At 71.0% G+C, this 109,490-nt stretch carries 106 protein-coding genes and 2 pseudogenes (2 of these 108 running past the window's edge); 51 read left to right on the top strand and 57 right to left on the bottom strand.

The features are described from left to right. Positions 1-216: the 5' portion of a helix-turn-helix domain-containing protein gene (locus tag ACT3SQ_RS01050; RefSeq protein ID WP_441446196.1), read on the bottom strand. Its footprint begins 18 nt before the window's first position; the window shows 216 of its 234 coding nt (coding positions 1-216); the start codon lies at positions 214-216; the stop codon falls past the left edge of the window. Continuing rightward, positions 216-695 carry a DUF2975 domain-containing protein gene (locus tag ACT3SQ_RS01045; RefSeq protein ID WP_441446197.1) on the bottom strand — a complete coding sequence of 160 codons (480 nt, stop codon included), beginning with the start codon at positions 693-695 and terminating at the stop codon, positions 216-218. The genes ACT3SQ_RS01050 and ACT3SQ_RS01045 overlap by 1 nt, the downstream gene beginning before the upstream one ends. A 330-nt stretch (positions 696-1,025) precedes the next feature. On the opposite strand from ACT3SQ_RS01045, the gene ACT3SQ_RS01040 reads away from it, so the two are divergent. The 8 genes from ACT3SQ_RS01040 (at position 1,026) to ppsA (ending at position 11,220) form a co-directional block, all read left to right on the top strand. Further along, positions 1,026-1,739 carry an alpha/beta hydrolase gene (locus ACT3SQ_RS01040; RefSeq protein WP_444592027.1) on the top strand — a complete coding sequence of 238 codons (714 nt, stop codon included), beginning with the start codon at positions 1,026-1,028 and terminating at the stop codon, positions 1,737-1,739. Between the two features lie 183 nt (positions 1,740-1,922). Continuing rightward, complete coding sequence (locus ACT3SQ_RS01035; protein WP_442332350.1) at positions 1,923-3,320, top strand: hemolysin family protein; 1,398 nt, start codon at positions 1,923-1,925, stop codon at positions 3,318-3,320. Further along, positions 3,317-4,357 carry a hemolysin family protein gene (locus ACT3SQ_RS01030; RefSeq protein WP_442332349.1) on the top strand — a complete coding sequence of 347 codons (1,041 nt, stop codon included), beginning with the start codon at positions 3,317-3,319 and terminating at the stop codon, positions 4,355-4,357. The genes ACT3SQ_RS01035 and ACT3SQ_RS01030 overlap by 4 nt, the downstream gene beginning before the upstream one ends. Before the next feature lie 34 nt (positions 4,358-4,391). Then, positions 4,392-5,009, top strand: a complete 618-nt coding sequence (locus ACT3SQ_RS01025) for a class I SAM-dependent methyltransferase (RefSeq protein WP_442332348.1) — start codon at positions 4,392-4,394, stop codon at positions 5,007-5,009. A gap of 26 nt (positions 5,010-5,035) precedes the next feature. Then, positions 5,036-6,256 carry an MFS transporter gene (locus tag ACT3SQ_RS01020; RefSeq protein ID WP_442332347.1) on the top strand — a complete coding sequence of 407 codons (1,221 nt, stop codon included), beginning with the start codon at positions 5,036-5,038 and terminating at the stop codon, positions 6,254-6,256. Between the two features lie 114 nt (positions 6,257-6,370). After that, positions 6,371-7,732: a hypothetical protein gene (locus ACT3SQ_RS01015; RefSeq protein WP_442332346.1), complete on the top strand. Its 1,362-nt coding sequence runs from the start codon at positions 6,371-6,373 to the stop codon at positions 7,730-7,732. 180 nt (positions 7,733-7,912) lie between these two features. Beyond that, a complete protein-coding gene (locus tag ACT3SQ_RS01010; RefSeq protein ID WP_444600766.1) occupies positions 7,913-8,818 on the top strand; it encodes a pyruvate, water dikinase regulatory protein in 906 nt (301 codons plus the stop codon). Between the two features lie 11 nt (positions 8,819-8,829). Then, positions 8,830-11,220, top strand: a complete 2,391-nt coding sequence (ppsA, locus tag ACT3SQ_RS01005; protein ID WP_444600765.1) for a phosphoenolpyruvate synthase — start codon at positions 8,830-8,832, stop codon at positions 11,218-11,220. 51 nt (positions 11,221-11,271) lie between these two features. Here the strand turns inward: ppsA and ACT3SQ_RS01000 are convergent, their stop codons facing one another. Together ACT3SQ_RS01000 and ACT3SQ_RS00995 are read right to left on the bottom strand one after the other, a co-directional pair. Beyond that, positions 11,272-11,706 carry a hypothetical protein gene (locus tag ACT3SQ_RS01000; protein ID WP_444592025.1) on the bottom strand — a complete coding sequence of 145 codons (435 nt, stop codon included), beginning with the start codon at positions 11,704-11,706 and terminating at the stop codon, positions 11,272-11,274. 44 nt (positions 11,707-11,750) lie between these two features. Next, a complete protein-coding gene (locus tag ACT3SQ_RS00995) occupies positions 11,751-13,166 on the bottom strand; it encodes a LarC family nickel insertion protein (protein WP_444592024.1) in 1,416 nt (471 codons plus the stop codon). 45 nt (positions 13,167-13,211) lie between these two features. Between ACT3SQ_RS00995 and pabB the strand changes: the two genes are divergently transcribed. Further along, positions 13,212-14,981 (top strand): aminodeoxychorismate synthase component I, encoded by a 1,770-nt coding sequence (pabB, locus tag ACT3SQ_RS00990; RefSeq protein WP_441445885.1) that lies wholly within the window; start codon positions 13,212-13,214, stop codon positions 14,979-14,981. Here the strand turns inward: pabB and ACT3SQ_RS00985 are convergent. Together ACT3SQ_RS00985 and ACT3SQ_RS00980 are read right to left on the bottom strand one after the other, a co-directional pair. After that, positions 14,917-16,179: an MFS transporter gene (locus tag ACT3SQ_RS00985; RefSeq protein ID WP_441445884.1), complete on the bottom strand. Its 1,263-nt coding sequence runs from the start codon at positions 16,177-16,179 to the stop codon at positions 14,917-14,919. The two genes, pabB and ACT3SQ_RS00985, sit on opposite strands and share 65 nt — an antisense overlap. A gap of 34 nt (positions 16,180-16,213) precedes the next feature. Further along, positions 16,214-17,281 (bottom strand): MerR family transcriptional regulator, encoded by a 1,068-nt coding sequence (locus tag ACT3SQ_RS00980; protein ID WP_441445883.1) that lies wholly within the window; start codon positions 17,279-17,281, stop codon positions 16,214-16,216. A 145-nt stretch (positions 17,282-17,426) separates the two neighbouring features. Between ACT3SQ_RS00980 and ACT3SQ_RS00975 the strand changes: the two genes are divergently transcribed. The 4 genes from ACT3SQ_RS00975 to ACT3SQ_RS00960 are packed head-to-tail and all read left to right on the top strand — an operon-like array spanning position 17,427 to position 21,052. Continuing rightward, positions 17,427-18,200: a hypothetical protein gene (locus ACT3SQ_RS00975; protein WP_441445882.1), complete on the top strand. Its 774-nt coding sequence runs from the start codon at positions 17,427-17,429 to the stop codon at positions 18,198-18,200. Further along, the gene (locus ACT3SQ_RS00970; protein ID WP_441445881.1) at positions 18,200-19,645 is read left to right on the top strand and encodes a hypothetical protein; all 1,446 of its coding nucleotides are present in this window, start codon (positions 18,200-18,202) and stop codon (positions 19,643-19,645) included. The genes ACT3SQ_RS00975 and ACT3SQ_RS00970 overlap by 1 nt, the downstream gene beginning before the upstream one ends. Before the next feature lie 46 nt (positions 19,646-19,691). Then, complete coding sequence (locus ACT3SQ_RS00965; protein ID WP_441445880.1) at positions 19,692-20,126, top strand: hypothetical protein; 435 nt, start codon at positions 19,692-19,694, stop codon at positions 20,124-20,126. Between the two features lie 29 nt (positions 20,127-20,155). Continuing rightward, complete coding sequence (locus ACT3SQ_RS00960; protein WP_441445879.1) at positions 20,156-21,052, top strand: sugar phosphate isomerase/epimerase family protein; 897 nt, start codon at positions 20,156-20,158, stop codon at positions 21,050-21,052. A 44-nt stretch (positions 21,053-21,096) separates the two neighbouring features. Here ACT3SQ_RS00960 and ACT3SQ_RS00955 read toward each other — a convergent pair whose 3' ends face one another. Next, on the bottom strand, positions 21,097-21,945 hold the full coding sequence (locus tag ACT3SQ_RS00955) for an aldo/keto reductase (protein WP_441445878.1): 849 nt from the start codon (positions 21,943-21,945) through the stop codon (positions 21,097-21,099). Between the two features lie 89 nt (positions 21,946-22,034). Continuing rightward, positions 22,035-22,475 (bottom strand): hypothetical protein, encoded by a 441-nt coding sequence (locus ACT3SQ_RS00950; RefSeq protein WP_441445877.1) that lies wholly within the window; start codon positions 22,473-22,475, stop codon positions 22,035-22,037. Between the two features lie 141 nt (positions 22,476-22,616). On the opposite strand from ACT3SQ_RS00950, the gene ACT3SQ_RS00945 reads away from it, so the two are divergent. Then, positions 22,617-23,348, top strand: a complete 732-nt coding sequence (locus ACT3SQ_RS00945) for a helix-turn-helix transcriptional regulator (RefSeq protein WP_441445876.1) — start codon at positions 22,617-22,619, stop codon at positions 23,346-23,348. Positions 23,349-23,358: 10 nt separating this feature from the next. Here ACT3SQ_RS00945 and ACT3SQ_RS00940 read toward each other — a convergent pair whose 3' ends face one another. Then, positions 23,359-24,021, bottom strand: coding sequence for a carbonic anhydrase (locus ACT3SQ_RS00940; RefSeq protein ID WP_441445875.1), 663 nt, complete (start codon positions 24,019-24,021; stop codon positions 23,359-23,361). A 125-nt stretch (positions 24,022-24,146) separates the two neighbouring features. After that, positions 24,147-24,578 (bottom strand): VOC family protein, encoded by a 432-nt coding sequence (locus ACT3SQ_RS00935; protein ID WP_441445874.1) that lies wholly within the window; start codon positions 24,576-24,578, stop codon positions 24,147-24,149. Positions 24,579-24,744: 166 nt separating this feature from the next. Here ACT3SQ_RS00935 and ACT3SQ_RS00930 point away from each other — a divergent pair, with 166 nt between their 5' ends. Further along, the gene (locus ACT3SQ_RS00930; RefSeq protein ID WP_444592023.1) at positions 24,745-26,862 is read left to right on the top strand and encodes a heavy metal translocating P-type ATPase; all 2,118 of its coding nucleotides are present in this window, start codon (positions 24,745-24,747) and stop codon (positions 26,860-26,862) included. Here the strand turns inward: ACT3SQ_RS00930 and ACT3SQ_RS00925 are convergent. Both ACT3SQ_RS00925 and ACT3SQ_RS00920 read right to left on the bottom strand, forming a co-directional pair. Then, on the bottom strand, positions 26,850-27,812 hold the full coding sequence (locus ACT3SQ_RS00925) for an aldo/keto reductase (protein ID WP_441446323.1): 963 nt from the start codon (positions 27,810-27,812) through the stop codon (positions 26,850-26,852). The genes ACT3SQ_RS00930 and ACT3SQ_RS00925 overlap by 13 nt on opposite strands. A gap of 97 nt (positions 27,813-27,909) precedes the next feature. Next, positions 27,910-28,881, bottom strand: coding sequence for a phosphotransferase enzyme family protein (locus ACT3SQ_RS00920; protein WP_441446322.1), 972 nt, complete (start codon positions 28,879-28,881; stop codon positions 27,910-27,912). Between ACT3SQ_RS00920 and ACT3SQ_RS00915 the strand changes: the two genes are divergently transcribed. Next, positions 28,859-29,614, top strand: a complete 756-nt coding sequence (locus ACT3SQ_RS00915; RefSeq protein WP_441446321.1) for an NADPH-dependent F420 reductase — start codon at positions 28,859-28,861, stop codon at positions 29,612-29,614. The two genes, ACT3SQ_RS00920 and ACT3SQ_RS00915, sit on opposite strands and share 23 nt — an antisense overlap. Positions 29,615-30,003: 389 nt before the next feature. Further along, a complete protein-coding gene (locus ACT3SQ_RS00910) occupies positions 30,004-31,416 on the top strand; it encodes an IS1380 family transposase (RefSeq protein ID WP_443426816.1) in 1,413 nt (470 codons plus the stop codon). An 86-nt stretch (positions 31,417-31,502) separates the two neighbouring features. On the opposite strand, the gene ACT3SQ_RS00905 is transcribed toward ACT3SQ_RS00910, so the two are convergent. Both ACT3SQ_RS00905 and ACT3SQ_RS00900 read right to left on the bottom strand, forming a co-directional pair. Next, positions 31,503-32,528 carry an Abi family protein gene (locus ACT3SQ_RS00905; protein ID WP_444600764.1) on the bottom strand — a complete coding sequence of 342 codons (1,026 nt, stop codon included), beginning with the start codon at positions 32,526-32,528 and terminating at the stop codon, positions 31,503-31,505. Between the two features lie 198 nt (positions 32,529-32,726). After that, on the bottom strand, positions 32,727-33,050 hold the full coding sequence (locus ACT3SQ_RS00900; protein ID WP_442331883.1) for a MarR family winged helix-turn-helix transcriptional regulator: 324 nt from the start codon (positions 33,048-33,050) through the stop codon (positions 32,727-32,729). A 117-nt stretch (positions 33,051-33,167) separates the two neighbouring features. Here ACT3SQ_RS00900 and ACT3SQ_RS00895 point away from each other — a divergent pair, with 117 nt between their 5' ends. Continuing rightward, entirely contained in the window at positions 33,168-33,797 is a 630-nt protein-coding gene (locus ACT3SQ_RS00895; RefSeq protein ID WP_441444452.1) for an NADPH-dependent F420 reductase, read from the top strand. A gap of 69 nt (positions 33,798-33,866) precedes the next feature. On the opposite strand, the gene ACT3SQ_RS00890 is transcribed toward ACT3SQ_RS00895, so the two are convergent. Both ACT3SQ_RS00890 and ACT3SQ_RS00885 read right to left on the bottom strand, forming a co-directional pair. Continuing rightward, entirely contained in the window at positions 33,867-34,481 is a 615-nt protein-coding gene (locus ACT3SQ_RS00890) for a CueP family metal-binding protein (protein ID WP_441444453.1), read from the bottom strand. 137 nt (positions 34,482-34,618) lie between these two features. Beyond that, on the bottom strand, positions 34,619-36,007 hold the full coding sequence (locus tag ACT3SQ_RS00885; RefSeq protein WP_441444454.1) for an amino acid permease: 1,389 nt from the start codon (positions 36,005-36,007) through the stop codon (positions 34,619-34,621). Positions 36,008-36,206: 199 nt separating this feature from the next. Here ACT3SQ_RS00885 and ACT3SQ_RS00880 point away from each other — a divergent pair, with 199 nt between their 5' ends. The 3 genes from ACT3SQ_RS00880 (at position 36,207) to ACT3SQ_RS00870 (ending at position 37,979) form a co-directional block, all read left to right on the top strand. After that, positions 36,207-36,998: an SDR family oxidoreductase gene (locus ACT3SQ_RS00880; protein ID WP_441444455.1), complete on the top strand. Its 792-nt coding sequence runs from the start codon at positions 36,207-36,209 to the stop codon at positions 36,996-36,998. Positions 36,999-37,134: 136 nt separating this feature from the next. Next, the gene (locus ACT3SQ_RS00875) at positions 37,135-37,458 is read left to right on the top strand and encodes a PadR family transcriptional regulator (RefSeq protein WP_441444456.1); all 324 of its coding nucleotides are present in this window, start codon (positions 37,135-37,137) and stop codon (positions 37,456-37,458) included. After that, positions 37,455-37,979 carry a DUF2812 domain-containing protein gene (locus tag ACT3SQ_RS00870; RefSeq protein WP_441444457.1) on the top strand — a complete coding sequence of 175 codons (525 nt, stop codon included), beginning with the start codon at positions 37,455-37,457 and terminating at the stop codon, positions 37,977-37,979. Before ACT3SQ_RS00875 ends, ACT3SQ_RS00870 begins: the two co-directional genes overlap by 4 nt. 33 nt (positions 37,980-38,012) lie before the next feature. On the opposite strand, the gene ACT3SQ_RS00865 is transcribed toward ACT3SQ_RS00870, so the two are convergent. The 3 genes from ACT3SQ_RS00865 to ACT3SQ_RS00855 form a co-directional block, all read right to left on the bottom strand. Further along, positions 38,013-38,699: a Pr6Pr family membrane protein gene (locus ACT3SQ_RS00865; protein WP_441444458.1), complete on the bottom strand. Its 687-nt coding sequence runs from the start codon at positions 38,697-38,699 to the stop codon at positions 38,013-38,015. Between the two features lie 103 nt (positions 38,700-38,802). Next, positions 38,803-39,228: a GNAT family N-acetyltransferase gene (locus ACT3SQ_RS00860; protein ID WP_441444459.1), complete on the bottom strand. Its 426-nt coding sequence runs from the start codon at positions 39,226-39,228 to the stop codon at positions 38,803-38,805. A gap of 20 nt (positions 39,229-39,248) precedes the next feature. Next, a complete protein-coding gene (locus ACT3SQ_RS00855; RefSeq protein ID WP_441444460.1) occupies positions 39,249-39,863 on the bottom strand; it encodes an ArsR/SmtB family transcription factor in 615 nt (204 codons plus the stop codon). A 95-nt stretch (positions 39,864-39,958) separates the two neighbouring features. Here ACT3SQ_RS00855 and ACT3SQ_RS00850 point away from each other — a divergent pair, with 95 nt between their 5' ends. Both ACT3SQ_RS00850 and ACT3SQ_RS00845 read left to right on the top strand, forming a co-directional pair. Then, entirely contained in the window at positions 39,959-41,206 is a 1,248-nt protein-coding gene (locus tag ACT3SQ_RS00850) for an MFS transporter (RefSeq protein WP_441444461.1), read from the top strand. A 108-nt stretch (positions 41,207-41,314) separates the two neighbouring features. Then, a complete protein-coding gene (locus tag ACT3SQ_RS00845) occupies positions 41,315-41,866 on the top strand; it encodes a GNAT family N-acetyltransferase (RefSeq protein ID WP_441444462.1) in 552 nt (183 codons plus the stop codon). Positions 41,867-41,940: 74 nt separating this feature from the next. Here ACT3SQ_RS00845 and ACT3SQ_RS00840 read toward each other — a convergent pair whose 3' ends face one another. From ACT3SQ_RS00840 to ACT3SQ_RS00815, 6 genes and pseudogenes are all read right to left on the bottom strand, one after another. Beyond that, complete coding sequence (locus ACT3SQ_RS00840; protein WP_441444463.1) at positions 41,941-43,491, bottom strand: SulP family inorganic anion transporter; 1,551 nt, start codon at positions 43,489-43,491, stop codon at positions 41,941-41,943. A gap of 148 nt (positions 43,492-43,639) precedes the next feature. After that, positions 43,640-44,035, bottom strand: coding sequence for a MerR family transcriptional regulator (locus tag ACT3SQ_RS00835; protein ID WP_441444464.1), 396 nt, complete (start codon positions 44,033-44,035; stop codon positions 43,640-43,642). Positions 44,036-44,061: 26 nt separating this feature from the next. Further along, a pseudogene (locus tag ACT3SQ_RS00830) lies at positions 44,062-44,193 on the bottom strand (DUF1541 domain-containing protein); the annotation flags it as partial. Positions 44,194-44,263: 70 nt separating this feature from the next. Continuing rightward, on the bottom strand, positions 44,264-45,130 hold the full coding sequence (locus ACT3SQ_RS00825) for a hypothetical protein (RefSeq protein ID WP_441444465.1): 867 nt from the start codon (positions 45,128-45,130) through the stop codon (positions 44,264-44,266). Next, positions 45,127-45,876 carry a polyprenyl diphosphate synthase gene (gene uppS / locus ACT3SQ_RS00820; protein ID WP_444598835.1) on the bottom strand — a complete coding sequence of 250 codons (750 nt, stop codon included), beginning with the start codon at positions 45,874-45,876 and terminating at the stop codon, positions 45,127-45,129. The genes ACT3SQ_RS00825 and uppS overlap by 4 nt, the downstream gene beginning before the upstream one ends. A 94-nt stretch (positions 45,877-45,970) precedes the next feature. Continuing rightward, complete coding sequence (locus ACT3SQ_RS00815; RefSeq protein ID WP_441444467.1) at positions 45,971-47,062, bottom strand: NADH:flavin oxidoreductase/NADH oxidase; 1,092 nt, start codon at positions 47,060-47,062, stop codon at positions 45,971-45,973. A 103-nt stretch (positions 47,063-47,165) separates the two neighbouring features. Between ACT3SQ_RS00815 and ACT3SQ_RS00810 the strand changes: the two genes are divergently transcribed. After that, positions 47,166-47,501, top strand: coding sequence for an ArsR/SmtB family transcription factor (locus tag ACT3SQ_RS00810; protein WP_345075822.1), 336 nt, complete (start codon positions 47,166-47,168; stop codon positions 47,499-47,501). Between the two features lie 254 nt (positions 47,502-47,755). Here the strand turns inward: ACT3SQ_RS00810 and ACT3SQ_RS00805 are convergent. Then, positions 47,756-48,823: pseudogene (locus ACT3SQ_RS00805) on the bottom strand (acyltransferase family protein); the annotation flags it as partial. 188 nt (positions 48,824-49,011) lie between these two features. Here ACT3SQ_RS00805 and ACT3SQ_RS00800 point away from each other — a divergent pair. Then, positions 49,012-50,409, top strand: coding sequence for a DUF4241 domain-containing protein (locus tag ACT3SQ_RS00800; RefSeq protein WP_345075821.1), 1,398 nt, complete (start codon positions 49,012-49,014; stop codon positions 50,407-50,409). Between the two features lie 33 nt (positions 50,410-50,442). On the opposite strand, the gene ACT3SQ_RS00795 is transcribed toward ACT3SQ_RS00800, so the two are convergent. The 4 genes from ACT3SQ_RS00795 to ACT3SQ_RS00780 all read right to left on the bottom strand — a co-directional run bounded on the left by ACT3SQ_RS00795 (position 50,443) and on the right by ACT3SQ_RS00780 (position 54,576). Continuing rightward, the gene (locus ACT3SQ_RS00795) at positions 50,443-51,114 is read right to left on the bottom strand and encodes a response regulator transcription factor (protein ID WP_345075820.1); all 672 of its coding nucleotides are present in this window, start codon (positions 51,112-51,114) and stop codon (positions 50,443-50,445) included. Then, positions 51,111-52,370 (bottom strand): sensor histidine kinase, encoded by a 1,260-nt coding sequence (locus tag ACT3SQ_RS00790; protein WP_345075819.1) that lies wholly within the window; start codon positions 52,368-52,370, stop codon positions 51,111-51,113. Before ACT3SQ_RS00790 ends, ACT3SQ_RS00795 begins: the two co-directional genes overlap by 4 nt. Before the next feature lie 114 nt (positions 52,371-52,484). Then, a complete protein-coding gene (locus tag ACT3SQ_RS00785) occupies positions 52,485-53,039 on the bottom strand; it encodes a TetR/AcrR family transcriptional regulator (protein ID WP_345075818.1) in 555 nt (184 codons plus the stop codon). Between the two features lie 34 nt (positions 53,040-53,073). Continuing rightward, positions 53,074-54,576 carry an MFS transporter gene (locus tag ACT3SQ_RS00780; protein ID WP_345075817.1) on the bottom strand — a complete coding sequence of 501 codons (1,503 nt, stop codon included), beginning with the start codon at positions 54,574-54,576 and terminating at the stop codon, positions 53,074-53,076. 246 nt (positions 54,577-54,822) lie between these two features. On the opposite strand from ACT3SQ_RS00780, the gene ACT3SQ_RS00775 reads away from it, so the two are divergent. The 4 genes from ACT3SQ_RS00775 to larB all read left to right on the top strand — a co-directional run bounded on the left by ACT3SQ_RS00775 (position 54,823) and on the right by larB (position 58,162). Further along, positions 54,823-55,008: a hypothetical protein gene (locus ACT3SQ_RS00775; protein ID WP_345075816.1), complete on the top strand. Its 186-nt coding sequence runs from the start codon at positions 54,823-54,825 to the stop codon at positions 55,006-55,008. A gap of 118 nt (positions 55,009-55,126) precedes the next feature. Beyond that, positions 55,127-56,479 (top strand): lactate racemase domain-containing protein, encoded by a 1,353-nt coding sequence (locus ACT3SQ_RS00770; protein WP_441444468.1) that lies wholly within the window; start codon positions 55,127-55,129, stop codon positions 56,477-56,479. Further along, positions 56,476-57,414: an ATP-dependent sacrificial sulfur transferase LarE gene (gene larE / locus ACT3SQ_RS00765; protein ID WP_444600763.1), complete on the top strand. Its 939-nt coding sequence runs from the start codon at positions 56,476-56,478 to the stop codon at positions 57,412-57,414. The genes ACT3SQ_RS00770 and larE overlap by 4 nt, the downstream gene beginning before the upstream one ends. Continuing rightward, complete coding sequence (larB, locus tag ACT3SQ_RS00760; RefSeq protein WP_345075813.1) at positions 57,407-58,162, top strand: nickel pincer cofactor biosynthesis protein LarB; 756 nt, start codon at positions 57,407-57,409, stop codon at positions 58,160-58,162. Before larE ends, larB begins: the two co-directional genes overlap by 8 nt. A gap of 28 nt (positions 58,163-58,190) precedes the next feature. On the opposite strand, the gene ACT3SQ_RS00755 is transcribed toward larB, so the two are convergent. Next, a complete protein-coding gene (locus tag ACT3SQ_RS00755) occupies positions 58,191-58,553 on the bottom strand; it encodes a type II toxin-antitoxin system death-on-curing family toxin (protein WP_441444470.1) in 363 nt (120 codons plus the stop codon). Then, on the bottom strand, positions 58,550-58,753 hold the full coding sequence (locus ACT3SQ_RS00750; RefSeq protein ID WP_441444471.1) for a CopG family transcriptional regulator: 204 nt from the start codon (positions 58,751-58,753) through the stop codon (positions 58,550-58,552). Before ACT3SQ_RS00750 ends, ACT3SQ_RS00755 begins: the two co-directional genes overlap by 4 nt. 112 nt (positions 58,754-58,865) lie before the next feature. Between ACT3SQ_RS00750 and ACT3SQ_RS00745 the strand changes: the two genes are divergently transcribed. The 6 genes from ACT3SQ_RS00745 to ACT3SQ_RS00720 all read left to right on the top strand — a co-directional run bounded on the left by ACT3SQ_RS00745 (position 58,866) and on the right by ACT3SQ_RS00720 (position 64,244). Next, the gene (locus ACT3SQ_RS00745) at positions 58,866-59,495 is read left to right on the top strand and encodes a TetR/AcrR family transcriptional regulator (RefSeq protein ID WP_444600762.1); all 630 of its coding nucleotides are present in this window, start codon (positions 58,866-58,868) and stop codon (positions 59,493-59,495) included. Then, positions 59,492-59,854, top strand: coding sequence for a DMT family transporter (locus ACT3SQ_RS00740; protein ID WP_441444473.1), 363 nt, complete (start codon positions 59,492-59,494; stop codon positions 59,852-59,854). The genes ACT3SQ_RS00745 and ACT3SQ_RS00740 overlap by 4 nt, the downstream gene beginning before the upstream one ends. Beyond that, positions 59,851-60,171 (top strand): DMT family transporter, encoded by a 321-nt coding sequence (locus tag ACT3SQ_RS00735; RefSeq protein WP_441444474.1) that lies wholly within the window; start codon positions 59,851-59,853, stop codon positions 60,169-60,171. Before ACT3SQ_RS00740 ends, ACT3SQ_RS00735 begins: the two co-directional genes overlap by 4 nt. A 248-nt stretch (positions 60,172-60,419) precedes the next feature. Then, on the top strand, positions 60,420-61,424 hold the full coding sequence (locus ACT3SQ_RS00730) for a LacI family DNA-binding transcriptional regulator (RefSeq protein ID WP_444600761.1): 1,005 nt from the start codon (positions 60,420-60,422) through the stop codon (positions 61,422-61,424). A 112-nt stretch (positions 61,425-61,536) separates the two neighbouring features. After that, positions 61,537-62,973, top strand: coding sequence for a glucuronate isomerase (gene uxaC, locus ACT3SQ_RS00725; protein ID WP_441444476.1), 1,437 nt, complete (start codon positions 61,537-61,539; stop codon positions 62,971-62,973). Continuing rightward, a complete protein-coding gene (locus ACT3SQ_RS00720) occupies positions 62,973-64,244 on the top strand; it encodes a mannitol dehydrogenase family protein (RefSeq protein WP_444600760.1) in 1,272 nt (423 codons plus the stop codon). Before uxaC ends, ACT3SQ_RS00720 begins: the two co-directional genes overlap by 1 nt. 157 nt (positions 64,245-64,401) lie before the next feature. On the opposite strand, the gene ACT3SQ_RS00715 is transcribed toward ACT3SQ_RS00720, so the two are convergent. The 9 genes from ACT3SQ_RS00715 to ACT3SQ_RS00675 form a co-directional block, all read right to left on the bottom strand. Next, positions 64,402-64,614: a hypothetical protein gene (locus ACT3SQ_RS00715; RefSeq protein ID WP_444600759.1), complete on the bottom strand. Its 213-nt coding sequence runs from the start codon at positions 64,612-64,614 to the stop codon at positions 64,402-64,404. Between the two features lie 92 nt (positions 64,615-64,706). Beyond that, on the bottom strand, positions 64,707-65,621 hold the full coding sequence (locus ACT3SQ_RS00710) for a methyltransferase family protein (RefSeq protein WP_441444479.1): 915 nt from the start codon (positions 65,619-65,621) through the stop codon (positions 64,707-64,709). A 114-nt stretch (positions 65,622-65,735) separates the two neighbouring features. After that, positions 65,736-67,226, bottom strand: a complete 1,491-nt coding sequence (locus ACT3SQ_RS00705; RefSeq protein WP_442331878.1) for a gluconokinase — start codon at positions 67,224-67,226, stop codon at positions 65,736-65,738. A 256-nt stretch (positions 67,227-67,482) separates the two neighbouring features. Beyond that, the gene (locus ACT3SQ_RS00700; protein WP_444502406.1) at positions 67,483-68,733 is read right to left on the bottom strand and encodes a Dyp-type peroxidase; all 1,251 of its coding nucleotides are present in this window, start codon (positions 68,731-68,733) and stop codon (positions 67,483-67,485) included. Next, entirely contained in the window at positions 68,730-69,377 is a 648-nt protein-coding gene (locus ACT3SQ_RS00695) for a copper chaperone PCu(A)C (protein WP_444502407.1), read from the bottom strand. The genes ACT3SQ_RS00700 and ACT3SQ_RS00695 overlap by 4 nt, the downstream gene beginning before the upstream one ends. A gap of 159 nt (positions 69,378-69,536) precedes the next feature. Further along, positions 69,537-70,226, bottom strand: coding sequence for a hypothetical protein (locus ACT3SQ_RS00690; protein WP_441444483.1), 690 nt, complete (start codon positions 70,224-70,226; stop codon positions 69,537-69,539). Between the two features lie 67 nt (positions 70,227-70,293). Further along, the gene (locus ACT3SQ_RS00685; protein WP_441444484.1) at positions 70,294-71,262 is read right to left on the bottom strand and encodes a universal stress protein; all 969 of its coding nucleotides are present in this window, start codon (positions 71,260-71,262) and stop codon (positions 70,294-70,296) included. 276 nt (positions 71,263-71,538) lie between these two features. Next, positions 71,539-72,063, bottom strand: a complete 525-nt coding sequence (locus tag ACT3SQ_RS00680; protein ID WP_444600758.1) for a hypothetical protein — start codon at positions 72,061-72,063, stop codon at positions 71,539-71,541. Positions 72,064-72,255: 192 nt separating this feature from the next. Then, a complete protein-coding gene (locus tag ACT3SQ_RS00675) occupies positions 72,256-73,173 on the bottom strand; it encodes a LysR family transcriptional regulator (protein WP_441444486.1) in 918 nt (305 codons plus the stop codon). An 89-nt stretch (positions 73,174-73,262) separates the two neighbouring features. Here ACT3SQ_RS00675 and ACT3SQ_RS00670 point away from each other — a divergent pair, with 89 nt between their 5' ends. Continuing rightward, positions 73,263-73,574: a hypothetical protein gene (locus ACT3SQ_RS00670; protein ID WP_441444487.1), complete on the top strand. Its 312-nt coding sequence runs from the start codon at positions 73,263-73,265 to the stop codon at positions 73,572-73,574. A 272-nt stretch (positions 73,575-73,846) separates the two neighbouring features. Here ACT3SQ_RS00670 and ACT3SQ_RS00665 read toward each other — a convergent pair whose 3' ends face one another. From ACT3SQ_RS00665 to ACT3SQ_RS00645, 5 genes are all read right to left on the bottom strand, one after another. Beyond that, positions 73,847-77,404, bottom strand: a complete 3,558-nt coding sequence (locus tag ACT3SQ_RS00665; protein ID WP_444502409.1) for a S41 family peptidase — start codon at positions 77,402-77,404, stop codon at positions 73,847-73,849. A 108-nt stretch (positions 77,405-77,512) separates the two neighbouring features. Beyond that, a complete protein-coding gene (locus ACT3SQ_RS00660) occupies positions 77,513-78,451 on the bottom strand; it encodes an S-layer homology domain-containing protein (protein ID WP_441444489.1) in 939 nt (312 codons plus the stop codon). Continuing rightward, positions 78,442-79,404 (bottom strand): hypothetical protein, encoded by a 963-nt coding sequence (locus ACT3SQ_RS00655; protein WP_444502411.1) that lies wholly within the window; start codon positions 79,402-79,404, stop codon positions 78,442-78,444. Before ACT3SQ_RS00655 ends, ACT3SQ_RS00660 begins: the two co-directional genes overlap by 10 nt. 210 nt (positions 79,405-79,614) lie before the next feature. Beyond that, positions 79,615-81,165: an alkaline phosphatase D family protein gene (locus ACT3SQ_RS00650; protein WP_444502412.1), complete on the bottom strand. Its 1,551-nt coding sequence runs from the start codon at positions 81,163-81,165 to the stop codon at positions 79,615-79,617. A 183-nt stretch (positions 81,166-81,348) separates the two neighbouring features. After that, the gene (locus ACT3SQ_RS00645) at positions 81,349-82,266 is read right to left on the bottom strand and encodes an exodeoxyribonuclease III (RefSeq protein WP_444502413.1); all 918 of its coding nucleotides are present in this window, start codon (positions 82,264-82,266) and stop codon (positions 81,349-81,351) included. A 102-nt stretch (positions 82,267-82,368) separates the two neighbouring features. Here ACT3SQ_RS00645 and ACT3SQ_RS00640 point away from each other — a divergent pair, with 102 nt between their 5' ends. Then, complete coding sequence (locus ACT3SQ_RS00640) at positions 82,369-82,833, top strand: hypothetical protein (RefSeq protein WP_441444492.1); 465 nt, start codon at positions 82,369-82,371, stop codon at positions 82,831-82,833. Positions 82,834-82,868: 35 nt separating this feature from the next. Here ACT3SQ_RS00640 and ACT3SQ_RS00635 read toward each other — a convergent pair whose 3' ends face one another. Further along, on the bottom strand, positions 82,869-83,933 hold the full coding sequence (locus ACT3SQ_RS00635) for an LLM class flavin-dependent oxidoreductase (protein WP_345075782.1): 1,065 nt from the start codon (positions 83,931-83,933) through the stop codon (positions 82,869-82,871). Positions 83,934-84,267: 334 nt separating this feature from the next. On the opposite strand from ACT3SQ_RS00635, the gene ACT3SQ_RS00630 reads away from it, so the two are divergent. Further along, the gene (locus ACT3SQ_RS00630; RefSeq protein ID WP_345075781.1) at positions 84,268-85,884 is read left to right on the top strand and encodes a BCCT family transporter; all 1,617 of its coding nucleotides are present in this window, start codon (positions 84,268-84,270) and stop codon (positions 85,882-85,884) included. Positions 85,885-85,941: 57 nt separating this feature from the next. On the opposite strand, the gene ACT3SQ_RS00625 is transcribed toward ACT3SQ_RS00630, so the two are convergent. Then, positions 85,942-86,463 (bottom strand): ferritin, encoded by a 522-nt coding sequence (locus ACT3SQ_RS00625; protein ID WP_345075780.1) that lies wholly within the window; start codon positions 86,461-86,463, stop codon positions 85,942-85,944. 147 nt (positions 86,464-86,610) lie between these two features. Further along, positions 86,611-87,720: a LacI family DNA-binding transcriptional regulator gene (locus tag ACT3SQ_RS00620; protein ID WP_444502830.1), complete on the bottom strand. Its 1,110-nt coding sequence runs from the start codon at positions 87,718-87,720 to the stop codon at positions 86,611-86,613. A 627-nt stretch (positions 87,721-88,347) separates the two neighbouring features. On the opposite strand from ACT3SQ_RS00620, the gene ACT3SQ_RS00615 reads away from it, so the two are divergent. The 4 genes from ACT3SQ_RS00615 (at position 88,348) to ACT3SQ_RS00600 (ending at position 92,880) form a co-directional block, all read left to right on the top strand. After that, positions 88,348-89,373: a carbohydrate ABC transporter permease gene (locus ACT3SQ_RS00615; RefSeq protein ID WP_444600757.1), complete on the top strand. Its 1,026-nt coding sequence runs from the start codon at positions 88,348-88,350 to the stop codon at positions 89,371-89,373. Beyond that, on the top strand, positions 89,370-90,275 hold the full coding sequence (locus ACT3SQ_RS00610; protein ID WP_444600756.1) for a carbohydrate ABC transporter permease: 906 nt from the start codon (positions 89,370-89,372) through the stop codon (positions 90,273-90,275). The genes ACT3SQ_RS00615 and ACT3SQ_RS00610 overlap by 4 nt, the downstream gene beginning before the upstream one ends. A gap of 245 nt (positions 90,276-90,520) precedes the next feature. Continuing rightward, positions 90,521-91,915: an ABC transporter substrate-binding protein gene (locus tag ACT3SQ_RS00605; protein WP_345075776.1), complete on the top strand. Its 1,395-nt coding sequence runs from the start codon at positions 90,521-90,523 to the stop codon at positions 91,913-91,915. 206 nt (positions 91,916-92,121) lie between these two features. Next, on the top strand, positions 92,122-92,880 hold the full coding sequence (locus tag ACT3SQ_RS00600) for a glycerophosphodiester phosphodiesterase (protein WP_345075775.1): 759 nt from the start codon (positions 92,122-92,124) through the stop codon (positions 92,878-92,880). 80 nt (positions 92,881-92,960) lie between these two features. Here the strand turns inward: ACT3SQ_RS00600 and ACT3SQ_RS00595 are convergent, their stop codons facing one another. Further along, on the bottom strand, positions 92,961-93,500 hold the full coding sequence (locus ACT3SQ_RS00595; protein ID WP_444600755.1) for a hypothetical protein: 540 nt from the start codon (positions 93,498-93,500) through the stop codon (positions 92,961-92,963). A 282-nt stretch (positions 93,501-93,782) separates the two neighbouring features. On the opposite strand from ACT3SQ_RS00595, the gene ACT3SQ_RS00590 reads away from it, so the two are divergent. The 3 genes from ACT3SQ_RS00590 (at position 93,783) to ACT3SQ_RS00580 (ending at position 95,295) form a co-directional block, all read left to right on the top strand. Then, positions 93,783-94,523: a glycerophosphodiester phosphodiesterase gene (locus ACT3SQ_RS00590; RefSeq protein ID WP_441444499.1), complete on the top strand. Its 741-nt coding sequence runs from the start codon at positions 93,783-93,785 to the stop codon at positions 94,521-94,523. A 145-nt stretch (positions 94,524-94,668) separates the two neighbouring features. After that, on the top strand, positions 94,669-95,076 hold the full coding sequence (locus ACT3SQ_RS00585; RefSeq protein ID WP_345075772.1) for a hypothetical protein: 408 nt from the start codon (positions 94,669-94,671) through the stop codon (positions 95,074-95,076). A 12-nt stretch (positions 95,077-95,088) separates the two neighbouring features. Further along, entirely contained in the window at positions 95,089-95,295 is a 207-nt protein-coding gene (locus ACT3SQ_RS00580; RefSeq protein ID WP_345075771.1) for a helix-turn-helix transcriptional regulator, read from the top strand. Positions 95,296-95,386: 91 nt separating this feature from the next. Here ACT3SQ_RS00580 and ACT3SQ_RS00575 read toward each other — a convergent pair whose 3' ends face one another. Both ACT3SQ_RS00575 and ACT3SQ_RS00570 read right to left on the bottom strand, forming a co-directional pair. Then, positions 95,387-96,253, bottom strand: a complete 867-nt coding sequence (locus ACT3SQ_RS00575; RefSeq protein ID WP_441444500.1) for a hypothetical protein — start codon at positions 96,251-96,253, stop codon at positions 95,387-95,389. Between the two features lie 25 nt (positions 96,254-96,278). Further along, positions 96,279-97,334: a WXG100 family type VII secretion target gene (locus ACT3SQ_RS00570; RefSeq protein ID WP_345075768.1), complete on the bottom strand. Its 1,056-nt coding sequence runs from the start codon at positions 97,332-97,334 to the stop codon at positions 96,279-96,281. Between the two features lie 53 nt (positions 97,335-97,387). Between ACT3SQ_RS00570 and ACT3SQ_RS00565 the strand changes: the two genes are divergently transcribed. Then, positions 97,388-97,819: a hypothetical protein gene (locus tag ACT3SQ_RS00565; protein ID WP_345075767.1), complete on the top strand. Its 432-nt coding sequence runs from the start codon at positions 97,388-97,390 to the stop codon at positions 97,817-97,819. Positions 97,820-98,109: 290 nt separating this feature from the next. After that, entirely contained in the window at positions 98,110-99,453 is a 1,344-nt protein-coding gene (gene gdhA / locus ACT3SQ_RS00560; protein ID WP_441446173.1) for an NADP-specific glutamate dehydrogenase, read from the top strand. Positions 99,454-99,583: 130 nt separating this feature from the next. Here gdhA and ACT3SQ_RS00555 read toward each other — a convergent pair whose 3' ends face one another. Next, entirely contained in the window at positions 99,584-100,117 is a 534-nt protein-coding gene (locus tag ACT3SQ_RS00555) for a hypothetical protein (RefSeq protein WP_441446172.1), read from the bottom strand. Between the two features lie 146 nt (positions 100,118-100,263). Between ACT3SQ_RS00555 and ACT3SQ_RS00550 the strand changes: the two genes are divergently transcribed. Continuing rightward, positions 100,264-101,694, top strand: coding sequence for a hypothetical protein (locus tag ACT3SQ_RS00550; RefSeq protein WP_442332046.1), 1,431 nt, complete (start codon positions 100,264-100,266; stop codon positions 101,692-101,694). An 11-nt stretch (positions 101,695-101,705) separates the two neighbouring features. Here the strand turns inward: ACT3SQ_RS00550 and ACT3SQ_RS00545 are convergent, their stop codons facing one another. The 3 genes from ACT3SQ_RS00545 to ACT3SQ_RS00535 form a co-directional block, all read right to left on the bottom strand. Then, positions 101,706-103,268: a DUF4232 domain-containing protein gene (locus tag ACT3SQ_RS00545; protein ID WP_444600754.1), complete on the bottom strand. Its 1,563-nt coding sequence runs from the start codon at positions 103,266-103,268 to the stop codon at positions 101,706-101,708. 129 nt (positions 103,269-103,397) lie between these two features. After that, positions 103,398-104,186 (bottom strand): fructosamine kinase family protein, encoded by a 789-nt coding sequence (locus tag ACT3SQ_RS00540; RefSeq protein WP_441446169.1) that lies wholly within the window; start codon positions 104,184-104,186, stop codon positions 103,398-103,400. 106 nt (positions 104,187-104,292) lie between these two features. Next, complete coding sequence (locus ACT3SQ_RS00535; RefSeq protein ID WP_441446168.1) at positions 104,293-105,441, bottom strand: phosphotransferase family protein; 1,149 nt, start codon at positions 105,439-105,441, stop codon at positions 104,293-104,295. A gap of 192 nt (positions 105,442-105,633) precedes the next feature. Here ACT3SQ_RS00535 and ACT3SQ_RS00530 point away from each other — a divergent pair, with 192 nt between their 5' ends. Both ACT3SQ_RS00530 and ACT3SQ_RS00525 read left to right on the top strand, forming a co-directional pair. After that, complete coding sequence (locus ACT3SQ_RS00530; RefSeq protein ID WP_442332048.1) at positions 105,634-106,560, top strand: sulfite exporter TauE/SafE family protein; 927 nt, start codon at positions 105,634-105,636, stop codon at positions 106,558-106,560. 75 nt (positions 106,561-106,635) lie between these two features. Next, positions 106,636-107,373 carry a GNAT family N-acetyltransferase gene (locus tag ACT3SQ_RS00525; RefSeq protein WP_442332049.1) on the top strand — a complete coding sequence of 246 codons (738 nt, stop codon included), beginning with the start codon at positions 106,636-106,638 and terminating at the stop codon, positions 107,371-107,373. Positions 107,374-107,550: 177 nt separating this feature from the next. Here the strand turns inward: ACT3SQ_RS00525 and hutG are convergent, their stop codons facing one another. Next, the gene (gene hutG, locus ACT3SQ_RS00520) at positions 107,551-108,654 is read right to left on the bottom strand and encodes a formimidoylglutamase (protein WP_442332050.1); all 1,104 of its coding nucleotides are present in this window, start codon (positions 108,652-108,654) and stop codon (positions 107,551-107,553) included. A gap of 178 nt (positions 108,655-108,832) precedes the next feature. Between hutG and ACT3SQ_RS00515 the strand changes: the two genes are divergently transcribed. Next, a protein-coding gene (locus tag ACT3SQ_RS00515) for a formate/nitrite transporter family protein (protein ID WP_441446164.1) crosses the window boundary here: on the top strand, positions 108,833-109,490 show its 5' portion. The gene runs 200 nt beyond the window's last position; the window shows 658 of its 858 coding nt (coding positions 1-658); its start codon is at positions 108,833-108,835; its stop codon lies beyond the right edge, outside the window.

Raw genomic sequence — 109,490 nt, 5'->3', positions numbered from 1 at the left:
GTCGTCGTCCTTCTCAGAAACCCATTCCAACAGGTCTCCCGGCTGGCATTGGAGCACCTCGCACATCGCTTCCAGGGTGCTGAAGCGCACCGCCTTGGCGCGGCCGTTCTTCAGCACCGCGACATTCGCCGGCGAGATCCCGACGCGCTCCGCGAATTCGCCCACGGAGAGCTTGCGCCGGGCGAGCTCGACATCGATCCGCACCACGATCGGCATCAGATCACCGCCTCCATCTCCTCGCGCAGCATCGTGGCGTGGACCAGCAGCGTGCGCATCACGCCCATCAGCAGTGCCATCCCGACCCCGGCGATCGCCCCCAGCACCAGCAGCAGCATCCAGGCGGGGGGACCGCCGACGGTGAAGGACTGGTAGCCGAGCGTTCCCACGCACACCGCGCTCGCGGCGAGGAAGGCCCCGATGATTCCGTCCACCCAGCGCAGGGAGCCGGCGGCGAAGACCTCACCGCGACGGGTGATGCCGAGCAGGCGCAGCGTGCACACGAGCGCTACCTCGACGCACGCCAGGCCGGCGATCGACAGCAGCAGGATCGGCCAGCGCATGAACGCTTCGGCCGGCAGCTCGGCGGCGAGCACGCCGGAGAGCCAGGGGAGGACCACAAGCTGCAGGATCGCGGTGAGCAGCAGTGCGATGCCCAGCAGTATGCGCAGCAGATCAACGCTCAGACGAGAGAACATGCATCGAGTATCACCGCGTATCTATCGAAAGTCAATCGATGTCAGCGTCTGCGATTAATCCATTGCGGTCGCCGGCGGGACGTCCTACGGTGGTCGGACACTCGAGAGGAGGTGATCCGAGAAGTGATTTCTTCTAGGACCTGTGAGGTGGCTCGCCGCTGAGGCGACCGTTCATCCGGACGCGCAGCGAATACCACCGAGCTGCCGGGACCCCCAGGGGTCGGATCTCGTCCATCCGACCAGCGCACCGCGCGACCTGGGGGTCTTCCCCTGCCCGCTGGCCTGCCGTCCTCTCCGCTGGCCCGCCGCCGTGCCCATTAGCCTGCTGTCATGACGAATGCACCCCAGTACGCGCCGATCGAACTGATCGCGACCCGGATCGACGAGGATGCCGCGCTGCGCTCGACCGGCGCTGGCGCCGACACCGACACCGGCGCCGACAGCCTCGTCGAGTCGCCGATCGTGCTGCTGCTCCACGGCCTGGGCAGCCACGAGGGCGACCTCGCGGGACTGGTGCCCTACCTCCCGCCGCACTTCACCTACGTCTCCCTGCGGGGCATCTACTCCTATGTGCAGGGCTACGCCTGGTTCGAGATGCCGGTGGATCCGGAGCGCCCGGAGTCGCTGCAGACCTCCGCCGCAGCGGTCGAGGCGTGGATCGCCGCGCAGAGCGCACCCGTCGTCGGCGCGATCGGCTTCTCCCAGGGCGGAGCGCTCGCGCTGCAGTTGCTGCGTCGCGATGCGAAGGCGCTGGGCTTCGTGGTGAACCTCTCCGGTTTCCCGTTCCCCGCCGCGATGCCCGGCGATGCCGCGCTCGCCGAGGCCGCGCCGCCCGCGCTGTGGGGCCACGGCGGTATGGATCCGCACTTCGACGCCGAGCGGGAGGAGCAGGTCCGGACGTTCATGAGCGCACACACCCGCCTCGAGGAGGAGCGTCGGCCGTACCTCGCGCACGCCGTGGACGAGATCGAGCTGCGGGCGATCGCCGCATTCCTGCAGCGGCGGGCCGACGAGCATCGGGACGAGCATCGGACCGAGCGCTGAGTGGCCCCGCACACCTGCCCCCACTCTCAGGAATCGGGTTGTAGCATTCCGTCATCCCCCTTCGAGAGCCGGAGCGGGGCATGAGGAGCACCAGGAGATCATGAGCGCCGCCAGCGACGCCCCGAGTGACAGTCCCAGGCCTTCGGGCCTGAGTACAGATGCATCATCCGGGGGGATCCGTCCATGGACCTGATCGGTCCCCTCATATCCTTGGCGGTCGGCCTCATGCTGATCGCCGCCTGCGGCGGATTCGTCGCCGCCGAGTTCTCCCTGATCACCGCGAACCGCAATGAAGTGGAAGCGGCCGCCGCCTCCGGCGACAAGCGCGCCAGCGGTGTCCTGCAGGGGATGAAGACTCTCTCCACGCAGCTCTCGGGAGCACAGCTCGGGATCACCGTCACCAACCTCGGCATCGGCTTCCTCGCCGAACCCGCTATCGCCGCCCTGATCGGTCCCCTGCTGGTAGATGCGGGTCTGGGAGCGGTCGCTGCGCGGTCCATCTCCGTGATCATCGCGCTGGTGCTCGCCACCGGCGTCACCATGATCTTCGGCGAGCTGGTGCCCAAGAACCTCGCGATCGCGGAACCGCTGCGCACCGCGCGCTATGTGGTCGGCTTCCAGCGGCTGTTCACGACGATCTTCCGCCTCCCGATCCGTCTCTTCAACGGCAACGCCAACGCCGTGGTGCGTGCACTCGGCGTCGAGCCGCAGGAGGAACTCAGCTCTGCTCGCAGCGCTGATGAGCTCTCCGTGCTGGTCAAACGCTCGGCCGACGAAGGCGCCCTTGCCGAGGAGACCGCCTCCCTGGTCCAGCGCACCCTCGCCTTCGGTGACCGTCGCGCCCACGACGCGATGGTCCCGCGCGGCCGGATGGACTCCCTGGAGGCAGACCATTCAGTCGCGGACCTGCTCGAGCTGGCCCGTCTCACCGGCCACTCGCGCTTCCCGGTGCTCGACGACGAGAACGAGGTCATCGGCGTCGCCCATATCCGGCACGGCCTCGCCATCCCCTTCGACGAGCGGCCCGGCACCAGGGTCGACTCCGTGATGGGCACCGCGACCTTCGTCCCGGACACGGTTCCGCTGGACGACCTGATGGACACCCTGCGTGCCGGTGGTCTGCAGATGGCGGTCGTGGTCGACGAGTTCGGCGACCATGCCGGGCTGATCACCCTCGAGGACCTGGTCGAGGAGATCGTCGGCGAGGTCCGCGATGAGCATGACGAGGAGATGGACGACACCCCGGAGGCCGACGGCTCCTGGGACCTCGACGCGCGCATGCGGCCCGACGAGGCCACCGACAGGCTCGGGGTCACCGTGCCCGAGCACGAGGACTACGACACCCTCGGCGGACTGATCACGATGGAGCTGGGCCGGCTCGCAGAGGTGGGGGACGAGGTCCTCGTGGACACCGACCCCGCCCCTGGAGAGGACCCTGCCCGGCTGCGGATCGAGGTCACCGAGGTGGATGGCCGCCGCATCGAGACCGTGCACGTCAAGGTCGAGCCCGCCGCGACTGAGGACGACGGCGAGCGGGACGACGAGAAGCACCAGAAGCACGAGAAGGAGGAGCGCCGATGAGCACCACGACCGGACTCGCCCTGACCCTGTTCCTGCTGATCTTCAACGCCTTCTTCGTGGGGGCCGAGTTCGCGCTGATCTCCGCTCGCCGCTCGATCATCGAACCCAAGGCACTCGAGGGGAAGTGGGCCGCGAAGGTCACCATCTCCGCGATGGAGCAGGTCTCGCTGATGATGGCCGGCGCGCAGATGGGCATCACCGTGTGCTCCCTCGCGCTCGGCGCGATCAGCGAACCGGCGATCGCCCATCTGCTCGAGGTGCCCTTCGAGGCCATCGGCGTGCCGAGCGCGCTGGTGCACCCGATCTCCTTCGTGATCGCGCTGTCGCTGATCACCTACCTCCACGTCGTCTTCGGCGAGATGGTGCCCAAGAACATCGCCCTGGCCGGGCCCGAGCGGATGGCGCTGATCCTGGCGCCGATGCTGATGGGCATCGTCACCCTGATCAAGCCCGTGCTGTGGCTGCTGAACTCCTGCGGCAACCTCGTGCTGCGCATGCTTGGAGTAACACCGAAGGCTGAGGTGACCAGCGTCTTCACCCGCAACGAGGTGGCGGCGATGGTCAGTGAATCCCGTGAGGGCGGTCTGCTCGAGCACAACGACGAGGCGCTCCTGCTGGGAGCGCTCCGCTTCGAGGCCCGCAGCGTCGCCAACCTGGTGATCCCGCTGGACCAGGTCTCGAGCCTGCCCCAGGGGGTCACCGCGGCGGAGGCCGAGGCCGCCGCCGTCGAGGGGTACTCCCGGTTCCCGGTGAAGGCGGCCGACGGCATGCTGATCGGCTACGTCCACATCAAGGACCTGCTGGACTCCGTGCAGGAGCAGCGCGAGCACCCGATCCCCGCCGAGCGCATCCGCACCCTGCCCGTGATCAGGTCCGACGAGCCGTTGCGACAGGCGCTCACCGCGATGCAGGATTCGGGGGCCCACCTGGGCGCCGCCACCGATGAGGCCGGTACCGTGATCGGCATCGTCACCCTCGAGGACATGCTCGAGGAGCTGGTGGGCCAGATCCGCGACGACTCGCGCATCGCCGCCTGAACCGCCCCCTCGGCCGACGGGGCACGATAGGGGGATGACGAACATCCCCGGCCCGCCGGAGAACCTCTGGACCGCCGCCGTGCGGCAGAACCCCGATCACGCACGGGGCTATGCCGAGCGGTGGCGGCGGATCGAGGCGTCCGGTAAGGACATCTACGGCGAGGCGCGACTGGTCGACGCCATGGCCCCGCGGGGCGCCCGCATCCTCGACGCCGGCTGCGGCACCGGCAGGCTCGGCGGGCACCTCGCCCGGGCCGGCCACCAGGTGGTGGGCGTGGACCTCGATCCCCAGCTGATCGAGGTGGCCCGGGAGGATCACCCCGGGGTGCGCTGGGAAGCAGGGAACCTCGCGGCCCTCGACCTGCGCTCGACGGACGGCGAACGGCTGCTCTTCGATCTGCAGCTCTGCGCCGGCAACGTGCTCAGCTTCCTCGCGGGCCAGGAGCGCAGGCCTGCCCTGGCCCGCCTCGCCGAGCATCTCGCTCCCGAGGGGCGGCTGGTCGTGGGCTTCGGACTCGATCGCGGAGACGATCTCGGTGACTTCGAGGCCGATGCCGCCTCCGGAGGGCTGCGCCTCGTGCAGCGCTTCTCCACCTGGGACCTCCGCCCCGCGGCACCCGGCTTCCTGGTGGGCGTGCTGACCTCCGCCTGACCCCTGATCCTTCTCGAGGAGCCTTCGTGCCCATCTCGCTGCGCCGCCGCCGGTGGGCGCTCTACGCGCTGTTCCTGCTGCCCGGCCTGAGCATGTCCGCCTGGGTCACCCGCACCCCCGCCGTGCGCGATCTGCTGGACGCCTCGACCGCCCAGATGGGTCTGGTGCTGTTCGGGCTCTCCGTCGGGTCGATGGTCGGGATCCTCTCCTCCGGCCCGCTGGTGATGCGGCTGGGGACCCGTCCGGTGGTCGCTGCCGGCGCCGTGCTGGTCGTGGTGGCGATGCCCACCATCGCCCTCGGCGCCGCGAGCGGCATGCCGCTGGCGACGGCTCTGGGCCTGGCCCTGTTCGGGGCGGGGATGGGCGGCGGCGAGGTCGCCATGAACATCGAGGGCGCCGACGTCGAGAGGCTCGGCGGCCGGCCCTTCCTGCCCGCGCTGCACGGATGCTTCAGCCTCGGCACCGTGATCGGGGCGAGCCTGGGCATCCTCGCCAATGCGGCGGCGTTCTCGGTGGTCGCCCACCTGGTGCTGACCGCCGTGGCGGGCGCGGGACTCCTGACGTGGGCACTGCGCGCGGTCCCCTCCGGGGTCGGGCTGGTCACCGCGCAGGAGCGCGTCGAGCAGGCCGCGGCCCCGCGCCCGGCGCTGTGGAAGGACACCCGCCTGCTGCTCATCGGCGGGATCGTGCTCGCGATGGCGCTCGCCGAGGGCACCGCCAACGACTGGCTGCCGCTGATCATGGTCGACGGGCACGGCTTCGGGCCCACGATGGGCTCGATCGTGTTCGCGCTCTTCGCCGCCGCCATGACCATCGGCCGCTTCTGCGGCGGGCCGATCGTGGCCCGGGCGGGACGCGCCCGGGTGCTCATGGTCAGCGCCCTGTTCGCCGCGGTGGGCCTCGCGCTGATCTCCTTCGTGGACAGTCAGCCGGTCGCCGTCGCCGCCGTGGTGCTGTGGGGCCTCGGCGCCTCGCTCGGCTTCCCGCTCGCCCTCTCCGCCGCCGGGGACTCCGGCCCGAACCCCGCCGGCCGCGTGGCCCTGGCCTCGACGATCGGCTACCTCGCCTTCCTGGTGGGCCCGCCCACCCTCGGCCTGCTCGGCGAGGAGGTCGGACTGCGCGGCGCCCTGGTGGTGCCGCTCGCGGTGGTGCTGGTGGCCGTGGCCCTCAGCCCGGCGTCGGCCCCGCGGGTGCGTGCAGCGGAGGCGCCGCAGCCCCGGCAGAGCGCGGGGACGCTCGAGGGCTGACGCCGCCCGAGCCGAGGCTGGAGCGGCGCTTCGGGATCTGGGAGCCGCGTCCCCTCCGAGAACTTCCTGGTGGGAATCCTGACGCACGGCTGACCGCTCCGGCAGGATGACGACATGAACAGCCGCACATCGTCGCACGGCGAATCCTCCTCCCTCGCCGACTCCCGGTGGCGGGTGCTGCCGCTCGGGCCATTGCCTGCTCTCGCCCGGCATGCGGCCGCAGCGGTGCCGCAGGGACTGATCGGTCTGCTCTGCCTGCTCGGCATCGCGATCCTCGGCGGGCTGATCAGTGAGGAGCTGCTGCCCGAGACCGCTGCGGGGACCACCATCGACCTGGTCGGTCGGGCCTCCGCCGGCGGGGTGATGATCCTCGGGGCGGCCGGGCTGCTCCTGTGGGGGCTGCTCGATGCTCTGGACGGCCCTTTGACCGCCCGGGCGCTCGCAGCGCGCAGGCGGGAGGGCACCCCGGCCACCTCCGTCCCCTATCCCCAACAGTGGGGGAGTGCCCAGGCGACGGGCGGCGGGCTGTACCGGGTCTTTGCGATCGTGCTGCTGAGCGGTCTGGGGCTCTGCTACCTGATCGTCGTATTCGTGGTGCTGGGAGAACCCGACGCGAGCGGGGCGGCGATCCTCGCCGGGGGAGCTCTGGTGCTCGGGGCGATCGCCGCAGGCATCCCTCTGACCGGGACCTGGCTGCGAGGCATCCAGCAGCGGCACGCCGCGCCGCTCGCGGAGCACTGGACCCAGGCGCATCGCATCGTCGCGGCCGGGCGGGAGATGACCGAGGAGGAGTTCGCGCCGGCCTCGCGCACCCTTCCCGGAGCCCGGGCCCACGCCGTGGGCCGGGCCCTGCTGTCGGTCCTCGCCGCCGCGGCCGGGATCGGGCTGCTCGGGCTGCAGCTGATGTTCGCCGTCGCCTACCCGGACGCCGAGCGCGAGCCCGGAGGGCGCGCAGGAGATCGTGCGGAGCTGGAGCCCGCCGCGGAGCGCATGGTGGACCTCATCGTGCTCGGGGTCGGCATCGCCGCGGCCGTGGTGCTGCTCTGCGTCGTGCTCGTCGCGCTCTGCGAGATCGTGGCGCGCTGGCAGGAGCACGGCGCGCTGCGGCGTGCGCTCGCGGACCCGCAGGCGGGACTGCCGCCGCTCGCTGCCCTCCGCAGCTACCTGGCGGGCGGGCAGCTCCCGGTGCTGAAGCTGGGGCACGTCGTCGCCGGGGCGTCCGCCGGCCTGGGCTTCGCCCTCTGGTTCGTGGACCTCGTGGCGGGCCTGCCGGACTGGGACAGCTACGCCGGTGCGGGGCCGCAGCTGCGGGCGGTCGGACCACTGGGCCCCTGGATCGTGCTCGGGGCGCTGGCGGTCATGGCGCTCGGGATCGTGCTCGGCGCGGTGCTCGAGGCCCGGGACCGGGTGCTGCGCGATGAGCTGGTCCAGCGCTGGCCCGTGGGGCCCGCGGCGCTGGAGGCGCCCGCGGATTGACGCTCCTGCGCGATCGCGCACGAGTGGGCGCGCACTACGGCGAGCTCGCGCAGAGCAGGGGTGAGTCACGCCACCTTCGCGGGGGAGCCCGCCCCGCCCGGGGCGTCCCGGCTACGGTGAGCGCAGCACATCGACGTGTCCCCGGTGCTCCGCTACCGGGCCCAGAGCAAGGGGCGACCTGTGAATGCAGCTCTTCCCTTCCCGCCGCCGCTGTCGCCTGCCGCCGGGCGCCGGGACCAGAAAGCCTCCGCGGCCCAGGACTCCGCCGTCCCGGTGTTCTTCATCTCCGACTCCACCGGCATCAGCGCCGAGACCATGGGCAACGCCCTGCTGCTGCAGTTCCCCTCGGTGCACTTCGAACGGCGCCTGATGCCCTTCGTGCGCACGGTCGAGGAGGCGCGCGAGGTGCGTGCAGATCTCGATGCGGCGATGGATGGCGCGGTGCAGCCGCTGGTGTTCCTCACCGTGGTCGACGAGGCTGTCCGCGAGGAGCTGAGGGCCACCAAGGCACCGGTCATCGACTTCGTCAGCGGCCACCTCGCCCAGCTCGAGGAGCGGCTCGGGGTCACCGGCGACCACGCCCCGGCCCGGCTGCACGGGGTGGGCGACTCCCGCCGCTACAACCGCCGCATGCAGGCGGTGGAATTCGCGATCGAGCATGACGACGGCCAGTCCGTGCGAGCGATCGAGAAGGCTGACGTGGTGCTGATTGCGCCATCGCGCTGCGGCAAGACCCCCACCAGCATGTACCTCGCGCTCATGCACGGGATCTTCGTGGCGAACTATCCGCTGGTGGACGAGGACCTCGGCGGCGAGGTGCTGCCCGAGTCGATCGCCGCGATCGCCGATCGGTGCTTCGGGCTGCTCACCTCCCCGCAGCGGCTCAGCGCCGTGCGCAGCGAGCGCCGCGCCGAGTCCCGCTATGCCTCCCTCGAGCAGACCCGCTGGGAGCTGTCGCGAGCTCGCCGCGTCTACGACATGCACGGCATCCCCTTCGTCGACTCCTCGAACAAATCCGTCGAGGAGATGTCGACCCTCATCCTGCAATCGCTCGCCCGTCGCGGGACCACCCCCCACGCACAATGAAGGAGCACGCCATGACCCAGAGCATCCGTTGGTTCTCCGAGCTCGGCATGAACGACCTCGAGCAGGTGGGCGGCAAGAACGCCTCCCTCGGCGAGATGGTCTCGAACCTGACCCGCCTCGGGGTGCAGGTGCCCGACGGCTTCGCCACCACGTCGGAGGCGTATCGCGAATTCCTCGGCGCGACCGGGCTCGCGGAGCGCATCGACGAGCGGCTGCAGGGCCTGGACACCGACGACACCATCGCGCTGGCCGAGACCGGCCGCGAGATCCGGGAGCTGGTGATCGCCCAACCCTTCCCGGCAGATCTCGAGGCGCAGATCCGCTCCGCCTACGAGCAGCTCGCCGAGGGCAGCGGCGAGGAGGCATCCTTCGCGGTGCGCTCCTCGGCCACCGCCGAGGACCTGCCGGATGCCTCCTTCGCGGGCCAGCAGGAGACCTTCCTGAACGTGCGAGGCATCGACGACGTGCTGCTCGCCATCCGCGAGGTGTTCGCCTCCCTGTACAACGACCGCGCGATCGCCTACCGCGTCCACCACGACTTCGAGCACGCCGCAGTGGCGCTCTCGGCCGGGGTGCAGAAGATGGTCCGGTCCGATCTGGGATCCAGCGGCGTCATGTTCACGGTCGACACCGAATCAGGGTTCGAGCAGGCCATCTTCATCACCTCCGCATACGGGCTCGGAGAAGGGGTGGTCCAGGGCGCGGTGAACCCCGACGAGTTCTACGTCTACAAGCCCGGCCTGCGTGAGGACCGCCCCGCGATCCTCAAGCGCCAGATCGGTGAGAAGGCCACCAAGATGGTCTACACGAACGACACCACCGTCGGCCGCACCGTCGAGTTCATCGAGGTGGACGTCGCCGAGCGCAGCCGGCTCTCGCTCACCGATCAGCAGGTCACCGATCTCGCGAAGCAGGCGCTGATCATCGAGGAGCACTACGGGCGGCCGATGGACATCGAGTGGGGGCTCGACGGGGCCGACGGCTCCCTGTACATCCTGCAGGCCCGCCCCGAGACCGTGCAGTCCCGGGCGGGGAACACCGTCGAGAAGTACATCCTCGCCTCCCGCGGCCCGGTCCGCGCCGAGGGACGGGCGATCGGCGCGAAGATCGGCGCCGGCCCCGTGCGGGTGCTGGACACCATCGACCGCATGCACGAGTTCCAGCCTGGTGAGGTGCTGGTCGCGGACATGACCGACCCCGACTGGGAACCGATCATGAAGCGCGCCAGCGCCATCGTCACCAACCGTGGCGGCCGCACCTGCCACGCGGCGATCATCGCCCGCGAGCTCGGGATCCCTGCGGTGGTGGGCACCGGCTCCGCGACCGCCGAGCTGAAGGACGGCGACGAGGTCACCGTCTCCGCCGCCGAGGGCGACACCGGATTCGTCTACGAGGGGCTGCTGGACTTCACCGTCTCTTCCTCCGAGGTGGACTCGATGCCGCGCCTGCCCACCAAGATCATGATGAACGTGGGAAACCCCGAGCAGGCCTTCGGATTCTCGCGCCTGCCGAATGCCGGGGTGGGCCTGGCCCGCCTGGAGTTCATCATCAACCGCCAGGTCGGCATCCATCCGCGCGCCCTGCTCGAGCTGGAGCGGCTCGAGCGTGACGAGCCGGAGATCGCCGCGACGGTGCGCTCCAAGATTGCCGCCTACGACTCCCCGCGGGACTACTTCGTCCAGCGCGTCGTCGAGGGGGTGGCGACCATCGCCGCCGCCTTCGCCCCGGAGCCGGTGATCGTGCGGATGAGCGACTTCAAGTCCAACGAGTACGCGAACCTCCTGGTCGGCACGCTCTTCGAGCCGCACGAGGAGAACCCGATGATCGGATACCGCGGCGCCTCCCGCTACCTCTCGAAGGACTTCGCAGACTGCTTCGCGATGGAATGCGAGGCGCTGCGCTTCGTGCGCGAGGACATGGGCCTGAGCAACGTCAAGGTCATGATCCCCTTCGTGCGCACGCCCGCCGAGGGCAAGGGGGTCATCGACCTGATGGCCACCCACGGCCTGGTGCGAGGCGAGAACGACCTGCAGGTCATCATGATGTGCGAGATCCCCTCGAACGCCGCGACGCCGGAGCTGTTCCTCGAGCACTTCGACGGATTCTCGATCGGCTCGAACGACATGACCCAGCTGACCCTGGGCCTGGACCGTGACTCGGCCCTGGTCGCCGACGCCTTCGATGAGCGGGATCCGGCCGTGAAGTTCATGCTCGCCCGGGCGATCGAGGCCTGCCGGGCCGCGGGGAAGTACGTCGGGATCTGCGGGCAGGGCCCGAGCGACCACCCGGATCTCGCCGAGTGGCTGCTCGAGCAGGGCATCGCCTCGATGTCCCTGAACCCGGACACCGTGGTGGACACCTGGCTGCGGCTCGCCGCCCGGGGCGGGGGAGAGATCTCCTGAGGATCGGGCAAGCGGGGCCGACGGGGCTGGCGGGGCAGCCGGGCAGATGCCTCAGCGGTCGGTGCGACCGCCACCTGACTCGTGATCCATCTCCGCGTACTCGGCGGCCTGCTCTTCCCTGCTGAGCGCCGGCATCTCCCCGGTGCGGGTGCTGTGGCTGTCGGTGTCGAGCTGTGAGGTGACCGTGGTCAGCAGGAACACTGTGTCCTCGAGCGCCTCCACCGAGTGGCGGAAGTGCGTGAGCGCCTCGAGCTGGCCAGCCTGGAGCACCACCGGTTCCTGCGCAGTGACACGGAGGCTGCCGTGCATCACCTGGATCGAGGCGGCCGGCGGGGAGTTGTGCTCGGGCAGCTGGGCGCCGGCCTTCAGCGCGATCACGGTCTGGCGCAGCGGCCCGTCGTGGATCAGCAGCTCGGCATGGCGACCGTTCGGCGCCTCGCGGGCGATATCGATCGCCTTGGTCATCGCATCGGTCAGGGCAGCCATCGGGAACCTCCTGGTGAGCGTCATCGGTCCCCCACCAGTATCCGTCAGGAAGCCGGATCCGTCAGGCCTGCGGCGGATTCCTTCGCCAGATCCAGCATCGCGCGCTCGCTGATCCCGAGCACCCGGGCGGCCGCGACGACATCCCGGAACTCCGGTTCGCGGCGCCTGACGACACCGTCGGCGTCGCGCGCGACCTTCACCGCGATCTGCTGACCCTGCACCTCCACCTCGGCGAACTCACGGGTGCGGATCACTCGCTGAACCCGGTGCCGGCGCACGCCGAGGCTGCCGGTGCGATCCATCAGCAGCGCGGAGGCCTCGGCCTCCGAACCTTCGCGGACCAGGGCGTGGATCGTCACCGCCGGGCGACCATGCTTCATGATGATCGGGGTCAGCCAGGCGTCCAGCGCCCCCTGCTCGAGCAGTGCGTCGATGACGCCGGGCCAGAGCCGGGGGTCGAGGTCGTCGACATTCGCCTCGAGCTGGAGCGCGGCGGCAGGGGTGTCGTGGGCGTCGGCTCGCGCGGAGGCCGCGCCCACCAGCACCCGGACCACGTTGGGGCGGCCCGGGGTGTCCTTGGTGCCCGCGCCGACGCCGAGGGCCTCGGTGACCAGCGAGGGCTGCGGCCCGGCGGTGCTCGCGAGCCCGCGCAGCAGGGCGACGCCGGTGGGGGTGGCGAGCTCGCCGATGCCGGGGGCGACCCCTGCCGGGACCCGTCGACCACCGTGCTCATGGGGGCCGCCCTGGGCGTGGGCGGGCAGGGCCGCATCGGAGTCGGGGACCTCGACGGGGTGATCGTGGGAGTGATCATGCGGGTGGGAGTGCCCGTGGTCGTGGGAATGCGCGGGGGCGTGACCGCGGGGCGGGAGCAGCTCGCCGGCGACCGTCGGCCAGCCGAGCGCGAGGCGGGCCACTGCCGGGACCGGCACCGGGATGTCACCGTGGGCTGCGCGGATCCGGCCGGAGCCCACCGCGATCACGCTGCCGGCACCCTCGGTGATGCCGAGCTGGCGCCAGGCCTCGCAGGCGCCGATCACGTCGGCCAGGGAGTCCAGCGCCCCGACCTCGTGGAAGTGGACCTCGTCGGCCGGGACGCCGTGGGTCGCGCCCTCCGCCTCGGCGAGGCGGCCGAAGACCGTGAGCGCCAGGTCGATCGTGCGCTCGGGCACGGAGGCGTCCCCGCGGGAACGTTCCAGCAGCTCCCGGATCGAGGCCCAGGTGCGGTGGGGCGGATCCTCGACCAGCACCTCCACATCGATCTTCACCGCGCGCTGCCCGCCACGGTCCACCGTGGAGCGGACGAAGCGGACCGAGTCCGGGACCAGGGCGTCCAGCACCCGCTGCACGCCGTCGAGGTCGGCGCCGGCGTCGATCAGAGCGGCCAGCAGCATGTCGCCGGCGATCCCGGCGGTCGCGTCGATGTAGGCGAGACGAGACGAGGACGGCGAGAAGGACTCCATGGCCACGATGCTAGTCGGACCTCCGCATCGGGCATGATTCCCCTCATGACCGTCCCCGCCCCCGTCGCCCGCTTCGACGACGTCGCCGCGGGCCGCAGCCTGCAGTTCGGCCGGGCCGAACGAGTGATCAGCGCCTACCGGCCCGAGGAGGTGCGGCCCGCGCTCGCCGCGGTGCAGGACGCGGTCACCGGCGGGGCCTGGGCCTTCGGGATGGTGGCCTATGAGGCAGCCGCGGGGCTCAATCCGGATGTTCGCGTCCGGGCGCCGCAGGAGGGCCTGCCGCTGGTGTGGTTCGGGATCGCCGACGCCCCGGATGTGGAGGCGCTGCCGCTGACCACGGGGGAGGGCTTCGAGGTCGCCCCCTGGGTCCCGGACTGGTCCGCAGCGGAGCATGCGCGGCGGGTGGAGGCGGTGCGGGCCGCGATCGCCGAGGGCGACACCTACCAGACGAACCTCACCACGCGCCTGCGCTCGACCTTCCGCGGTGATGCCTTCGGGCTCTACGGGGAGCTCGCGCACCGCCAGCGCGGCGGGCATCACGCCTTCCTGGACCTGGGGCGGCACACCGTGGTCAGCGCCAGCCCGGAGTCGTTCCTCCGCTGGGAGGACGGCCTGCTGCGCACCGCCCCGATGAAGGGCACCGCCGCTCGGGGCCGGACCCCGGAGGAGGACCTCGCGGCGCGGGAGGCGCTGCGGGCGAGCGAGAAGGACCGCGCCGAGAATGTCATGATCGTGGACCTGCTGCGCAACGACCTCGCTCGGGTGTGCGAGGCGGGAAGCGTGCAGGTCACCGAGCTCATGGCCGCTGAGGAGTATCCGACGCTGTGGCAGCTGACCTCGCGCATCCAGGGTCGCGTGCGTGAGGAGGTCGGGCTCGCGGAGGTGTTCGAGGCGCTGTTCCCCTGCGGCTCGATCACGGGTGCCCCGAAGCTGTCCACCATGGGCCTCATCGCCGAGCTCGAGGATGCCCCGCGCGGGGCGTACTGCGGGGCGATCGGGTATCTCGCCCCCGGCCCCTCGCCGCGGGCCCGGTTCAGCGTCGCGATCCGCACCGTGGTGATCGATGGGGCCGACGGCTCCGCGGTCTATGGCGCGGGTGGCGGGGTCACCTGGGCGTCGACCGCGGCGGACGAGTACGAGGAGCTGCTGGTCAAGGCCGCGGTGCTGCCGACCGGCACGCGGGAGCCGTTCGCTCTGCTGGAGACCTTTGCAGTGCTCGATGGCGTCGCGCAGCACCTCGGGCAGCATCTGGAGCGGATGCTGGGCTCGGCGGCGCACTTCGGGATCCCGGCACGGCGGGAGACGCTCGAGGTCGCCGCGCTCGAGGCGGCGGCCGGTTCGGCGGGGGACGTGCTGCTGCGGCTGGCGCTGCGGAGGGACGGATCGCTCGAGGTCAGCTCCCGGCCGCTGGTGGCGACGCCCGGGCCGGTGCGGCTCGCGCTGGATACGGTGCGCACCTCCTTCCCGACGGAGCTCAGCGCGCACAAGACCACGGTGCGGGAGCATTTCGCCGCCGCCCGGAAGCGTCATCCGGGCTCGGAGGACGTGGTGCTGCTCGGCGAGCACGGCCGCGCCGTGGAGACCACCATCGCGACCCTCGCCGCCCGGATCGACGGCACCTGGTGCACCCCGCCGCTGGCCGACGGCTGCCTGGCCGGGGTGGGTCGCCGGCTCGCGCTCGAGCGGGGCGAGCTGGTGGAACGGCCGCTGAATGCCGAGGAGGTGTGCGCGGCTGAGGAGCTCGCGGTGCTCAGCTCGGCCCGCGGGTGGAGGCGCGCGGTGCTGGTGGAGGGGTCGGCGCCGGGTCGGGGCTGACTCCGGCCCGCGAGTCCGTCATGAGGAGCAGGGCGGCACCGCCGGCGAGGGCGGCGGCGAGGAGCAGCGCGAGCGAGGCGCGCCCAGTCCCTGCGAGTGCGGCGAAGGGGCTGTTCAGCAGAGCGGGAGGGGCGAGCTGGACGATGGCCATCAGCGACTGGAAGCGCGTCATCTGACCGGCGGGTGCCCGGCGCAGGAGCATCGGGGCGATGTGGGTGGTGAAGATCGCGGTGCCCACCCCGAGCAGCGCCGCGGCACCGAGCATCGCCGGCAGGGCCAGGGGCAGGGCGAGGAGGGCCAGGGCGCCCATCATCAGCAGCGGTCCACCGATCAGGGCGCGATGCTGGTGCGCCCACGTCCCGGTGAAGGAGATCAGCAGCGTCACCGTGAGGGTGCCCGTGGCCCACGCCGCCTCCAGCAGCCCTGCCTCGGAGCCGCTCCACCCCTGAGCGCGGGCGGCGGAGGGCAGCACCACTGCGACCACCGGCAGCACCGCTGCGCAGACCAGCGCGACCGCCGCCAGCAGCGGCCAGATCCGCAGGGCATGCGCCGAACGGATCCCCTCGGACAGAGCGTGCCAGAGGCTGGTCGGGGGACCCGTGCCCACGGGTGGCGGGGAGGAGGGACGCAGCACCGCGAGCACGACGAGGCTGAGGCCCGCGAGGGCCGCGCATACCGCGAGGAGCACGGCCAGCGGCCAGACCGAGATCGCGATCCCTCCGGCGGAGACCCCGAGGATGCGGGCGATGTGCATGCTTCCTGAGATGCGTGCAAGTGCCCGGGAGAACTGCTCCTCCTCGGTGATCAGCAGCCTCGGGAACACGATCGCTGCGGGCTGCTTGACGGCGGAGATCACGGAGACCGTTCCTGCCGCGACGGCCAGTCCTGCGATGCCGGGGTCCTCGCCGAGGAGAAGGAGCAGACCCAGCAGCACGGTGAGCTGCGCCAGGGTGGTCGCCACCAGCATGCGCCGGGGCCCATGGCGATCGCCGAGGGCACCTCCGAGCAGGAGCAGGCAGAGCGAGGGCAGCACAGACACGGTGCTCACCAGGGCGACGGCAGCCGGCCCGTGACCGGTGGCGAGCCAGATCAGGGCGAAGGCCAGCATCGAGCTGCCGGCGGCGTGGAGGGTGGAGACGGCCCACCAGAGGTGGAATCCGGCGGGCAGGCGCGTGGTCGGAGAGGGTGGGGTGTTCACGCCCTCGAGGGTGGGGGTTCGAGCGACCTGAAGGTCAAGGCCGCATCGGCATCACCAGACAGGTCAGGGTGTCCTGGATCGGGGAGGTGACGCGCACCGGGGTGGTCGGGTCGACGAGGGCGAGAGTGACCTCCGCGCCGGTGCAGACCGCGACCGCGGCGGCCAGCAGCGCCCGGCCGATCAGCACCTCGAGGCCACCGTCGGCTCTCGCGCAGCAGGAGGCCCAGCCGTGCAGCGCCGGTGCCTCGCCGGCGTGGAGGACGGCGGTGCTGCCGTCGACGACCAGGCGCAGCTGCGTGCTCGGCGCCGGAGGGACGAGCAGACCGTGCAGCTCCGCTCGATCGAAGCCCGCCACGGCGCGGGCGGGCGGCTGGGTGGAGACCAGGAGTCCGAGATCGGGGACCGCCCGTTCGATGAGCGCGGCGCGTGCCAGGAGCGTCCCCTCGGCGTCGTGCACGGTCAGGGCTGCGCCCGTGAGGGCGAGATGCACGTCGCCGTGGCGGGCGCAGGCGCGGGCGAGATCGGCGGCGTCCACGACCGAGATGATCGCCCGGCCCGGGGAACCGGAGGCCTCCGCCCTGAGGCGACGATGGGCGAGCCAGTAGCGATCCGTGGCGATCAGCGCGATCTCCGCCGACTCGATCACCCAGATCAGTCCGGACACGTCGTCCGCCGCTCTCTCGGCGACAGGCAGCACCTGGGTGATGGCGGCGGCGAGGGAGGCTCCGGGAACGGTCGCCCGCACCGATCCGGTAGCGCCGGTGGTGGGGTCGAGATGCTCCCGCAGCGCGTGCAGCTCCTGCTCGCGCCGGCGGGAGTTCGTGCCATGGTCCATGAGCAGCTCGGCGAGCAGTCGTGACGCCTCGGATGCCGGTCCGGCGACCACCTCGCGCATCACCGCCAGCGGCACTCCGATCGCGCGCATCCGTCGCAGCAGCACCCCGCCCTCGATCTGCGAGGGGGCGTAGTACCGGTACCCGCTCACCGGGTCCACGTCCGCCGGGACGAAGACCTGCTCGGCGGCGTAATGGCGCAGAGCGCTGGCCGGGACGCCCACCGCCCGCGCGAAGGTGCTGATCGTCAGCAGCTGCTCATCGGACACCTGCGCATCCTGCCATGTGCGGGTGCTGCCGCGAGGGCGGTCGGTCCATGGGGACTACTCCCCATTCCTCTCACCCGCGCCCCGACATACGCTCCTGACCAGGGCCGCATCGCAGCGTGCCCGTGGGCGCAGCGGAAGGCCGGGCATGACAGTCGACGACACGACGGTGGAACAGCGACCGCGGATCACCTCGCTGCCCGGGGACGCGAAGCTGGTGCGGATCTCGGAGCCCTCCTGGGCCTGGGTGCGGGCGATCGCGCTCGAGCAGGAACCGCCGACAGAGATCACCGAGGAGCAGATCGTCGAGCTCGAGCTCGTGGGCCTGCTGGTCGACGCGCCCGGCGAGGACGACGGCCTGGTGATCGACCCGCACTGGCAGCAGTTCCTGCGCTCCGCCCTGACCTCCCCCGTCGGCGTCGAGCTGGTGTGCGTCGACGGCGACCGGGCCTGGACCACCCGGCTCCGCATCGCCGGTCGCGTGGTGGTGATCATCGATCAGTCTCGGGAGGTCACCGCCGATGCCGAGACGATGCAGCTCGGGCGCCGGGCGGACGCCGTCATCCTCGGCCTGAGCACGATCGAGCACCTCAGCGAGACCTTCGAGGCGCTCGTGCCGCAGCGCCCCGCCTTCACCGCCGCCGACCCCGCCCCGGCTCCGGCCGAGCTGGTCGACGCCCCCGCCGTCGCGGAGGTGCAGATGCTCGTGATCGCCTCCCCGGCCCCGGAGCAGACCGTCGTCAGCGGCGGCTCCTGGTACGCCTACGGGCAGGAGGGCGAGCAGCTCGCGGTGCTGGTGCCCGGCGAGGACGGCACCGAGGCCCGCGAGCTCGAGCCCGGCTCCCTCACCTCGGCGATGCGCGCCAAGGTGATCGCGGCGATCGGCCATGTCACCGCCCATGCCGCCGGGAGCGCCGCCTGATGACCTTCTACGGGATGGACACCGAGCAGGTCCTCGGCGAATCCGACGCCCTCGAGCAGGCCGCCCGCCGCCTCGAGGAGGTGCTGGGCGGACTGCAGTCGAGCGTGCAGTCCGTGGCGTGGATCGGGCCCGACGCCGAGGCGTTCCGCGAGCAGTGGGACGCCACCCATCGGCAGGGCGAGAGCATCGTGCTGCCGGGCCTGGGGGAGCGATCCCGGGAGCTGCAGCAGCACGTCGAGGAGCAGGACCGCGCTTCCTCCGTCGACGACGGCGGCTGGTTCGAGGACGCGATGGACTGGCTGCGTGACACCGGCGGGGACATCGTCGACGGCATCCGCGACGGGATCGACTGGCTCGGGGATCGGATCTCGGACGGCACCGACTGGCTCGGCGACCGGATCTCCGACGGGATGGACTGGCTCGGGGACCGGGTCCAGGACGGCCGCGACCTGGTCAGCACCGCCCTCGACGCGATCCAGGGCTTCGAATGGCCGCGCTTCACCGAAGTGGTGGTCGACGGCGCAGCAGGGCTGATCCGCGGGACGGGCGACGTCATCGAGGTGCTCACCGGCATCGACCTCAAGCTCGCCGATGACGGCACCGGCTACGCCGACGCCCCGGTCGCGGTCACCCCTGAGGACTCGGGCCTGGTCCCGCCCGGGGACCTCTCCCAGATCATCGCCAACACCAACCAGACCTACGGGTCCGAGGAGACCGGGGAGGTCTCGATGAGCGTGGTCGGGAATCCACCCACCGGCGTCATCGTGAACATCCCCGGCACCGAGCAGTGGGGGCCGATGGCCGGGGACAACCCGCTGGACCTCACCGGCAACGCCGAGCAGGCCGGCTCGAACGGCTGGTCCGCGGGGTCGCAGGCCACGGCCGACGCGATCGCCCAGCTCTACCGGGACAACCCGAACCTGGAGGGCGTCCCCCTGATGCTCAACGGGCACTCCCAGGGCGGCATGATCGCCGCCAGCCTGGCCGCGAACCCGGAGTTCGCCTCCCAGTACAACCTCACCAACGTGATGACCTACGGCTCCCCGGTGGACAACTACGACGTGCCCGCCGGCGTGCACCAGCTGAACATCCAGCACGGCGGCGACCTCGTGCCGAGGATCGACGCCGAGGGCTCGTACATGGGCCCGGTGGTGCCCGGGCCGCGAGGAATCCCCCTGCCCGTCCCGATCCCGAATCCCGGGGAGCTGCTCGCGAACCAGAACATCGGCTCCGGGAACACCACCACCGTCACCCTGGACAGCCCCAGCTGGAACCCGCTGACCAACCACGGGGGCGGCGAATATCAGAACTCGGTGCAGACGCAGCTGCAGGACCCGAACTCGCAGCTCTCGCAGTATTCGCAGGACCCGAGCCTGCAGCCCTTCCTCACCGGGGATCCGGAGAGCGTCCAGCACTTTACCTCCGGCGTGCACCGCGAGAACTGACGCCGAGGGCGGAGCGGGGGCGGAGGCGATGGTGGATGATGGGCCGATGACAGCCAGCGCCATCGGCCGCAGAGGAGTGCTCGTGGGGATCATCGGCAGCCTGCTCACCGCCTGCGGACTGGGCGGGCGCAGCGATGTCACCGACGTCCAGGAGGCGCTGCGCGTCGCTGTCGAAGCGCTGCCGGAGCACCGGGACGGGAAAGTGCAGTTCCAGGACTCCACCTCTGCCGGCACGACCATCAGCGGAGTGCTGGTGCTGGCCGGTCAGGACCGTGCGCAGATCGAACGGTCGCTGCTCGTCGTCCTGGAGACGGTGAGCGACACCTATGACCAGCAGCCCGGGGTGCGGACGGCCTTCGTGCGGATCGAGGCGCACCCCGAGGGGGATCGCGGCACCCGAGTCATGACGGCCGACGTGGTCGCGGCGAGCTCCGGCGCGAACGTCACCACCGAGGACCTCGCGGCGCACTTCGGGGGATGACCCCCGCCCGATCGATCACAGGAGACCTCATGGCCCATGCTCTCAACCCGACCTCTGCCCTGGACCCCACCTCTGCCCTGGACCCCGCCTCTGCCCTGGACCCCACCTCTGTCCTCAACCCCGCGAAGGCTCTCCACACCTGGTCCCTGTTCCGGACCATGGGCCGGTTCGTCGCGCCCGGCTCCGCCCCGTCGGGCACCCTCGCCGAGAACGACGCCGCAGGCGGCCTGGACCTGCTCGAGCTGCCCGGTCAGCTCGCCGCGCACGGATTCACCAGCGCCCAGCTGTGTCACTTCTACCTGCCCCGCACCGAGCCCGCGTACTTGGCAGAGCTGCGCGACGGGTTCGACACCGCGGGAGTCGACCTCGAGTGCTTCCTGGTGGATGACGGAGACATCGTCCATCCCGAGCATGGCGTCGAGCAGCAGCGCTGGGTCTCGGGCTGGATCGAGGTGGCCGAACGGCTGGGCGTGCCGAGGGTGCGGGTGCCCGCCGGGGACCAGGCGCCGACGCCGGAGACGCTCGCGCTCAGCGCCCGCCGGCTGCGGGCCCTCGCCGCGGCGCATCCGGGCCTCCGGGTGCTCACCGAGAACTGGAAGTCGCTGCTGATCGATGCGCGCACCACCCGGGGGCTGCTGGACCAGCTCGAGGGAGAGGTCGGCCTGCTCATCGACACCGGGAACTGGGACGGTGAGGACAAGTACCAGCAGATCGCGGCGGTCGCCGGGGATGCCGAGTGTTCCCAGGTCAAGGCTCGTGAATCGGCTCCGGGCGTGCTCGATGCCGAGGATCTCACGCGCTCGCTGGAGACGCTGCGAGAGACCGGATACACCGGCCGCCTGTCGCTCGTCTACGCCGGGACGGACGACGACGAATGGGGCCGGCTCGAGGAGATGCACGAGATCGCCCGCACCGTCACCGGCTGAGCTGCTCCCCGCTCATCACTCCTCCGGCTCACCACTCCTCCTGCTCACCACTCCTCGTGCTCCCGGGAGTCCCAGGCGCTCTCCTCACCCAGATCGAGGCTCGCCAGCAGTGCGCGATCCTCCTGGTCCAGGCGGAGAGCGGTCAGATCGAGGTTCAGCCGCTGCCTGCCCGGGTCCGAGGAGCGAGGGATCACCACGATCTCCCGGTCCACGGCCCAGCGCAGCGCCACCTGCGCGACTGTGACCGCGTGCTTCGCCGCGACCCTGCGGATCGCGAACTGCTCCGAGAGCCCTTCCCGGGTCCCGAGCGGTCCCCAGGCCTGGGTGACGATCCCATGCTCCCGGTGGAAGGCATCCGGCTCCTGGCGGGGCAGCGCCGGGGAGAGCTGGATCTGATTGATCTCGGGCCAGTGCCCCGTCGCGTCGAACAGCTCCTGGAGCTGATCGGGGCGGAAGTTCGAGACCCCGGCGTGGAGAACCAGCCCTTCCTCCCGCAGGTCCAGCAGGGTGCGCCAGGTGTCCACGGCGAGTCCGCGGGAGGGATTCGGCCAGTGGATCAGGGCGATCCCCACCCGCTCCAGCCCCAACCGGCGCAGCGATTCGAGGATCCCGGTGCGGGCGGCCTCGCGGCCGTGATCGCCACCTGCCACCTTGGTCGTCACCAGCACTTCGGCGGGATCCACACCGCTGCGGCGCAGACCCTCGCCGACGGCGGTCTCGTTGCCGTACTGGGCAGCGGTGTCGAGCAGTCGGTAGCCGGTGCGCAGTGCGGAGGCGATCACGTCGGCTCCGGCGGGGCCCTGGGCCCCGCCCGTGCCGAAGCCGATCAGCGGGATGCTCGCCCCGTCGGCGAACGTGGTGGTGGGAACCTCGGGGGATGCGGGGGTGCTCATAGGGGCCTCCTGGCCGATGCTGGTGCCGCGCCGTCGAAGCTCACCCTACGTGGGACCGTGAGCCCGGTGATCCCGGTGAGGTGCGACGGTCACGCGGCCGCGTCGACCCGCGGACGGTCGTAGGTCCGGGCGAGCAGCCCGAGGGCGACCGCCGCGACCAGCAGGCCGACATCCCGCAGCGCGACGTCGTAGAACCCGGAGTAGGTCAGCAGGTTCACGATGATGCCGGCGAGCCACGCCGCGACCACCCAGGCGGCCAGGCGGGGCCGAAGCGCGACGGCGATCCCGGCCACGATCTCGACCACGCCCACGGCATACATGGCCGCCTGCGCACTGACGGGCAGGAGCGCCACGAGCCACGGGGCCAGGTACCCCGGCCAGTCGGTGAGCAGGTTGGTGAACTTGTCCAGCCCCATCAGCAGGGGGAGGACGACGAAGCCCAGGCGCAGCACCCAGAATGCGGCGAGGCCGGAGTCCTGACGGGCGCGGGTGAGGAAGGACATCGAGGGGGAGGACGTGAGCACGGACATGGCGAGACTCCTTCTAGAACCAACTGAACCTATTGTTAGAGTCCTCCTGACCCCGCCTGTTTGTCAAGAACTCTTGGTGTTAGAGTTTTGGGCATGAACGGAGCGAGTCGTGAACGGGCAGAAGCATGAGCGGGGCGAGTCATGAGCGGTGAGGGTGAGGTCGGTCCGGACGGCCTGCAGGGACTGAGCGCGCTCGTGGATCCGGTGCGGCGACGGCTGTACGACGCGATCGCTGCGCAGGATGAGCCGCTGACCCGCGACGACGCCGCCCGATCGGTGGGGATGGCGCGGAACCTCGCGGCCTACCACCTCGACCGGCTCGTCGAGGCAGGACTATTGACCACCACGTATGCTCGCCCGCCCGGCGTCGGCGGTCCCGGGGCGGGGCGACCCGCCAAGCGGTATCACCGGGTCCGAGAGGAGCGCACCGTCTCCGTGCCCCCGCGCGACTACGCGCTGCTGGCCGACCTGCTCGCGACCGCGATCGACGAGGACGGCAGCGGGGCGCTGCGGGGCGCCCTCGTCCGCACGGCCGAGGCGGAGGGGCACTCCGCCGGTGCAGCGGACGGGGAGCTCATGGAGGTCCTCGCCGCACGGGGCTATGAGCCGTCCATGGATCCAGAGGGGGACATCATCCTGCGCAACTGCCCCTTCCATCGACTCAGCCGCACCCACACCGAGCTGGTGTGCACGCTCAACCAGACGCTGCTGGGCAGCGCGCTGGAGAGCAGGGGAGAGGATCGGGCGCGAGCGGAGCTGTGTCCCCAGGAGGGTCGCTGCTGCGTGATCGTCCGGGCCGGGGCCGGGGCCGTCGTCGCGCCGGAGAGCCTGCCCCGCAGGACGGCTGATCCGACGCCGTCGGCAGGACTGTGAGGGGCTGGCCTCAGCGGGCGGTGTCGACCCGGCCCACCCAGGAGATCGGGGAGACCCGGCCCTCCTCCAGCTGGTACTGGCAGCCGACGATGCCGAGCTCGCCGGCGGCGACCGCGTCGGAGATGACCTTCGACTGCCGCATCAGGGCGTTGATGGTCTCATCCAGATGGCGCCGCCCCACCGCATCCGCATCGATCAGCTCGGGATCCACATACGGGCTGACCTGCTGAGTCATGAACCACTCCTGCTGAACCGCGGGCTGGATCGACTCGAGCTCCTTGCGGATCGCCGGGGTGACCTCGCTCGGCGCGGCCGTGGTCTGATCGATCGCAGCCTTGACCGCCCCGCAGGAGCCGTGGGCGAGCACCACGATCACGGCGACGCCCAGCTCCGCCACGGCGAACTCCATGGTCGCGGTGGTGTTCGCATTCGCGATCTGGCCGATGTTGCGCACCACGAACAGGTCGCCCAGCCCGCAGTCGAAGAGGATCTCTGCCGCCACCCGTGAGTCCGAGCAGCCCAGGAAGGCTGCGTTGGGCGCCTGGCTCCCGCGCAGCTCGCTGCGCCGGGCGGCACTCTGCTGCGGATGGTTCAGGTCCCCGGCCATGAAGCGTTCGTTCCCCTCCACCAGTGCATCCCAGGCCTGCTGGACGGAAACGCGGGGAGAGGACATGAGGGGCCTTTCGAGAGATGGTGCGCGCCGCAGATCGGTGCGACGGGTGGGAGGTCGGTGCGACGGGTGGGCCGTTCAGGCCCTGCCGCAGACTACTCCCGTGGCCCAGGATGTTGTCGAGATGATCAGCTCTCGGCGGGAGTGGAGATGTTCACCTGCCACACGATGCCGAAGCGATCGGTGAACGAGCCGTAGATATCGCCCCACATCTGCTTCTCGAGGGCCATGGTGATGCTGCCGCCCTCGGAGAGCTTGAGGTACGCGCTGCGCAGCAGGGTCTCGTCGTCCCCCATGAGCGACAGGGTGACGTTGTTGCCCACGATGAAGCCTTCGGGGGACATCCCCTCGATCACATCGGACGCGTAGAGCCTGATCAGCTCGGTGACCTCGAGGGAGCCGTGCATGATCTTGTCGGCGTTCGGGTCATCGGCCGGAAGTCCGCCGAACTCCCCGAAGGTGGCGAACTGCGGGATCGCCCCGAGCGAGTGCCCGTAGAACTCGAAGGCCTCCCGGGTGTTGCCGTCGAAGTTCAGGTAGGGGTGGAGTGCTGCGGGCATGGAGGCCTCCTCGGCGTCGCCCCGACCCGTTGCCGGGCGCTCGTTGCGAGCGTAGACCGCGGGGGCGGCGAGGGGAATGGCCTACGGTCCGGGGGTCCCTTGATGAATACCCCCTGGGGGTATAGCTTGAAAGGAAAGAGTCGGAGCAGCGGGAGAGAGGGCGATCATGGGCTTTAAGCCGGACGTCGACCATGGGCATGCGGGGCATGCGGGGCATGCGGACCATCAGGACCATCAGGACCACCACGACCATGGCGACCACCACGACCACGGCGACCACGTCGCGCAGTTCCGTCGGCTGTTCTGGATCATGCTCGTGCTCGCGATCCCCGTGGTCGCGACGAGTCCGATGGTCGGGCTCATGCTCGGCTACGACCTCCCCGAGAGCGGGCTGATCAGCTGGATCCCGCCGCTGCTCGGCACCGTCCTCTACTTCTGGGGCGGCAGGCCGTTCCTCACCGGCGCGGTCTCCGAGATCCGCTCCCGCGCGCCCGGGATGATGCTGCTGATCGCCCTCGCGATCACCGTCGCCTTCGCCGCCTCCTGGGGCGCCTCGCTGGGGCTGCTCGACGCACAGCTCGACTTCTGGTGGGAGCTCGCCCTCCTGGTCGTGATCATGCTGCTGGGCCATTGGATCGAGATGCGCTCGCTCGCACAGACCGGCTCGGCCCTGGATTCCCTCGCCGCGCTCCTGCCCGACGAGGCGGAGAAGGTCGTGGGCGAGGAGGTCGTCTCGGTCTCCCCATCCGAGCTCGCCGTCGGCGACATCGTCCTCGTGCGGCCCGGCGCCTCGGTGCCGGCCGACGGGCGGATCCTCGACGGCGGCGCCAGCATGGACGAGTCCATGATCACCGGCGAGTCCGCCACCGTGCGGCGGGAGGTCGGGGACGACGTCGTCGCAGGCACCGTCGCCACCGACTCCGGCCTGCGCCTCGAGGTCACCGCCATCGGCGAGGACACGGCGCTCGCCGGGATCCGGAAGCTCGTCGCCGATGCGCAGAGCTCCACCTCACGGGCCCAGCGCATCGCGGATACCGCCGCGGGCTGGCTGTTCTGGTTCGCGCTCGGCGCGGCGATCCTCACCGCGATCATCTGGTTCCTCGTCGGGAGTCCGGACCAGGCTGTGATCAGGGCGATCACCGTGCTCGTGATCGCCTGCCCCCATGCATTGGGCCTCGCGATCCCCCTCGTCGTCTCGATCGCGACCGAGCGCGCAGCCCGCGGCGGAGTGCTCGTCACGGACCGCCTGGCGCTCGAGCAGATGCGCACGGTGGACACCGTCCTCTTCGACAAGACCGGCACCCTCACCCGGGGCGAGCCCGCGCTGACCGGCATCGAGACTGGTGCCGAGCGCTCCGAGGACGAGGTGCTCGCCCTCGCCGCCGCCGCCGAGGCACCGAGCGAGCACCCGCTGGCCCGCGCGATCGTGCGGGCCGCGGACGAGCGCGACCTCGCGGTGAGCGCGGGAGACGGGTTCAGCTCGTCGCCCGCGGTCGGAGTGCGGGCCGTCGTGGACGGCGATGTCATCGAGGTGGGCGGCCCATACCTGCTCGAGCAGCACGGGACTGCGGAGCTGCCCGTCGCCGCACAGTGGCATGCGCAGGGGGCGACCGTCCTCCACGTGCTCGCCAGCGGCGACGTGATCGGCGCGCTGCGGGTGGTCGACGAGATCCGGCACGAGTCCCGCGAGGCGGTCGAGGCGCTGCGCGCCCAGGGCGTGGACGTCGTGATGCTCACCGGTGATGCGCGCGCGGTGGCCGAATCCGTCGGCGCCGAGCTCGGCATCGACCGCGTGTTCGCCGGGGTGCGCCCCGAGGACAAGGCCCGGACCGTCGTCGAGCTCCAGGGCGAGGGGCGGAAGGTCGCGATGGTCGGCGACGGCGTCAACGACGCCCCGGCGCTGGCCCAGGCCGACGTGGGCCTCGCGATCGGCGCCGGCACTGACGTCGCCATCGGCTCCGCCGGGGTGGTGCTGGCCTCCTCCGATCCCCGCTCGGTGCTCTCCGTGCTCGAGCTCTCCCGCGCTGCCTACCGCAAGATGCGGCAGAACCTCTGGTGGGCTGCCGGCTACAACCTGCTCGCCGTCCCGCTGGCGGCGGGGGTGCTGGCCCCGATCGGGTTCATTCTGCCGATGAGCGTGGGCGCGCTGCTCATGTCGGCCTCGACCATCGTGGTGGCGCTGAACGCCCAGCTGCTGCGCCGGCTGGACCTGCGGCCCGAGGCCAGTGCAGAGCGGATGCTCGGGCGGTCAGCGACCGTCTCACTCCCTGCTCACCAGGCGTAGGCCTCCGGGGCCGGCCCGCCCGGGCCGGGGAAGATCGCATCGAGCGCGGCGAGGTCGTCCTCGGACAGGGAGATCTCCATGGCGGCGATCGCCGAGTCCAGCTGCTCCATCGTGCGGGGGCCGATGATCGGACCGAGCACGCCGGGCCGGTGCAGCAGCCAGGCGAGCGCCACCTGGCCGGGGGCGAGATCCCGTTCGGCGCAGAACGCCTCCCAGCGATCCAGCTGGGCGGCCAGCCCGTCGGAGAGGTCGTGGCGGTCCGCGGCGCCGCGGCGCACCCCGTCGGCCGAGCGACCGCCGAGCTTCCCACCCGCGAGCGGGGACCAGGCGATGACGCCCATCCCGTAGTGCTCCGCGGCCGGGAGCACCTCGAGCTCGATATCCCGGGTGAACAGGTTGTACAGCGACTGCTCCGAGACCAGCCCCAGGGAGTGCCGGGCGCGGGCGGATTCATTCGCCTGGGCGAGGTGCCAGCCGGCGAAGTTCGAAGAGCCGACGTAGGTGATCTTCCCCTGCGCGACCAGCAGATCCATCGCCTGCCAGATCTCGTCCCACGGGGCGGTGCGGTCCACATGGTGCATCTGATAGAGGTCGATGTGGTCGGTCTGCAGGCGGCGCAGCGAGGCATCCACCGCGCGGCGGATGTTCAGGGCGGAGAGCCCGCGATCGTTCTTCCCGGGTCCCATCTCGCCGAACACCTTGGTGGCGAGGACGATCTCCTCGCGCCGGCCGCGCGAGGCGAGCCAGCGGCCGATGATCTCCTCGGTCCAGCCGCGGCGCTCCGTGCCGCCGTAGCCGTTGGCGGTGTCGAAGAAGGTCACCCCCTGGTCGAGGGCACGGTCCATGATCGCGAAAGCATCCTCCTCCGCGGTGTGGGGACCGAAATTCATGGTCCCGAGCACGAGCCGGGAGACGGTCGCGCCGGTGCGGCCGAGCTGGGCGTACTGCATATCGCTGATCACTCCTCGTGGGGCGGTGTCGCCGGGGAGCGCGCAGGGACCGCTGCGGGCAAGCCTATTCCCGGAGGTGGGGGTGCGCCAGGGGGAGTCAGGGGAGGCGTGCGATCGCTTCGGCCGACGCCGCCCAGCGGCCGTCGTCCTGCGGCGGGATCGCGGCGATGCCCATCCACAGGGTGAGGGCGTCGAGCCACCGGGACTCCAGCTCGTCGAGGGGTCGGACGGCCTCGTAACCGGCACGCAGGGCGGAGCGGGCCGGGGCGGGCGTCGGCCCCCAGCCGCGGAAGAGCGTGGCGAGATAGGTGCCTGCCTGCGCGAGGTCGGCGACCCGGTGGTCGAGACGGACGTCGTCGAAGTCCAGCACCGCGGCGACCCGACTGTCCTCGACCAGGATGTTCGCGGCGCGGAAATCGCCGTGGATCGGCTGCGGGGGATCCGAGGGGGCAGGCAGGTCGGCGACGAGCTCCGCCAGGCGGGCGGAGGCTGCGGGCACGCGGCCCGGATCGCGGTCGGTCAGCCAGGTGCTCACCCGGCCCGGAAGCGGGGACGGGGCTTTCGACGAGAGGCCCGCGGTGCCGACGTCCGCGAGCGCACCGTGCAGAGCGGCGAGGCAGGCGCCCGCAGCGTGCACGGAGTCGAGGTCGTCCACATCGAGCCAGGTCCCGCCGACCTCCGGCAGCACCGCGAGGGAGAACGGGAGGGAGGGCCCGTCGACCTCGAGCCGCACGCGCCCGTCGCGGCCCGGCAGCGGGGCCGCGACCGGGATGCCCCGGGAGGCGAGGTCCGTGAGCAGGCGCGTCGTGGTGGCGAGGTGTGCGAACCGCTCCGGCGCGCAGGAGAGCTTGACGATCAGCGGGCCGCGATCGGTGCGCACCCAGGCGATCGCATTGCGGTCGCTGAGCGTGAGGCGCGGGACCTCCTGCACAGCGAGATCCCAGTGCTCGGCGAGCACCGCGGTGAGCCAGCGGGTGGCCCCGTCGGCGCCGTCGAGGCCGAAGCGCTCGTTCAGCGCCTGCTCGGCGTCGGCCGTCTCCCACAGCATGGACAGTCCCAGGCTCAGCATGGACCCACGGTACGGCCACGTCGCCACGGTACGGCCACGTCATGCGCCGTCACACGGGAACAGGGGCGAGAGGCGCGGCGTTGGACGGGCCATGACAACACTGGGAATCATCGGAGCAGGCAACATCGGCAGCCAGGTCGCCCGGGCCGCGATCACGGCGGGGTATGACGTGGTGATCGCGAACTCGCGAGGCCCGGAGACCCTCGAGAACCTCGTGGAGGAGCTCGGTAGGAAGGCCCGCGCCGCCACCGCGGCGGAGGCCGGCGCAGCGGGGGACGTCGTCGTGGTGACGGTCCCGCTGAACGCCCTCGGTCAGGTCCCGGTCGAGCCGCTCGCCGGCAAGATCGTGCTCGACACCAACAACTACTACCACGAGCGCGACGGGCGGATCGAGGCCCTCGACAAGGGCGAGACCACGACCTCGCAGCTGCTCCAGGAGCACCTGCCCACCTCGAAGGTGGTCAAGGCCTTCAATCACATCCGCTCCGCGGACATCACCACCGACACCGCCCCTGCGGGCGCACCGGACAGGCGCGCGCTCGCCGTCTCGAGTGACTTCCCCGAGGCAGTGGAGCTCGCGACGAGGTTCTACGACGAGATCGGCTTCGACGCGGTGGACGTGAGCCCGCTGAGCGAGTCCTGGCGCGTGGAGCGCGATCGCCCCGCCTACGTGGTGCGTCAGACCGCTGCGGAGCTGCGCGAGAACCTCGCGGTCGCGAACCGTCTGCCCTGAGCGGTGTATAAGGGTGGGATGGAAGCGGCGTCGATCGCCTCCTTCGTGCCAGCCCTCAGGCAGCAGGCCGTCGAAGGGGAGGTCGGCTCACTGCTGATCGAGCTCCGCAAGCGTGCGCGCGGAGCGCAGGTCTGTGACGGAGACGTACCGTTGCCGCTGCACCCAGCCGCTTCCACGCCCTGAACGCAGATTGTCCAGCGTGTGCTCGAGCGTGACGTGACCCAGCCGATCTCCGTCTTCGCCTGGGCGGGTCAGGAAGAAGACCTGGCCTCGGGATTTCATGGGGGTGTGGTCCCGACCGGCGGACGGCTTAGAGAAAGGTGCTCCTGACCTGGAATAATACGGGGTGTTGAAGCTCGTATCGATCCGGCGGAAGGAGCACCTTTCAGGTGTCCCACCCTACCTTGTTCTCCTACCCTCGTCCGCGCGTGGACATTGCCGAGGTCCCGGCGGTCTCGCATGCCGGTGCGGTGCTGCTGACCGACACACTCCACTCCACCGGCCTGGCCCATTCGCTGCGCGAAGCGCTGGATCCTTGGACGAAACCGCTGGCCGAGCATCACGCCGCGAAGGTTCTGCTGGACCTTGCGATGACTCTCACGGTGGGCGGGGAGGTCGCTCGGGACACTGACCTGTTGCGGTGCGAGCCGGGCCTGTTCGGGCCCGTCGCCTCGTCCCCGACGATCTCGCGCACGCTCACCACCCTGGCCGAAGACGCCCCGGCAGTGATCGAGGCAATCTCGAGGGCCCGCCGTGCCGCGCGTGAACGAGCCTGGACCCTGGCCGGTGATCACTCCCCGGCCGCGCAGGCCAGCGCGAAGGCCCCGCTGGTCATCGACCTCGACGCCACCCTGATCAACGTCCACAGCGAGAAGGAACAGGCCGCACCGACGTTCAAACGCGGCTTCGGCTACCACCCCCTATGCGCGTTCCTCGACCACGGTCAGGCCGGCACCGGGGAACCCCTCGCCATCGCCCTGCGCCCGGGCAACGCGGGCTCGAACACCGCCAGCGATCACATCACCGTCACTCGCCAGGCTCTCGCCCAGCTCCCACCAGCCCTGCGTGCCCGGGACGGGCGGGGCTCGAAGAAGATCTTGATCCGCACCGACGGGGCCGGCGGCACCAAGGGCTTCATCGACTGGCTGACCACGCAGCGTCTGGGCTACTCGGTCGGGTTCACCCTCCCGGCACACACTCCTGACCTGCTGGAACGTATCGATAGAGCCGATGCGTGGACTCCCGCCTACGACACCGAGGACGACGGGATCCGCGATGGGGCATGGGTCGCGGAGCTGACCGGGCTGCTGGACCTTACAAGCTGGCCAGAGGGGATGCGAGTGATCGTGCGGAAGGAACGACCCCACCCCGGAGCGCAGCTGCGGATCACCGATCACGAGGGCATGCGGATCACCGCGTTCGCGACCAACGCCCCGCGCGGGCAACTGCCCGTCCTCGAGCTGCGTCACCGTCGCCGTGCGCGCTGCGAGGACCGGATCCGGAACGCGAAGGACATGGGACTGATGAAGTTCCCGCTGCAGTCCTTCGCGCAGAACCAGGTCTGGTGCCAGATCGTCCAGCTCGCCTCCGACCTGGTCGCCTGGATGCAAACCATCGCTTTCACCAGTGACGACGCGCGGAAGTGGGAGCCCAAACGACTCCGTGCGCGATTGTTTGAGATTCCCGCGACTCTCGTGCGGCGCTGTCGGCACAAGGTCCTACACCTCGCCCGGCACGCCCCGGAAGCACTCACCGTCTTGACCGGCGTCAACCGGCTCCGCATCGCCGTCGCGCAGACCTGAACCGGCGAGCCCGCTCGTCCCTACGATCCCCAGCACCTTCTCGGGAGTGGAACCCGACCGCCCGCCACGGACACGGCGACAGATCGTCACACCCACATGCCAGAATCAGCAGCTGAACACCGGCAACGACGCCGGTCGCCCCCGCTCACAACCCCGATGAAACATCGAGGCTGGTGCGCCGGACCTCTCCAGTGCGAGGCGAGACCGGCTTTGATGATGTCGGCGAGGCGCTGGTCCTCATCATGGTGGGTCCCTTTGAGGCGACCGATCTCTTCAGGCGTCCAGGTGACGTTGTCGATTCGCTTCAGCACCTTTGGGACCTCAAGTTGAATAGCTTTCTCGGCGTAGAACCCGAGATGGCTAACATTTCGGAAGTAGCGTTCCGGCTGACAAATGTAGACGCCGTGCTCCAGGTAAAAGTGCCAAGCATCCTTGGCCGGTACCACGACCGCGACGGATTCGGCGGCGGGTGGGCGCTCGTCAAGGAGATCGGGCACGCGGGAGGCTCCACGCACCCATGCCTGGAGATTGGGGTCGATCCAGCTGAGGATGTCCATGGCCTGCTCGAAGCGCTCCTCCAGGGGCTGGTCGAAGATCGCTTGGTGGTGCGCGATGCGGTTTCGCAGAATGCGCAACGCCAGCACAGAGGTGTGGACGGACGCACGCACGAAGCCCTTCGGTCGATGGGGAAAAGCATGGACGAGATGCTTGCGGAATAAATTTTCGTATTTCTTGCCGAAGATCGCCTCCCACAGTCCGAATGTCATCGAGGCGAGCACCTTGTCCCGCGACGCGGTGTCCGCCTTCTTCCCGAGGTGCTTGCAGGCCATCTCATGGAATTTGAGGGCATCCTTGTCGAGGAAGGAAGGGCTGGCGAACCACCAGCCAAGAGCCACGTCGACGCGGGCGCTCTCAGCCACCTCCAGCGGCGCGAGGATCTTGTCGACGGAGTTGCGCAGCGCTACTTCGACATGGGCGATCAGTTCGAAGAACCCGGCGGAGATCGCGACATTCCACTCGTAGAGTCGGAGGGCTGATTCATAGTCGTGGTTCGCCGCTACGAGGTACTCCTCGAAGCGCGCCTCGGACACCCACTGCGGAACCCCGGACATCACTCCCCCTGCTGTAAGCACACGGGGGTGATACGATACGTGCATCGCGCTCCAGAGCGGCCTCTGGTCCTTGAGACTAAGCCACTGGGGCGCTTTTTTGTGCGCTCTGACTTCGAAGTCGAGCCCGTTCCTCGGCGCGCGACCGGCCGCCCGGTCTCGGTATGCACGAAGGGCGGATAGATGAGCCGTTGCGAAGCCTCAGGCCTCGTCGAGGCGAGCCCCGATCGGCTCGAGCAGTGCTGCGAGCGCCTCGAGCTGCTCTTCGGAGAGGTCGCCGAGGATCCGGTCGCGGGCGAGCTCGATGTGAGGGGGAGTGGCGCGCAGCCAGGTCAGCCGGCCCTCCCGGGTCAGGTGAACGTTGATCGCGCGGCCGTCGTCGGTGCAAGCGACCTTCTCGACCAGCCCCCGCTTCTGCAGCCGGGTGACGGCCTTCGAGGCCCTCGGCATGGGGGCCAGCGCGGCGTCGGCGAGCTGGCCCATGCGCAGGGTCGTCTCGGGTGCGGCGATCAGGGCCTGGAGGATCGCGTACTCGAAGTTGATGATCCCGGCGTCCGCGGTGAGCTGCTCGTCCAGTCGGGACGGGAGCTTCTGTCCGATGGTGACGAGGGCGCGCCAAGCGCTGCACCAAGGAGAAATGCCATGAGCACCACCCTCGCCGTCATCGGATCCGGCAACGTCGGATCGGCCGTCGCCGCACTTGCCGCCAAGGGCGGGGCGCAGGTCCAGGTCCTGGGCCGCGACCAGGAGAAGGCCACCGCGCTCGCTGCACAGGTCTCCGGCACCGCCGGCGCTGTCGGCGACGCGATCACGGGCGACATCGTCGTCCTCGCCGTCCCCGTCACCGCCTTCGACGAGCTCGTCGCCACCTACGGCGCGCAGCTGGACGGCAAGATCGTCGTGGACGTCACCAACCCCGTCGACTTCACGACCTTCGACTCCCTCACCGCCCCCGCGGACTCCTCGGCCGCCGCTGAGCTGCAGGCGAAGCTCCCCGGCGCTCGCGTCCTCAAGGCCTTCAACACCGTCTTCGCCGGCGTACTGGCCGCCGGTCAGGTGGGCGGCGACGTCCCCGCGACCGTCCTGGTCGCCGGTGACGACGACGCTGCGAAGACCGCGCTGATCGACCTGGTCACCGCCGGTGGCGTCAAGGGCGTCGATGCCGGCTCGCTCAAGCGTGCCCGCGAGATGGAGGCCGTCGGCTTCCTGCAGATGACCCTCGCCGCCCGCGAGATCACCGGCTGGACCGGCGGGTTCGCGCTGCGCAAGTGAGCGTCCGCTGACACGGAGCCGCCCGGGACCCTGGAGTCCCGGGCGGCTCTTCGTGGGTGCTGGGGCGGCTCAGGCCGTCAGCTGCATCGTGGTGATGCAGGTGGCGGAGTCCGGGTGGGTGCTCAGCGGTGCCGTCGCGACCGCGCCGTCGAGCGAGACGGTGAGCGTCAGCTCCTGATCCCGCGGCAACCAGAGGCCGAGGAAGCCGTTGGGGGCGGTGGTGCGCTTCTCGTCGAGCAGGACCGCACCGTCGTCCGCTGTGAGAAGGACCTCGACCGCGACGCTCAGCAGTTCGCCGGTGCAGTGCGAGAGCTCGTGGTGGAAGCAGTCATGCGTCGTCCGTACGAACGGTGCGACGGCGGTGTAGGACTGCCCGGCCGGCAGCGAGAGCGCGGCCTCACGGCCCGAGTCGTCGCTGAGCGCGAGGCGGTCCGGGAGGACCGTGGCCTGCATGCTGTGCGAGCGCTCGTCGAGGGGCAGGGCCTCGAGGTTGTCGATGATCTTGCGGGCGTCGCGCCCGGCGAGGCCGTCCGCACGCAGCAGGCCCTCCAGGGGGTTGCCGGCAGCGGAGTAGTCGGCATCGGGGGAGCCGCCGCAGCCTGCGAGGCCCAGGGAGGCCAGCGCGGTGGTCAGCGCGAAGCCGCCGAGCAGAGCTCTGCGAGAAACGGCTGGGGCGGTGCGCACAGGGCGTTCCTCTCAGGACGACGACAAGTCACTGGGTACGGTACCCCGCCGGCGGGCCTCCCGGGCTGACGGGCCTCCCTGTGGACTGCGCTTGCCTGTTCCCACCCAGCCCCGATCCTGCCCAGCCCCGATCCTGCTCAGCCGCGGGGCAGGCGGTGGCGGCCCGTGGCGATGTACAGCAGCGACATCCCGGCGAGGAACCCGCAGCCCACCAGCAGAGCCGTGTGGTACGCGGGCTCCCACACCATGATCCCGACCGTGAACAGGATGAAGGCGATCGCGAAGAGCTGGCCGTAGGGCCAGAAGGGCACCGGGAACTCGAGCGCTTCGCGCTCGGCGCGGCTCATGCTGCGGCGGGAGGCGACCTGGGCGAGCAGGATCATCAGCCACACGAAGATCGTCGCAAAGGTCGCGAGCGACGCCACGATCGTGAACACCGCCTCGGGCAGTGCGGCGTTGAGGATCACTCCGATCACCAGCACGCCGAGCATCGCGACCGTGGTGACCACGGGGACGCCCCTGACGGTGCGGGAGAGCGCCCGGGGGGCGAGCTTCTGCCGTGCCATCCCGGCGACCACCCGGCCGGCGCCGAACAGGTCCGCGTTGATCGCCGAGAGCGCGGCGGTGATCACCACCAGGTTCAGCAGCGCCGCCGCCCAGTTCACGCCGAGGGTGTCGAAGATCTGCACGAAGGGCGACTCCTCGCCGGTGATCGTGCGCCACGGGTTGATCAGCAGGATCACGCCGATCGCGAGGACGTAGAACAGCAGGATCCGCACCGGGACCGTGTTCACGGCCTTCGGGATCGCGGTGCCGGGATCCTCCGCCTCGGTGCCGGCTACACCGATGATCTCGGTGCCGCCGAAGGCGAACAGCACCAGGATGAAGGCGCTGATCATGCCGCCGGCGCCGTGCGGGAAGAAGCCGCCGTCGGCCGTGAGGTTCGCGAGCGGGTTCCCGCCGCCCGCCGAACCCAGGCCGAACACCAGGATCGCCGCGCCGCCCACGATCATCCCGATCACGGCGGTGACCTTGATGAGCGTGAACACGAACTCGAGCTCCCCGAACCAGCGCACGCTGGCCAGGTTCGCGGCACCCACGATCAGCAGGGTGAGCGCCACCCAGATCCACTGCGCGGTGTCCGGGAACCAGAAGCGCATGTAGATCGCGATCGCGGTGAGGTCCGCGAGGCACACGATGAGCATCTCGAAGGCGAACATCCAGCCGGTGATGTACCCGGCCCAGGGCCCCAGGAAGCGGCGGGTGTACTCGGCGAAGGAGCCGGAGATCGGCATCCGCACCGCCATCTCGCCGAGCGCACGCAGCATGAAGTACACGACCGCGCCGCCGAGCAGATAGACCAGCAGCACCGAGGGGCCGGCCGCCTGGATCGCGCCCGCCGAGCCGTAGAACAGGCCCGTCCCGATCGCGGAGCCGAGCGCGATGAAGTGGAGGTGGCGGGCCTTCAGGCCCGGTCGGCGCCGGGTCGCGGCGGAGGAGGGGGCGTCCTGCGTGGTCGTGCTCATCGTGGGGAATGCTCCGAGGCTGGGGAGGGACTTCTTGTGCAGTTGACACCGTATGGCCGCGGCGGTGCAGGAGGGTACGTGTGTCCGGCCACTCCGACGGCGGTCCCTTCGTCCCGGCAACGTGCAGAAAGCGCTCCTACGCTGGGAGGACATCAGCGCCCCGGCTCGGAGTGCTGAGAGGATGTGGAAGGAACCACTCATGGCACGCACCATCGTCGTCACCGGAGCCGCCTCGGGCATCGGGAAGGCCGCCGCAGCGCAGCTCGAGGCCGCGGGCGACACCGTGATCCGCGTCGACCTGCGCGAGGGCGACGTCACCGGCGACCTCTCGGACCCGGCCCAGATCGACCGCGTCGCCGCCGAGATCGCCGAGCGCACCGGCGGCGTGCTCGACGGGCTCGTCGCCAACGCCGGCGTCTCCGCACCCTCCGAGCTGTCGGTGAAGATCAACTACCTCGGCACCGTGGCCCTCATCGAGGCGCTGCGCCCGCAGCTCGCAAGGGCCGACGCCCCGCGGATCAGCGTCACCAGCTCCGCCGCGACCCTGCAGGGCAACGACCCCGAGCTCGTGGACCTGCTGCTCGCCGGGGACGCCGAGGCCGCGCTCGCCCGCGGCGCCGCGCTCGCCGCCCAGGGCCCGCAGATCGGCTACGCGAACTACTCCAGCTCCAAGCGCGCGATCTCCCGCTGGATCCGCCGCATGGCCCCCACCGCCGAGTACGCGGGCGCCGGGATCGGCCTGAACGGCGTGGGCCCGGGCCAGGTGCGCACCGGCATGACCACCGAGCTCTTCGCGAGCGAGGAGGGTCGGAAGATGGCCGACGACGCGATGCCCGCGCCGTACAACGGCATCGCCGAGGCCGAGCACATCGCCGCCGTCCACGCCTTCCTGGTCTCGGCCGCGAACGCGCGGATGACGGGCCAGGTGCTCTTCGTCGACGGCGGCTTCGACGCGCTGCGACGCGGGGACGACATCTGGCAGAGCGTCTGAGGAACGGCAGAGCTGATGATCGAGGGCCCGGGGCAGTGCCCCGGGCCCTCCTGCGTCCGGGTGGACGACGACCTCGGCCAGGTATATCATTCATGGATGCATCATCGAGTGATGCCGATGGGGAGCGAGGTGGACGATGGCACGCAGGTCCGGTTTCGATACCGGCGAGCTCGCCGACGCCGCAGTGCACGTGCTGCTGGCGCTGGTGCGCCCGCGGCACGGCTACGCGGTCTCGCAGTTCCTCGAAGCGGAGAGCGCCGGGACGGTCGTGGTGGGTCCGGCCTCCCTCTACACGACGCTCAAGAAGCTCAGCGCCGCGGGCTTCATCGAGGAGCTGGACGCGGAGGATGCCCGTCGCACGTACCAGCTCACCGCCGTCGGCCGCGACGTGCTCGAGCGCAACATCGAACGCCGCCGGCAGCTGCTGGCCATGGCGGACAGGATCATGGAGGACTCATGAGCACGACCAGCAGGATGAGCGCAGGCCTGGCCTTCGAGCCCGAGAAGGATCTCGCGATGTTCGCCGAGGAGGCGGCGCAGGGGAGACATCTCGCAGGCGTCGCCCGGCTCGGTCACGGGTGGAAGTTCCGCGAGGGAGAGCCCGAGGACGCGATCTTCGACCTCGCCCACGAGCGCGACCCCGATTCCGACTTCCTCTTCTACTTCAGCGAGGCCGGCTGGGAGCATGTGCTGTCCCTGGGGGACGCGCACGTCTTCAAGGCAGCGCCCGGCACACCGCCCGTCCATTCGGGTGCGGCGAGCCGGGCCGAGGAGCTGCTGCGGGAGCGGAACCGCTACGCCGTCCTGTCGGCCATCGCCCTCGCGATCTTCGTGCTCGTGGGGCTCGGCCTCCGGGCCGTCGACTGGAGCTCCTGGCTGACCGCAGGGATCGCGCTCCTCGCCGTCCTGCCCGTCATCTACACAGTGCTGCCCCTGATCGGCTTCTGGCACCGAGGTGCACGGCTCTTCGAGAAGGCCTGATCGGCCGGCGAAGCGCACGACGGCGCGGCCTGCTCAGGGGGTGACGCGTCGTCCCGGCGCGCGCCGGGCCCAGGTCACGGCCGCGGCGACCGCGATGATGACAGCGGCGATGCCCACGATGTAGCCCGCGACGCCCAGGTAGCCGCCGGGCACCAGGTGCGGGTCGAGGAACGGATAGGGATACCACCAGGGGTCGCCCGTGACCGGGGAGGACACGAGGTTCGCGCGCAGCAGCGTGTAGAGCGCCCAGGCGATCGGGAACGCCGCGGCGATGCCGACGGTCCGCCACGGCAGAGCGCGACGGCGAGGGGCGACCAGTGCGTCCACGAGCAGGAAGACGGGGCCCACCACGTGGAGCACCTCGTTCGTCCAGGCGCCGGCGAGGCCGGTGATCTCCGAGGACCGCAGCAGCAGGTTGTAGACCACCCCGGTGACGATCATGTAGGTGCTCACGCAGACGAACAGGGTCGCCAGCCAGGCCGGCTCGGCCTCCCGGCCGCCCCGGGTCCGCAGCGCCCAGACCGCCCCGAGGGCCAGCGTGACGACGGCGCCGAGGTTCGAGAGGATCGTGAAGTAGCTGAAGTAGTTCGTGATCACCGTGGGGAGCTGGTCCGGCCACAGCTCCTGGGCATTGCCGACCGTGACGATCAGCTGGCGGACGATCGCGGCGAGGCAGAGCAGGGCCACGGCCAGCCGCGCGACGGGCCACAGCCCGGTCATCGCGGCCCGCCGGTGTGCGGCGGACGCCGCTAGAGGGGTTCCATGGGGTCATCCAACCACCGATGTCGAGGGGCGCGCGCGGGCCCCGCCGGAGGGCGGCCGCTCAGCCGGCGAAGCGCACGAAGGTGCGCCCGGGCAGGGTCGTGCCGAACTGCGAGAAGCCGAGCGACTCGTAGAAGGCCCTCTGCCCGGGCTCCTCGTCCGTGATCAGCACGTGCTGGCGGACGTCGCCGTACGGGGCGAAGGCCTCCTGCACGAGCCGCCTCCCGAGGCCCTCGCGCCGGGTGTCGGGATGGACGAGCACGTCCTGGAGGTAGCAGATCGTCGCGCCGTCGCCGACCACGCGGGCGAGGCCCACGAGCCGTCCCGCCCGGCGCGCGACGACCACGCGCAGCGAGCCGGCGAGACCGTTCCTCAGGGTCTCGGGATGGTCGGTGTAGGCGCTCCAGCCCACCGCCTCGTAGAGTGCGACCGTCTCGGCCAGTGCGGGCAGGTCGGAGGCCGCGCAGGCGGTGATCGTGAAGGTCATGGCGCCACCGTAGCTCGAGGTCAGGAGCGGTCCGCACGGCGGGGGTCCGGCTGAACCTCCCCGGCCTCCCCATCGGCCGCAGCGGTCGCCCAGAAGAGGTCGTAGCGGAAGACGGGCTCGTCCTCGGGGGCTGGGTCCTGCGGGGCCTCGGCGCGCGCGGCGCCGGCGGCCTCCGCCTCGGCGAGCAGTGCGGTCAGCCGCGTGCTCAGCTCCTTCGCCTCGGCGCGCGTCATCCGCACTCGGCGATGGCCGAAGCTCGCCGGCCACGGCCGGGGGTCGCCCTCGGCGGGCGGCGGGGTGGCCAGAGCCCTGGAGACGTCGGCGCTGAAGTTCTGCATCATGAGCCCGCCGAGGGCGGGGTCCGGCTGGCCGGTCATGCTCAGGCCGTCGGTGGTCGCCCGCCACGGTCGCTCGCGGCCGTCGGCCGATGGAGTCTGCTCCACCAGGCCCAGCGCCGCCAGGCGCCGCAGGTGATAGCTCATCGCCGACGGGGAGAGGTCCACCAGCTCCGCGGCGGCGGTGCTGGTCAGCGTCCTGCCCGCCCACAGCTCCTGGAGCATCCGCCACCGCGCCGGATGGCTGACCGCGCGCATGCGGTCGTGGTCGTCGAGGTGCAGCGGGGGATCGAGGGCCATGGCGACATCGTAGGCCGGGGGCGCTCTTGCCCCGACGAGTCCTGAAGCATTACCTTCACTTCTATGAAGCACCTGTTTCACGATTTTCGTGGTCGATGAGCGCCGTGCCACCGCCGCTGCGGCGCAACACCCGGTTCCAGCTCCTCTGGGCGGGGTCGGCCTGTGCGACGCTCGGCACCGAGATCAACCGCGTCGCCCTGCCGCTCACGCTGCTCGCCCTCACCGGGAGCGCCGCCCGCGCCGGGCTGGTCGCCGCGGTGCTCACGGCGGCGATGCTGCTCGCGCAGATGCCCGCCGGGATCTGGGTGGACCGGCACGACCGGCGGCAGATCCTGCTGATCGCCCAAGCCGTCCAGGTGCTCAACGCCGCGATCCTGCTCGCAGGCCTGGCCGCGGGCGCGGAGGGGATGGCGGGCTTCGTGCTGTTCGCCGTCGTCGACGGGGTCTGCCAGGCCTTCCTCGGGCCCGCCCGGGAGGTCTCGATCCGTGCCGTCGTCCCGACCGCCCAGCTGCGCGGCGCCTTCGCCCAGGAGGAGGCGCGCTCCCACGCCGGGCGCGTGCTCGGTCCGGCGATCGGCGGCCTGCTGACGGGGATCGGGCTGCTCGCCCCGTACCTCATGATGGCGGCGATCGTCGCCGTGGCCTGGGTGTTCGCCGTGCTCGCGAAGGTGCCGCGACGGCCGGAGCCCGCCGCCGGTGCCTCGCCGGAGGGCGCTGCGGACGGGCCGTCGCGACGGGGCATGCTCGCGGAGTCCGGGGAAGCTCTGCGGTGGCTGCTCGGCCGACGGGGCCTGCGGGAGCTGTCGCTCGTGATCATGGCGATGAACTTCTTCGGCGGCGGCGTCATCCTCGCGCTCATCGTGCACATCGGCTCCCTCGGCGGCACCGCGACGCTCGCCGGCCTCGTGCTCACCGGCATCGGCCTCGGCGGACTGCTCGGGGCATCCGCCGCCGGATGGGTGGCCGGGCGGGTGCGCCCGGGCCGTCTCGCGATCGGTGTCCCTGCGGTGCTCGGCGTGTGCCTGATGCTCGCCGCGCTGCCGCTCGCCCCGTGGTGGCCCTTCTTTCCGATCCTCGCGTTCAGCCTGGTCACGCCGGCGCTGAACGTCGCCTTCAGCGCCGTGACCGCTCAGCTCGTCCCGGCGGAGATGCTGGGCCGGATCGGTTCGCTGCTGACCGTCGCGGGCATGGCACTCTCACCGCTCGGACCGCTGGTCAGCGGCCTGCTCGCAGAGACCCTCGGCGGCGGCTGGGCGCTCGCCGCTGCGGGCGCGGGCTTCGTGCTCACCGCACTGGTGGGAGCCCTCAGCCCGACATTGCGGAGATTCGAGGCGGCGGAGTGACCGGGGCGGCGCATGCTGCGGCCAGGCGCCTCGACCGGCGGTGTCTCCCGGGCGGCCTAGGATCTCGCCGTGCCGGACGCGACTGCGGCCGGCCGGAGAGGTGACGTCATGGCAGGGACCGCGATGAGCATGTGCACCGAGCGTCTGCAGCTCGACGCCCCGTGCGACGAGGACCTGGAGGACCTCCACCGCCTCTACTCCGACGCGCGCACCTGGACCCATCTGCCGAGCGGGCGCTTCGCCGAGCTCTCCACCACCGCTGCGGCGCTCGATCGCTGGCTCGCCGACTGGCGCGAGCACGGTCTCGGGGCCTGGGTGGTGAGGGAGGGCGGCGCCGTCGTCGGGCACGGTGGCTGCGCGGTCCGTCAGGGCGCTTTCTGGAACCTCGGATACCGCTTCGCCCCCGAGGTGCAGGGGCGCGGCCTCGCCACCGAGCTCGCGGGAGCGGCCGTCGAGGTGGCGCGCGCGACGCGCCCCGAGCTGCCGGTGGTGGCCTACCTCCTCGAGCACAATCGCGGCTCCGCCGCCGTGGCCGAGAAGGTCGGGCTCACGCTGCGCCACTGCGGTCCCGATGCGGGCAATCCAGACCCGTCGGCTGTGCGCCTGGTGCTCGCGGACCGTGAGCTCGACGCCCGGGAGCTGGCCGCGACGATGCAGTGATCCTGCGTGCTCGCCGATCGCTCGACGAGGCTCTCGTGGACACCGTCCTCGCGGGACGGCGGCCCGGTCCTGGCTCAGTGCCCGGCGCCGAGCTTGCCGGAGAGGCGCTCGAGCCGCTGCTGGCTCGCCCCGTCCAGGCCGATGATGCGCACCTCCTTGCCGTGCACGGCGTACTTCGACTGCACGGCGTCCAGGGTCGCGACGGTGGAGGCGTCCCAGATGTCAGCCGCCGTGAGGTCGACGATGACGGTCGAGGGATCGCCGGCGTAGTCGAACTGGTGGACCAGGTCGTTGCTCGAGGCCCAGAACAGCTGGCCCGTGACGGCGTAGCGACGGATGTCGATGGTGCCGTCGGCGTCCACGTCGGTCTCCCACACCTTCTCGATCCTCACTAGGTGCGCGACCCTCCGGGCGAACAGGACCATCGCCGTGAGCACACCCAGGATCACGCCGACGGCGAGGTTGTGGGTGAGGACGGTGGCGGCGACGGTGACGAGCATGACCGCGGTCTCCGACCACGGCATCAGGCGCAGCGTGGAGGGGCGGATGCTGTGCCAGTCGAAGGTGCCGACGGAGACCATGATCATCACCGCGACCAGCGCCGCCATCGGGATCAGTCCCACGATGTCACCGAGGGCGACGACCAGGATCAGCAGGAACACGCCGGCCAGGAAGGTGGACAGCCGGGTGCGGGACCCGGACTGCTTCACGTTGATCATGGTCTGGCCGATCATGGCGCAGCCGCCCATGCCGCCGAAGAACCCGGCGACCAGGTTCGCGACGCCCTGGCCCCAGGTCTCGCGGGTCTTGTCCGAGGGGGTGTCGGTGATGTCGTCGACCAGCTTCGCGGTCATCAGCGATTCCATGATCCCCACCAGCGCCATCGCGAGCGCGTAGGGCGCGATGATCTGCAGCGTCTCGAGGGTGAGCGGGACGTCCGGGAAGAACAGCTCCGGCAGCGACTCGGGCAGTTCGCCCTGGTCGGAGACGTTCGGCAACGTCCAGCCGGCGGTCACCGCAGCGAGGGTGAGGAGTGCGATCGCGATCAGCGGCGCCGGCACCACAGAGGTCAGCCGGGGCAGGAGCACCATGATCGCGATGCCGGCCGCGACGAGCGGGTAGACGATCAGCGGGATGTCCTCGCCGATCAGGTGCGGCAGCTGGGCGGTGACGATGAGGATCGCGAGGGCGTTGACGAAGCCGGTCATCACGCTGCGAGGGATGAACCTCATCAGCTTCGCCACCCCGAGCAGGGCGAGCACGATCTGCAGCAGCCCGGCGAGGAGCACGGTGGCGATGAAGTAGTCGAAGCCGTGCTCACGGGCCACCGGGGCGATGACCAGGGCGATCGCGCCGGTCGCGGCGGAGATCATCGCGGGTCGGCCGCCCACGACAGCGATCGTCACCGCCATGGTGAAGGAGGCGAACAGGCCCACCTGCGGTGGGACGCCGGCGATGATCGAGAAGGAGATCGCCTCGGGGATCAGGGCGAGCGCGACCACCAGGCCGCCGAGGATCTCGGTCCTGAGCCGACGAGGGTCGCGCAGGGCGCTGCGCACCGTGGCGGGAGGCTGCTGGGAGTGCTGGGGCTCGCTGTCGACGGCTGCTGCGGCAGAGGGGGTCATCAGTGTCCTCGGGGGAGTGGGGGAGCCCCGGAGGCATGGAACGGTTCCGTGAGGGGCTCGCGATCAAACCTCACGTTACGTGAGAGTTGGTCTCGCCGATAGGGGACGCCCGTCACAGCCGCTCAGGTCTCACCCGCCTGCTGTCGGGTCACGCCCCGGAGGACAGCTCCTGCAGTCGCGCGAGGAACTCGTCGGCCATGGTGACCTTGCGTGCGAGGGACGCACGTCGCTCGAGCGCGGACTCCTCGAACTCGCGGAGCTTCTGCCGAACCTCGGCGGAGGCGCCGGGTCGGATGGCGGCCTCGGTGACCTCGAGCAGTTCCCGCATCTGCTCGAGGGTGAAGTCCAGCGGTTTCATCCGGCGTATCAGCAGGATCCTCTCGACGTCCGCCTCGGAGTAGAGGCGGAACCCTCCCGCGGTGCGTTCCGACGGGGTGATCAGGCCGATCTCGTCGTAGTGGCGCAGAGTGCGCAGGCTGAGATCCGTCCGCTCGGCGACCGCGCCGATATGAAGCAGCCGAGGGTCGTCGTCCTTCTCGCTCATGGAGTCAGTGTGCACCATCTCGCGTCTCAGCCGGCCGGCTGCATCTCGCTCTCGACGACCCACTTGTGGTGGGTCATGGTCATCCCGTCGATCTCGAGGTCGACCATGTAGACGGTCTCCTGCATGGAGCTGTCGATGGTCGCCTCGGCGCCACGGACCACGATGATGCGGGATGGCCGACCCTTCGGAGGGGCCCGCGCTCGCGCCGCCCGCGTCGAGAAGGGCTCGCTACAGGCTGCTGCGCAGCGTCGGGATCCGGGGGAGGTGGGTCCCGGTGATCTGCGGCTCCCAGTCCGGCACGTTCCGCCGGGCCACCTCGATGATCTCCGGCGGGGTGATCACGCCGTACTGCGAGTTCGAGGCGTTGGCGGGCCGGGTGAGCTCGCTGACGTGCTGGGAGGACTCCGTCCCGTCCTTCTGGCGGATCACCGGCCCCCACACGTGCACGGCGTCGACGCGCCAGGCGCCCTCCTGAAATCCCCAACGGATCTCGGCCTTCGCGATCCTGGCGGTGCGAGCCTTCACCTGCATGGGGAAGTCCTCCAGCTGCAGGGCGGTGTAGGCGTGCACGAGGACCTGGGTCGTGGTCCCGACGTGCGAGATGCCTGCGGGAGCATGGTGCGGCTCCGACCGTGCGGGGGAGGGTCCGTCGTGGCCCGGGAGTGCTGTGTCCTCACCCCTGTGATCCGATCGCTCGCGAGAGGCGTAGCCCGATTCGTTCATCTGCGGCAGCCAGTCGGGGGTGTGCGCCAGCGCGGCCTCGACGATCACCTGCGGGGTGGTGAGTCCGTAGCTGTCCTCGGTGCCGTCAGCAGGTTCGGAGCTCGTGCTCAGGGCCCTGCGGGACTCCGCTCCGTTCTTCTTCAGGTGCACGCCGTCGAGCTGCACGAAGCTGATGCGCCACTGTCCGTCCTCGAACTCCCAGTAGACGGTCGCCTCTCTGAGGCGAGCGGGGCGACCGTCCACCTCCGTGGTGACGTCCTCCAGTCGCAACGTGGTGAAGGCTTTGATGTGGACTTCGGTCGTCGTCTCGCCCGCCGTGATCGTCATGTGCTCCCCCTCGGAGTCTCCGGTGCGGGCTTCATCCTGCCTCATGGGGTGGCGGAGATGCAGTCCGTCGGGGCCCCGGACCGCTTCGCCGCGAAGAACGTGAGAGCGGCCTCGAGGTCGCTCTCCGTGAACGCCGGCCACGGGCAGGAGGCGACGTGGAGCTCTGCCGCACTGCTCTGCCACGGGAAGAATCCCGAGGTGCGGCTGTCGCCGCCGGTGCGGATGATCAGGTCGATGTCCTTCACCGGGCCGCCGGCCAGCTGCGCGGTCACGGCAGCGACGGTCAGCTGCTCGACGTCGGCCTCGGGCAGGGCGGAGACGGCGCGCCGCAGCGCCGCGGCCATGTCGGCGCGGGCGTCGTAGCCGATCGCCAGAGTGAGGTGGCCCGGGCGACCGCGGGTCTCCTCCACCGCCTTCCGCAGCGCGCGCTGCGTCGGCCCCGGCAGGAGGCTGAGATCGCCGCTGACGTGGAGCTGCCAGCGCTCTGCGGCGCGCACCCTCTCCGGGATGGTGGTCTCGAGCAGCGCGAAGAGGACGCCGAGCTCACGGGCGTCGCGACGGCGGATGTTGTCGGCGGACAGCACGTAGACGCTGGCGTGCTCGATGCCGCGCGCGGCCAGCCAGCCCAGCAGGCGGGACAGATGCTCGGCGCCGGCCCGGTGCCCGGCGCTCGGGTCGAGGAGGTGCTGAGCGCGTGCCCAGCGGCGGTTGCCATCCATGATGACGCCCACGTGCCGGGGCATCGCCACGGAGCTCGGCGTGAGTCGCGCAGAGACGTCGGGGGCTGTCATGAGTCGATCCTGGAGTCCCGGAGCCCTCCCGGGAAGCGCACGGGCAGGAACGGCGCAGAACCTTCACCGCGCCCGCCCGAGGTGCCGGGACCCCTCAGAGCGCGTAGGAGTACTGCTCGAGGAAGCGCGGAGCGGCTCCGAGCGTGCGGGAGGCGTGGTTCGCCCACGAGGGGTCCCGCAGCATCTCGCGGCCCACCAGCACGGCATCGGCCCGGCCGGAGGAGAGCAGCTCCTCCGCCTGCTCGGCCCGCGCCACGCGGCCGACCGCCGCGACCGGTACCGAGGTGTCCCGGCGCAGTCGCGCCGCATAACGGGTCTGGTAGTCCTCGTCGCGGGGGATCGGGACCACGTCGTTGCCGCCCGAGGAGGCGTCGATCAGATCCACCCCGTGCTCCCCGGCCCAGGCGGCCAGCTGGGCGGACTGCTCGTAGGTCCAGCTCTCGCGCGGGTCCTCGGGGTTCTCCTCGACCCAGTCTGTGGTGGAGATCCGCATCAGCACCGGGAGCTCCTGCGGCCATGCGGCACGGACCGCGTCGACCACCTCGAGCACCAGCCGGGCCCGGCCGGCGAGGTCGCCCCCGTACTCGTCGGTGCGGTGGTTGGTCAGCGGTGAGAGGAAGGAGTGCAGCAGGTAGCCGTGCGCGGCGTGGATCTCCGCGACCTGGAAGCCGGCCTCGAGCGCGCGGCGTGCGGCGTCGCCGAAGGAGCGGACGACCGCGGCGATGTCCTCGCGGCTCATCTCGTGGGGCACCGGGCCGCCCGGGAAGGCGACGGGGCTCGCGCCGTAGGGCATCCAGCCGAGCTCGTCGGTGCCGAGCCAGGCCCCGCCCTCCCAGGGTCGGCCGGTCGAGGCCTTGCGGCCGGCGTGCGCGAGCTGGATGCCTGCGACCGCGCCCTGTGCGCGGATCGCGGCGGCGATGCGTGCGAAGTCCGGGATCTGCGCGTCCTCCCACAGGCCGAGGTCGAAGGGGCTGATGCGTCCCTCGGGGGCCACGCCCGTCGCCTCGAGGATCACCATGCCCGCGCCGCCGGCCGCGCGGGCCGAGTAGTGGGCGAGGTGGAAATCGGTGGGCCGGCCGGCCGATCCGGGCTCGGCCGCCGCGCTGTAGGTGCACATGGGAGACATCCATGCGCGGTTCGGGATCTCGAGGCCGCGGAGCTGGAGCGGGGTGAACAGGGTCGTCACGGGAGGAGCCTCCGGAGGGGTCGACGCTAAGTACGAAGGATGCCGTACTACGAGGACGATAGTACTCTCGGGGGACCCCGCGAGAAGAGACCAGGAGGAGACGGTGCGCACACTGCCCCACCCCGATGCGCAGGAGATCGCCCTGGACCAGGTGCTCTCCGCGCTCGCGGACCCGATCCGCCGCACGATCGTCCGCCAGCTCGCCGGTGGCCACGACGACCAGGCGTGCATCGCCTTCGACCTCCCCGTCTCCAAGTCGACCTCCACCCATCACTTCAGGGTGCTGCGCGAGGCCGGGGTCATCTCCCAGCGCTACCGCGGCACCGCGATCCTGAACTGCCTGCGCGACGAGGACCTCGAGTCCCGGTTCCCCGGCCTGCTGGGTGCGGTGCTCGCGGCGGAGCCTGCGCGACCGGCGGCGCCGTCGGGCGACTCCTGACGCCGAGCCGACCCAGCCGGCCCGGCCTCGCCGAGAGTCGGGCGCGGGGCGCGGATCCGGGCGAGCGCCCCGAGCAGCAGCGCGAGCGCCGCGACGCCGCTGAGCGGTGAGGCGCCCGCGACGAGCAGCAGCCCCAGCCCGGCGAGGCCCAGCGCGATCGCCTGCCCGGTGCGGCGGAGCTCGCCCGTCGGCCGCACCGCACGTACCCGCTCGAGCGGGCCGAAGAGCCGGGCCGCCGTCGCCGTGAGCACGATCGAGGCGAGCAGCCACTGCGGCCGGTCCAGCCACCACTGGAGGCTCGAGGGCTCCGGCAGGGTGAGCGCGCCCCAGTGCGCGAGGAGCAGCGTCCCGCCCGCGAGGAGCAGCAGCGCCGAGAGGTTCCACAGGTAGAAGGTCATCGTGCGGGCGGTGACGAAGCCGGTCACGGCCGCGATGTGCGGACGCTCCGCGAGCTCGCGGAGCCGGGGCCGCAGCAGGGAGAGCGCAAGGGTCTGCGCCGCGCCGAGCACCAGCAGGGCGGTGGTGGGCGGGTTCAGGTGCGCGATGAGGTCGGGGGACCAGAGCCCGCTCGCGAAGGCGGCGAGCAGAGCGGTCACGGCCGCTCCCGCGCCCAGCAGCCGGGCGCGGCGGGAGAGGGCCTCGATGCGCCCGTCGGCCAGCAGGAAGCCCGCCTGCTGGAGCGCGAGCCAGACGAAGGCGAGGTTCGCGTACCCGACCGCGTCGATCCCCGTCTCCGCGCGCAGCACGTCCACGATCACCGCGCCGCCGGCCAGGGCGAGCAGCGAGGGCCAGGGCGCCCGCTCATGCGCCCGCAGCAGCGCCGGCAGCAGCGCCTGGGCGCCGAGAAACACCGCGAGGAACCACAGCGGCTCGCGCCAGCGCAGCCCCGCCTCGCCGAGCAGCTCGTCGGGGACGCCGAGGGCGGGCAGTGCGGCGAGGGCCAGAGCGACCGCGGCGATCGGGGCGAGGGCCGGCAGCAGCAGGCGATGCACGCGGGCCGTGACGAAGTCCGTCGCGGAGCCTCCGCGCTCCCGCAGCCGGCGGTGCGCGATGGCGCCGGCGAAGCCGCTGACCACGAAGAACAGCGGCATCACCTGCAGCAGCCAGGTCAGCGGCGGATACCAGGCCGCACCGCGGGTCGCGTACTCGAGCACCGGCCCGGCCGCGCCGGCGGTGACCGCGACCTGGAGCCCGTGGACGAGCATCACGGCCAGCACGCACAGCGCGCGGACCAGGTCGATGCCGCGATCGCGGTGCGAGGGGGCAGGGGTGCGGGCGGGGACGTGCGCGCGGCGCGGGGGCGCGAGATCGATGACGGCCATGGGGCTCCTCCTCGGGTGATGCCGAGGACGCTATGGACGAGGTGCCCCCTGCCGCGTCGCGCGCAGGTGCCGGCAGGGGTGGTCCCTCCGAGCGATCAGCTCAGCGGCGAGACCGGCGCCGCCCCAGCCGTCGGATGACGACCCGTCGGGAGGTGTTCCACGATTCGATGCTGGCTAGAGTCTCCGCCATGGATCTCTCTGCATTCGCCGCCCTGACCCCTGGACCCGCCTCCAACCCGCAGGGTGGCACGCTCACCCTCAGCGTCCACGAGCTCGGTGTCCTCCGAGTGCACTCCGGTCGCCTCGAGGTCGCTGATCCGTTCACCCGTCTGGGAGAGGGCCGGGTGATCGAGGTGTCCCCGGGCGCGTATCCGGTCAGTGTCACGGTGGCCGATGTCTCCGATGCCCAGGACGGCAGCCACCTGCGCGAGGCCTATCTCAGCGTGGTGCTGGCCGACGGTGCGGAGAGGAGCCGCGAGCTGGTCGACGACGCCGAGGTGTTCGTCGATTCCGGTGCCGTCTCCTTCGCCGACCGGGACTCCGTGGAGCGCCTCCTGCCGAAGGATGCCGAGGACCTCGAGGAGCTCTTCGACTCCGGCCGACCGGACAGCTGGTTCACTCTCATGGACGATCCCGAGCATCTGCTGGACGGCACGGCGAACATCATCCTTCCGGGCGCCCAGCACGGGGAGAACGTCATCCTGAGCCATTCCGGATGGGGCGATGGCGTCTACCCCGTCATCCGAGGGCTCGACGAGCGGGGAGGAACGGTCGCCCTCCACATCGATCTCGGCGTGGTGGGCCCCGTGAGGGAACGTCCCGACAGCTCCGAGACGCCGCAGCCTGCAGGTCCGCTGACGGCTCATCTGCTGCTGGACCATCACCCGGCTCACCTCGGCGAGGTGCTGGAGGCCGTCCTGCCCCATCGCGCCCGCGAGCTCACCCGGACGGGGAGCACTGCGGCCGTCTTCGAGACCGCGCACGATGTCATGATGCACATGGGAGTCGCGGGCCGGATCGAGGACCCGGCCCTGCTCCGCGACGCTGCCTGCTCCGACGACAGCGCTGACCTGGTCGAGCGGATCGCTGCACATCGAGGAGCCCTCTCCATCGGCCCGCATTCCGGGGATGATCCGCTGAGCGCGGTCCTCAGCTTCGTCGTCATGCTCGCCGAGGTGCCCCTCCCCATCGCCGTCTGGATCCCGGCGCAGCGCCTCGTGCTCACTCCCGAGCAGTTCATCAGGGATCTCGAGGCGAATGTTCCCCTGGCCTTCCGCGTCCGGCCCGTGGAGGAGGCGGAGACTCCGACGGTCATCACGCGGGGCTTCGCCGCTCTGGGAGGCCGCGAGGTCATCTACTCGGACCCCGGCATGTCGATCACCCGGATGGCCAAGCGTCTCGGGGCGATCGTCGGAGATCTGCGGACGAAGCGGATCGGCGATGTGCCGCAGGCGGGTGCCGAGGCGCGGTTCCTGATCACTGGGTACCAGCTCCAGCCCGCACAGATCCAGGTCGATGGCGCGGACGTGCTCGAGATGGTGGCCCAGAACGGGAGGACGCGAGGGCTCTCCGGCCGGAAGAAGTGACGGCGCCGCTCACCGGGCAGTCCCTCCGAGCGATCAGCTCAGCGGCGAGACCAGGCCGTTGTCATAGGCGAGGATCACCAGCTGCACCCGGTCGCGCACGCCGAGCTTGGTGAGCAGGCGCCCCACATGGGTCTTCACCGTGTGGTCGGAGATGAACAGCCCCTCACCGACCTCCTTGTTGGAGCGGCCCTCGGCGATGAGCATCAGGACCTCCCGCTCGCGGTCGGTGAGCTGGGCCAGGAGCGCCGCATCGCGCGGGGCGCGCGGCCGACGGGCGGCGAACTGCTCGATCATCCTCCGCGTGATCCCGGGCGAGAGCAGCGCGTCACCGGCGGCGACCACCCGCACCGCGTGGACCAGCTCCTCGGGTGTCGCGTCCTTGAGCAGGAAGCCGCTCGCCCCGGCCTGCAGGGCGTCGTGGACGTAGTCGTCGATGTCGAAGGTGGTGAGCATGAGGATCCGCGGCGGCGGGGAGGCGGGGAAGTCGGGTGCCCCGATGCGCCGCGTCGCCTCGATCCCGTCCATCTCCGGCATGCGCACGTCCATGAGCACCACGTCCGGGCGCAGCCGTGCCGCCTGCGCGACGGCCTCCCTGCCCGTGGTGGCCTGGCCGACCACGCGCACATCGGACTGGGCGTCGAGCAGGGCCGCGAAGCCCGCCCGCACCATGGCGGCGTCGTCGGCGAGCAGGACGGAGATCGTCATGCGGGCTCCTGGGGGTGATCGGTGAGCGGAAGGACTGCGGTGACGGTCCAGCCCCCGTCCGGGTCGGGCCCGTGCCGGAGGGTTCCTGCCAGCTGCGAGACGCGCTCCTGCATGCCGCGCAACCCGTTGCCGGAACCTCGAGGGGCGGAGGTCGCCGCGGCGGGGACCCTCTCATTGTGCACGCGGAGCATCACGGCGCCGGGTTCGAAGACCACCTGCAGGTCGATCGGTGCGCCGGGCGCGTGCCGCACCGCGTTGCTCAGCGCCTCCTGCGTCACGCGGTAGGCGGCCAGGTCCACGGAGGCGGGCACCGGCTCCGGCACCTCGTCCAGGTGCAGCTCCAGCTCCGCGCCCGCGCGGCGGAAGCCCTCCACCAGCTCGGGGATCTCGGCCACGCCCTGCAGCGGCGCGAGCGGCGGGGTGTGGTCCTCCGTGCGCAGCACCCCCAGCAGGCGGCGCATCTCCTCGAGGGAGCCGCGGGCGCTGCGGGCGATGTCGTCGAACTCCGCGGCGGCCTCGGGGGAGAGGTCCGGGATCCGGTAGCGGGCGGTGGAGGCCTGCACCTGGGTCAGGGCGGTGCTGTGCGCGACCACGTCGTGCAGCTCGCGGGCGATGCGGGTGCGCTCCTCGACCAGCAGCCGACGCGAGTGCTCCGCGGCGGAGACCTCTCGCTCGCGGTGCAGCTCCTCGCCCACGCGCAGCCTGCTGCCCAGAAGCACCGCCACCAGGGACGCCGCCGCGCTGAGCGAGGCTGCGACGATGAGATCCGTACCGGCCGCCTCCGCCCGCCCCAGCAGCGGTGCGCTCAGCAGCGGGCCAAGGTGCCCGATCGCGAGCGGTGCCGCTCCTGCCTTCCAGCCGTGCAGCGTGGTGATGACCAGCACGAACAATGTGAAGGCGATCATCGCGGGCACCGACCACGGCCACGGCCAGGACGAGGGTCCGTCGCCGAGAGACACCAGCGGCAGGATCCAGGCTGGGAGGCAGGCGAGGACGCTCGCGGTGCGAGGGCGGGGGACGGCCAGCAGGGGCGCGGCGACCAGTGCGGCGCCGAGTGGCAGGGCGAGCACGACGGGGGTGCCGTATCCGTTGGCGTGGATCGGCACCAGCACGCAGAACAGCGCCAGTGCGGCGACCCCCAGCACGATCATCACCGCGGTCCGTCGCCGGAGGAGTTCCGCGGGGGAGGGGGCGGCGGGAGCGATGCCGTCGGCGCCCGCAGAGGGAGCGGTCACGGCGGTCACGGAGCGTTTCACGGCTCGATGCTAGGACGGCGATACGCCGTGCGCATCGCTCGGAAGTACCGTTCCGCGGGGTGCGACCCCGACCTTCGGACGGTCCCTGGCCTCAGCTCTGCATCGAGCGCGGCGTCAGGGCGTCGCGAGGTCGAGCAGGGAGGCCTCGAGCCGCTCGCGGTCGCTGTCGTCGAGGATCGCGCCCCACAGCGGGGCGCTGATGCTCCCGTCGGACGCCGCGATCACCAGGCGCACCACGGCGGGATCGAGCCCGTCGGCATGGAGCTCCTCGCGCCACTGCGTCGCGTCCTGCTGGGCGAGCTCGGCGAGTCCCGGCTCGAACATGAGGTGGGAGGCCAGGGCGATGGAATCGCGCAGCCGGTGGACGTCGCCCGCGTCGGCGAAGCTCACACGGACGTAGGCGCGGGTGAGCCGGCCGGGGGAGGGGGGCTCCGTGGCCGCGCTCGCGTGGACCTGATCCCGGAACTGGGCCATGAGGTCGCTTGCCAGGGTGTGCAGGAGCGCCTCCTTGCTGGGGAAGTGGTAGAGCAGGCCCCCCTTGGAGATGCCCGCCTCGGCGGCGATCTCGGAGACCGGCACCGCCGTGCCCTTCCGGCCCACCAGGCGGATGGCGGTGTCGAGGATCAGTCGCCTGGTGTCCTCCGCGCTGCGCCCTGCTGTGCGTGCCATGGCTCCAGTCTCCCTGATCCTCGCCGCGCCCGCCTCAGCGGGCGGCGGAGGCGGTGGCCCGGGTGTCGGGGATGAGGGCGAAGGCGACGACCGCCGAGACCACCATGACCCCCGCGGCGATCAGCGTGGTCACCTGCATCGCGGAGACGAAGGCGTGCTCGGCGGCCGCGAGGGCGGCGGCGTGGTCGGCGAGGACGGCCGACGCCGAGGACAGCGAGTCCTGCGCCCTCGTCGCCGTCGCGCCGGTGACATCCGGGGGGAGCGTGAGGCCGGAGCGGTAGAGCACGGTCATGACGGATCCCAGCACGGCGATGCCGAGGGCCACGCCCAGCTCGTAGGCCGTCTCCGACACCGATGCGGCGGCCCCGGCCTTCGCCGGACGCACCGCGGAGACGACGGCGTCCACGCTGAGCGTCTCGGCGATCCCGATGCCGAGCCCCAGGGGGACGAGTGCGAGCAGCACCCAGCCCAGCTGTTCGCTGCTCTCGAGCACTGCGAGCAGGCCGAGCCCCGCCGCCCCCGTCAGCAGCGCGAGGGCGATCGCTCGGCCGCGGCCCAGTCGTGCGAGCAGGAATCCCACGAGCAGCACTGCCGCCATGGACGCGAGAGCGACGGGCAGCTGCGCGATGCCGGCCTGGAGCGGGCTGAGGTGGCGGGCCAGCTGCAGGTACTGGGAGAAGAAGAACAGCACGCCGCTGAGCGCGAAGACGGAGGTGAAGTTGACCAGCACCGCGCCGCTGAAGGCGGCGTTGCGGAACAGATCCACCTCGATCATGGGCGAGTCGACATGGCGCTGGCGGCGCACGAAGAGCACGCCCCCGAGGATCCCTGCGGCGATCGCGAGGAGGGTGCCGACGCCGGCGCTCCCGCCGGCGATCTGCTTGACGGTGAGGACGAACGGGATGATCGCCATCATCGACAGGGCGCTGGAGACGAGGTCGAAGCGTCCCGGCGAGGGGTTGCGGGACTCCGGCAGCAGCCACCCGCCGGCGATCAGCACCGCCGCGATGACGGGGAGGTTGATGAGGAACACCGAGCCCCACCAGAAGCTCTCCAGCAGCGCCCCGCCCACCACGGGGCCGAGGGCGATCCCGCTGGCCGCTGCGGCGGACCACAGCGCGATCGCCCGGGTCCGCTCGGCGGGGTCGGTGAAGATGCTGCGGATCAGCGACAGCGTCGAGGGCATGATCGTGGCCCCGGCGATCCCCAGCAGCAGCCGCGCGGCGATGAGCACCTCGGCCGACGGAGCGAACGCTGCGAGGACGGAGGCCGCCCCGAAGGCGGTCGCGCCGAGCAGCAGCAGCCGCTTGCGCCCGATGCGGTCCGCGAGGTTGCCCATCGTGACCAGCAGCCCTGCCAGGGCGAGGGAGTAGATGTCCCCGATCCACAGCACCTGGGTGGCCGTGGGGGAGAGATCCGCCGTGAGGGCGGGCACGGCGAGATAGAGCACCGTCGCGTCGATGGCGAGCAGCAGCACAGCCCCCACCAGGACGGCCAGGGCGGCCCAGCGGCGCCGGGGGCTCATCGTGTCGGTCATCGGTACTCCTCAGAACTGAACCGTCGCGTCGGTACAGTTTCAAGGTCGTCGTGAACGACGGTCAAGGCGGTGCGGCCCGCGCCACACTCCGTCCCGCACAGCCGAGCGTCCGAGGTACCCACCCGACGTCGAGCTCAGCTCCGCCCATCGGACGCGGACCCGGCGGCGTCGTCCGCCGAAAGTCGGTTCACCGGCCCCTGCGCTCCTTGCGATCCTGGCACCACCCGCAACGAGAGGAAGCAGACCATGACCGAGAGTTCGAGAAGGTTCATGACCATGGCGGCCATCGCCGGAGCGCTCATCGCGGGCGTGCTCGCCCTCGTGATGCTCCTCGGCGATCAGCCGCTCGTGGGTGCAGGTCTCGCGGTGATCGCGATCGCCTCGCTCGGCACGCTGCCCCTCGCACGCCGCGGCAATCGCGCCGGCAGCTGAGCGACGCCCGCCTCGGCGGAGAAGGTGCCCGCGCGGGGTGTCGAGCACGCCGGGAGCCCTCATGGCAACAGCCGGGCCCTCCTTGTCCTGGTCAGGCCCGACGGCGCATAGTGGAGCCATGAGCGAGCCGAATGCGACGACGCAGCCCACGATCCACCCGATCCCCGACGGGCTGGCCGAACGTGCCGCCCTCCTCGGCGGCCCGGGCGGTGCGCTCACCGACGAGCAGATCACCGGCTTCGTCGCCGAGCAGCTCGCCGGGCAGGACCTCGAGGGCAGGAGCGTCTGCCTGATCATCCCGGACGGCACCCGCTCCGTCCCGCTGCCCAAGGTGCTGCCCGCGATCCACGACGCGCTCTCCGGCCGCGCCAGCTCCGTCACCGTGCTGATCGCGCTGGGCACCCACGCCGCGATGAGCGAGGCGGCGATCGACACCCTGCTCGGCGCCACCGAGCGCGGCGCGAAGGCCACCTACCCCGAGTGGACCGTCGTCAACCATGCCTGGGACGACCCCACCCAGATCGCCGACCTCGGCGAGATCTCCGCCGAGCAGATCGCCGAGCTCACCGGTGGCCTGCTCACCGACATCCCGATGCGGGTGCAGATCAACAAGCTGGTCGTCGAGAGCGACGTCAACCTGATCGCCGGACCCGTCTTCCCGCACGAGGTGGTCGGCTTCTCCGGCGGCAACAAGTACTTCTTCCCCGGCTGCTCGGTGCATGACGTCATCGACATCTCCCACTGGGTGGGCGCGCTGATCACCGCCAGCCGCATCATCGGCACCCTCGGCATCACCCCGGTGCGCCAGCTGATCGACGCCGCGAGCGAGCTCATCGACGCCGAGAAGCTCGCGTTCACCATGGATGTCGTCTCCGGCGGGCAGGACCTCAACGCCATCGCCTTCGGCGATCCGCAGGCCGCCTGGGCCGCGATGGCGAAGATCTCCGCGCAGACCCACATCACCTACGTCGACAAGCCGTACAAGCGGATCGTCGCGCTGGTCCCGGAGATGTACGACGACATGTGGACCGGCGCGAAGGGCTTCTACAAGTCCGAGCCCGTCTGCGCCGACGGTGGCGACGTGATCATCTACGCCCCGCACATCACCGAGGTCGCCGCGATGCACCCCGGCATCCGCGAGATCGGCTATCACAACATCGAGTACTTCACGAAGCAGTGGGACCGGTTCAAGGACCACCCCTGGGGCGAGCTCGCCCACTCCACCCACGTCACGGGCCTGGGCACCTACGACCCCGAGACGGGGGAGGAGAAGCAGCGGGTGAACCGCTACTTCGCGACCTCCATCTCGAAGGAGGAGTGCGAGGTCTACAACGTGCTCCACATGGATCCCGCCTCCCTCGACATCGAGGCGCTGCGCAACGACCCCGACACCCTCGTCATCGACCACGCCGGCGAGGTGCTCTTCCGCCTCGCCTCCGAGCGCGACGGCGCGGCAGGGCAGGACAAGTGACCACCACCCACCAGCGCACCGCCCCGTCGGCCCCCCGCTCGCTGTTCTCCCCCGGGCACCCCGGCTTCGAGGTCACCGCCATGACCCCGGATGCCCTGACCGGTGAGGCGCTCGCGCTCGCCGATGCGGTCTCCGCCGAGCTCGCCGGCGTGCAGCGCCTCGGCGTGGCCTACTCCGGCGGCGTGGACTCCGCGACCCTGCTCGCCCTCGCCATCCGGGCGCTCGGCGCCGAGAACGTCGTCGCGCTGCTCGGCGTCTCCCCCTCGCTCGCCCGCCGCGAACGACGCCTCGCCCACCAGGTCGCCGCGGTGATCGGGGCTGAGGTGGTCGAGGTCCACACCCACGAGGGCGAGAACCCCGAGTACCAGAAGAATGACGGCACGCGCTGCTTCCACTGCAAGGACGAGCTGTTCACCCGCATCGGCGACGAGGTCGTGGATGCGCAGCAGCTCGACGCGGTCGCCTACGGCGAGAATGCCGACGACGCCACCCGCCATGACCGCCCCGGCGCCGGCGCCGCCACCCGCCACCGGGTGCTGCGCCCGCTGTCCGTCGTCGGCATGACGAAGCAGCAGGTCAGAGAAGTCGCACGCGGCTTCTCTCTGCCGGTCGCGGACAAGCCCGCCGCGCCCTGCCTCGCCTCCCGGATCCCCTTCGGACAGGAGGTCACCCCCGAGAAGCTGCGCCAGATCGACGATCTCGAGGACGCCGTCTACGAACAGGGCTTCAGCGACTGCCGGGTGCGCCATCACGGCGCCGTGGGCCGCATCGAGCTGCCCACCGGCGAGCTCGCCCGCGCCATGGAGCCGGGCATCCGCGCGGCCCTCGTCGCCGCCGGCAAGGAGACCGGCTTCCAGCACGTCACGATCGACCTCGACGGCATCCGCTCGGGCCTGTTCTCCCTCCAGATCGTGGGCAAGGGCGGGCGTGGCTGAGGCCGCAGCGGGCCCGCGCGACCCGGCGGCGGCCGACGGGCCAGCAGCGGCCGACGGGAAGATCGACGGCTTCCTCGACCTCGACCTCGACCGTGCCCGGCGCCGCGGGGCGCCCGAGGCGGTGCTGTGCGATGCCAAGAGCGTCCAGCAGGTCGCCGCGATCGCGGCGGAGTACGCGCGGCTGGACGCCGAGGGCCATGACGGGCTCGGGCCGGTGCTGTTCACCCGCGCCGATGCCGCGCGCGCCGAGGCGATCCTCGCCGCGCTGCCCGGGGCCTTCCATGACGCCGAGGCGCGGCTGCTGGCCTGGCCGTCCGCACCCCCGGAGCCGACGGGAGGCCTGGTCATCGTGGCCTGCGCCGGGACCAGCGACCTGCCGGTCGCCCGCGAGGCGGAGCTGACAGCCCGTTACCTCGGCCGCCCTACGCGGCTGATCGCCGACATCGGCATCGCGGGCTTGCATCGCCTGCAGTCGCGCCTGCCGGAGCTGCGCGAAGCGGCCTGCGTGGTCGTCGCCGCCGGCATGGACGGCGCGCTGCCCACGGTGGTCGCCGGGCAGATCAGTGCGCCCGTGGTCGCCCTGCCCACCTCCGTCGGCTACGGCGTCGCCAGCGGCGGGGTCACCGCCGCGCTCACCATGCTCTCGGCCTGCGCCCCCGGCATCGGCGTGGTCAACATCGACAACGGCTACGGCGCCGGACACCTCGCCGCCCAGATCGCCCGCTGGGCCCCGGCCGCGGGGGAATGACGGTGAGGATCCCGTCAGTGCCGCGCGGTCAGTGCCACCGCGCGAGCGACTCGGCGGTCTCCTGGACTGACGAGGATCCGGTGGCCACTGCGATCACGAGGTCATAGGCCTCATCGTCCGGTGCCTCGAGCGCGATTCCGTTGACACCGTAGAACACCACGACCCCGAGCCACCCCAGCCGCTTGTTCCCATCGAGAAGGGAGTGGTTGCGCACCAGCGACTCCAAGAGTGCGGCGGCCTTCAGGTCGATGGTGGGATAGGCCTCCCGTCCCCAGAGGCTGGTGGTGGGGCGGTGGGCGGCCGAATCCAGCAGCCCAAGCTCCCGCACCGGCCCCACCTGCAGGTCATCGATGAGGGAGAGCAGATCTTCTGTGCTGAGGAAGACGGTCACTGCGCGAGGCGGTCGAGCAGGTCGGCATACCGGGCCCGGCCCTGAGCGGAGAGCTCACCGACGAGCTGCTGGTGCCCTCGGCGGGCCGCTGCCTCGCGGATCGCGCGCACGGTTGCTTCCTGACGGCTGACCCCATCTCGCTCGGCCAGCTCTGCCAGGATCCGCTCATCAGCGTCCGTCAGACGCAGTGTCATTGCCATGCATGACATGGTATCACTGTGGTATCACCCCGGGCGAGGTTGCGGTGACGTTGGGCTCGAAGGGGCGCCTGACACTTGCGTCATCGCACCATCCGAACGGTAAAGTAAGTGGATGATGGCTTCCGTTCCCCGGTCGGCCCGCCCTGCGCACCGGCCCTCCGCCCGCGAGGCGATGCTCGATGCCGCCGAGGCGCACCTCAGCGCGGACGGCACCCTGACCCTCGACTCCGCCGCCCGCGCCGCGGGAGTCAGCAAGCCCGGGCTGATGTACCACTTCCCCACCAAGGAGCAGCTGCTCGCCGCGATCCTCGACCACATGGCCGCCCGCTACGAGCGCGGAATGGCGGCGGCGGTCGCCGAGCTCTCAAGGGATGCCGAACTCCCGAAGCGTGAAGCGCCCGGCCCCGCCGTGAACTCGATCTTCGCCGACGCTCCCGCGACTCAGCGCGTCCTGGCCTACTTGGACTGGGCCTGCACGGCACCGCTCAGCGCTTCTGACCTGGTGATCTTCGCGGACCCTCGCCTCCGTGTCAGCCTCACCGAGCGGTGGCAGGAGCAGATCGTCCGCTGGTTCCACGTTCCCGCGGGAACGCCGGCGGACGAGCGGGCACCGCTGCTGGCGGTGCGGCTGATGGCCGACGGCATCTGGTTCGACCGCGCCGCCGGGTTGCTCGAGACCGATGACGAACAGGCCGCTGCGCTGCACGAGCTCGCCGTGGGTCTGCTGGGCGGTGAGGCATGAGCCCCTGGCTGCTGCTGCTCGGAGCAATCCTCAGCGAGGTGACCGCGACCCTCGCCCTGCGCGGCGCCCTGGACCGCCCGGCCCTCTACGTCGTGGTCGTGACCGGCTACGCGATCTCCTTCGTCCTGCTCGCCCAGGTGCTTCGGCGCGGTATGGGCCTCGGCGTCGCCTACGGGATCTGGGGCGCCTGCGGGGTGGTGTTCACCGCGGCCCTCTCCGCAGTGCTCTTCGGTGAGGCGTTCACGGCGCTCAAGGTCAGCGGCATTGTGCTGATCGCCGCCGGGGTGGTGGTCGTCGAGCTCGGCTCCCAGCGGGCCCGGCGCGCAGAGGCGGCGGTCTCAGAGGAGGCGGTCTCATGAGCTGGCTGCTGCTGGGCGGGGCGATCCTCTCCGAGGTCGCCTCGACCCTCTCCCTGCGCGTCGCCGCCGGCGGCCGACGGGCCTGGTACGCCCCGGTGATCCTCGGATACCTCATCGCCTTCGCACTGCTCTCCGGAGCGCTGCAGGCGGGAATGCCGCTCGGGGTGGCCTATGGCATCTGGGCCGCCGCCGGGATCGTGCTCACCGCTCTGCTCTCCCGGGCGCTGTTCCGCGAGGCGCTCACCCCGATGATGCTCGCCGGGATGGGACTGATCGCGGCCGGGGTGCTGCTCGTCGAGCTGGGCAGCGCGGGCTGACGCCCGCTGGGCGCCGTCGGCCCGCCGTTCTGGCACAGTGGCCGACGAGGCATTGCCCAGCCGCGCTGGGGTCCGGTCCCGCTGCCCGGGGCGCTGCGTGCGCTGACAGGTTGCCGCTGGTTGCCCCTGGTCGGGGTAGGATCAACCGGCAGACAGCAGGCGCAGGTGCCCCGTCCGGAGCACGGTCGGGGTCGGTATGCGCCTCAGCAGACAGGCAACGCCGAGCAGGCGGGGACGGAGCCGGCCAGGTGGCGGACAAGCGCGTGACGATCTATGACGTCGCAAAAACCGCAGGTGTCGCCCCGTCCACGGTCTCCCGTGCCTTCTCGAGGCCCGGCAGGGTCAGCGCCACCACCCACGCCACCGTGATGGCCGCCGCCAAGGAGCTCGGCTACCGCACCAGCGCCCCCGCCGCCCAGGAGCGGGGCCATCGCCACCACCGCCTCGGCATCGAGGTCCCCGACCTCACCAACCCCTACTTCGCCGAGCTCGTCTCCGGCATGCAGGAGGCCGCGCATGAGCAGGAGTTCCTGCTGCTCCTGCTCGACACCGTGGAGGATGAGGCGCGCGAACGCACGAGCCTCGAGAGCGCCGTCAACGTGGTCGACGGCATCGTGCTCGCCGGCACCCGCCTCTCCGACGCCACCCTCAACCACCTCACCAAGCGCATCCCCGTGGTGGTGCTGAACCGCCGCGTCGCCGGCCTGGATTCGGTCACCCCGGACTATGAGCACGGGATGGGCCAGGCCATGGCGCACCTCGCCGAGAACGGGTCCCGCACCGTCACCTACGTGGCCGGTCCGGTGAACTCCTGGTCCGACGGGGAGCGCTGGCGGGCCGCCCGCGTCGCCGCCCGCCAGCACGGGCTGCAGGTGCAGCGCCATGGTCCCTTCGCGCCGACCACGACTGGCGGGGAGCAGGCCTTCGAGGAGCTGCGCGACTCCCTTCCCCACGCGGTGATCTGCTACAACGACCTGGTCGCCTTCGGATTCCTGGTCTCCGCGCTGCGCGCCGGGATCCGGGTGCCCGGGCAGCTGTCGGTGATGGGACATGACGACATCCAGCTCTCGCGACTGGTGGGCGGTGGTCTCACCACCGTGGTCAGCCCCAAGCGGGCGCAGGGTCGGGCCGCGGTGGAGCGCCTGGTGCGTCGGATCGAGAACCCGTCGGCGCATCGCGCCCCGGTCGAGGGCTCCCTGCCGGTGCGGCTGGTGCCGCGGGGCAGCACCGGGCCTCGCGAAGCAGGTGCCTGAGCTCCGCGGAGCAGGTGCTGGCGCCCTTTCGCGCCGGGCGATCGTGCACCGCGAGGTCGGCAACCGGTGACAACCCTCGGCACTCTTCGCCCACCCTTGCCAAGATGGCGGCATGAGCAACGACGCCTTCGTGCCGCACCCTGACAGACTCTTCCCCGCCGACCCCGCTGTGCGCGAGATCGCTCGTGGGCTCTACGAGCTCGAGAAGGACCAGCCGATCGTCTCGCCCCACGGGCACGTCGACCCCCGGCTGCTCCTCGACAACGAGCCGTGGCGCGACCCTACCTCGCTGTTCATCACCCCTGACCACTACGTCAACCGCCTGATGCACGCCCGTGGCGTGGACCTCGCGGACCTCGGCGTGGGCCAGGGCCCGCTCGACGAGAAGGCCTCCCGCAAGGCCTGGCACCTGCTGGCCGAGCACTGGCACGCCTACGTCGGCACCCCCTCCCGCTACTGGATCGAGCACGTGTTCCACGAGGTCTTCGGCCTCGAGACGGTGCTGAACCCGCGCACCGCCGACGCGATGTATGACGCGATCGCCGAGAAGCTCACCCGCCCGGAGTTCCGTCCCCGCGCCCTGTTCGAGCAGTTCGGGATCACCGTCCTGGCGACCACCGACGACCCCGTTGATGACCTCGCACCGCATGCCGCGCTCGCCGCCGACGAGTCCTTCACCGGCCGGGTCATCCCCACCTTCCGCCCGGACAAGTACCTCGAGGCCGGCCGTCCCGACTTCCTCGCTCTCACCGATGCCCTCGGCGAAGCTGCTGGTGTCGACGTCAGCACCTACGACGGCTACCACGAGGCGATGCGCGCCCGCCGCCTCTACTTCCGCGACCACGGCGCGGTCTCCTCCGACCACGCCCACATCGATCCGGGCACCGCCCGGCTCAGCGATGAGGACGCTCGCCGCCTCTACACCGCCGCGCGCTCCGGTGAGATCGGCGCCGACGACGCAGTGGCCCTGCGCCGCCACCTGCTGGGAGACCAGGCCCGCCTTGCTGCCGAGGACGGTCTGGTCATGACCATCCACCCGGCCGTGCTGCGCAACCACAGCGACGAGATGTTCGAGAAGTTCGGCGCGGACGTCGGCTTCGACATCCCGGTGGCCGTGGACTATGTCCATCACGTGCGCCCGATGCTCAACGACGTGGGCCACCACCCGAACTTCCGCACCGTGCTGTTCACGATCGATGAGACGGTGCTCTCCCGCGAGATCGCGCCGCTGGCCGGCGTGTACCCCTCCGTGTTCGCCGGTGCCCCGTGGTGGTTCATCGACTCGCCCGACGCGATCCTCCGCTACCGCCGCTCCGTCTCGGAGACCCTCGGCTACTCGCGGACCAGCGGCTTCATCGACGACACCCGCGCGTTCTGCTCGATCCCGGCCCGGCATGACATGTCCCGCCGCCTCGACGCAACGCACCTCGCAGGCCTGGTCGCCGAGCACCGGATGCGTCTTGAGGACGCTCAGGAGCTCGTGGCCACCCTGCCCGATCAGCAGCCGCGCGAGGTCTTCCGCCTCGGCGCTGCAGGAGAGAAGAACTGATGAGCACTCCCAGCCCCTCGGACGTGGGCCGTCTGGTCCACCTCGGCATCGGCAACTTCGCCCGTTCCCACACCCTGTTCAGCACCGACGTCGCCGGTGGCTGGTCCGTGGTGGCCTTCACCGGTCGCTCGGCCGCGATGGCTGATGCGCTGAACGCCCAGGGCGGCAGGTACGGCCTGATCGTGCGCGGCCCGGAGCAGGATGAGGTCAGCCTCGTCGACGTCATCGACGAGGTGTATCCCGCCTCCGACGTCGACGCCCTGGTGCGCCTGCTCGCCGATCCCTTCACCGCGGTGGTCACCCTGACCATCACCGAGAAGGGCTACGCGGCCGGCAGCGATCCCGCGACCTCCGCCCCGGCCCGCATCGCGCTCGGGCTGAAGGCCCGCCGTGAGGCCGGGGTCACCGAGCCGATCGCTCTGGTCTCCTGCGACAACCTCACCGGCGACGGCGAGGTGCTGGGCCAGGCGGTCCTCGCCGAGCTCGACGAGGAGACCAGGGCCTGGTTCCCGGACCATGTCGACGTCATCTCCTCGATGGTCGACCGGATCACCCCGTCCGCCGATGACGGAGCCTCGGAGACCGTGCGCGCGCAGACCGGCCTCGCGGACAGCGTCCCGGTGGTCACCGAGCCCTTCACCGAGTGGGTCATCGAGGACCGCTTCCGCGGCCGTCGCCCCGAGTGGGAGAAGGCCGGCGTGCAGTTCACCGACGACATCGAGGTGCACGAGCTGCGCAAGCTGCGCCTGCTCAACGGTGCCCACACCCTGATGGCCTATGCCGGTCAGGTCGCGGGCGTGGAGCGCGTGGACGAGGCCATCTCGCACCGCGAGGTGCGGGCGCTGGTCGAGCAGCTGTGGGCCGAGGCCCGCTCGACCCTGCCGCTGCCGGATCACGAGCTCGACGCCTACACCTCTGCTCTCGAGGACCGCTTCCGCAACCCGCGTCTCGCGGACAACCTGATCCGCATCGCGGCAGACGGCTCCGTGAAGCTTCCCGTGCGCGCCCTGCCCGTGATCGCCGAGCGCGGCGGTCCGGACAAGGCTCCCGGTGAGGTCGCGGCCGTCGCCGCCTGGACCGCCTGGGTCACCGATCGTGTGGCTGGTGGCCACGAGGTCCAGGACCCGAAGGCTGCTCAGATCGCGACCGCTGCGGCGATCGAGGACGCGACCGAACGGGTCACCGCTCTGCTGGCACTGATCGATGTGCCCGCCGGCGACCCCCTGGTCGCCGCGGTCGTCGCCGAGGAGACGCGCCTGCCGCGTCCCTGACGGCGCCTGGCGCGTCCCTCAGGGCCGTTGCTGCCCAGTGATGAGCGCGCGAGAACCATCCGTGGTTCTCGCGCGCTCATCATTCGTGGGCCCCCCTGCGCGTCAGGGAAATCAAGGAGTTCATCACTCCCCAGCAGCCTCGCGCGGGTGGGTGTGGTCAGCGAGCTGCCGTGCGGGGTGATCGCGGGCCTGCCCCCGACGGTCCGAGGGCGACGAAGGTCGCTCCGATGGCGAGGAACACGGCACCGGCGCCCACGTTCCCGGCGAGCATGAGGAGGCCGGCGACGATCATGAAGACGATCGCGTTGGCCGTGCGGAGGACGGACTGGGTGGCGGGGTCGGTGAGGGTGAGGTGTCGCGAGGTGCTCATGCCGTCAGCCTGCCTCCGCTCGGCGAGGGGGCCATCAGTCCGGCGTAGGGTCCGGCCTCGACCATGGTGGGGGATGTCGGCCGCCCTGCGGCCTACCGCAGCCGCGGCACCCAGCAGCGCACGCGCGCGCTGTACCGCGCATACTCCTCGCCGAAGCGGCCGGCGAGGTCACGCTCTTCCTCGGGTCGCACCAGCAGATGCCAAAGCACCCCGCCGGCCAGCGAGTAGAGGATCACCAGCCACGAGGCCCCGAGCAGACCCACGGCCACGCCCTGCGCGATCCCAGCAACCGCCATCGGGTTGCGCACCCATTGGTACGGGCCCGCGACTACCAGCTCGTTCGCCATCGCACCGGGCAGCGGCGTGCCCCGGCCCCGCCGGGCCATGGTCACCGCCGAGGCGACACCGAGCAGGCTCGCGGCGAGCAGCAGAGCCACTCCGGCGAGCACCGTGACCAGGCGGGCGGCCTCCGGGAGCACGGCGGCCACCTGCCAGCGCCGCTCCAGCCAGATCATCGGCAGCGGCAGCACCACCAGGAACAGCGTCCAGAACGCCATCATCTGGAGCAGGGTCGCCACCAGAGGGGCGTTCCCCTCGACCCGGCGGGCGGGCCGGAAGGCGAACGGGCCCACGAGGAATGTCGTCATCGGGATCCGGTCCCAGAGCACCAGCATCCCCGCGAGAACCGAGCCGGCCGAGGCGGCGATCATCGCCACCGCACCCCACCCGGCCTGCCCGGTCAGCGTCGCATAGAGCACAATCCCAGCCGTGACCAGCAGGGTCCAGGGAGCCGCGACCCAGGTCGCCCAGCGGATCCCGAGCGCCACAAGCGCAGAGGCCACCACGAACAGGGGGATGTCGAGCGCCCCCACCAGCAGCGGGTCCAGGCGTCCCAGGGTCGCCGTGGCCACGGCGGGGACCGTCGGCACGAGCACCCACCACAGGGCCCCCGCGATGGCCTGGACGGCGAAGTAGGCGCGGCCGGTGGCGCGGGTCAGCAGGGGCATGATCCGGTCAGGATATCCGTCCCGACCGATCAGCTGACGAGCCCAGCCGACCGGCCGAGATGACCTGCCCAGCGGCCCGCGCCTGCGGCTCGACCCAGGCCGGGTCGGGCCGGGTCAGGCCAGGTCGGCGAGCTTCTCGAAGCGTTCGAGACGCTCGCGGTAGTAGTCCTGGTGGGCGGCGACGGGCTCGACATGCGTGAGCACCGGCGCTTCGGCGACGGGAACGCCGGGAGCCGCCTGCTCGAGCGCCATCACGGCGGCGCCGCGCATGGTCGAGCGGGACACGGCGACGTGGTCGATCGGGGCGCCGAGGGCGTCCGAGAGCAGGTGCAGCCAGCCGGGGATCGCCCCGGTCATGCCGCCGGAGAGCACGATCCGCTCCGGCTCGCCACCGGCCTCGCGCATCTGATCGGCGATCCGCAGGAACGACAGGGCCACGCCCTCCATCGCTCCGCGCAGCATGTCCTGCCAGGTGGTGGAGGCGCCGACGTTCGCGAACATCGCCCGCGAGCTGCCGCGCCACTTGGTGCCGCGCTCCCCGGAGAAGAAGGGGATGACCAGCGGGGTGCCGGCGGAGACCGGGGCGGAGAAGAGTGACGTGGTGTCCGTCTGGGACACCTCGAAGGGCATCGCCAGCTCGTTGCGGCACCAGTCGAGCACCCGCCCGCAGTCGCTCATCGCGGAGCCGACGAGGCTGCGCTGCTGGTCCACGCGGTAGGCCCACAGCCCTCTGGGAAGGGTGGGGATCTGGGTGGAGAGCAGCTGGCGGATCGCGCCCGAGGTGGCGGTCGAGATGCCCCAGGTGCCCTCGCCGAGCGCACCGATGCCGAGGTTCGCGGCCAGGCCATCACCGATCACCGGCAGCCACACCGCGTTCTTCAGCTGCGGGAACTCGGCCGCCAACGGGCTGCCGGCGACGGGGATCGCATCCGAGGGATCCAGGGCCGCGCCCATCGCGGAGGCGTCAACGCCCACGGCCTCGAGCAGCTCGGGCACGTACTGGCCGGTGCGGCGGTCGATCATGCCGGACCAGGCCGCCGAGGCGGTGCCGAGCGCCGGGGTGCCCAGCAGCTTGAACGCCGCATATTCGCCCAGCGCCATGAAGCGGGTGGTGCGTGCGAAGACGTCCGGCTGCGTCTCGCGCAGCCAGGCCAGCCGCGGTGCGGTGTACGAGGAGTGCAGGCGTGCGCCGGTGCGCTCGTGCAGGCCCTCCACGTCAAGGGTCTTGGCGAGCGCGTCGACCTGGGTGTGGCAGCGGGTGTCCGCATAGGTGATGCAGGGGGTCAGCGCATTGCCGGCGGCGTCGACCGCGACCAGCGTGGATGCGAAGGTGTCGAAGCCGATCGCTGTCACCTCGCCGGGCAGCGGGGAGCTGGTGAGGACGGCGGCGAGGGAGGCGCGGATCTCCTCGACGATCTGGTCCGCGTCGATGGTGCTGGTGCCGTCGTCCGCGACGGTGAACTCGTGAGATTCCTTGTGGTTCAGCCGTCCGAGCTCGCGGCCGGAGACGTCGTAGACCGCGGCGCGGGTGCCGCCGGAGCCGATGTCGATCCCGACGACGAGCGGTCCCTGGGCCTCTTCGACCGGGATGTTGAAACGGGGCATGGGGATCTCCTGCGCTCGTCGGGGCCACCTCCGTACGCTCGGCATCGATGCGGCGCCGCGGAGTCGTCCGGTCAGCATACGAGGGGACCCGCAGGAGACGGCCGGTTCGCCATGGGTTGCCACGGGGCGGCAATGACGCCTCGCATCGGTGCCGCTCGGGCGCCGGGACGGTGTTGCCTCGTCCCGACGCCCGACGCCCGACGCCCGACGCCCGACGCCCGACGCCCGACGCCCGACGCCCGACGCCCGACAGTGCTCAGCTGAGCACAGACTCCCCGAGGTACTCACCCTCGGTGCAGCCGGGCGGGATCGCGAACACTGCCGAGCCGATCGGGGTGGTCCACTGGTTCAGCAGATCCAGGGTGTCCAGCCGTTGCTGGATCGGCAGGAACTGGCCGAGCAGATCGGCCTGGAAGGACACGAAGATCTGCCCGGCCTCCGAGATCGCCTCGGAGTCCGGCGGCGGCGCGATGTCGTAGTTGTATGGCCGTCGGAAGACCTCCTGATGTTCACCCTCGTCGATGCCGTGCGCGCGGCGCATATGGGAGAACTCCCCGATCACGGGGAACCCGTTCGCGGAGACCTTCTCGAAGTCCGCGCGGGAGGTCTCCGTGCCGCCGGTGAGCGGTGCGCCGCTGTCCAGGCGGGTTCCGGTGGCCTGTTCACGAGCTGTGCGGTCGGCCTCGTCCCAGCCGTCCAGATCCATCCGGATCCGACGGATCACCATCGAGGTGCCGCCCGCGAACGGGCCCTCCTCGATCCACACCACCTTCGAGAAGTGCTCAGAGCCGGGGGCGGCGTTCGCGCTGCCGTCCAGCTGGCCGAAGAGGTTCCTCATCGTGGCGCCGGGGGCCTGCGTCCCCGGGGAGCGCCGGAAACCGGGCTGCACCCAGCGCACCCGGGTGAAGGCTCGGGAGTCCTTGAGCAGCATCCGCACCGCGTGGGAGACCGTGAGCGGGTCCTCCGCCGCGATCATCAGCAGCAGGTCCCCGCCGGTGAAGCGGTCCTCGAGCTGATCGATCCCGAAGGCAGGCAGCGGGGCCAGCCAATCCGGGACGGGCCGTTCGGCCCGCGCCATCAGGCCCGCCCCGAACCCGACCGTGACGGTGAGCGCGGCCGGCTCCGCCGCCATCTCCGGCTCCGTGTCCGCGAGCGCCGGCACGCCCTGGGTGAGACGGGCGGCATCATCGGTGAGCAGCCGCAGCAGGCGCAGCACTCCCTCGCGGTCCACGCCCTCTCGCAGATCCAAGCCGACGAAGGTCGCGGCTGCGGGAGCGGGTGTCTCCACCCCCGCCTGGTGCTCGCCATGGAAGGGAACGGTCACCCCGCCGTGAAGGGAAGGCTCGGCGGCGGCCGACAGGGACGCCTCATTCCCAGCGCCGTCCCGCAGTGCCCGGTCCAGGCCGACGGAGGCGGCGCCCACGCCGAGCGCTCCCACACCGAGCGATCCGGCCCGCAGCAAGTGGCGACGTCCGGGCCTAGGCGCGGAGGTGTCCTGCGGGTTCACTGGTCCTCCTCGTGCTCGTACTTCTCCTGGGCGCCTGCGAAGTCCTTCACGGTGGCGGTGAACGGCTGCTCGGTGCCGTCCTCGAACTCCAGGATCAGTTCCACCTCGTCCCCCGGCAGCAGAGCAGCGGTGAGCTCCATCAGCATGAGGTGGTTCCCGCCGGGCTCGAGGACCAGCTCACCTCCGGCCGGCAGGGGGAATCCGCCCTCCTTCTGCTGCATGCTCATACCGCCCGATCCGTCGGCGGTGGTCTCGTGGAGCTCCACACGGGAGCTGGCCGTGGTCCGCGCCCCGCTCAGGACGAGATCCTGCTCGGTGCCGTTGAGGAGCGTGCCGAAACATGAGCTCATGCCCTCCTCGGCGGCCTTGACCCAGGGATCGGCGACGGTCAACGAGTCGGTGGGGACTGTGCTGTCGGAGGGGGACCCTTCAACAGCTCCGGCTCCGTCCCCACCTCCGTCGCCGCCTCGGTCGCTGCGGGGGTCACCGGGGTCACCGGCGCACGCGGCCAGGGGCAGGAGCAGCGCTGCGAAGGCCGCGCGGCGTGGCAGGCGGGCGGAGATCAGGGACGGGGTGGGCGGAGACGCTGCGGTCACGGAGACGGTGGGCTGCGGAGCGGTGTGCGATGACGTGCTGCGGGACATGCGAGGTCCTTTCGGAGACGCCTCGTCGGCCGATGGCGGGTGCGCGATCGGCAGCGGGCGTGAGGGAGCATCAGCACGGCGGAGCCGTGCCGGGATCATCCGAAGGGCTGCCTGAGCAGGCAGGGAGACTGCACCGACGACGCTGGGCGTCGGCGGCGCTCAGGCGGCCAGGACCAGGGGCGGGCCGCGTCGTTGCTGAGGGGAGAGCACCGCCCGGCGGACGTGCCGCAGCGGGGCACCCTCCGGCACCGGTCGGGACGGACCGGGCAGCACCAGGTGGGGGAGGGCCACTGCCTGTGGTGGCCTGCCCAGCACGTTCAGGACGGAGATGATCAGCCCGGTGCAGCGCAGCAGGAAGTTCTCCCCGCGCTGCAGCAGCAGCGTCGTCACGAGCGCGGCGGCGAGGTGCCACAGCAGCATCTGCAGGTCGGCGTGGGTCCCGTGCAGTGAGTGCTCGGCAGCCGCTGCGACCCCGTCGGCCCCGTGCCCTGAGTGCAGTGAGGAGCCCGGGGACGTTCCCTCCCCGAGGAGGCTGTGGGCGCCGTGGCCCAGATGGGAGCCCGGCGGGGCGACCAGCGTGATGCTCGGATCTCCCGGGGTGCCCGCGGTGAACAGCCCATGGAACAGGGCCTGGCTGATGAGCACGGCCGCCCCCATCCGAGGGAGCGAGAACCGGGAACCGGCAAGCACCGTGCATGCCGTCACGGCGAGCCACCACGGGACGGCCACTCCGAGCCAGGAGGGCATCGCGCCGCCGCCCACCAGGTGCCCGCCGAGGGCGACCAGGGTCGCGATCGAGGCGGCCATCCCCCCGCGCAGCAGGCGCAGGGGGGAGCGGCTCGAGGTCATGGACCCCATTCTGCCTCGCTCAGCGAGCAGGGGTGGAGCCTGTCCCCGCAGTGTCCGCCGAAGCGTCCTATGCCGTGGGCGGCACCACCATCACCGGTCCCTCCGCCTTCGCCAGGACAGTTCGCGAGACCGAGCCGAGCAGAGTGGAGACCACGCGGCCATGCCCCCGCGTGCCGAGCACGGTGAGCTGGGCCGTCCCGGTGGCGTCCAGCAGAGAGGGTGCAGGATCGGCCACCATCGCCGTACCGCTGATCGTCAGGTCCGGGTAGGCCTCGCGCAGCGACTCGATGACGACCTCGAGCTCCTTCGCGAGCTCCTGCTGATGCTTCTCCAGGATGTTCGCATCGGGGAGCCAGGCCATGTACGCCGTGCCCCAGGCGTCGGGGCGCGGCATCACCGCGAGCAGCTGCAGCGGAGCCTTGAGCCGTCGTGCCTCCTGCGCCGCCTGTTCCATCGCGGGCCGATTGAGTTGGTACAGGTCCACCCCCGCCACGACGGGGGTATCCAGCTGCTGCGGGGTGAAGCGCTCGGCGCCCTCACCGGGGTCGATCTCGTACTGCTCCGGCACCACCACGGTGGGGCAGTGGGCGTGGGCAGGCAGGGCGGAGGACACCGAGCCCAGCAGACGCCCGAGGAATCCGCCCAGGCCACGAGCGCCGACGACCGCAAGCTGCGCCTTCGTGGACAGGCCCACCAGCACTCCGGCCGCGTCGCCGAATTCGGTGCGCAGATCGACCTCGCCGGGATAGTCGCGCAGATGCTCTCGCGCCATGTCCAGCAGCTCCTCGGCGGCGGCGAGACGGGCGACGTCCGCGGGCACACTGGGTATCAGCGTGGCGTCCGCGTAGGACATGGTGGGCACCGTGTACGCGGTGACCACCGTGAGCGGGCTGCCCAGGCGCTGCGCGGCGCGCGCCGCGTAATAGAGCGCTCGCACCGAGTGGTCCGAGGCGTCGAAGCCGACGAGCACTCCGAGGGGACGAGAACCGGGATCAGTGGGGAGCGGGGACTGCGAGGTGACGCCGTCGTCATGCATCTGGACCTCCTGGGCCGGGGGCTTCAGCGGCCGACGACGGTGCCCCCGTCGATGAGTCCGTCACCGGTGATCTCATCGTAGGGCCGCCCCGAGGGCGCAGGACGGGCCGAAGGTCCGGATCCGCAGAGGGTCTGCGCTCTGGGCGCGGACCTCTCCTTCACCGCGACGACCGCGGAATGCACCGCGACGACCGCGGAATGGCGCGGACCGGCGCTCTGAAGGGACGGGCGGGGCCCGAGCTGTGACGGGCGTCGAGCGGGGCCCGGCCCGACGTGCTCACACCTCGGGCTGATCAGGCAGCCTGAGCTCCTGCGCGTAGCGGTCCCGCAGCTGCTCCCAGCCGTGGTCGAGGGCGTCACGTCCCACGATCCGTTCCTGGTCCAGGCCCTCCAGGCGGGCGTCGAGCACGGCGAGGCACACCTGCCAGCCGGCCAGGTAGGTCGGGGCCAGCTGCGGGTCGGCGAGCTTCATCAGCAGCGTCAGCCGGGCCTCGTCGATCAGCCATTCCAGGACGTCATCGCCCCAGCGGTGGCTCAGCGCATGATCGCCCGCGGTGGCCAGCACATCGACGGCGACCGGATCAGCCTCGGGGGTCTCTCGCGAGAGCACCGGGCCGACCTGGTTCAGCGGCCGCTCGGGCACGATCGGCGACCAGGTCTCCAGCAGCTCAGGATCGGTGAGGTGAGCCCAGATCTGCTCACCGGTGCCGGCGAGGTCCACCTCGAGGATCACGGCGTCCTCGGTGAGGTCCACGGCGACAGGGAGTGCGGCGATGCGCTGGTCGATGTCGGATGCGTTCACAGGAGTGCTCCTTCCGGGCGCCGGGGCAGGTGCGGCGGCGCAGACGACGTCCCGCCATTGTCCACCCGAGCCTTCCGGGCGGCGAGGACCTCGGTCTCGGTGCTGATGAGGCGCGGCGTGATGAGGCGGGACTGGGCGTGGCGCTGCCGGGGAGTGGTCGGGTGAGTCCGCGGTCGGTGCACTGCGGTTCGGTCAGAGCGCGGTGACGCCCGGGATCCGCGCTGCCGTCTTCACGGTGATGGACCGGATGCGCGCCATGAGGAAGCGGGCGGCGGGATTGTCCTCGACCGCGCGACGCACCCGCATCTGCACCCGTCGCGTCGGGCCGGGGGAACGCAGGGGGATCGCCACGATGTCGGAGCGCACCTCCGCGGCGATCAGAGACGGCTGCACGCTCACGTACTCGCCAGTGGCGACGAAGCCGGTGACCGCGGGGAAGTCCGAGGGGTTGACCTCCACCGGCGGGGTGAATCCTGCGACGCGGCAGGCGGCGGCGATCCGGTCGAACCACAAGGAGTCCAGCGGGTCGTCGGTGACCCAGGGGAGGCTCGAGAGCTCGGCGAGAGCGACCTCGTCGCGATCCGCGAGCGGATGCGAGGCGGCGACCAGCACCGAATAGATCTCCTCGAGCAGATCGATCTCGCGCCAGTCCGCGCCGAAGGAGGGTGTGGCGTCGTCGGTCAGCACGATGTCCGCGCGGCTGCCGGTCTCCTGGACCGAGCAGTCCCGGTACAGCAGGTCCAGTGACAGGTCGGGGAACGCCGCCCGCACGTCCCGCGCGAGGACCGGCACCCAGGTGGCGGCGACCGAGGTCATGTATCCGAAGGTCAGGGAACCGGTGCGGCCGCTGGCGAGCTCGCGCGCGAGCCGCTCGACGGCGGCGAGGGCGTCGAGGGCCGCGCCCGCCTCGTGCGCGATCAGGCGGGCTCCGGGGGTGACGGAGATGCCGCGACCCGTGCGCTCCAGGAGCGTGAGGCCTGTTTCCCGGCCCAGGGTGGAGAGGTGCTGGCTGACTGCCGAGGGGGTGTATCCGAGCGCCTCGGCACTGGCGCGGATGCTCTCCGTCTCGACGACGGAGCGCAGGACGCGGAGCTTCACGGGATCGAGCATGGAGCGACCCTACCTCCGTTCAGCTCCGCTGAACAGAACGGCGGGAATCATCGCTTGTCCTGACGGGTCATGGGACGCAGGATCGAGCCATGACCTCCGCACTGATCGGCCTCGCACTCATCCTCCTCATCGCCCTCGTCGCCGTCGGGCTCGGGACGCTCACCCGCCTGCTCGCCAGCCGGATCATCGCCCCACGCTCACTCGAGAGCACCCCGCTGACCCCGCTGGAGCGCATCGCGCTCGGCAACGAGGCGATCGCGAGGGATCTGCAACCCGACTCGACGCACCCCGTGGCCCGGACCGCCGCCCGGGACGCCGGGACGCGCATCGGCGACCGCCCGGCACAGGAGCACGAGCTCGCCGAGCGGTACTTCTTCGCGGCCACACACGGGCTGCGGTGACTCACGGGCGCGGCGCGTAGACCGCGCGTCGACCCCCGGGCGGCCCGCTGATGGGCCCGCCACGCTGCTGAGCCCGGCCTCCGGTGCGGGCGTGCCCGCGGATCGGTCGATTCCGAGCCAGTTCGGTGCCTGATCTGGCTCGGAATCGACCGATCCTGGACGCCGGCCGGGGCTGGGCCGGGCCGGGCCGGGCCGGGCATGCGCCGGTGGCTGGGGCCGTGCGTGCGCCGGGGCCGGGCGTGCGCAGGGGCTGGGGCCCGCGGCTGGCTGGGTCAGCCCTCCCGGCGGCCGAAGCGGGGCGCCGGCAGCGGGGGTGCGACCGCGGCGGGCTTCTGCGCGAGCAGCGCGAGGGCCTCGGTGATCCCACGCGCGAGCTGCGGGTCCTCGCCGCCGACCCAGGCGTTCGGCGGCAGCGGCACCTCGATGTCGGGCTCCACGCCGTAGTTCTCGATCGCCCAGTCCTCACCCTCGAACCAGCTCGCGTACTTCGGCTGGGTGACGCCGGTGCCGTCGACCAGGTCGAAGCGGCCGTCGATGCCGATCACCCCGCCCCAGGTGCGGGTGCCGATGATCGGGCCGATCTCCAGGGCGCGCGAGACGGCGTTCACGATGTCGCCGTCGGATCCGGCCTCCTGGTTGGTCACCAGCACCACCGCACCGCGCGGTGCGAACGCCGGATAGGTGCCGGGCCGCTGGTGGCGCGGATAGCCCCAGGACAGCACCCGGCGGGCGATCCGGTCGGTGACCAGCTGCGAGGTGTGGCCGCCGCTGTTGTAGCGCACGTCTACCACGAGGCCCTCCTTGGTGGATGCCTCGCGCAGGTCACGGTGCATCTGCGCCCAGCCGGAGGAGACCATGTCGGGGATGTGCAGGTAGCCGAGCCGACCGCCCGAGAGCTCCTCCACCAGTGACCGCCGGGCCGCGACCCAGGCCTGGTAGCGCAGCGCGGAATCGTCGGCCAGCGGCGTGACCGCCACCCGATGCTCGGCGCCGTCACGCAGCAGCACCAGCTCGGTGGGCTTGTGCGCCGCACCGACCAGCGCTGCCTCGACGCCCTCGGAGTACACCGGGCGGCCGTCGACGCGGAGCACCGCATCGCCCACCTCGGCGCCCACCCCGGGGGCCAGCAGCGGAGAGCGGGCATCCGGATCGGAGGAATCGCCCGGCAGGATCCGGGTGATCACCCAGCGCCCGTCCCGGAGCGCGAAGTCAGCTCCCAGGTAGGCGGGGAGCATCGGCGGATCGGCCTGGTAGACCCCGCCCTGCACATAGGCGTGCGAGGTGCCCAGTTCGCCCTGGACCTCCCACATCATGTCCTGGAAGTCGTCCTCGGTGACCAGGCGCTCGATCACCGGGTCGTACCAGGAGGTCATCGCGTGCCAGTCCATGCCGTCCATGTCCGCACGCCAGTACTGCTGGGCCATGATCCGGTAGTTGTCCCAGAGCATGCCGCGACGCTCCTTGACCGGATCCACGTTCAGGCGCATCCGGCCGGTGTCGATGACCACCCGGGCGGGGTCCTCGTCCTCGGCCTTGCGGGTGGCGGGGATCTGCACCCAGCTCTCACCCTGCTTGACGACCAGGGTCTCCCCGTCGCCTGAGGCGGAGAGGTCGGTGACGCCGTCGGCGAGCACGGTGAGCTTGCGGTCGGTGAGGCTCCAGCGCTCGAGCGTCGGCGTCGGCGCATCGCCCTCGACTCCGGCCCGGGTGCTGCCGAGCACCCCCTGCTGGGGATGGCGCAGCCAGACGAAGCCGTCGCTGACCGCGGTCAGGTGCGAGTAGTAACCGGAGACCACCGGGAACGGGACCAGGCGGGACTCGATGTCGTCGAGCTCGATGCGGGTGCTGGGTGGCCGGTCGACCGCCTCGGCACCGGCGGCGCTGTGGGAGGTGGCCGGCTGGGTGGAGGCGGCGACTGCAGCCTTCTGGTGGGAGGCCTCGCTGCCGGCGGCCTCGCTCCCGACGCCGTCGGTTCCGGCGCCGTCGGCGCTCGCGGCATCCTTCCCGCCGGGACCGCCGGGGCCGTCCTTGGGGTCCTTGTCGGAACCGGCCGGGCCCCAGCCGTCGGGGTGCGGGCCGAAGGGGTCGGGGGTGGTCCGCTCCAGGGGCAGCAGGAACGGCCGCTCGGCGTTGACGAAGCCGAGGTCGAAGACCATGTCGTCGTACACCGTCTCGAAGGTGCGCAGGCTCAGCAGCGCGAGGTGCTTCCCATCCCGGCTGAAGGCGGGGGAGCCATCCTGGTACTTGCCGGAGGTCAGCGCCCGGCCCGTCGGCTCCTGCTCCTCGGTGTCCGAGAGCATCAGCCGGCTGAGCTCCCAGGAGTTCGGCTCGGCCCATACGAGCCAGCGACCATCCGGTGACCAGGCCAGGTCCTTCACCTCGCCGCCGCCGGATCGGCCGACCTCGCGCACGTGGTCCAGTCGCGGGGTCTCCACCGCCGTCTCGGCGTCCTGCTCCCAGGCGGAGGCCGACGGGTCCTTCGCAGCCTGCGAAGAGGCCTTCGCCGGGTCCTCGATCCCGCGCAGCGTCACCAGGCGCACCACATTGTCGTGGGAGGAGATCGCGACCTTCGAGCCGTCCGGGGAGGGGATCGCGTGCAGGATGCGGCCCACCTCGCCGAGGTCGAGCCGGATCTCCTCGCCGCCGCCGTCCAGCCGCGCGAGAGCCAGCACGTCGGAGCCGACGCCGCCCTCCTCCCGATCTGAGAGCGCCTCCGCATCGGAGACGAACAGGGCGAAGGGGGAGCGGCCCAGCGGGCGGACCTCGCGCAGCCGCAGGCCGCAGGTCCCGGCCAGCAGGCGGGAGGGCCCGCCGCGGTGGGTGAGCGCATGGGCGCTGCCCCGCCACTCGACGACGCTCGCACGCGCATCGTGCAGAGGCCTCATGGCCAGGAGGTTCTCTGTCGCGGAGGCGGGCCGCGGCAGCCGGGAGGCGCCGACGCCGGAGGCCAGGATCTCGATCTCGCGCGGCTCGGCGTCCAGAGACTCCATCGCGAAGAGCCGGCCGCGGGAGCTGAACACGATGGTGGAGCCATCGGTCGCCGGCTCGCGCAGGTAGCCGTCGGCGGAGCTCAGCGAGGTGTGGGCGCGGAGGTCGGAGCCGTCCAGTGCGACCGACCAGAGGTTCGCGGCGGCGCGGTCGGTCAGGGCCGCGCCGGGGCCGGGGGTATCGGAGGCGAACAGCAGCCGGTCGCCGTACCAGGCGATCCGCAGCTTCGAGGCGAGGATCTCGTCCAGCAGCGGCTCCCAGGAGCGACCTGCGTGGGCCTCGGCCGGGGCATCCAGGGGGACGTCCTCGCGGGAGGTCCAGAGCTTCACCGCGGTGCCGCCCTGGTAGTGCTTCCAGGAGGCCTGGTCGCGGCGCCACGGGGTGGCGACCACGGTGGTGCCGGAGGGGTGGATCGCGACCTCGCCGCTGCGTCCCAGGGGAAGCAGCTCGGTCCCGCCCTCGAGATCGATCGCCCACAGCTGCGCGTCGCGCGCGATCGGGGCGCCATAGCTGGTGGTGGCGACGATCCGGCCGTCGGGAAGCCAGCCGACGACCTTGGTGCTGGGCCGTCCCCAATAGGTCAGCCGACGCGGGGCGGTGTCGCCCTCGACGCCGATCACCCACACCTCGGGACCGCCCGAGGTGCGGGAGGTGTACGCGATGTGCTCGCCGCTGGGCGAGAAGCGGGGGTAGCCGACGGGTGCACCCTCGTCGGTCAGCCGCCAGGCGCGACCGCCGGCCAGCGGTGCCAACCACACATCGTTCGCGGCGGTGAAGGTGACGATGTCGCCTCGGACATCGGGGTGGCGGAGATATGCGGCATGGGCAGGCGTCGTCGACATGGGTCAACCCTATGTCCGGTCTCGGACACCGCGCACAGGATTTCGAAGCCGAAGCCGAAGCCGGAGCCGGAGCTGGCCGGGGGCGGAGCCGGAGCCGGTCGGGGGCGTTCAGCCCAGGGCGCTCGCGATGACGGAGTCCGCCCGATGCAGGGAGACGGCGAGCTCCGCCCGGGTCACGCCTTCTTCGCCGGCCCAGTCATGGGCGGCGAGGGGGTCCGGAGCCATCCCGGCCGCGGCGAGCCAGGCCACGTCCGTCGGCGCCGAGCTGGGATCCTCCGGCAGCGGCAGCGAGACCTCCGTCGAGGCGTCCCAGGTGACCCCCATCCCGGCCAGCGCCGGGCGCATCAGCGCGGCGAGCATCATCGCCGCGCAGTCCCGGGTGGCGGGCGCGTCGGGATGGACCCGCAGCTGCACATCGCCCCACAGCGCGCCCCGGCCGTGGAGCCACAGCACTGCGGAGACTCGCGCGGGATCCTCTCCCAGGTCCGTGAAGACGGTGGGGACGGTCCCGAGATCCACTGCGGGAGAGCCGGCGAGGCGATGCAGGGCGACGGCGATGTCTCCGCGCGTGACCTGGGCATCGGGGGCGTATTCGGTCGGGGACAGGCCCGGCTGCACCCCGGTCATGTGCGCCCAGCGGATCGCCTCGGCGCCAGGGGTGCCGGCGGCGACATCCTCGAACAGAGGCCCCTCCTGGACCCCGGCGCCGGGGCCGCTCCGTGCGGCGCCAGCCGACAGCGCCTCCGAGTCCTCACGGCGCAACAGCGTCCCCGCAGTCACCGGCACCACGACAGCCGCCGCCGCGCCGGCCAGCAGCACGGTGCGGCGCCCGGCCCGGCGTCCGGCACGACGGATCGGGCGCGGATCCCCCGCCTCCGGGACGACGGGGAGCGTGGCCGGCGGGGTCTGTGCCGTCGGCGCCGAGACGGGCTGCGTCGGCATCGGCGGCGTGGGTGCCAGCGGCGCCAGCTGCGGCTGCGCCGGCTCGGGCGCGGCTCCCGGACGCCCGGCCTGCAGGCGCGGCGGGGACGGTCGTCTTACAGCCATCTCAGCTCCCGCATCCGCTGGATGATCGCCCAGCTGACAGCGAGGTTCCCCCAGCCGTTGAGATGGAACCCGTCCGGTGCGCACAGGTGCTCGGTCACGATCCGCTGCTCGAGCGCCCCCTGGGTGGAGGCCTGTTCGAGCAGGCGCAGCGGCGCCAGCGGAGGGCAGCTGAGGCCCTCCTCGGAGGTGAGCAGGCGGCCGAGGTCCAGGAAGTGTGCGCCGTAGCGGCGCTGCTGCTCCTCGTTGACCTGGATCACCGCGTCCGCCGTCGCGGAGCCGACCGGGTCGAAGGAGGTCGGCCACTGCCCGAGCACCAGCGTGTCCTGCTCAGGAGTCGCAGCGGCGTCCCACATCCGCTGGGTGTCCTCGAGCACGCCCGCCACGTCGAGGATGTTGTTCTTGCCCATCCACAGCACCTGACGGGAACCCTCCGCGACCCTCGCGAGCGCGGAGCGGAAGACGCCGCTGCCGCTCGTGCCGGGCTGATCGGGCAGGAATTCCCAGCTGCCGCCGGTGCCGTCGAGTACCCCAGGGGCCCCGTCCACATCACCGGGGATCGTGAGCGGTCCGGCCGGGGTCAGTCCGGAGTCGAGCGCGACGGCGACGGCGCCGGTGCCCGCGGCCGGCTCACCGAGCGGGCGCAGCTGGGGAGTGTCCAGGCCGCGCATCAGCAGGGTGTGGGCGGAACGCGTGGCGCCCACCCCGTAGGCGTGCACCACTGCAGGGGCTGCCGCGAGGGCGAGGTGCTCATGGATGCGCACCGCCAGCGGAGTATCTGCGCTGCCGCCCTCCGAGCTCATGGAGGAGGAGCCCCACAGGGTCAGCGGCCGGGCGTCCAGCTCGGGAGCGAGCAGACGGCGTGAGGCCTCCGTGCCGGTGACGGCCGGGGTGGCTTCGGCGGGGACGGGTGCGGCAGGTGCGGCCAGGGCGGCGGCGAACTGCGGCGGGGGCATCGTGGTCCTTCACGGTGGTGCTGAACGAGCGCACCGTCCGGCGCCCACGGCTCCCTACCCTACGGGAACCGGGGCCCGCCGACCAGGGGAATGGGAGGTGATCTGCAGTGATCTGCAGGGTGGTCCCGGATCCCGCCGACGAGGGGGCGACGGGATCCGGCGGCGCGGCTGCTGAAGGGCAGCCGTGCTGGTCAGCGCAGTGGAGCGGGCTCAGGCCTCGTGCAGGCCGGGCTCGCCGGCGGGCACCACGTAGGTGCGATCCACGGACGCCGCGGCATCCGGGGTGCTGACCGCGGAGACGGTCTTGAAGTCGACCCGCAGCTCCTCGGTCGTGTACTCCGAGAGCACATAGCCGCGGCGGCCGCGGATGTACTTGATGTGCGGGTTCTCCGCGAGGACCTCCTCCTCGCCGTTCACCACGTCGCTGCCGTCCCCGCCCGAGGTGATCGAGGTGGACACCAGCTCCACCCCGACGGTCGCAGAGTCCGGCTCCCAGAAGTCCGCCTTGAGCTCATTGGCGAAATGCACGTGGACATCGCCGGTGAGCACCACGGGGTTCGCGATCCCGCGCTCGCTCCAGGCGCCGACCAGGGTGTCGCGGTCCGCCCGGTAGCCGTCCCAGCCGTCCGAGCCGAGCGTGGTGGTGGGCCCTGCGGCGTTGTCGCGCTTGGCGAAGAAGACGCTCTGCGCGAGCAGCTGCCAGGTGGCGGACGACTCGGTCATCCCCTCGAGCAGCCACTGCTCCTGTTCGTCGCCCAGCAGTGTGCGCGAGGGATCGGCCTGCTCCTCGCAGTCGGTGAACCACCAGGTCTTCCCACCGTCGTGGCAGGCGTGCAGGTCACGATACTGGCGGGTGTCGAGCACATGGAAGCTCGCGAGATCCCCCCAGTGCAGGCGTCGGAACAGCTGCATGGAGGTGCCGGCGGGGGCGCTGGACCGGCGCAGCGGCATGTTCTCGTAGTACGCCTGCTGGGCCGCGATCTTCCGGGCCACCCAGGCATCAGTGGGCACCCCGTTCTTGGGGTAGGCGCCCGCCCAGTTGTCCTGGATCTCGTGATCGTCCCAGGTGACGATCCACGGCGCGGTGGCATGCAGCAGCTGCAGGTCCGGATCGGTCTTGTAGGTCGCATACCGCAGCCGGTAGTCCTCGAGCGTGGTGCACAGCTTGTGCGGATGGGTGCGCAGCTTCCCGGTCCCGGGCCCGCCCTCGTAGATGTAGTCACCGAGCCCGAACACCAGGTCGGGACGATCTTCGGCCGCCCGCCGGTAGGCCGTGAACCAGCCGCCCTCCCAGTGCGAGCAGGACAGGTGCACCATGCGCAGCGCGCGGGTGTCACCGCTCGCGGGAGTGGTCAGGGTGCGGCCGACGGGGGAGACGTAGCGCCCGGTGCGGAAGCGGTAGAAGAACTCGGTGCCGGCAGGGAGGTCCTCCAGCTCGACGTGGAGGCTGTGCGCCTCCTCGGGGCGGGCGGTCTCGGTGCCGAGGCGCACGATCGAGCGGAAGCGCTCATCGGTCGCGAGCTCCCAGCGCACCGGGACCGGGATGCTCGGCATCCCGCCACGGCCGTCCAGCACGTGGGGGTCGATCGCGAGCCGCGTCCACAGCACCACGGAGCTGCTGGTCGGGTCGCCCGAGGCGATGCCGAGGGTGAAGGGGTCCTTGCGGCGCCAGCTGCTGTCCGCGATCGCCGGAGCGGTGCCCAGCACGCCCGCGGAGGCGAGTGTGGTGAGGGTGGCGCCGGTGAAGATGCGCCGGCTCATGCGGCGCTGCCGGGCGAGGTTCGCGCGGCGGTCCGGGGCGATGAAGCGGGTGGGCTCAGGGGCTCCGTGGCGGAGGAGTCCGCCGGAGAGCCGATCCGGCTCAGTGGTTCGGCAGCGCCCGTCCGGGGAGGGTTCGGCAGCGCCCGCTCGGAGCGGCCCGACCCCGGGCGGGGGACGCCGCGGTCACGGCCAGTCGTAGTCGACGACCACCGGGGAGTGGTCCGAGAGCCGGGTGCCGTGGTGGTCCCGGTCGACCTCGGCGCGGACGGCGCTGCGGGCGAGACGCGGTGTGGCCAGGTGGTAGTCAAGCCGCCACCCTGCGTCGTTGGCGAACGACTGGCCAAGCCATGACCACCAGGAGTAGGGGCCGTCCTCGCCCGGATGCAGGTTCCGCACCACGTCGATGAGCGTGCGCGGGGAGAGCTGCTGCCCGAACCACTCCCGCTCCTCCGGGAGGAAGCCGTCGTTCTGCTGGTTCCTCCGCCACGCGGCGAGGTCCTGCCGGGTGTGTGCGATGTTCAGGTCGCCCATCAGCAGGTACTCGCGGCCGGCCGCCGTGGCCGCGCGTCGGGTGCGCACCAGATAGCGCGAGAACGCGGCCATGAACCCCATCTTCCGGACGTAGCGGGCACCGCCATCGGGAGCCTCGCGCATCCGCTCGGGCCGCTGCAGATGGGCGGGCAGGCCGCCCTTAGGCAGATAGAGACAGGCGATCGTGAGCGGTGCGTCCGCGAGGTCCACCTCGAGGTAGCGGCCCTCGGCGGCGAAGCGCGACAGGCCGCGAGCCAGGGGGACATGGTCGGGAGCGGGGACGGGGTTGAGGGCGGCGGTGGGCCCTCCCACCAGGGCCGCTCCGCTCCAGGTTCGGATCGCCGCCGGCGGCCGACGGGTCAGCACCGCGACCCCGTTGCGACCCGGCAGCGTGCCCGTGTCGAGAGCGACGTGGAAGTCACCGAAGGCACCCGCAGGGATCTTGTCGGCCTGTGCCCGGACCTCCTGCAGCGCGACCGCATCGCACCCCCGCCCGGCGAGCCAGTCATCGAAGCCCCGTCGCTGCGCGGCACGGATCCCGTTGATGTTGGCGGTGGCGATGCGGAGCATGCGGACGAGACTACGTGCTGGTCAGCCCGGCTCTGCGCCCTGGACCCGGCAGGCTTCCCTGTGGCGGGCGGAGTTCTGAGGCTTCTCACTACAGTGAGCCTCATGCACCAAAGCCTTCGCTCTGTCGTCCTGATCGCCGTGCTCGCGACAGGGCTGTTCTCCTGCGCATCGACAGCAGAGACCGACTGGCAGAGCATGCAGGACGACGCGGACGGGTTCGTCAACGCGGCGACAGCGGAGGACGGCTCGCTCGGCGCGGCAACGCAGCGTCTGACAGCGCAGGACCCGCCGCCGGCGGATGACGGCGGGATCACCCTGAACTTTCCGTCCGAGGTGAGCATCGACGGCGCCGTGGCCACCTGCTTCGGCGACGGCACGGCTCAGCTCGAATACAGCGTCACCTCGGAGGAGGGATCGGTTGTCAGCGGGTCCGTCGACATCCTCTGCGACGGAGGCGAGACGGAGATTCCGTTGGCCGAGCGCGGTGACGCGGTCCGTTTCAGTGCCGTGCTCGTGAGCGGTACGGGGGCCGTCGTCGCGGCGGCTGTCTCCGGCGGCGCCGAGTAGAAGCAGGGTCCCGGAACCGGGATCGCGGAGACGCCTTACACCGCGTCGCCGACGACGGGTCCCTCCGTGTTGGACTTCCAGCCGAGAGCCGGAGCGACATGCGTCGCGAAGCTCTCGAGGATGTGGAGGTTCAGCTCGACCCCGGCCTGCGAGGGGATGGTGAGCAGGAGGGTGTCCGCGGACTGCACCGCCGCGTCCGCCTTCAGCTGCTCGATGAGCTGATCCGGCTCGCCGGTGTAGGAGCGCCCGAAAGTCGAGCGGGTGCCGTCGATGATGCCGATCTGGTCGGAGTTCTCGCCCGGCCGCATGCCGAACAGCTGCCGATCCTGCTCGGTGACGATCGGGAAGACGCTGCGGGAGACGGACACTCGCGGGGTGTGCGCATGCCCGGCCTCCTTGAAAGCCTCCCGGTAGACGTCGATCTGCTCGGCCTGGAGATCGCCGAAGGAGGCGCCCGTGGCCTCGGTGAGGAGGGTCGAGCTCATGAGGTTCAGGCCCTGGGTGCCGGTGCGCTCGGCGGTGCCACGGGATCCCGCACCCCACCAGATGTGCTGGAAGAGGTCCGGGGACTGCGGCTCGATGCGCAACGGGGCATGCGGTGCGGCGTCCGACATATACGGCTGCGCGGCCGCCCGGGTCATCGGATGCCCCTGGATGGCCTGCAGGAAGACGTCGAACTTCGACATCGCGATATCGGCTCCGCGCGGGTCCGTGGAGCCGGTGTAGCCGAAGGACTCCCAGCCGCGGTCCGCCGCCTCGGGGGCGCCGCGGGAGATGCCGAGCGCCACCCGGCCGTCGGCGATCAGATCGAGGGCAGCGGCCTCTTCGGCGAGGTAGAGCGGGTTCTCGTAGCGCATGTCGATCACGCCGGTGCCCACCTCGATCCGCTGGGTCCGCGCGGCGACCGCCGCGAGCAGCGGCATCGGCGCAGCGGACTGCTTGGCGTAATGGTGGACGCGGAAATACGCGCCGTTCACGCCCAGCTCGTCCGCGCCGACGGAGATGTCGATCGCGTCGTGGAGCATCTGACGGGCGGTGAGGCCGCCCTGGGCGGGGCTGCCGCCGTAGTGGCCGAAGCTGAGGAATCCGAAGGCACGCATGGCCCCACCGTACTAGATGGTTGAACGTTTGACTAGCGCGAAAGGCTGGAGTGCGGACGCCATGCCAGGGGTACCGGGCGGCCCTGCGCGAGGTGCCTCGGGAGGGCGAAGCGGGGCCCGGATGCACGCCGCGTACGAGATCTGCGCCCCACCTCTCGCCCTCACCGAGGAGTTCGGCGCCCTGGGCGCGTACCGTGAACCGCTCTGCGCGCACGGGTCTCGCACCCTGCCGTCCCCGTTCTCTGCGCCTGCCGGCCCGGGGACAAGGCCATGCCGGCCGTACGCACCTCCGTGGCTCACGCCGCCCCTTCCTCCTCGACGAACGGACCGCGCCATGCCGCTGGACCCCTCTCCCGACCCGCGCCCTCCTCGCGCCTCCGCCCCGTCCGCAGCCCGCCGCGCGCGCCGTGAGCTGGAACGCTTCGACGCCGGGCCGCACCTGCCGGGTCGCCGACTGAACAGCGTCTTCTGGGTGTCGGTGACGCTGATCGTCGTACTCCTCGCGGCGGCCTCCCTCTTTCCTGCGCAGATGAATGCCGCCGCGGGCTCGGCGATGCGCTGGGTGACCGCCACCAGCGGATGGTCCCTGCTGGTGATCCCGCTGGGTCTCATCGGCCTGCTGCTCGTGATCGCCCTGTCCCGCTTCGGGCGCATCCGCCTGGGGCCCGACGACTCCCGGCCCGAATACCCGACCGTGGCCTGGATCGCGATGCTGCTGGGCGCCGTGATGGGGATCGGGATGATCACCTACGGCGTCGCCGAGCCCGTCTCCCACCTGGTCCAGCCTCCGCACGGCCTCGCCGAGCCCGGTAGCCGGGAGGCGGTCGTGGACGCCATGCGCTTCACCTTCCTGGACTGGGGACTGCAGGCCTGGGCCGTCTTCGCGATCTTCGGACTCGCCATCGGATACTCCACCCACCGGCTCGGCAACAAGGGGATGGTCTCGCCCATCCTGCGCCCGCTGATCGGTCGCCATGCCGACGGAGCGATCGGCAAGGCCGTCGACGTGCTGGTGGTCCTGTCCACGCTGTTCGGCACCACCACCTCCCTCGGCCTCGGTGCGGCGCAGATCAGCCAGGGGCTGAGCCACATCACCGGGGTGGACCTCACCTCCACCGGAGTGCAGATCATCGTGATCGCACTGGTCACCGTGCTGTTCACCGCCTCAGCCATGAGCGGCATCGGTCGCGGGATCCGCTACCTGAGCCAGGCCACGATGGTGATCGCTGCGGCCCTGCTGCTCTTCGTGCTGGTCACCGGCCCCACGAGCTGGCTGATCTCGCTGTTCCTGCGCTCCGCCGGCGGATACGTCGGCGACTTCGTCGAGATCAGCCTGCTACTGCCCCTGGATGGCGCGGACCTCGAGTGGATGCAGGGGTGGACCTTCTTCATGATGGCCTGGTGGATCTCCTGGGGCGCCTTCGTCGGCGTCTTCCTGGCGCGCATCTCCCGGGGCCGCACGATCCGGCAGTTCGTGCTGGTCGTCCTCGGCGTGCCGAGCCTGGTGTTCTCCGTCTGGTTCACGGTGTTCGGCGGCTCGGCGATGTTCATGGACCTCGAGCGCGGCACCGGCATCGGTGCGGCCGCCGCGGAGAACGTCAACACCGCCTTCTTCGGTCTGCTCGAAGAGCTGCCGCTGACCGGGATCACCTCCGTGATCGCCGTGATCCTGGTGGTGCTCTACTTCATCACCGGCGCGGACTCGAACACCTACGTGCTCGGGGTCATCTCCTCGGACGGTCGCATGGATCCGGGCCGCCCCGTGATGCTCATGTGGGGCCTGCTGACCGGCGCGACCGCTGCCGTGCTGCTCTACGCCGGGGGCCTGCAGGCGCTGCAGACCGCCGTGATGCTCTCGGCCGCCCCGTTCATCATCGTCATCCTCGCGCTCGCCGTCTCCCTGGTGATGATGCTGCGGCGCGACCCGCTGCTCACGACAGGAGCGCCCTGAGCAGATCTGCTCAGGGCGCCCCGGGGAGCTCAGGTGCCTGCGCTCAGGCGTCCGTGCTCAGCCGGCGTCGGCCTCGGTGGTCTCCGTGGGGCGGGCGCCCAGCTCGGAATCCAGGCGCAGCAGGCCGGAGCCGTCGTCGCCGATCAGCTTCAGGCGGCCGATGATCTCGGAGACCGTCGCCTCCTCCTCGATCTGCTCATCCACGAACCAGTTCAGCAGCGGGCGGGAGTCGTAGTCGCCCTCCTTGTCCGCGCTGCGGTACAGCTCGCGGATCGACTCGGAGACCTTCTGCTCGTGGGCGAGCGCGGCCCCGAAGATCTCGAGCACGGAGAGGCCGGGCTTCACGCCGGGGGCTTCGATGGTGCCGATCGCAGCGTGGTTGTCGCGGTCCGAGACGTGCTGGATGAACTTGTTCGCATGGACGATCTCCTCGTCCGCCTGGTGGCGCAGCCAGGCGGCGATGCCGGGGAGGTCCTGCTCATCCGCCTCGATGGCGAGCTGGCGGTAGGTGATCGATGCCGCGAACTCGAGGGTGATCTGGTCCTGGAACTTCTTCTCAAGGTCATTGCTCATCTTCATGACACCGACAGTAGTCCTCTCGGACCCTCTTGTCACGCATGGAAAGGCTAGCCTGACCCGCACAGATGAAGTGTGGTGAGAGGTCTGGACGGCGGAGAGGGGCCATGGCGGCGTGATCGTGCAGGGCGCCGAGCCGCTCGGCGACGGTCAGCCGCGCAGGTGCCCGGGAGCCGCCGACAGGGTGCGCCCGGGAACGAAACTCCCGGCCACGACGGCGTGCCGGGGTGAGTGCCGTGTGAGGAGCAGCTGCTCGCCCTCGCCCTCGCCGGCCGCGTCGCGATCACCCGCCCCATGGGGAGCGGGCGGCGGACCCTCCGCATCGTCCTGTGCCCGCACCAGCAGCTCCTCCATCAGAGCGACGGCCTGCCGAGCGAGCTCCTCCACCGGCAGACGCACGGTGGCCAGCCCGAGCAGGTCGAGCCCGTCCCCGAGCCCATCGAACCCCACGGTGCTGATCTCCTCGGGGATCCGCACCCCCCGCGCCGCAGCGGCGCGCAGCAGCTCCAGGGCGACGTAGTCCACGGGGCAGACGATGCAGCTCAGCGCTTCCTCCCGGGCCGCGTCCAGGGCGCGGCCCACTCCCTGCTCCACCGGCAGCAGCTCCACGGGGACGCTGATGATGCCCAGCTCCTCGCAGCGCTGGACCAGGCTGCGCATGCGCAGGTCGAACACCCTCGAATAGAGGAGCGGCGCAGTGAGCACGGCGATCCGGCGATGACCCTGAGCGGCGATCTGCTCCGCCATCAGCCGGCCATGCGCCTCCTCGTCGTAGCTGACCGAGTTGATCTGCGGATGGGTGTTGGGGCGGCCGAGGATCATCATCGGCGTCGCGGTGACGGTCTCGACGAGATCCTCCGCAGCGGTCACGCCAGTGCCGACGAAGACCCCGGCTACGCGCTGACCGATCAGCCGGTTCAGGCCCTCGACCTCCGCCGTGCCGTAGTCGTGCCGGAACGCCGTCACCGAGATCAGGGTGCGGCCGACGGCTTCGACAGCGCGATTCATCTCCGCATGGAGGTGGCCGTAGGCAGGGTTGGTGGCGTCGCGGATGAGCAGCCCGAGCTGCCGGCCGTGACGCATCGCCAGGCCGCTGGCCACCAGATTGTGCACATAGCCCAGCCGTCGGGCTGCCTCGTGCACCTGGATCATCGCATCGGGGGAGACCCGCTCCCCGCCATTCTGGAAGACACGAGAGACCGTGGAGCGGGAGACCCCGGCAGTGCGCGCGACGTCCTCCATCGTGGGTGGTCGAGGCATCTGCGGTGCTCCCTTCCTTGCAGGCTTCTGGTGGCTGGTGGCTGGTGGCTGGTGGCTGGTGGCTGGTGGCTGACGGCCGGGCGTGCGGGCACCGCGAGCCGGGTCGGCCGGACGATCCCACCGCGCAATCCGGAGGGGCGGCCTGGGCGCACGATAGTCCAGTGGGTGACGCCCGCCAGGTCGCATGGGTGACGGCCGAGTGAAGTCCGAGTTCGCGGGCACCTGGCGAGAACCGGCCGCTGAGGAACACTCGAGGACGCCGAGATGAACAGTGGATGGACCCCGCATCACGAATCGCGCCAAAGGGGTCCGGAGGGTGCTCCGAGAGGGGAGTGGGAGCGCTCCCACCTGCGGTGACAGTTTCTGTTCATGCGCGATTCACCTGCACTGATGCCTTCTGGCGGGATCCGTGGAGGGTCCCTACGGTGAGGGCTGTCGATGGCGCCGGAGCGGCAGCCAGCCGCCCGTCCCGTCTCGACCTGCCGTCCTTGTTCCCCTTGCGGAGGGCAGCCCGGACCACTCGGTCCGACCGTCGGACGCGCCGCTCTGCGGAGCACCGCCGAGACTGCCACCCGCATTGCATCGGCCCCCGGGCCGCCCTTCGATCAGGAAGTTGGGAGCGCTCCCATGACAACCATCGTCCGTTCACCTCGCCCGGGCCAGCAAGCCCCGGCCGGGGCTGACAAGAAGGGAGCGCCCGTGGACCCCTCCTCGCCGGCCGGCCACGCCCCGCTGACGCGCAGCGAGGAGCGCCGGCGTTCACCCCAGCGTCGACGCCGGGTGCGCCGGGACGCCCTCCTCTTCAGCGCCCTGATCGCCCCGAACCTCATCGCGATCATCGTCTTCTCCTACTACCCGGCGCTCTACAACATCGGGCTGAGCTTCTTCGAGTGGGACTTCGTGGCCCCGACCCCCGAGTGGGTGGGGGTGGAGAACTACACCAACCTGTTCACCGACCCGAGCTTCGGGCAGATCATGAAGAACACGGCGATCTTCACCGGCGTGAGCGTGATCGGCTCGCTCGTGCTGGGCCTGCTGCTGGGCAGCCTGCTGGCCACGAAGCTGCCGCTGACCGGGTTCGCGCAGACCATGGCCTTCGCCCCGCACATGCTGCCCGGCGCGGCGGTGGGCATCCTGTGGCTGTTCATGTTCGATCCGAACTACGGCCTCTCCCGCTGGGCGTTCTCCCTGTTCGGCGCCGACTCCCCGGCCTGGACCACCACCTCGGACTGGTCGCTGTGGGCGATCACCATCGCCTACACCTGGCAGCGGCTCGGCTTCGTCACCGTCATCTGCTACACCGCGATCCTCGACCTGCCCAAGGACCTCTACGAGGCCGCAGCACTCGACGGGGCGCACGGCTGGAAGCTGTTCCGTCACCTCACCCTGCCGCTGCTGAGCCCGATCACGTTCTTCCTCTCGATCACCGGCATCATCTCCGCCGCCCAGGCCTTCGACATCATCTCGATCATGACCAGCGGCGGCCCGGGAACCTCCTCCAGCACCCTGAGCTGGATGGTCTACGAGGAAGCCTTCCAGAAGTTCGACATCGGCAACGCCTCGGCCGCAGCCACCGTGCTGCTGGTGCTGCTGCTGATCATCACGTACGTGCAGGTCCGCTACGGCGACAAGAAGGTGAACTACGACTCATGAGCACTCTGACCGTCGACAAGAACCAGATCGCCGATGCTGCTGGCCCCGCTCCCCGCAACAAGGGACGGGACCGCGGACCCCGCCGTCCGGCATGGAAGACCGGCCTGCTGTTCGCCGGCGTCCTCGCCACCATCGCCGTCTTCTTCGTCCCGTTGTACTGGCTGTTCTCCTCCGCGATGAAGCCGCACCAGGACATCTACACCTGGCCGCTGACCTGGATCCCGCGTGAGCTGACCTTCTCGAACTTCGCCGAGGCCTGGAACAGCGCCCCCTTCGACCGCTTCTTCCTCAACTCGATCATCACCACCGGGGTGGGCACCTTCCTGGAGATCACGCTTGCGATCCTGTGCGCCTATGCCTTCGTGTTCGTCGACTTCAAGTTCAAGAAGATCGCGTTCGTGCTGATCATCGGCTCGCTGATGCTGCCGGGTCACGTCACCCTGATCGTCAACTACATCACCGTGGCGAACCTGGGCTGGCTGAACACCTACGCCGGCCTGATCCTGCCGGGCATCGCCAGCGCCTTCGCGATGTTCCTGCTGTTCCAGTACATGCGCACCATCGACAAGGACATCCTGCAGGCCGCGGAGATCGACGGCGCGGGGCACCTCCGCCGGATGCTCACGATCGTGGTGCCGCTGTCCACGCCGATGATCCTCACCGCCACGCTGATCGTGATGGTCGGCAAGTGGAACGAGTACGTCTGGCCGCTGATCGTCACCTCCACCGCGGACATGCGCACCCTACCCATCGGCCTGCTCTTCCTGCGCAGCCAGGAGGGCTACAGCAACTGGGGCGTGATCATGGCCGGCGCCGTGTTCGTCTCCCTGCCGATGCTGATCCTCTTCTTCCTCGCCCAGAAGCGCATCATCGGCGGCCTCGCCGCGGGCGCCTTGAAGTGAGGCCGACGGTGCGGGGCGGCCCTCAGGCAGCCTCGCGCCGACTCCTGATCGGCCCTCACCCCCGGTCCTCCTGCTTCGCAGGACGGACCCCACCAGCTCCGGGCCTCGGCCCGGGCGGACGCCGGCGTGCTGATCCGCACGCGGTCCGCACCTCGTCCTGCGGGACGAGCCCCTGCCAGACCCCGCCAGATCCTGACTGACCCCACCCGGTGACCCCACCGCACCACTCCCAAGGAGCGATTCGTATGTCTCGCAGCCCCTTCCACCTCTCCCGCCGCGGCCTGCTGACCGCCATGGGCCTCGGTGCCGGCGCAGCCGGCCTCGCCGCCTGCGGCGCCCCGTCCGGCGGCGGTGACGGCGCAGAGAGCAACCTCCGCGACGGCTTCACCCAGGCGGACCTCACCGTTCCCCCCGAGTACGAGGGCCGCACCCCGATCCTGTTCTGGGCGCCCTTCACGGGCAACAACTACGAGGTGCTCTCGGCGCAGTTCACCGCGTTCAACGAGTCCCAGGACGAGATCGTCGCGATCGCGGAGTCCGTCGGCTCCTACGCCGATCTGACCCAGAAGTTCACCGCCTCGCTCCAGGCCCGCACCGTGCCGGACATCGTCTGCTTCCCCGAGATGCAGTGGCTGCAGTTCTACCAGTCAGATGCCCTGGCACCGCTGGACGGCTACTTCGATGACGAGTGGAACCTGGACGTCTACATCCAGAACTACGTCGCCGAGGGCAAGGCGGCCGGAGAGACCTTCACGGTGCCCTTCGCCCGCTCGACCCCGCTGTTCTACTACAACAAGACGCGCTACATCGAGGCCGGTCTGCCCGAGGAGGGCCCCGAGACCTGGGAGGATCTCGCGGCCTTCGCGCCCGAGCTCGCGAAGATCGAGGTCGAGGGCCGCCCGCTGTCCGCGATGGCCTTCGGCCCCGACGCCTGGCACGGCCAGGCCGACATCTGGGGCTTCGGCGGCGCGAACTCCAACGAGAACTTCGAGGTCACCATCAATGACGAGAAGGGCGTCGAGTGGCTCGAATGGATGCGCAAGTTCATCCACGAGGACGGCTACGGCTACCTCGCCCAGGCCTCCGGCACCGACTTCGCCTCCGGTCTCGCCGCTGGCTGGCGCGGTTCGACAGCCTCGCTGACGGGCCAGACCAAGGCCACCGAGGGTCTCTTCGAGATCGGCACCGCCTACATGCTGTCCAAGGAGGGCGAGCAGAAGCAGGTGCCCACCGGCGGGTCCGGGCTGCAGCTGGTGCGCACCGAGTCGCAGGAACGTCAGGACGCCTGCGCCGAGCTGTTCCGCTTCCTCGCCCAGCCGGAGAAGTCCGCCGAGTGGCACGTGGGCACCGGCTATGTGCCGATCGTCCAGGCCGCTCAGGAGACTCAGGCCGTCAAGGACCTGGTCGCCGAGAACCCGAACTACGCCGTCGCGCTGAACCAGCTGGAGAACGCGCGCACCACCGACTACACCAACTGGAACGCCGGCGCCGTCACCGAGATCAGTGCCGCCATGGGTCAGGTGTTCGGTGACAACGCGGAGGCGAAGACAGTCCTCGACGCCCTCGCCCCGACCCTCCAGGAGGTCCTGGACGACAACCGCGAGGACTACGAGGCCGTGCAGTTCGAGGGCTGGAACTGAGCCTTCCCGCAGTCGCTGCAGCAGCTGCAGTAGCCGTGGTTCCCGCAGTCGCTGCAGTTCCTGCAGCTCCAGCTGTCCCCGCTTGACTCCGCGGCCCCGGGTGCACGTCACCCGGGGCCGCGGCCACCGGCCCTCCGGGCCGCTGACGACCAGGGCTATGTGCCCGACGTGAAGGGCCGCGCGCCCGTATCGAGGAGAACCAGACCATGACCACCCAGCAGCCTGAGATCGTCGGGCACCGCGGCGCCGCCGCCGTGGAACCCGAGAACACGATCCTGTCCTTCCGGCGCGGAGTCGCCGAGGGCTCCCAGTGGCTCGAGTGCGACGTGCACCTCAGCGCCGACGGCCAGGACGTGGTCATCCACGACGCGACCCTGGACCGCACCGCACAGCAGGATTCGCCGCTGCGCACCGGCGCGGTCGTCGACCTCACCCGCTCCCAGCTGGACCGGGTGCTGGTGGGCAAGGACGAGCACATCCCCACCCTCTCCCAGGTGCTCGATGCGGCGGTGCGCGAGGACGGCACCCGAGTGCCGCTGCTGGTGGAGATCAAGGCTCCCGCTGCTGCGGATCTCGTGGTCAAGATCCTCCTGCAGCACTTCGACGAGGCCGCCTGGCAGGACCCGGCCGGCGCCCCCGCCGTCGTGCTCTCCTTCCATGAGGAGCCGCTGCGCCGCACCGCCGAGCTCGCTCCGCAGATCCCTCTGATGCGCACCACCACGGCGACCTCCGTCGAGTGGTGGGAGTCCTGCCGCCAGCTGCGGGTCGCGCATGTGGGAGTGCGGATCGCCGATGCCCGTCAGGCCGACGTCGAGCGGGCCGCAGAGCTGGGCGCGAAGCTGAACCTGTGGACCGCCCGCGCCGATGAGGAACTCGAGCGGGCCCTCGAGCTCGGCTGCGACACGATCACTGTCGACGATCCTGCCTGGGCGTTCGCGCTGATGGCGCAGCGCGTCACGGTCTGATCGGGCTGGCCCGGGTGCTGCAGAGGCAGGTCCGGGCCCTGCGCGGATCCGGCAGCGGACGCGGAGCGCGACGGCCGGGATCAGCTCGCGTTCTCGACCTCGATATCCAGCCCGGCATCCGCAGGGCCGACGGTGACCAGCCAGAGGTGCTCGACCCCTTCGTCGGCGTAGGCGATGCATTCGGCGTCGTAGTCACCGGCCGCGGTGTCCACGCCGTCCCCGCATTCGACCTCGAGGCTCATCTCCTCCGGGCCGCGCGCCTCGGCCTCCGTGACGAGCAGGGCGCCGAGCTCCTCGGCGCTGAGCACCTTCGTGTCGTGCCCGAAGCCCCAGGTCCCCTCGAAGAGGTTCTCGCCCGTCACCCCGTCGGGCCCCTCAGTCTCGGAGCTTTCGCTGCTCTCTCCCCCTCCGTCGCTCGGGGACTCCCCGGCGTCCGAGGCTGGCTCAGAAGTCTCAGAAGTCTCAGCGGGCTCAGAGGTCTCGGCGGCGTCGGTCGTCCCTCCGCCCGGATCCCCGGCCGGGTCTTCGGTGCTGGTGCCCCCGCACCCCGCGATGAGTGCCGCAGCGGCAAGGATGCTCGCAAGCGGGGCGAGCATCCGGCGGCCCCCTCGTCCGCGCATCGTGCGCTGCGTACACCATCGGCCCCCCGGGCCGCTGTGCGATGCGGTGCGTGTGCTCTCGTGTCCGTTCCTGGTCATCGGGATCCCCTTCCCGGGCGGTCAGCCCGGTTGGTGCCCGCCCGATCTGACGGGCACTGCACCCGTATCGGAGTGCAGAGAATCAGTGTGGCGCAGGACACGTCGGAGGTCCAGAGGGCCCACCTCCGCTCCGCCCATTCATCCCGCCCGTACTGCTCATCCCGCCTACGCTCGACCTGTCGATCCCCTTCTCCCAGGAGTGTCATGCCTGCTCAGTCCGTCCCTTCCCGCCCGCAGCGACCCGCGATCGTGGGCCACCGCGGCGCCTCCGCCCATGCCCCTGAGAACACCCTGCTCGCCTTCCGGAGGGCGATCGAGGATGGCGCCGAGCTGCTCGAGTGCGATGTGCACCTGAGCGCCGACGGCCAGGTGGTGGTGATGCACGACGAGACCATCGACCGCACCGCCGCCGAGGACTCGCCGCTGCGCACCGGTGCGATCGGCGAGCTCACCCGTGCGGAGCTGGACACCGTGCTGCTGGGGGAGGGGGAGCGTGTGCCCTCCCTCGCGGAGCTGCTGGAGATGACCACGGTCCCCGTCTTCATCGAGGTCAAGGTCGCCGCGGCGGCGGCGGCGGTCGCCGAGCTGCTGCGCGCGCTGCCTGCCGGGTCCCCGGCTGCCGCCTCCACCGTGATCTCGTTCCACGCCGATGCGCTCGCGGAGATCCGCCGCGGCGCGGACGTCGCCGTCTCCTATCTGGTCGGCCAGATCGACGAGCAGGCGATCACCACCGCGCGCGAGCTCGGCGCGGCGGGCATCGGGCCTGGCATCGCTGGGCTCAGCCTTCGCGCCGCCGAGGTCGTGCACGAGGCAGGGCTGGCCCTGAACCCCTGGACGGTCAACACCGCCGTGCAGCTCGACGTCGCTCTGGCGTGCGGCGTGGACACGATCACCACGGACGACCCGGCCTGGGCGCAGCGGGAGCTCGACGTCCGCCTGGGGTGAGTGACCGCGGGAGTTCGCGGCAACACCCAGGTCGGAGGGCCCCGCATGGTGCGTCAATGGTGCTTGACCTGTTAAGTCAAGAAGCTTTGACATTTTGAGTCAAGGTAGCTTGACTTGCATGTCAAGGCCCCCTTACATTTGGGGCATGAACACCACGACCCGCACCCCCGCCGCCCCCGCCCGTGCCCGCGCCAACCGCGCCTTCGCCGTCCGCTTCACCGCGGGCATGGTCCTTTTCCTCGCCGGCCTCTTCCTCTCCTTTCTCGTCCAGGACACAGGCTTCCCCGCCTGGATCCCCGCGCTCCTGGTGCTGCCCGCCATCGCCCTCATGGCGTGGGCGAACGTCGAGATGTACCGGAGCGGTGACGAGTTCGAGCGTCGCAAGATCGCCGAGGCCGTGATGCTCGCGTTCGTGATCTCCACCGGCCTGATCCTCGCCGTCGGCTTCCTGCAGTACTTCCTGCTGCCCTCGGTGAACTGGATCTTCGCCTTCGCGATCCTGATGTTCTCGTGGCTCGTGGGCACCTTCGTCTCCTCCGTCCGCTACCGCTGAGAGGGGGCAGTGATGCGCAACGATCTCAAAGCCCGCCGCGCTGAGCGACGCTGGTCCCAGGCCGAGCTCGGCAAGGCCCTCGGCGTCTCCCGGCAGACGGTGATCGCCATCGAGAACGACAAGTACGACCCGTCCCTTCCGCTCGCGTTCAAGCTCGCCGCCCTCTTCGAGTCCCCGATCGAGGAGATCTTCACGCCCGACGAAGCTGAGCCCTCCTGACCGGTTCGTTCCGAACGGGCCGCAGCACACAGATCACCCCGGCCGTGCCTGCCACGGTCGGGGTGATCTGTGCGCGCGATGCCTCGCTCCGTCAGGAGTCGGTGGACTCCTCGTCGGATCCCGATCCGGCGGGCAGCAGCGACTCGATGATCTGCTCCAGAGCGGAGGCGGAGACATCGCTGATCGCGAGCAGATCGCCCGGCTGTGTGCCGGCAGGGTCCTCGGTGCCGTTGTCGACCACGCGCACGCGGTCGGCGAGCGTGAAGACGGTCGCGCGACGTGCTCCCTGATCATTCACCGAGGTGAGCGTGGACAGGGCACGGGTGTCTTCGAGGCCCTCCAGCGACGTCACTGCAGCGACGGTCATCTCCTGAACATCTCCGTCGTCACCGGCGCTGCCGTGCGGGTCCACGAACGCTGCCAGTCGGGAGGGCAGCGAGGCGAGGGTGGGAACGCAGAAATGGTGGAAGCCGTCGGCCGCGACGAACTCCTCGAGCACCCCTCCCGGGAAGAAGTGCAGGCCAAGGGTGGTGCGTACCTGGGAAGCGACGCGCTCGATCGTCAGCAGCGCCTCCGGGGTGCGCCGCAGGGTGAGGATTCCGGCGAGACCGAGCTCAAGCTGGATCAGCCGATCACTCGGTTCACCCTCGCCGATCAGAAGATCCCCTTCCTCCTCGCGGGCCTGGTCGGTCGGGTTCACCAGGCGCCGTGCGATGAGCCCGCGCATCGCTGTGGCGCCCGCGGTCTCACGGTGCACCTGCTCCTGGTCGAGATAGGGGCTGCCGAGGATGCGCAGCGAGGCCTCCCCGTCCAGGGCGAGGAGCTCCTCGTCGGAGAGCACCATCAGGATGTCCGGGTCCTGATCGGCGCGCTCGAGGATCGCCAGTGCTCCCGCCAGGTCTCGCTCAGTGACGACGAGCGGCGAGCTGGGGAGTGCATCGGTGGTGGGGGTGGTCATCGCGGGCTCCTGCCGAGAGGGGTGGTCACCAGGTGAAGGCGTTCTTCAGGCCGTCGGCGACATCGCCGACCTTGTCGGAGACGGTGTCTGCGACGTCGGAGACGGCATCCTTGGCGGCATCCACTCCATCGTTCCACGTGTCGCTGATGACCTCAGACGTGTTGTTCCACAGGTCCTTCGCCCCGTCGACGACATCGCCACCGAAGTCCTTGACCTGATCCCAGTTGTCGACCACCCACTTGATGCCGTCCGCCGCCATCGCGCCGCCCACCAGTACGCCGCCGATCACCTGGAGCGGAACGCCGACCACGGCGCCCACGCCGGTCATATCGCAGATCGTCCCGGCGGTGATGAGGATGCCGCCGACGGCGGTGATTCCGCCGGTGATGGCATGGAAGGTGTCGCCCTTCTTGATCGAATCGATCATCTGCCAGCCACCGGCGAGGATATCCAGGCCGGGCAGGAACTTGCCGGCGACCTTGCCGAACTTCGTGAGCCAGGGGGCCTTCTTCATGAGCCCGTCGAACATCCCGAGCTTCTTGAGGAACGCATCGTATGCCTTGCCCTTCAGCCCGCGAAGCTTCTCGAGAACCTTCTCCGGGTTCTTCTTCATGTTCGACAGGACGTCCCAGATCTTCTTCCCACCCAGGACGATGTTCTTGGCTGCGTCGATGACGCCTTTCCCGACCCCGAACAGCGTGTCCTTGAGCAGATCGAGGATGCTGTGGTCGGTCGCCTCGGAGGCCTCGTCCTGCTCCTCAGCGTGGGTGTCGAGGTCTCTGCTGTGCCGCGACAGCGAGTCGCCCAGCTGGTCGAACCGGGGGGCGGTCCGTCCGGACCACTGCTCCCGGAAGGCATCGGCATCGGTGCCCACCCAGGAAGAAGCGTCCATCACCAGCGGCTCGAGGCGAGCGCGCAGGTCTTCGAGCGAGCCCACTCGCTCTTTCAGCAGCTGCGCGTGTGAACGCAGCTGCTCGGTATCCGCCCCGAAGAACCCGGTCATCATGAACCCCCGTCGTGTCGTGAACAGCTCGCACACTAGGTCCTCCGGGGCGGCTGCGCGATGGGGAGAGGTCCCCATGGGACCTCTCCTCGCGGGGTCGGAGGGAGGGGTGCCGGTCGTAGACTTGCGGCGTGATGACCACGGATGAATCCCTGCAATCTCTGCTCCGGGCTCTCCAGCCGGGATACGAACGGCCGGTTCCGGCCGCCGGCTGGGCATCGTTCGCGCGGCGCTTCCTGCAGTCGGGAGAGATCGTGCTGTTCGCGTTCGAGGGGGAGGGGTGGACCTGGGTGGACCCCCTGCTGCTGGTCACCGATCGAAGGGTGCTCCACCTGCGTCGGGGTCTGAGGTGGAGGGTGCTGCGCGAGGTGCAGGCTGCGGAGGTCCGGGGGGCCGACTGCGCTTCCGGCACGGTGGCGGGACACGTGCGGATCCTTCTGCGTGATGGTTCCTCCCTCCGGACCCGCCAGAACGTCTCCAAGGATGAGGCGGTGGCTCAGGGCTTCGTCGACGGGGTCAACCGCCTCGTCGCCGGTGGAGGCCGCTCCGCCTCCCGCCACTGAACCCAGCACCCGCCAAGCAAGTACCTATGCCTGTCGATGCATATGTCGGGACCGGGCGATGCTGTCCGGGTATCCGCCCCCATGTCCGGACGCTTTGCTGTGACCTGCGCGACAAGCCTCCCGGAGCTGTTTTCCCAGGTGCATGGCCATGACAGTCGTCTGCATGTTCACGCATCGAACGTCCAGTGCGACTTCTGGGCGACGCCGCGTACCCTGGGCGACGCCGTGACCTCCGCTTCCGCGGAGCCCCCGTGAAATCGGGGGCCCCCGGGCCCCCTGAAAGGACCGCGATGCTCGACTCGACGCTCCAGGACACATTTGACCAGGTGCTCCGCCGCAACCCCGGCGAACCCGAGTTCCACCAGGCAGTCCGGGAGGTGTTCGAGTCGCTGGAGGTCGTCCAGTCCCGGCACCCCGAGTATCAGGATCATGGCATCCTGATGCGCCTGAGCGAGCCTGAGCGCCAGATCATCTTCCGTGTCCCCTGGGTCGATGACCAGGGCGTTGTGCAGGTCAATCGCGGTTTCCGCGTCGAGTACAACTCCGCGCTGGGCCCGTACAAGGGTGGCCTGCGGTTCCATCCGTCGGTGAACCTCGGGATCGTGAAGTTCCTCGGCTTCGAGCAGATCTTCAAGAACTCCCTGACCGGCCTGCCCATCGGCGGCGGCAAGGGCGGATCCGACTTCAATCCGGCCGGCCGCAGCGACGGCGAGGTGATGCGCTTCTGCCAGTCCTTCATGACCGAGCTGCACCGCCACATGGGCGAGTACACCGACGTCCCCGCCGGCGACATCGGCGTGGGCCCGCGCGAGATCGGCTACCTCTTCGGTCAGTACAAGCGCCTGACCAACCGCTACGAGGCGGGCGTGCTCACCGGCAAGGGCCTGGACTGGGGCGGGTCCCTCGTGCGCAAGGAGGCCACCGGCTACGGTGCGGCCATCTTCGCCGACGAGATGCTCAAGGCCCGCGGCTCCTCCTTCGACGGCCGCCGCGTCTCCGTCTCCGGCTCGGGCAATGTCGCGCTCTACGCGATCGAGAAGGCCAAGCAGCTCGGCGGCATCCCCGTCACCGCCTCCGACTCCTCCGGCTATGTGGTCGACGAGAACGGCATCGACCTCGAGCTGCTCCAGCAGGTCAAGGAGGTGGAGCGCGGTCGCATCACCGAGTACGCGGAGCGCCGCGGCAACGGTGCTCGCTTCGTCGCCGGCGGCAGCGTCTGGGACGTCCCGGTGGACATCGCTCTGCCGAGCGCCACCCAGAACGAGCTCGATGTCGACGCCGCCCGCACCCTGGTCAAGAACGGCGTGCTGGCCGTCTCCGAGGGCGCGAACATGCCCTCCACGCCGGAAGCTGTCAGCGTGTTCCGTGCGGCCGATGTGGCCTTCGGTCCCGGCAAGGCGGCGAACGCCGGTGGTGTTGCCACCTCCGCTCTGGAGATGCAGCAGAATGCGAGCCGCGACGCGTGGAGCTTCGAGCACACCGAGCAGCGCCTCACCCAGATCATGAAGGGCATCCACGCCACCTGCCTGGAGACCGCCGATGAGTTCGGCCGCCCCGGCGACTACGCACTGGGCGCCAATGTCGCAGGCTTCCGCAAGGTGGCCGACGCGATGATCGCCTTCGGCGTGATCTGAGCCGACCCTGAGCTGATCCGGGCCGAACCGCCCGGGCCTGGCCTGTGCCTGACGCGAATGCGCGCTGTGCCTCCACTCGTGGAAGCGCGGCGCGCATTCGCATTCGGCTGCCGAGGTGCGGGCCGAGGCGTCAGGTGACCGTCACGGTGAGCTCGATCGGGTCGATGTCGCGGGGCCCCTGGTCGCAGTCCTCAGCGATCTCGGTGCGGTAGCAGTGCACGATCCGTACGGTCGAGGTGCCGGGCGCGAGTCCGGTGAGCTCGACGGCGTAGGGGAACTCTCCGCCGGTCCCGCCGGTGTCCCGGCGCTCCGGCACGCCGAACACCTCGCTGTTCATGAGCACGCGGGCCATGACGACGCCGTCATCCACCCTGCCGTTCTCCCTCGAGACGCCCTCCGCGGCGGGGACCGCGCCCCAGTCGTCGCCCACGCCCGGCGACCAGTCGCCGAGGGCCACCTGGGCCGTCTCGCCGACCTCGATCGACACCTCGTCCGTGCCCTCGGGCAGCAGGTCAGGGTCCAGCAGATAGCAGCTGGTCAGCATCAGGACCGCCGCGGCCGCTGCCGCCAGGCGGAGGGGCCGCGCGCTGCCCCGTCGAAGGCATCGTCGATCGCCGCCCGGGCAGGCCTGCTGCGGCGCCGTCGTCGCATCGCGTCGTCCCATGTGCGCTCCCCTCGAGCATGTCGTACGAGCTGCTGGCAGGCGACCCCCATCGCCCCGCACAGAATACCTGCCGGATGTGACCCGGGGCACTCCGCCGTTGCTGAGAACAGTTCTCAGGAACTGCTATTGTCCTGCCTATGATTCAGATGAGAACCATTGTCATGAAGCGTCGTGCCGTCGTGCTCCTCAGCGCCGGGATGCTCGCACTCTCCGCCTGCGGCGGGATGGCCGGCGGAGGAGAGGACGGGGCCGGCGGCGGGGCGTCCGACGGCGGCGCGGCCGGCGGAGAGGCGGCGCCGGCGACCGATCGCACCGAGGTGGGCGCCCTCTCCCCGCGCATCGTTCTCGCCCACGACGGCGGCGTGACCACGATCGACTCCTCCGACGGCAGCACCGTCGGCAGCACCGACGTCACGGGCTACGCCCGGCTGAACCCCGCCGGGGATGGCCGCCACGTCGCCGTCAGCGCCTCCGGCACCATCACCATGTACGACACCGGCCTGCTCGCCCAGGGCCACGGCGACCACTTCCATTACTACGTCCAGGATCCTGCTCTCACCGACCTGTCCATCCCGGCGCCGATGCCCGGCCACGTGGTCTCCCACGGGGACCGCACCGCCCTGTTCGCCGACGGCACCGGCGACATCACCCTCATCGACCCCACCGCGCTGGTCGACGGCGACCTCGGGATCCTCGAGGAGACCAGCACCGAGGCACCGCACCACGGCGTCGCGGTGCCGCTCTCCGACGGGGGCCTGATCGTCACCCAGGGCACCGAGGACGAGCGCCACACGGTGCAGGCGCTCGACGCCGACGGGAACGTCACCGCCGAGACCGACGACTGCCCCGGCGTGCACGGCGAAGCCTCTGCGAAGCCCACGGAATCCGGCGACGTGATCAGCCTGGGCTGCGAGAACGGCTCCGTGGTCTACCGCGACGGGGAGTTCCACAAGGTCGCGATCGACGGCGACTTCCAGCGCTCCGGCAACCAGAAGGGTCACGAGGACTCGTCGATCGTGCTCGCCGATCACAAGGTCGAGGCCGATCCCGAGGGCGGTGCCGAGCACCCCACCGAGATCGCCCTGATCGACACCAGTGACAACACCCAGCAGATCGTGGACCTGGGCTCGGAGTACTGGTTCCGCTCCCTGGACCGCGGTCCTCACGGCGAGGCCCTGGTGCTCACCGCCGATGGCGAGCTGAACATCCTGGATCCCGAGACCGGCGAGATGCTCCACGAGGTCCCCGTGACGGGCGAATGGAGCGAGCCGGAGAACTGGCAGGAGGCCGGGCCCATGCTGGCCGTGGCCGACGGCACCGCCTTCGTCGTCGACCCCGCAGCGCAGAAGCTCACGATGGTCGACGTCAAAAGCGGCGAGATCTACCGCGAGCTGGAGCTGCCCGTGGTGCCGCACGAGATCCAGGTGACCACCGGTACCGCGTCCGGCGAGTACGAGATCTCGCCCGGAGCGGACGAGCACGAGGGCCACGAGCAGGAGGGCGGCGAGGCGAGCGACGCTGGTGGCCATGAAGACCACCACCACGAGGGCGGCGACCACGAGGGTCACGACCACTGACCCGGCGCTCCTCAGCCCGCTGAGCTCAGCGCCAGCTCCCATGCGCCGATCTCGATCACGGCCCCGCCCTCCACTCCGGCTTTCAGGTCGAAGGGGGCGGGGCTGGGATCGTTGCCGTCGGACGCGGCGAGCTCGACGGGCAGCGGCGCCCCGCCCGAGTCGAGGCGGATGCTCAGCGTCTGCGGAGTCTCCTGATCGGCCGCGGTGCGATAGCCGGGCCAGTACAGACCCGAGCTCGCGGTGCCTCCAGGGACGAGCCCGACGCCACCCTCCGGCTGCACGGCGGCCTCGAGGTGGGTGAGCGGTTCCGGGCGCAGGTCGATCTGCTCGGCACCCTGTTCGAGGGTCAGCTCCGGGACGCCGCGCAGCGCGCAGGCCTCGTCGCCGACGTTCGTCGCGGTGAGCGTCGCCGCCGAGTTGCCGGTCCACCCATCCCAGCCCCCGGCCACGACCTGCAGCGACTCGGGATCGCAAGCAGGGAGGCCGGCGGCCTCCACGGCGGGAGCGGCGGGGATCCCAGCGTTCGGGGACTTCTCCGGTGCGGGGCCTCCGCTGCCAGGACCATCGTCCCCGGCGCTGCCGCTCGCCATCGGCGATTCGGATCCCGGGTCCCCACCCGGGGTCACGCCGGCGGCAGGGTCGGAATACTGCCAGGCATCTGCGGCGGGGGCGTCGACCGGCCAGGCGGCGAACACCCCGAGCGTCAAGATCGCGGTGATGGCGAGAGGCATGCTGATCCGGCGCGCGGTGGGAACGGGGGGCGACGGTTCCGCACCGCTGCTCCTCTGCTCAGCAGAGCGCATGGCGGTGACCTCGGCAGCTGCCTGCCGGGGGAGCAGCCGGCCCGCGACGGTGATCCCGGTCGCGAGCAGCGTGCACAGCGCCGGAACCCCCAGCAGGGGAGTGCCCACCACCAGGACACTCCCCAGGAACACCATGGGATGCAGGGCGAACAGTCCGAGTGCCACCAACGGGGCCCCCACGCCGATGCTCGCCAGCCAGTACGCCCCGCGATCAGAGGCGGCACCGGGACGCATCCATCGCCACGCTCCGAGAACGGCGACGGCGGCTGCGATGCCCGCCACTGCGAGACCGAGCGGCCTCGAGGCGGCGATCGCGACCCATCCGGCAGCGGTGAGCAGGGCAGCGGCCAGGAGCAGCACCCCGACCAGGCGGCCGAACCGCGCCGCACGATGCCGCCGCGATGGCCGCGCAGGTGAAGGAACAGGTGAAGGAGCCGAGCGCTCGGCTAAGCCGGCCTCGGCCGGCACCGGCCGGGCAGAGACCAGGTGCCCAGCGAGGAACCAACCGATGAGCGAGGCGATCCCGGCCGCGGCGGTGACGGCGAGGTAGTGGCGTCGGGCGTCGATCCACAGATCAGTGCAGGTGGTGTCGTTGCAGTCGAAAGCCCAGGCCGGGGAATCACCGAGACGGCTCGCCCAGACCCCGATCACGAGCAGCACCGCGAACCCCGTGAGCATCAGCACGGTGGCGAGGATTCCGACCGCGGCAGGGTGGGACGCAGCGGTGCGGCGCACAGCGTGTGCGGGGCGTGGAGGGAGCGGTCGGGGCACGTTCGCAAGCTATCCGAGGAACAGCCGGCCTTCTGGCCGGCCACCAGGACCTGCACCTCTCGCACACGGACCCTCCACCGCCGCAGCCCCGGGGGCGGACCGTTCACCTCCGGCAGCGTGCCCCAGAGCTCAGAAGCCCAGCTGCTCCGCTCGGGCGATGACCGCCTCGGCCGTCGCGACGGTCTGATCCACGTACGCCTCGCCGAACAGCTTCACATGGGCCAGCAGCCCGAAGAACAGGTGGGCGGGGAGGTCCTGCTCCCAGCCGCGGGGCAGCGGGTGCTCGGCGACGTAGCCCTCGAAGATCTCCTCGAGGTGCGGCGCATCGAACAGGGACAGCATCGCGAGGTCCTCGAGCCGGTGGCCGCCGTGGGCAGCGGGGTCGATGAGGGTCGCGCCGTCGGCGGTCCACAGCAGATTGCCCGACCACAGGTCGCCGTGAACTCGGGACGGCTCCTCGGTGCCCTGCCCGCTGATGCCGTCGAAGGCGCCGTCGGCGATCAGATCGATGGCTTCATCGACGGTGTCGTGGCCGTCGGCGCCGAGCACGCGGGTGACTGAGTCGGCGAGCGGGCGCAGGCGGTCCTCGGCCCAGAACTCGACGAAATCTGTGCGTGGTGCGGTCTCGACCGCGAAGGGGCTCTCAAGGGGGCCGAAGTAGGCGGGATCGGCGGGGGCCCAGCCGAAGGCCTCCGCGCCGGCATCGTGCAGGCGGGCGAGCCCGCGGCCCAGCTCGCGGGCAGCCTCGGGGGTGGGCGGGACAGAGTCCAACCGCTCCAGGTGCAGGGCGTTCTTCTCCTCCGCGAGCACTTCGACGACCGGCACCACCTGGGGCTCTGCGAGCCAGCGCAGTCCAGCGGCCTCGGCCGCCACATAGCCCTTGGGGGCGCTCTCGGCATGCTTCACGAAGTCATTCATGGGCCCACCGTACGCAGAGCCCCCACCGAAAGCGCCACCCGGGGTGTCGCGAGGCACTGTGGCGGCATCGCGAGCGGTCACCGGTGCGGGTCCGACGCACCACTCCTCAGACGCTGATTCCCAGTGTCGCCGCGAGGGTGCGCCGCAGCGTCGGCAGCACCCGTGCATGCATGGAGCGGGTCGAGGCGCGGGAGGCGACATGCACCAGCATCGCGCTGCGCTCGTAGGCGGTCCAGGCCCGCATCCGCCGGCGCAGGGAAGCCACATCGGACACTGAGGCGGGCAGCTCTCCGCGCTCGCCGCGGGCCTGCACATAAGCCCGCACGAAGCGGTCGACCTGCTCCTCGGCCAGCGGCACGTACCAGGGCCCGCCGTGCACGGCGCCGCCGAGAATCGCGAGGTCCCGGGCAGGATCGTCGCCCTGCGCCCACTCGAAGTCGATGTACTGCACCCGTGGTGCGCCGGTGACCGGGTCGCTGCCGTGCCAGAGGATGTTCGTCGAGCAGAGATCACCGTGGGCCAGCACGTACCCGTCCAGCTGTGCGATCTCGTCGTCGACGGCGGCGACCTCCGCGCGCGAGGCCTCAAGCAGGGGGCCGAGCACGTGCTCCTGGATCGCTGCGCCATGGGACTGCTGCCAGGACTCGAACTCCGCCTCGACCTCGGGCAGCAGCGGCTGCGGCCCCGGGGTCACCGCCGCCCAGGGGTCCGCCCCCAGCGACACCGGCCCGCGGCCCGGGGCGGGCACGGCATGAAGCTGCGCGAGATGCGCGGCATGAGCCTGCAGATGCGCGCCGGTCCAGGTCGTCGGCGAGGCGGCGATCCCCGGGATCTCGGAGGTCACCACATACGGATGGCCGATCGGGCTGGTCGCGGGATCATCGTGGACGGCGATGGGTTCCGGGCCCACCTCAGCGGGCAGCAGGGTCAGCGCCGCGATCTCATAGGCCAGATCCTGATGCAGCTCCGCGGAGGTGACGTGCGGAATCCTCACGATCACCGGTGCGTTCTGCTGCGGGATGACCCGCCAGGCGGCGAAGCGCTCGCCGACGCCCGCGAGCGTGACCCGGGCCTGCCCCGACAGCGACGCCGGCAGCACCGACTTGTGCAGCCCGGGCAGCCGCACGGGGGAGGCGTCCTCTCGCAGGGGCAGCACCAGTGTGCCCTCGCGCCAGACCTCCGCCAGCAGCTCGCCCATCGCGGCGGAGGCGGGATCCAGCGGTGTGGAGGGTGGTTCTCCCTGGTGGGGGACCATCGGGGCTCCTCGTGGTCGGTGCTCTGATCCTACCGGCGGCGGAGGAGTCTCACCGGAGATGCGCGCGGTTTAGCATGGTCAGGCACCCCCGAGGGCCCGGGAGGGCCCGCCTGGCCCGGCTGCCTGGCCGCCGGGGGCTTCGCCGTCCGGGCCCGTCGGCCCGCCGCTCCGTCTCCTGCAAGGACACCGCCCATGGAACTCGCCCTGCTCGCCATCGTCGTGGGCGTCGGCGTGGGGATCGTGGTGGGGGCGCTTGGTGCCGGTGGCGGCATCCTCGCAGTGCCGGTGCTGGTCTTCCTGCTGGGCATGCCGACCCATGCCGCGACCGCATCGAGCCTGATCATCGTGCTGATCACCGCGCTCTTCAGCCTCCCGCACCATGCCCGGCACGGGAACGTGGAATGGAAGAACGGGCTGGTGTTCGCGGGGGTCTCGGTGGTGGGTGCGGTCGTCGGCTCCCGGCTGTCGGCGCTGGTGCCTGCACAGGTGCTGCTCACCCTGTTCGGGGTGATGCTGGTGGGCGTCGCGATCGCGATGCTGCGGCGCGCGCTGCGCACCCGCCGTGCTGAGCGTGATGAGGCCGCTGCTCATGGCTCACACGGTGCGCGCGAGACCGACGAGCCGGTGGCGGTCCACGACGATCCGGTGCTGGACCAGCCCGGCCCGGACACCGTCGAGACCGCGGACGGCATCCATCACCACCACGGCGAGCCCGAACTGCCACTGCTGCCCGCCCCGGCCCCTGCGCCCCGGACGCTGGTGGTGATCGCCGCCGCGACCCTCACCGGCTTCCTGACCGGCTTCTTCGGCGTGGGCGGCGGGTTCATCGTGGTGCCGATGCTGGTCATCGCGCTGGGCCTGGCGATGCGCCACGCCTCCGGGACCAGCCTGCTGGTGATGATCATCGCGACAGCGACGAGCCTGCTGGCCAGGCTCGGCACGGACGTCCAGATCGATTGGACGATCACCCTGATCTTCGCCGCCGGCTCCGCGGTGGGAGGGATCCTCGGTGGCCCGCTCTCGGCGAAGGCCCGCCCCTCCACGCTCACGCTGCTGTTCTCGGTGCTGCTCGGCGGCGTGGCCGCAGTGACCCTCGTGCAGACCCTGCTGCTGGGCTGAGCAAGTCTGAGCTGGGCTGAGCCGGGCCGGCGGGGAAGCGCGCGAGGCCCAGCTGTCGAGGCGGATACTGGGCGCATGCCCGACAGCTCCGCGCCCGACAGCTCCGCGCCCGCCACCTCAGCGCCCGACAGCTCCGCGCCCGCCACCTCAGCGCCCGACAGCTCAACGTCCGCCACCTCAGCGCCGGACGCCTCAGCGTCCGCCACCCCCGCGCCGCACCCGCGCTCACCCGCGCAGCGACCGCCCGTCTTCCCTCATCAGGTCACGCTGACCCTGCTCGCCGTGGAGGACGCCCCGGTGCTCGCGGAACTCGAGACCCGCAATCGCGAGCAGCTGATGGCCGGTGCTCCGGCCCGGGCGGAGGGATGGTTCACCGAGGCCGGGCAGCGCACGGCGATCGCCCACGCCGTGGCCGACCGGGAGGCAGGCGGCGGTCTCCCGTTCACCATCCGGCTCGAGGACAAGGGGGCGACGAGGATCGTGGGCCGCCTCAACCTCTCGACCATCATCCGCGGGGCCTTCGAGTCGGCCTCGCTCGGCTACTGGGTCGACACGGACGTCACCGGCCGCGGCGTCGCCACCCACGCGGTGCAGAGCGCGATCGCCGTGGCCTTCGGCGGCCTGGGCCTGCACCGGCTCCAGGCCGAGGTGAAGGTCGGCAACGAGGCCTCGGTGCGCGTGCTCGAGTACTGCGGCTTCACCGAGTACGGCCTGGCGAAGGACTATCTCCGGCTCGGCGGTGACTGGGCGGACTGTCGCCTGTTCCAGCTGATCGAACCGCACTGGCAGCCAACCGCCCCGGGCTCCGCCTGATCCGCGTCCCGGCCCCCGCCGCACTCAGCCCCGCCTGGCTCCGGCCTGACCCGCCCCCACCTCACCCAGCCCCGCCGCATTCAGTCTCGCCTGACCTGATCCGCCTCGTGGCCCAGCTGGCATGTCGAGTACGGGCGACAGAGAGCACGCTCCGGATATATGACCAGAGCGTGCTCTCTAGCGCCAGTACTCGACGGCAGGGCCGGAGCCGGGGCCGGTGCCGGAACCGGGGGTGGTGCCGGTGCCGGTGCCAGGGCCGGAGCCGGTGCCGGTGCCGGGGCCGGGGCCGGTGGTGGGAGCGGCGACGGTGCGCACCGCGTCGTTGATCAGTCGAGCTGCGGCGCGGGCGGTGCGCCCGTCGATGTCCAGGGAGGGGTTCAGCTCCACCACGTCGAGCAGGGCGAGCTTCCCGCTGCTGGCGGCGGCGCGCACGGCCGCAGCGATCAGCGGCAACGGCACCCCGTAGGCAGCCGGCGCCGAGACCCCCGGGGCCACGGCCGCGGGCAGCACGTCCAGGTCGATGGTCAGGTAGAGCACGTCCAGGTCAGCGGCGAACCCCTCGACGAAGCGCGCGATCCCCTCGGCTCCCGCAGCGAGGCACTGCTCATCGGTCCACCACTGCACGCCGAGCTGCTCGGCCCTGGCGAACAGCGCTCCCGTGTTGGACGGCTCGGCGATCCCGAGCACCGCGTAGGCCAGCTCACGGCCGGCAGCCTGTTCGGCCGCCGCCATCTGCGCGAAGGGGGTGCCGGAGGTGGGGCGAGGCTCCTCGCGCAGGTCGAAGTGGGCATCGAGGTTCAGCACTCCCCAGCGCTGTCCCGCGCTGGGCCCGATCTCAGAGCTGACCAGACCGTTGTACGAGGACCAGGCCGTCTCGTGCCCGCCCCCGAGCACCACCGTCAGCCGGGAGCCGGGACGGTCCAAGCCCTGCGCGGTGAGGGCCGCGGCCGCGGCCTGCCCACCCTCGAGGTCCTCGCCGATCGTCTCGGCATCGCCGAGGTCGTGCAGGCCCATCTCGCCGCGGGCGAGGGGCCCGTGCAGGGCCAGCGGTGACAGGGCGCGGCGCAGCGCGGCAGGCCCGTCGGCCGCTCCGACTCGGCCGCGGTTGCGGCGCACCCCCTCGTCGGAGCGGAAGCCGAGCAGCGCGATGTGAGCGGAGGCGGCATCCGCCGCTCCGGGACCGGCGACGCTGCGGACCACCTGGTGCCAGCGGGCGTGCTGGGGGCCGTTGCCGTCATTCCGGCCGGACCAGGCGCTGTCAGCGTCGGGAGAGTTCGTCATCGGGGCTCCTCGTCTGCGCACCAGGGAGTAGGTTCGCCCATCATGGCACCCGGCCTGGGTGAACGACCTGCCAGAGCACGAGACTGGGTCCGGCCCACCGGACAACGCCGACCGACGGTCCTGCGCATCCCGGTGCACCACCAGCACGATCCTTGCCGATCTGATCGAGGGAGAGACGATGACCCAGCGAGAGCGGCACGGCGCGGCGCAGGAACGACGGCGGCTCGGCAGCAGCGACGAGCCCGTCGAGGACGCCCTGGCCGAGGAGTTCGAGAACACGGTCACGGAGGGTGCGAACCGCCTGAACCGCACCTGGCGGGCGTTGGTGATCACCGGGCTGTTCGGCGGGATCGATGTGGGCCTGGGGCTGCTGGCGATGCTCGCAGTGCTGGATGCGACGGGGTCGAAGCTGCTGGGCGGCCTCGCCTTCGGCATCGGCCTCTATGCACTGCGGCTCGCGCACTCGGAGCTGTTCACCGAGGACTTCCTGGTCCCGATCAATGCCATCGCTGCCGGGCACGGGACCTGGTGGCAGCTGCTGCGGCTGTGGGTGACGACCCTGATCACCAACCTCGCCGGGGGCTGGGCGTTCACCTGGGTCGTGGTGGCAGCTTTTCCTCGGTTCGACGATGAGCTGATCGAGGCGAGCACGAGCTACATGGAGAAGGGTCTGACCCTGGAGACGGCCGCCCTCGCAGTGCTCGCCGGATTCACGATCACCTTGGTCGCCCGCATGAACCAGGGCTCGAGCGCGGGTATTGCGACACTCGCGAACTCACTCATCTCGGGGCTGCTGGTGGTGGGACTGGGCATGCTCCACGGGGCGCTGAGCTCGG

The sequence above is a fragment of the Brachybacterium sp. AOP42-C2-15 genome (genome assembly GCF_052377065.1).
Lineage (GTDB): Bacteria > Actinomycetota > Actinomycetes > Actinomycetales > Dermabacteraceae > Brachybacterium.
Note: the sequence above shows the minus strand (reverse complement) of the source record. Positions and strands in the feature narration are given on the sequence as shown.

Excerpts from the sequence above, each read along its gene's own strand:
- ACT3SQ_RS01045 (WP_441446197.1), bottom strand. The coding sequence starts at position 695 with ATGTTCTCTCGTCTGAGCGTTGATCTGCTGCGCATACTGCTGGGCATC.
- ACT3SQ_RS01040 (WP_444592027.1), top strand. The coding sequence starts at position 1,026 with ATGACGAATGCACCCCAGTACGCGCCGATCGAACTGATCGCGACCCGG.
- ACT3SQ_RS01035 (WP_442332350.1), top strand. The coding sequence starts at position 1,923 with ATGGACCTGATCGGTCCCCTCATATCCTTGGCGGTCGGCCTCATGCTG.
- ACT3SQ_RS01030 (WP_442332349.1), top strand. The coding sequence starts at position 3,317 with ATGAGCACCACGACCGGACTCGCCCTGACCCTGTTCCTGCTGATCTTC.
- ACT3SQ_RS01025 (WP_442332348.1), top strand. The coding sequence starts at position 4,392 with ATGACGAACATCCCCGGCCCGCCGGAGAACCTCTGGACCGCCGCCGTG.
- ACT3SQ_RS01015 (WP_442332346.1), top strand. The coding sequence starts at position 6,371 with ATGAACAGCCGCACATCGTCGCACGGCGAATCCTCCTCCCTCGCCGAC.
- ppsA (WP_444600765.1), top strand. The coding sequence starts at position 8,830 with ATGACCCAGAGCATCCGTTGGTTCTCCGAGCTCGGCATGAACGACCTC.
- ACT3SQ_RS01000 (WP_444592025.1), bottom strand. The coding sequence starts at position 11,706 with ATGGCTGCCCTGACCGATGCGATGACCAAGGCGATCGATATCGCCCGC.
- ACT3SQ_RS00995 (WP_444592024.1), bottom strand. The coding sequence starts at position 13,166 with ATGGAGTCCTTCTCGCCGTCCTCGTCTCGTCTCGCCTACATCGACGCG.
- pabB (WP_441445885.1), top strand. The coding sequence starts at position 13,212 with ATGACCGTCCCCGCCCCCGTCGCCCGCTTCGACGACGTCGCCGCGGGC.
- ACT3SQ_RS00975 (WP_441445882.1), top strand. The coding sequence starts at position 17,427 with ATGACAGTCGACGACACGACGGTGGAACAGCGACCGCGGATCACCTCG.
- ACT3SQ_RS00970 (WP_441445881.1), top strand. The coding sequence starts at position 18,200 with ATGACCTTCTACGGGATGGACACCGAGCAGGTCCTCGGCGAATCCGAC.
- ACT3SQ_RS00965 (WP_441445880.1), top strand. The coding sequence starts at position 19,692 with ATGACAGCCAGCGCCATCGGCCGCAGAGGAGTGCTCGTGGGGATCATC.
- ACT3SQ_RS00960 (WP_441445879.1), top strand. The coding sequence starts at position 20,156 with ATGGCCCATGCTCTCAACCCGACCTCTGCCCTGGACCCCACCTCTGCC.
- ACT3SQ_RS00955 (WP_441445878.1), bottom strand. The coding sequence starts at position 21,945 with ATGAGCACCCCCGCATCCCCCGAGGTTCCCACCACCACGTTCGCCGAC.
- ACT3SQ_RS00950 (WP_441445877.1), bottom strand. The coding sequence starts at position 22,475 with ATGTCCGTGCTCACGTCCTCCCCCTCGATGTCCTTCCTCACCCGCGCC.
- ACT3SQ_RS00945 (WP_441445876.1), top strand. The coding sequence starts at position 22,617 with ATGAGCGGTGAGGGTGAGGTCGGTCCGGACGGCCTGCAGGGACTGAGC.
- ACT3SQ_RS00940 (WP_441445875.1), bottom strand. The coding sequence starts at position 24,021 with ATGTCCTCTCCCCGCGTTTCCGTCCAGCAGGCCTGGGATGCACTGGTG.
- ACT3SQ_RS00935 (WP_441445874.1), bottom strand. The coding sequence starts at position 24,578 with ATGCCCGCAGCACTCCACCCCTACCTGAACTTCGACGGCAACACCCGG.
- ACT3SQ_RS00930 (WP_444592023.1), top strand. The coding sequence starts at position 24,745 with ATGGGCTTTAAGCCGGACGTCGACCATGGGCATGCGGGGCATGCGGGG.
- ACT3SQ_RS00925 (WP_441446323.1), bottom strand. The coding sequence starts at position 27,812 with ATGCAGTACGCCCAGCTCGGCCGCACCGGCGCGACCGTCTCCCGGCTC.
- ACT3SQ_RS00915 (WP_441446321.1), top strand. The coding sequence starts at position 28,859 with ATGGACAGTCCCAGGCTCAGCATGGACCCACGGTACGGCCACGTCGCC.
- ACT3SQ_RS00920 (WP_441446322.1), bottom strand. The coding sequence starts at position 28,881 with ATGCTGAGCCTGGGACTGTCCATGCTGTGGGAGACGGCCGACGCCGAG.
- ACT3SQ_RS00905 (WP_444600764.1), bottom strand. The coding sequence starts at position 32,528 with ATGTCCGGGGTTCCGCAGTGGGTGTCCGAGGCGCGCTTCGAGGAGTAC.
- ACT3SQ_RS00895 (WP_441444452.1), top strand. The coding sequence starts at position 33,168 with ATGAGCACCACCCTCGCCGTCATCGGATCCGGCAACGTCGGATCGGCC.
- ACT3SQ_RS00885 (WP_441444454.1), bottom strand. The coding sequence starts at position 36,007 with ATGAGCACGACCACGCAGGACGCCCCCTCCTCCGCCGCGACCCGGCGC.
- ACT3SQ_RS00880 (WP_441444455.1), top strand. The coding sequence starts at position 36,207 with ATGGCACGCACCATCGTCGTCACCGGAGCCGCCTCGGGCATCGGGAAG.
- ACT3SQ_RS00875 (WP_441444456.1), top strand. The coding sequence starts at position 37,135 with ATGGCACGCAGGTCCGGTTTCGATACCGGCGAGCTCGCCGACGCCGCA.
- ACT3SQ_RS00870 (WP_441444457.1), top strand. The coding sequence starts at position 37,455 with ATGAGCACGACCAGCAGGATGAGCGCAGGCCTGGCCTTCGAGCCCGAG.
- ACT3SQ_RS00865 (WP_441444458.1), bottom strand. The coding sequence starts at position 38,699 with ATGACCGGGCTGTGGCCCGTCGCGCGGCTGGCCGTGGCCCTGCTCTGC.
- ACT3SQ_RS00860 (WP_441444459.1), bottom strand. The coding sequence starts at position 39,228 with ATGACCTTCACGATCACCGCCTGCGCGGCCTCCGACCTGCCCGCACTG.
- ACT3SQ_RS00855 (WP_441444460.1), bottom strand. The coding sequence starts at position 39,863 with ATGGCCCTCGATCCCCCGCTGCACCTCGACGACCACGACCGCATGCGC.
- ACT3SQ_RS00850 (WP_441444461.1), top strand. The coding sequence starts at position 39,959 with ATGAGCGCCGTGCCACCGCCGCTGCGGCGCAACACCCGGTTCCAGCTC.
- ACT3SQ_RS00845 (WP_441444462.1), top strand. The coding sequence starts at position 41,315 with ATGGCAGGGACCGCGATGAGCATGTGCACCGAGCGTCTGCAGCTCGAC.
- ACT3SQ_RS00840 (WP_441444463.1), bottom strand. The coding sequence starts at position 43,491 with ATGACCCCCTCTGCCGCAGCAGCCGTCGACAGCGAGCCCCAGCACTCC.
- ACT3SQ_RS00835 (WP_441444464.1), bottom strand. The coding sequence starts at position 44,035 with ATGAGCGAGAAGGACGACGACCCTCGGCTGCTTCATATCGGCGCGGTC.
- ACT3SQ_RS00825 (WP_441444465.1), bottom strand. The coding sequence starts at position 45,130 with ATGAGGCAGGATGAAGCCCGCACCGGAGACTCCGAGGGGGAGCACATG.
- uppS (WP_444598835.1), bottom strand. The coding sequence starts at position 45,876 with ATGACAGCCCCCGACGTCTCTGCGCGACTCACGCCGAGCTCCGTGGCG.
- ACT3SQ_RS00800 (WP_345075821.1), top strand. The coding sequence starts at position 49,012 with ATGGATCTCTCTGCATTCGCCGCCCTGACCCCTGGACCCGCCTCCAAC.
- ACT3SQ_RS00795 (WP_345075820.1), bottom strand. The coding sequence starts at position 51,114 with ATGACGATCTCCGTCCTGCTCGCCGACGACGCCGCCATGGTGCGGGCG.
- ACT3SQ_RS00785 (WP_345075818.1), bottom strand. The coding sequence starts at position 53,039 with ATGGCACGCACAGCAGGGCGCAGCGCGGAGGACACCAGGCGACTGATC.
- ACT3SQ_RS00780 (WP_345075817.1), bottom strand. The coding sequence starts at position 54,576 with ATGACCGACACGATGAGCCCCCGGCGCCGCTGGGCCGCCCTGGCCGTC.
- ACT3SQ_RS00775 (WP_345075816.1), top strand. The coding sequence starts at position 54,823 with ATGACCGAGAGTTCGAGAAGGTTCATGACCATGGCGGCCATCGCCGGA.
- ACT3SQ_RS00770 (WP_441444468.1), top strand. The coding sequence starts at position 55,127 with ATGAGCGAGCCGAATGCGACGACGCAGCCCACGATCCACCCGATCCCC.
- ACT3SQ_RS00750 (WP_441444471.1), bottom strand. The coding sequence starts at position 58,753 with ATGGCAATGACACTGCGTCTGACGGACGCTGATGAGCGGATCCTGGCA.
- ACT3SQ_RS00745 (WP_444600762.1), top strand. The coding sequence starts at position 58,866 with ATGATGGCTTCCGTTCCCCGGTCGGCCCGCCCTGCGCACCGGCCCTCC.
- ACT3SQ_RS00740 (WP_441444473.1), top strand. The coding sequence starts at position 59,492 with ATGAGCCCCTGGCTGCTGCTGCTCGGAGCAATCCTCAGCGAGGTGACC.
- ACT3SQ_RS00735 (WP_441444474.1), top strand. The coding sequence starts at position 59,851 with ATGAGCTGGCTGCTGCTGGGCGGGGCGATCCTCTCCGAGGTCGCCTCG.
- uxaC (WP_441444476.1), top strand. The coding sequence starts at position 61,537 with ATGAGCAACGACGCCTTCGTGCCGCACCCTGACAGACTCTTCCCCGCC.
- ACT3SQ_RS00720 (WP_444600760.1), top strand. The coding sequence starts at position 62,973 with ATGAGCACTCCCAGCCCCTCGGACGTGGGCCGTCTGGTCCACCTCGGC.
- ACT3SQ_RS00715 (WP_444600759.1), bottom strand. The coding sequence starts at position 64,614 with ATGAGCACCTCGCGACACCTCACCCTCACCGACCCCGCCACCCAGTCC.
- ACT3SQ_RS00710 (WP_441444479.1), bottom strand. The coding sequence starts at position 65,621 with ATGCCCCTGCTGACCCGCGCCACCGGCCGCGCCTACTTCGCCGTCCAG.
- ACT3SQ_RS00705 (WP_442331878.1), bottom strand. The coding sequence starts at position 67,226 with ATGCCCCGTTTCAACATCCCGGTCGAAGAGGCCCAGGGACCGCTCGTC.
- ACT3SQ_RS00695 (WP_444502407.1), bottom strand. The coding sequence starts at position 69,377 with ATGTCCCGCAGCACGTCATCGCACACCGCTCCGCAGCCCACCGTCTCC.
- ACT3SQ_RS00690 (WP_441444483.1), bottom strand. The coding sequence starts at position 70,226 with ATGACCTCGAGCCGCTCCCCCCTGCGCCTGCTGCGCGGGGGGATGGCC.
- ACT3SQ_RS00685 (WP_441444484.1), bottom strand. The coding sequence starts at position 71,262 with ATGCATGACGACGGCGTCACCTCGCAGTCCCCGCTCCCCACTGATCCC.
- ACT3SQ_RS00675 (WP_441444486.1), bottom strand. The coding sequence starts at position 73,173 with ATGCTCGATCCCGTGAAGCTCCGCGTCCTGCGCTCCGTCGTCGAGACG.
- ACT3SQ_RS00670 (WP_441444487.1), top strand. The coding sequence starts at position 73,263 with ATGACCTCCGCACTGATCGGCCTCGCACTCATCCTCCTCATCGCCCTC.
- ACT3SQ_RS00665 (WP_444502409.1), bottom strand. The coding sequence starts at position 77,404 with ATGTCGACGACGCCTGCCCATGCCGCATATCTCCGCCACCCCGATGTC.
- ACT3SQ_RS00660 (WP_441444489.1), bottom strand. The coding sequence starts at position 78,451 with ATGGCTGTAAGACGACCGTCCCCGCCGCGCCTGCAGGCCGGGCGTCCG.
- ACT3SQ_RS00655 (WP_444502411.1), bottom strand. The coding sequence starts at position 79,404 with ATGCCCCCGCCGCAGTTCGCCGCCGCCCTGGCCGCACCTGCCGCACCC.
- ACT3SQ_RS00650 (WP_444502412.1), bottom strand. The coding sequence starts at position 81,165 with ATGAGCCGGCGCATCTTCACCGGCGCCACCCTCACCACACTCGCCTCC.
- ACT3SQ_RS00645 (WP_444502413.1), bottom strand. The coding sequence starts at position 82,266 with ATGCTCCGCATCGCCACCGCCAACATCAACGGGATCCGTGCCGCGCAG.
- ACT3SQ_RS00640 (WP_441444492.1), top strand. The coding sequence starts at position 82,369 with ATGCACCAAAGCCTTCGCTCTGTCGTCCTGATCGCCGTGCTCGCGACA.
- ACT3SQ_RS00635 (WP_345075782.1), bottom strand. The coding sequence starts at position 83,933 with ATGCGTGCCTTCGGATTCCTCAGCTTCGGCCACTACGGCGGCAGCCCC.
- ACT3SQ_RS00630 (WP_345075781.1), top strand. The coding sequence starts at position 84,268 with ATGCCGCTGGACCCCTCTCCCGACCCGCGCCCTCCTCGCGCCTCCGCC.
- ACT3SQ_RS00625 (WP_345075780.1), bottom strand. The coding sequence starts at position 86,463 with ATGAAGATGAGCAATGACCTTGAGAAGAAGTTCCAGGACCAGATCACC.
- ACT3SQ_RS00620 (WP_444502830.1), bottom strand. The coding sequence starts at position 87,720 with ATGCCTCGACCACCCACGATGGAGGACGTCGCGCGCACTGCCGGGGTC.
- ACT3SQ_RS00615 (WP_444600757.1), top strand. The coding sequence starts at position 88,348 with ATGACAACCATCGTCCGTTCACCTCGCCCGGGCCAGCAAGCCCCGGCC.
- ACT3SQ_RS00610 (WP_444600756.1), top strand. The coding sequence starts at position 89,370 with ATGAGCACTCTGACCGTCGACAAGAACCAGATCGCCGATGCTGCTGGC.
- ACT3SQ_RS00605 (WP_345075776.1), top strand. The coding sequence starts at position 90,521 with ATGTCTCGCAGCCCCTTCCACCTCTCCCGCCGCGGCCTGCTGACCGCC.
- ACT3SQ_RS00600 (WP_345075775.1), top strand. The coding sequence starts at position 92,122 with ATGACCACCCAGCAGCCTGAGATCGTCGGGCACCGCGGCGCCGCCGCC.
- ACT3SQ_RS00595 (WP_444600755.1), bottom strand. The coding sequence starts at position 93,500 with ATGCGCGGACGAGGGGGCCGCCGGATGCTCGCCCCGCTTGCGAGCATC.
- ACT3SQ_RS00590 (WP_441444499.1), top strand. The coding sequence starts at position 93,783 with ATGCCTGCTCAGTCCGTCCCTTCCCGCCCGCAGCGACCCGCGATCGTG.
- ACT3SQ_RS00585 (WP_345075772.1), top strand. The coding sequence starts at position 94,669 with ATGAACACCACGACCCGCACCCCCGCCGCCCCCGCCCGTGCCCGCGCC.
- ACT3SQ_RS00580 (WP_345075771.1), top strand. The coding sequence starts at position 95,089 with ATGCGCAACGATCTCAAAGCCCGCCGCGCTGAGCGACGCTGGTCCCAG.
- ACT3SQ_RS00575 (WP_441444500.1), bottom strand. The coding sequence starts at position 96,253 with ATGACCACCCCCACCACCGATGCACTCCCCAGCTCGCCGCTCGTCGTC.
- ACT3SQ_RS00570 (WP_345075768.1), bottom strand. The coding sequence starts at position 97,334 with ATGGGGACCTCTCCCCATCGCGCAGCCGCCCCGGAGGACCTAGTGTGC.
- gdhA (WP_441446173.1), top strand. The coding sequence starts at position 98,110 with ATGCTCGACTCGACGCTCCAGGACACATTTGACCAGGTGCTCCGCCGC.
- ACT3SQ_RS00555 (WP_441446172.1), bottom strand. The coding sequence starts at position 100,117 with ATGGGACGACGCGATGCGACGACGGCGCCGCAGCAGGCCTGCCCGGGC.
- ACT3SQ_RS00550 (WP_442332046.1), top strand. The coding sequence starts at position 100,264 with ATGAGAACCATTGTCATGAAGCGTCGTGCCGTCGTGCTCCTCAGCGCC.
- ACT3SQ_RS00540 (WP_441446169.1), bottom strand. The coding sequence starts at position 104,186 with ATGAATGACTTCGTGAAGCATGCCGAGAGCGCCCCCAAGGGCTATGTG.
- ACT3SQ_RS00535 (WP_441446168.1), bottom strand. The coding sequence starts at position 105,441 with ATGGTCCCCCACCAGGGAGAACCACCCTCCACACCGCTGGATCCCGCC.
- ACT3SQ_RS00530 (WP_442332048.1), top strand. The coding sequence starts at position 105,634 with ATGGAACTCGCCCTGCTCGCCATCGTCGTGGGCGTCGGCGTGGGGATC.
- ACT3SQ_RS00525 (WP_442332049.1), top strand. The coding sequence starts at position 106,636 with ATGCCCGACAGCTCCGCGCCCGACAGCTCCGCGCCCGCCACCTCAGCG.
- hutG (WP_442332050.1), bottom strand. The coding sequence starts at position 108,654 with ATGACGAACTCTCCCGACGCTGACAGCGCCTGGTCCGGCCGGAATGAC.